104 protein-coding genes and 1 pseudogene (2 of these 105 cut by a window edge) are annotated in these 115,343 nt (G+C 36.1%); 82 read left to right on the top strand and 23 right to left on the bottom strand.

What is annotated here, in order from left to right; all coding sequences use genetic code 11:
* The 7 genes from HFC68_RS03685 to rbsU form a co-directional block, all read left to right on the top strand.
* On the top strand, positions 1–1,268 hold the 3' portion of the coding sequence (locus tag HFC68_RS03685) for a glycosyltransferase family 2 protein (RefSeq protein WP_160211263.1). The gene continues 694 nt to the left of window position 1, outside the view; the window shows 1,268 of its 1,962 coding nt (coding positions 695–1,962); the start codon falls outside the window, past its left edge; its stop codon occupies positions 1,266–1,268.
* A 28-nt stretch (positions 1,269–1,296) separates the two neighbouring features.
* Complete coding sequence (locus HFC68_RS03680; RefSeq protein ID WP_011673820.1) at positions 1,297–3,150, top strand: ABC transporter permease; 1,854 nt, start codon at positions 1,297–1,299, stop codon at positions 3,148–3,150.
* Between the two features lie 680 nt (positions 3,151–3,830).
* Positions 3,831–5,174 carry an Nramp family divalent metal transporter gene (locus HFC68_RS03675; RefSeq protein ID WP_002832868.1) on the top strand — a complete coding sequence of 448 codons (1,344 nt, stop codon included), beginning with the start codon at positions 3,831–3,833 and terminating at the stop codon, positions 5,172–5,174.
* A gap of 148 nt (positions 5,175–5,322) precedes the next feature.
* A complete protein-coding gene (gene rbsR, locus HFC68_RS03670) occupies positions 5,323–6,321 on the top strand; it encodes a ribose utilization transcriptional repressor RbsR (protein ID WP_011673819.1) in 999 nt (332 codons plus the stop codon).
* A 96-nt stretch (positions 6,322–6,417) separates the two neighbouring features.
* The gene (gene rbsK / locus HFC68_RS03665) at positions 6,418–7,326 is read left to right on the top strand and encodes a ribokinase (protein WP_002832871.1); all 909 of its coding nucleotides are present in this window, start codon (positions 6,418–6,420) and stop codon (positions 7,324–7,326) included.
* A gap of 12 nt (positions 7,327–7,338) precedes the next feature.
* Complete coding sequence (gene rbsD, locus HFC68_RS03660; RefSeq protein WP_011673818.1) at positions 7,339–7,734, top strand: D-ribose pyranase; 396 nt, start codon at positions 7,339–7,341, stop codon at positions 7,732–7,734.
* Positions 7,735–7,771: 37 nt separating this feature from the next.
* A complete protein-coding gene (gene rbsU / locus HFC68_RS03655; protein ID WP_167399688.1) occupies positions 7,772–8,656 on the top strand; it encodes a ribose/proton symporter RbsU in 885 nt (294 codons plus the stop codon).
* Between the two features lie 120 nt (positions 8,657–8,776).
* Here rbsU and HFC68_RS03650 read toward each other — a convergent pair whose 3' ends face one another.
* On the bottom strand, positions 8,777–9,784 hold the full coding sequence (locus HFC68_RS03650) for a HoxN/HupN/NixA family nickel/cobalt transporter (protein ID WP_011673817.1): 1,008 nt from the start codon (positions 9,782–9,784) through the stop codon (positions 8,777–8,779).
* A gap of 20 nt (positions 9,785–9,804) precedes the next feature.
* Positions 9,805–10,458, bottom strand: coding sequence for a Crp/Fnr family transcriptional regulator (locus HFC68_RS03645; RefSeq protein WP_002832876.1), 654 nt, complete (start codon positions 10,456–10,458; stop codon positions 9,805–9,807).
* 170 nt (positions 10,459–10,628) lie between these two features.
* Here HFC68_RS03645 and larA point away from each other — a divergent pair, with 170 nt between their 5' ends.
* Genes larA through HFC68_RS03615 form a run of 6 tightly spaced genes read left to right on the top strand, consistent with a single transcriptional unit; the run spans position 10,629 to position 15,807 of the window.
* Positions 10,629–11,903 carry a nickel-dependent lactate racemase gene (gene larA, locus HFC68_RS03640; protein ID WP_002832877.1) on the top strand — a complete coding sequence of 425 codons (1,275 nt, stop codon included), beginning with the start codon at positions 10,629–10,631 and terminating at the stop codon, positions 11,901–11,903.
* 22 nt (positions 11,904–11,925) lie between these two features.
* Positions 11,926–12,666 carry a nickel pincer cofactor biosynthesis protein LarB gene (gene larB, locus HFC68_RS03635; RefSeq protein WP_011673816.1) on the top strand — a complete coding sequence of 247 codons (741 nt, stop codon included), beginning with the start codon at positions 11,926–11,928 and terminating at the stop codon, positions 12,664–12,666.
* Between the two features lie 5 nt (positions 12,667–12,671).
* On the top strand, positions 12,672–13,919 hold the full coding sequence (gene larC / locus HFC68_RS03630) for a nickel pincer cofactor biosynthesis protein LarC (protein WP_011673815.1): 1,248 nt from the start codon (positions 12,672–12,674) through the stop codon (positions 13,917–13,919).
* Between the two features lie 25 nt (positions 13,920–13,944).
* Positions 13,945–14,658 carry a D/L-lactic acid transporter LarD gene (gene larD / locus HFC68_RS03625; RefSeq protein WP_002832881.1) on the top strand — a complete coding sequence of 238 codons (714 nt, stop codon included), beginning with the start codon at positions 13,945–13,947 and terminating at the stop codon, positions 14,656–14,658.
* A gap of 31 nt (positions 14,659–14,689) precedes the next feature.
* Positions 14,690–15,520: an ATP-dependent sacrificial sulfur transferase LarE gene (gene larE, locus HFC68_RS03620; protein ID WP_011673814.1), complete on the top strand. Its 831-nt coding sequence runs from the start codon at positions 14,690–14,692 to the stop codon at positions 15,518–15,520.
* A 20-nt stretch (positions 15,521–15,540) separates the two neighbouring features.
* Positions 15,541–15,807, top strand: a complete 267-nt coding sequence (locus HFC68_RS03615) for a hypothetical protein (protein WP_002832884.1) — start codon at positions 15,541–15,543, stop codon at positions 15,805–15,807.
* 58 nt (positions 15,808–15,865) lie between these two features.
* On the opposite strand, the gene HFC68_RS03610 is transcribed toward HFC68_RS03615, so the two are convergent.
* Entirely contained in the window at positions 15,866–17,041 is a 1,176-nt protein-coding gene (locus tag HFC68_RS03610; protein WP_011673813.1) for a multidrug effflux MFS transporter, read from the bottom strand.
* Between the two features lie 134 nt (positions 17,042–17,175).
* Positions 17,176–17,703 carry a GNAT family N-acetyltransferase gene (locus tag HFC68_RS03605; protein WP_029258160.1) on the bottom strand — a complete coding sequence of 176 codons (528 nt, stop codon included), beginning with the start codon at positions 17,701–17,703 and terminating at the stop codon, positions 17,176–17,178.
* A gap of 66 nt (positions 17,704–17,769) precedes the next feature.
* Between HFC68_RS03605 and HFC68_RS03600 the strand changes: the two genes are divergently transcribed.
* The 9 genes from HFC68_RS03600 to HFC68_RS03560 all read left to right on the top strand — a co-directional run bounded on the left by HFC68_RS03600 (position 17,770) and on the right by HFC68_RS03560 (position 23,924).
* A complete protein-coding gene (locus tag HFC68_RS03600; RefSeq protein WP_011673810.1) occupies positions 17,770–18,654 on the top strand; it encodes a LysR family transcriptional regulator in 885 nt (294 codons plus the stop codon).
* Positions 18,655–18,749: 95 nt separating this feature from the next.
* Positions 18,750–19,220, top strand: a complete 471-nt coding sequence (locus HFC68_RS03595; protein WP_011673809.1) for a flavodoxin — start codon at positions 18,750–18,752, stop codon at positions 19,218–19,220.
* Between the two features lie 16 nt (positions 19,221–19,236).
* The gene (locus HFC68_RS03590) at positions 19,237–19,653 is read left to right on the top strand and encodes a cupin domain-containing protein (protein ID WP_002832889.1); all 417 of its coding nucleotides are present in this window, start codon (positions 19,237–19,239) and stop codon (positions 19,651–19,653) included.
* The gene (locus HFC68_RS03585; RefSeq protein ID WP_011673808.1) at positions 19,653–19,970 is read left to right on the top strand and encodes a carboxymuconolactone decarboxylase family protein; all 318 of its coding nucleotides are present in this window, start codon (positions 19,653–19,655) and stop codon (positions 19,968–19,970) included. Before HFC68_RS03590 ends, HFC68_RS03585 begins: the two co-directional genes overlap by 1 nt.
* 417 nt (positions 19,971–20,387) lie before the next feature.
* Positions 20,388–21,110: an ABC transporter ATP-binding protein gene (locus tag HFC68_RS03580; protein WP_167399687.1), complete on the top strand. Its 723-nt coding sequence runs from the start codon at positions 20,388–20,390 to the stop codon at positions 21,108–21,110.
* The gene (locus HFC68_RS03575) at positions 21,110–22,252 is read left to right on the top strand and encodes an ABC transporter permease (RefSeq protein WP_011673806.1); all 1,143 of its coding nucleotides are present in this window, start codon (positions 21,110–21,112) and stop codon (positions 22,250–22,252) included. Before HFC68_RS03580 ends, HFC68_RS03575 begins: the two co-directional genes overlap by 1 nt.
* Before the next feature lie 3 nt (positions 22,253–22,255).
* Positions 22,256–22,891: a TetR/AcrR family transcriptional regulator gene (locus HFC68_RS03570; protein WP_011673805.1), complete on the top strand. Its 636-nt coding sequence runs from the start codon at positions 22,256–22,258 to the stop codon at positions 22,889–22,891.
* Between the two features lie 54 nt (positions 22,892–22,945).
* Entirely contained in the window at positions 22,946–23,398 is a 453-nt protein-coding gene (locus tag HFC68_RS03565; protein WP_002832894.1) for a MarR family winged helix-turn-helix transcriptional regulator, read from the top strand.
* A 10-nt stretch (positions 23,399–23,408) separates the two neighbouring features.
* Positions 23,409–23,924 (top strand): GNAT family N-acetyltransferase, encoded by a 516-nt coding sequence (locus HFC68_RS03560; protein ID WP_011673804.1) that lies wholly within the window; start codon positions 23,409–23,411, stop codon positions 23,922–23,924.
* A gap of 92 nt (positions 23,925–24,016) precedes the next feature.
* Here HFC68_RS03560 and HFC68_RS03555 read toward each other — a convergent pair whose 3' ends face one another.
* Entirely contained in the window at positions 24,017–24,427 is a 411-nt protein-coding gene (locus tag HFC68_RS03555; protein WP_011673803.1) for a peptide deformylase, read from the bottom strand.
* 219 nt (positions 24,428–24,646) lie between these two features.
* Here HFC68_RS03555 and pyrF point away from each other — a divergent pair, with 219 nt between their 5' ends.
* Complete coding sequence (pyrF, locus tag HFC68_RS03550) at positions 24,647–25,357, top strand: orotidine-5'-phosphate decarboxylase (RefSeq protein ID WP_105765933.1); 711 nt, start codon at positions 24,647–24,649, stop codon at positions 25,355–25,357.
* A gap of 61 nt (positions 25,358–25,418) precedes the next feature.
* Here pyrF and HFC68_RS03545 read toward each other — a convergent pair whose 3' ends face one another.
* Positions 25,419–26,228 (bottom strand): HAD-IIB family hydrolase, encoded by an 810-nt coding sequence (locus HFC68_RS03545; RefSeq protein WP_011673801.1) that lies wholly within the window; start codon positions 26,226–26,228, stop codon positions 25,419–25,421.
* Positions 26,229–26,732: 504 nt separating this feature from the next.
* On the opposite strand from HFC68_RS03545, the gene HFC68_RS03540 reads away from it, so the two are divergent.
* Genes HFC68_RS03540 through HFC68_RS03520 form a run of 6 tightly spaced genes read left to right on the top strand, consistent with a single transcriptional unit; the run spans position 26,733 to position 28,744 of the window.
* Positions 26,733–26,987 carry a GlsB/YeaQ/YmgE family stress response membrane protein gene (locus HFC68_RS03540; protein WP_002832900.1) on the top strand — a complete coding sequence of 85 codons (255 nt, stop codon included), beginning with the start codon at positions 26,733–26,735 and terminating at the stop codon, positions 26,985–26,987.
* Positions 26,988–26,997: 10 nt separating this feature from the next.
* Complete coding sequence (amaP, locus tag HFC68_RS03535; RefSeq protein WP_023440787.1) at positions 26,998–27,543, top strand: alkaline shock response membrane anchor protein AmaP; 546 nt, start codon at positions 26,998–27,000, stop codon at positions 27,541–27,543.
* Between the two features lie 16 nt (positions 27,544–27,559).
* Positions 27,560–27,757 carry a hypothetical protein gene (locus tag HFC68_RS03530; RefSeq protein ID WP_002832903.1) on the top strand — a complete coding sequence of 66 codons (198 nt, stop codon included), beginning with the start codon at positions 27,560–27,562 and terminating at the stop codon, positions 27,755–27,757.
* A 12-nt stretch (positions 27,758–27,769) separates the two neighbouring features.
* Positions 27,770–27,898, top strand: a complete 129-nt coding sequence (locus HFC68_RS09335) for a hypothetical protein (protein WP_011673798.1) — start codon at positions 27,770–27,772, stop codon at positions 27,896–27,898.
* Positions 27,885–28,301 (top strand): Asp23/Gls24 family envelope stress response protein, encoded by a 417-nt coding sequence (locus tag HFC68_RS03525; protein ID WP_002832904.1) that lies wholly within the window; start codon positions 27,885–27,887, stop codon positions 28,299–28,301. The genes HFC68_RS09335 and HFC68_RS03525 overlap by 14 nt, the downstream gene beginning before the upstream one ends.
* 32 nt (positions 28,302–28,333) lie before the next feature.
* Positions 28,334–28,744 carry an Asp23/Gls24 family envelope stress response protein gene (locus tag HFC68_RS03520; RefSeq protein ID WP_002832905.1) on the top strand — a complete coding sequence of 137 codons (411 nt, stop codon included), beginning with the start codon at positions 28,334–28,336 and terminating at the stop codon, positions 28,742–28,744.
* Between the two features lie 90 nt (positions 28,745–28,834).
* On the opposite strand, the gene HFC68_RS03515 is transcribed toward HFC68_RS03520, so the two are convergent.
* The 4 genes from HFC68_RS03515 to HFC68_RS03500 are packed head-to-tail and all read right to left on the bottom strand — an operon-like array spanning position 28,835 to position 30,697.
* Positions 28,835–28,999 (bottom strand): hypothetical protein, encoded by a 165-nt coding sequence (locus tag HFC68_RS03515; protein WP_011673797.1) that lies wholly within the window; start codon positions 28,997–28,999, stop codon positions 28,835–28,837.
* Positions 28,999–29,682 (bottom strand): NAD(P)H-dependent oxidoreductase, encoded by a 684-nt coding sequence (locus tag HFC68_RS03510; RefSeq protein WP_167399686.1) that lies wholly within the window; start codon positions 29,680–29,682, stop codon positions 28,999–29,001. Before HFC68_RS03510 ends, HFC68_RS03515 begins: the two co-directional genes overlap by 1 nt.
* Before the next feature lie 3 nt (positions 29,683–29,685).
* A complete protein-coding gene (locus HFC68_RS03505) occupies positions 29,686–29,997 on the bottom strand; it encodes a hypothetical protein (protein ID WP_011673795.1) in 312 nt (103 codons plus the stop codon).
* A complete protein-coding gene (locus HFC68_RS03500) occupies positions 29,987–30,697 on the bottom strand; it encodes a GTP pyrophosphokinase family protein (RefSeq protein WP_011673794.1) in 711 nt (236 codons plus the stop codon). The genes HFC68_RS03505 and HFC68_RS03500 overlap by 11 nt, the downstream gene beginning before the upstream one ends.
* Before the next feature lie 147 nt (positions 30,698–30,844).
* Between HFC68_RS03500 and dhaK the strand changes: the two genes are divergently transcribed.
* The 5 genes from dhaK (at position 30,845) to HFC68_RS03475 (ending at position 35,406) form a co-directional block, all read left to right on the top strand.
* Complete coding sequence (gene dhaK / locus HFC68_RS03495; protein ID WP_002832911.1) at positions 30,845–31,837, top strand: dihydroxyacetone kinase subunit DhaK; 993 nt, start codon at positions 30,845–30,847, stop codon at positions 31,835–31,837.
* 26 nt (positions 31,838–31,863) lie between these two features.
* Positions 31,864–32,427 (top strand): dihydroxyacetone kinase subunit DhaL, encoded by a 564-nt coding sequence (gene dhaL / locus HFC68_RS03490; RefSeq protein WP_011673793.1) that lies wholly within the window; start codon positions 31,864–31,866, stop codon positions 32,425–32,427.
* A gap of 2 nt (positions 32,428–32,429) precedes the next feature.
* Positions 32,430–32,798: a dihydroxyacetone kinase phosphoryl donor subunit DhaM gene (dhaM, locus tag HFC68_RS03485; RefSeq protein WP_002832913.1), complete on the top strand. Its 369-nt coding sequence runs from the start codon at positions 32,430–32,432 to the stop codon at positions 32,796–32,798.
* 227 nt (positions 32,799–33,025) lie between these two features.
* Positions 33,026–33,625, top strand: a complete 600-nt coding sequence (locus HFC68_RS03480; protein WP_011673792.1) for a MarR family winged helix-turn-helix transcriptional regulator — start codon at positions 33,026–33,028, stop codon at positions 33,623–33,625.
* A 2-nt stretch (positions 33,626–33,627) separates the two neighbouring features.
* Positions 33,628–35,406, top strand: a complete 1,779-nt coding sequence (locus HFC68_RS03475) for an ABC transporter ATP-binding protein (RefSeq protein WP_002832915.1) — start codon at positions 33,628–33,630, stop codon at positions 35,404–35,406.
* 83 nt (positions 35,407–35,489) lie between these two features.
* Here HFC68_RS03475 and HFC68_RS03470 read toward each other — a convergent pair whose 3' ends face one another.
* Complete coding sequence (locus HFC68_RS03470; protein WP_011673791.1) at positions 35,490–36,530, bottom strand: oxidoreductase; 1,041 nt, start codon at positions 36,528–36,530, stop codon at positions 35,490–35,492.
* 61 nt (positions 36,531–36,591) lie between these two features.
* Positions 36,592–37,833: a peptidase T gene (gene pepT, locus HFC68_RS03465; RefSeq protein WP_011673790.1), complete on the bottom strand. Its 1,242-nt coding sequence runs from the start codon at positions 37,831–37,833 to the stop codon at positions 36,592–36,594.
* Positions 37,834–38,059: 226 nt separating this feature from the next.
* On the opposite strand from pepT, the gene HFC68_RS03460 reads away from it, so the two are divergent.
* The 13 genes from HFC68_RS03460 (at position 38,060) to HFC68_RS03400 (ending at position 53,798) form a co-directional block, all read left to right on the top strand.
* Complete coding sequence (locus HFC68_RS03460; protein WP_002832918.1) at positions 38,060–39,253, top strand: betaine/proline/choline family ABC transporter ATP-binding protein; 1,194 nt, start codon at positions 38,060–38,062, stop codon at positions 39,251–39,253.
* On the top strand, positions 39,253–39,885 hold the full coding sequence (locus tag HFC68_RS03455) for an ABC transporter permease (RefSeq protein WP_011673789.1): 633 nt from the start codon (positions 39,253–39,255) through the stop codon (positions 39,883–39,885). The genes HFC68_RS03460 and HFC68_RS03455 overlap by 1 nt, the downstream gene beginning before the upstream one ends.
* Positions 39,886–40,812 carry an osmoprotectant ABC transporter substrate-binding protein gene (locus HFC68_RS03450; protein ID WP_011673788.1) on the top strand — a complete coding sequence of 309 codons (927 nt, stop codon included), beginning with the start codon at positions 39,886–39,888 and terminating at the stop codon, positions 40,810–40,812.
* On the top strand, positions 40,812–41,465 hold the full coding sequence (locus HFC68_RS03445) for an ABC transporter permease (protein ID WP_002832921.1): 654 nt from the start codon (positions 40,812–40,814) through the stop codon (positions 41,463–41,465). The genes HFC68_RS03450 and HFC68_RS03445 overlap by 1 nt, the downstream gene beginning before the upstream one ends.
* A gap of 195 nt (positions 41,466–41,660) precedes the next feature.
* Positions 41,661–44,366 carry an HAD-IC family P-type ATPase gene (locus HFC68_RS03440; protein WP_011673787.1) on the top strand — a complete coding sequence of 902 codons (2,706 nt, stop codon included), beginning with the start codon at positions 41,661–41,663 and terminating at the stop codon, positions 44,364–44,366.
* A 28-nt stretch (positions 44,367–44,394) separates the two neighbouring features.
* On the top strand, positions 44,395–46,332 hold the full coding sequence (locus HFC68_RS03435) for an ATP-binding cassette domain-containing protein (protein ID WP_011673786.1): 1,938 nt from the start codon (positions 44,395–44,397) through the stop codon (positions 46,330–46,332).
* Positions 46,333–46,579: 247 nt separating this feature from the next.
* A complete protein-coding gene (locus tag HFC68_RS03430) occupies positions 46,580–48,202 on the top strand; it encodes an ABC-F family ATP-binding cassette domain-containing protein (RefSeq protein WP_011673785.1) in 1,623 nt (540 codons plus the stop codon).
* A 273-nt stretch (positions 48,203–48,475) separates the two neighbouring features.
* On the top strand, positions 48,476–48,919 hold the full coding sequence (locus HFC68_RS03425; protein WP_002832925.1) for a MarR family winged helix-turn-helix transcriptional regulator: 444 nt from the start codon (positions 48,476–48,478) through the stop codon (positions 48,917–48,919).
* A 154-nt stretch (positions 48,920–49,073) separates the two neighbouring features.
* Positions 49,074–49,988: a DMT family transporter gene (locus HFC68_RS03420; RefSeq protein ID WP_011673784.1), complete on the top strand. Its 915-nt coding sequence runs from the start codon at positions 49,074–49,076 to the stop codon at positions 49,986–49,988.
* Between the two features lie 126 nt (positions 49,989–50,114).
* Positions 50,115–50,567: a CopY/TcrY family copper transport repressor gene (locus HFC68_RS03415; protein ID WP_011673783.1), complete on the top strand. Its 453-nt coding sequence runs from the start codon at positions 50,115–50,117 to the stop codon at positions 50,565–50,567.
* A gap of 1 nt (position 50,568) precedes the next feature.
* Positions 50,569–52,659 carry a heavy metal translocating P-type ATPase gene (locus HFC68_RS03410; protein WP_011673782.1) on the top strand — a complete coding sequence of 697 codons (2,091 nt, stop codon included), beginning with the start codon at positions 50,569–50,571 and terminating at the stop codon, positions 52,657–52,659.
* 96 nt (positions 52,660–52,755) lie between these two features.
* A complete protein-coding gene (ndk, locus tag HFC68_RS03405; protein ID WP_011673781.1) occupies positions 52,756–53,193 on the top strand; it encodes a nucleoside-diphosphate kinase in 438 nt (145 codons plus the stop codon).
* A gap of 182 nt (positions 53,194–53,375) precedes the next feature.
* Complete coding sequence (locus HFC68_RS03400) at positions 53,376–53,798, top strand: Hsp20/alpha crystallin family protein (RefSeq protein WP_002832930.1); 423 nt, start codon at positions 53,376–53,378, stop codon at positions 53,796–53,798.
* A gap of 60 nt (positions 53,799–53,858) precedes the next feature.
* On the opposite strand, the gene HFC68_RS03395 is transcribed toward HFC68_RS03400, so the two are convergent.
* Entirely contained in the window at positions 53,859–54,539 is a 681-nt protein-coding gene (locus HFC68_RS03395; RefSeq protein WP_011673780.1) for an EAL domain-containing protein, read from the bottom strand.
* 160 nt (positions 54,540–54,699) lie between these two features.
* Between HFC68_RS03395 and HFC68_RS03390 the strand changes: the two genes are divergently transcribed.
* From HFC68_RS03390 to pepF, 9 genes are all read left to right on the top strand, one after another.
* Complete coding sequence (locus HFC68_RS03390) at positions 54,700–56,046, top strand: FAD-dependent oxidoreductase (RefSeq protein WP_002832932.1); 1,347 nt, start codon at positions 54,700–54,702, stop codon at positions 56,044–56,046.
* A gap of 18 nt (positions 56,047–56,064) precedes the next feature.
* Positions 56,065–56,616: a sugar O-acetyltransferase gene (locus HFC68_RS03385; protein ID WP_055126456.1), complete on the top strand. Its 552-nt coding sequence runs from the start codon at positions 56,065–56,067 to the stop codon at positions 56,614–56,616.
* 205 nt (positions 56,617–56,821) lie between these two features.
* Positions 56,822–58,390: a BCCT family transporter gene (locus HFC68_RS03380; protein WP_167399709.1), complete on the top strand. Its 1,569-nt coding sequence runs from the start codon at positions 56,822–56,824 to the stop codon at positions 58,388–58,390.
* A 77-nt stretch (positions 58,391–58,467) separates the two neighbouring features.
* On the top strand, positions 58,468–58,941 hold the full coding sequence (locus tag HFC68_RS03375; RefSeq protein WP_002832935.1) for an S-ribosylhomocysteine lyase: 474 nt from the start codon (positions 58,468–58,470) through the stop codon (positions 58,939–58,941).
* 299 nt (positions 58,942–59,240) lie between these two features.
* Entirely contained in the window at positions 59,241–59,801 is a 561-nt protein-coding gene (locus tag HFC68_RS03370; RefSeq protein WP_011673778.1) for a biotin transporter BioY, read from the top strand.
* 26 nt (positions 59,802–59,827) lie between these two features.
* Positions 59,828–60,811, top strand: coding sequence for a biotin--[acetyl-CoA-carboxylase] ligase (locus HFC68_RS03365; RefSeq protein ID WP_011673777.1), 984 nt, complete (start codon positions 59,828–59,830; stop codon positions 60,809–60,811).
* A gap of 99 nt (positions 60,812–60,910) precedes the next feature.
* On the top strand, positions 60,911–62,086 hold the full coding sequence (locus HFC68_RS03360) for an MFS transporter (protein ID WP_167399685.1): 1,176 nt from the start codon (positions 60,911–60,913) through the stop codon (positions 62,084–62,086).
* A gap of 146 nt (positions 62,087–62,232) precedes the next feature.
* Complete coding sequence (locus HFC68_RS03355) at positions 62,233–62,700, top strand: hypothetical protein (RefSeq protein ID WP_011673775.1); 468 nt, start codon at positions 62,233–62,235, stop codon at positions 62,698–62,700.
* 67 nt (positions 62,701–62,767) lie between these two features.
* On the top strand, positions 62,768–64,567 hold the full coding sequence (pepF, locus tag HFC68_RS03350; RefSeq protein WP_011673774.1) for an oligoendopeptidase F: 1,800 nt from the start codon (positions 62,768–62,770) through the stop codon (positions 64,565–64,567).
* 261 nt (positions 64,568–64,828) lie between these two features.
* Here pepF and HFC68_RS03345 read toward each other — a convergent pair whose 3' ends face one another.
* Entirely contained in the window at positions 64,829–65,674 is an 846-nt protein-coding gene (locus HFC68_RS03345; RefSeq protein WP_167399684.1) for a DNA-binding domain-containing protein, read from the bottom strand.
* Between the two features lie 270 nt (positions 65,675–65,944).
* Here HFC68_RS03345 and argF point away from each other — a divergent pair, with 270 nt between their 5' ends.
* The 6 genes from argF to HFC68_RS03315 all read left to right on the top strand — a co-directional run bounded on the left by argF (position 65,945) and on the right by HFC68_RS03315 (position 74,179).
* Positions 65,945–66,946, top strand: coding sequence for an ornithine carbamoyltransferase (gene argF / locus HFC68_RS03340; RefSeq protein WP_002832944.1), 1,002 nt, complete (start codon positions 65,945–65,947; stop codon positions 66,944–66,946).
* Positions 66,947–66,959: 13 nt separating this feature from the next.
* Entirely contained in the window at positions 66,960–67,889 is a 930-nt protein-coding gene (arcC, locus tag HFC68_RS03335) for a carbamate kinase (protein WP_011673772.1), read from the top strand.
* Positions 67,890–67,941: 52 nt separating this feature from the next.
* On the top strand, positions 67,942–69,165 hold the full coding sequence (arcA, locus tag HFC68_RS03330) for an arginine deiminase (RefSeq protein WP_011673771.1): 1,224 nt from the start codon (positions 67,942–67,944) through the stop codon (positions 69,163–69,165).
* 95 nt (positions 69,166–69,260) lie between these two features.
* On the top strand, positions 69,261–70,679 hold the full coding sequence (locus HFC68_RS03325; RefSeq protein WP_011673770.1) for a basic amino acid/polyamine antiporter: 1,419 nt from the start codon (positions 69,261–69,263) through the stop codon (positions 70,677–70,679).
* Positions 70,680–70,844: 165 nt separating this feature from the next.
* Positions 70,845–72,266, top strand: a complete 1,422-nt coding sequence (arcD, locus tag HFC68_RS03320) for an arginine-ornithine antiporter (RefSeq protein WP_011673769.1) — start codon at positions 70,845–70,847, stop codon at positions 72,264–72,266.
* Positions 72,267–72,637: 371 nt separating this feature from the next.
* Positions 72,638–74,179, top strand: coding sequence for a YfcC family protein (locus HFC68_RS03315; protein WP_160211264.1), 1,542 nt, complete (start codon positions 72,638–72,640; stop codon positions 74,177–74,179).
* A gap of 96 nt (positions 74,180–74,275) precedes the next feature.
* Here HFC68_RS03315 and HFC68_RS03310 read toward each other — a convergent pair whose 3' ends face one another.
* The 4 genes from HFC68_RS03310 to HFC68_RS03295 all read right to left on the bottom strand — a co-directional run bounded on the left by HFC68_RS03310 (position 74,276) and on the right by HFC68_RS03295 (position 80,226).
* Positions 74,276–74,995, bottom strand: a complete 720-nt coding sequence (locus HFC68_RS03310) for an MIP/aquaporin family protein (protein ID WP_011673767.1) — start codon at positions 74,993–74,995, stop codon at positions 74,276–74,278.
* 13 nt (positions 74,996–75,008) lie between these two features.
* Positions 75,009–76,826, bottom strand: a complete 1,818-nt coding sequence (gene glpO, locus HFC68_RS03305) for a type 1 glycerol-3-phosphate oxidase (protein ID WP_002832952.1) — start codon at positions 76,824–76,826, stop codon at positions 75,009–75,011.
* Positions 76,827–76,843: 17 nt separating this feature from the next.
* Entirely contained in the window at positions 76,844–78,358 is a 1,515-nt protein-coding gene (glpK, locus tag HFC68_RS03300) for a glycerol kinase GlpK (RefSeq protein ID WP_002832953.1), read from the bottom strand.
* A 347-nt stretch (positions 78,359–78,705) separates the two neighbouring features.
* Positions 78,706–80,226, bottom strand: coding sequence for a ClC family H(+)/Cl(-) exchange transporter (locus tag HFC68_RS03295; RefSeq protein WP_002832954.1), 1,521 nt, complete (start codon positions 80,224–80,226; stop codon positions 78,706–78,708).
* A 129-nt stretch (positions 80,227–80,355) separates the two neighbouring features.
* On the opposite strand from HFC68_RS03295, the gene HFC68_RS03290 reads away from it, so the two are divergent.
* The 3 genes from HFC68_RS03290 to HFC68_RS03280 all read left to right on the top strand — a co-directional run bounded on the left by HFC68_RS03290 (position 80,356) and on the right by HFC68_RS03280 (position 83,539).
* A complete protein-coding gene (locus HFC68_RS03290; protein WP_002832955.1) occupies positions 80,356–80,985 on the top strand; it encodes an HAD-IA family hydrolase in 630 nt (209 codons plus the stop codon).
* A 75-nt stretch (positions 80,986–81,060) separates the two neighbouring features.
* Positions 81,061–81,975 (top strand): aldo/keto reductase, encoded by a 915-nt coding sequence (locus HFC68_RS03285; RefSeq protein ID WP_011673766.1) that lies wholly within the window; start codon positions 81,061–81,063, stop codon positions 81,973–81,975.
* A gap of 193 nt (positions 81,976–82,168) precedes the next feature.
* Complete coding sequence (locus HFC68_RS03280) at positions 82,169–83,539, top strand: FAD-dependent oxidoreductase (RefSeq protein WP_167399683.1); 1,371 nt, start codon at positions 82,169–82,171, stop codon at positions 83,537–83,539.
* Positions 83,540–83,592: 53 nt separating this feature from the next.
* Here HFC68_RS03280 and HFC68_RS03275 read toward each other — a convergent pair whose 3' ends face one another.
* Positions 83,593–84,480 (bottom strand): LysR family transcriptional regulator, encoded by an 888-nt coding sequence (locus HFC68_RS03275; protein ID WP_002832958.1) that lies wholly within the window; start codon positions 84,478–84,480, stop codon positions 83,593–83,595.
* Between the two features lie 135 nt (positions 84,481–84,615).
* Between HFC68_RS03275 and HFC68_RS03270 the strand changes: the two genes are divergently transcribed.
* The 3 genes from HFC68_RS03270 to HFC68_RS03260 all read left to right on the top strand — a co-directional run bounded on the left by HFC68_RS03270 (position 84,616) and on the right by HFC68_RS03260 (position 89,295).
* Positions 84,616–86,244, top strand: a complete 1,629-nt coding sequence (locus HFC68_RS03270) for a malolactic enzyme (RefSeq protein WP_002832959.1) — start codon at positions 84,616–84,618, stop codon at positions 86,242–86,244.
* 117 nt (positions 86,245–86,361) lie between these two features.
* Complete coding sequence (locus HFC68_RS03265; protein ID WP_002832960.1) at positions 86,362–87,333, top strand: AEC family transporter; 972 nt, start codon at positions 86,362–86,364, stop codon at positions 87,331–87,333.
* A gap of 216 nt (positions 87,334–87,549) precedes the next feature.
* Complete coding sequence (locus HFC68_RS03260) at positions 87,550–89,295, top strand: hypothetical protein (RefSeq protein ID WP_011673764.1); 1,746 nt, start codon at positions 87,550–87,552, stop codon at positions 89,293–89,295.
* 112 nt (positions 89,296–89,407) lie between these two features.
* Here the strand turns inward: HFC68_RS03260 and HFC68_RS03255 are convergent, their stop codons facing one another.
* The gene (locus HFC68_RS03255; RefSeq protein ID WP_002832962.1) at positions 89,408–89,908 is read right to left on the bottom strand and encodes a YbhB/YbcL family Raf kinase inhibitor-like protein; all 501 of its coding nucleotides are present in this window, start codon (positions 89,906–89,908) and stop codon (positions 89,408–89,410) included.
* A gap of 161 nt (positions 89,909–90,069) precedes the next feature.
* Here HFC68_RS03255 and HFC68_RS03250 point away from each other — a divergent pair, with 161 nt between their 5' ends.
* Positions 90,070–90,825, top strand: coding sequence for an exodeoxyribonuclease III (locus HFC68_RS03250; RefSeq protein ID WP_011673763.1), 756 nt, complete (start codon positions 90,070–90,072; stop codon positions 90,823–90,825).
* 17 nt (positions 90,826–90,842) lie between these two features.
* Positions 90,843–92,870, top strand: coding sequence for an NAD-dependent DNA ligase LigA (gene ligA, locus HFC68_RS03245; protein ID WP_060744082.1), 2,028 nt, complete (start codon positions 90,843–90,845; stop codon positions 92,868–92,870).
* A gap of 11 nt (positions 92,871–92,881) precedes the next feature.
* Here ligA and HFC68_RS03240 read toward each other — a convergent pair whose 3' ends face one another.
* Complete coding sequence (locus HFC68_RS03240) at positions 92,882–93,301, bottom strand: GtrA family protein (protein WP_011673761.1); 420 nt, start codon at positions 93,299–93,301, stop codon at positions 92,882–92,884.
* 98 nt (positions 93,302–93,399) lie between these two features.
* Between HFC68_RS03240 and HFC68_RS03235 the strand changes: the two genes are divergently transcribed.
* A complete protein-coding gene (locus tag HFC68_RS03235) occupies positions 93,400–94,326 on the top strand; it encodes a glycosyltransferase family 2 protein (RefSeq protein WP_011673760.1) in 927 nt (308 codons plus the stop codon).
* Complete coding sequence (locus tag HFC68_RS03230; protein ID WP_011673759.1) at positions 94,326–95,954, top strand: hypothetical protein; 1,629 nt, start codon at positions 94,326–94,328, stop codon at positions 95,952–95,954. Before HFC68_RS03235 ends, HFC68_RS03230 begins: the two co-directional genes overlap by 1 nt.
* An 82-nt stretch (positions 95,955–96,036) precedes the next feature.
* Here HFC68_RS03230 and HFC68_RS03225 read toward each other — a convergent pair whose 3' ends face one another.
* Positions 96,037–101,037: a CDP-glycerol glycerophosphotransferase family protein gene (locus tag HFC68_RS03225; protein ID WP_372237475.1), complete on the bottom strand. Its 5,001-nt coding sequence runs from the start codon at positions 101,035–101,037 to the stop codon at positions 96,037–96,039.
* A gap of 177 nt (positions 101,038–101,214) precedes the next feature.
* Between HFC68_RS03225 and HFC68_RS03220 the strand changes: the two genes are divergently transcribed.
* From HFC68_RS03220 to HFC68_RS03185, 8 genes and pseudogenes are all read left to right on the top strand, one after another.
* On the top strand, positions 101,215–102,030 hold the full coding sequence (locus HFC68_RS03220) for an ABC transporter permease (protein ID WP_011673757.1): 816 nt from the start codon (positions 101,215–101,217) through the stop codon (positions 102,028–102,030).
* A gap of 15 nt (positions 102,031–102,045) precedes the next feature.
* Positions 102,046–103,107 (top strand): ABC transporter ATP-binding protein, encoded by a 1,062-nt coding sequence (locus tag HFC68_RS03215; protein ID WP_002832970.1) that lies wholly within the window; start codon positions 102,046–102,048, stop codon positions 103,105–103,107.
* 75 nt (positions 103,108–103,182) lie between these two features.
* Entirely contained in the window at positions 103,183–104,919 is a 1,737-nt protein-coding gene (locus HFC68_RS03210) for a hypothetical protein (protein ID WP_011673756.1), read from the top strand.
* Entirely contained in the window at positions 104,906–106,030 is a 1,125-nt protein-coding gene (locus HFC68_RS03205) for a serine hydrolase (protein WP_011673755.1), read from the top strand. Before HFC68_RS03210 ends, HFC68_RS03205 begins: the two co-directional genes overlap by 14 nt.
* 87 nt (positions 106,031–106,117) lie before the next feature.
* Positions 106,118–107,299, top strand: coding sequence for a CDP-glycerol glycerophosphotransferase family protein (locus tag HFC68_RS03200; RefSeq protein WP_011673754.1), 1,182 nt, complete (start codon positions 106,118–106,120; stop codon positions 107,297–107,299).
* A 201-nt stretch (positions 107,300–107,500) separates the two neighbouring features.
* Positions 107,501–108,927, top strand: a pseudogene (locus HFC68_RS03195) (family 1 glycosylhydrolase).
* Positions 108,927–109,835 carry an ROK family protein gene (locus tag HFC68_RS03190; RefSeq protein ID WP_011673752.1) on the top strand — a complete coding sequence of 303 codons (909 nt, stop codon included), beginning with the start codon at positions 108,927–108,929 and terminating at the stop codon, positions 109,833–109,835. The pseudogene HFC68_RS03195 and the gene HFC68_RS03190 overlap by 1 nt, the downstream one beginning before the upstream one ends.
* Positions 109,836–109,918: 83 nt before the next feature.
* Positions 109,919–111,196, top strand: a complete 1,278-nt coding sequence (locus HFC68_RS03185; protein ID WP_011673751.1) for an alpha/beta hydrolase — start codon at positions 109,919–109,921, stop codon at positions 111,194–111,196.
* Between the two features lie 90 nt (positions 111,197–111,286).
* Here the strand turns inward: HFC68_RS03185 and HFC68_RS03180 are convergent, their stop codons facing one another.
* The gene (locus tag HFC68_RS03180) at positions 111,287–112,441 is read right to left on the bottom strand and encodes an AraC family transcriptional regulator (RefSeq protein WP_060744086.1); all 1,155 of its coding nucleotides are present in this window, start codon (positions 112,439–112,441) and stop codon (positions 111,287–111,289) included.
* Positions 112,442–112,659: 218 nt separating this feature from the next.
* Between HFC68_RS03180 and HFC68_RS03175 the strand changes: the two genes are divergently transcribed.
* Both HFC68_RS03175 and HFC68_RS03170 read left to right on the top strand, forming a co-directional pair.
* Positions 112,660–113,958, top strand: a complete 1,299-nt coding sequence (locus HFC68_RS03175; RefSeq protein WP_011673749.1) for a PTS sugar transporter subunit IIC — start codon at positions 112,660–112,662, stop codon at positions 113,956–113,958.
* Between the two features lie 34 nt (positions 113,959–113,992).
* Positions 113,993–115,343, top strand: the 5' portion of a protein-coding gene (locus HFC68_RS03170) for a DUF4091 domain-containing protein (protein ID WP_011673748.1). It continues 332 nt past the right edge of the window; 1,351 of the gene's 1,683 nt are visible here — the first part of the coding sequence; it begins with the start codon at positions 113,993–113,995; its stop codon lies beyond the right edge, outside the window.

Here is a 115,343-nt window from a genome sequence, read left to right as displayed (position 1 = left end):
ATGAACAGGACTTCTTTTCGCGGGATGTCAATGTGTTAAATGGTTCTAACGGACATGCCTTGTTTACGGGATCAAACGCAGTTTTTTTGCGAGAAATTGTTGATAAAGTTGGAGGATTTCCAACGGATACGATTACAGAAGATTTTGAGTTAGGAACAAAGATTAACAGTGAAGGTTACATTAGTATTGCTACTCGTGAACCCGTTTCAAGTGGAATCACACCAGTTGATATTAAGAGTGTTATTAAGCAAAGAACTCGCTGGGCTCGAGGAGTTATTCAGAGTTGCAGAAACATGCATATCTTTACTAATCCGAAGATTACCTTACTTAATCGAATTATTTTGATTAATACATGGCTTTATTGGTGGTCATTTTCTAGACGGTTAATTTATATTGCAGCTCCGTTATTGTATGCGTTATTCAAAGTTCAAGTTGTTAATGCTAATTTCTGGATTTTAATGATTGTTTGGGCCCCAGGATACTTCTTATTGCATTTTGTTTTGGGAGATACTTCCAGCAATATCAGAAACGAACGCTGGGGGGAAATCCAGGAAACTTTCTTTGCTCCATATTTGTTTATTCCAGTTATTTTGGAATCAATTGGGATCAAAGCTAAGAAATTTAAGGTAACAGATAAAAATGTTAAATTTTCGATTGTGGATAAACTCTACATTATTCCATATTTTGTTATGTGGGCTTTAACCTTATTAGCGATTGTGAAGTTCAATTATGGAAAATGGGGATCAGAAATCATTGTCGGAAGTGTTATCACTTTCTGGTTAGTAATGCACTTTATTAACCTAAGCTTCTGTTTATTTATTTCCATGAAACGTGATATCAATCGTAAGAGTGAACGGTTTGTTCGGCATGCTAAAGGTAAAATTATGGTAAATGGCGAATGGGCTAAGTTTAAAACCCGTGATGTTTCAGATGGTGGTTTTTCATTTGAATTTGTTAATAAGGACTTACGCCTAAAAATGAACGATCAAGTCGAAGGAATTATTTATCACGAAAACTTTCCGATTAAGTTTAAATGTACTGTTGCTCGAGCGGTAGATACGGAACCGATTTGGTATGGGGTGGTAGTCAAAATTGATAAGAAAGAAGATCAAGATCATTATCTTCAGTTAATTTACGATGGGGAGAATCAATTCTTATCAAAAGAGCAAGACCACTGGATGACGCCTTTTGATGAACTTCATTTAAATGTTATTCTAAGAATGAAAGAATTAGAAAGAAATGCTACTCAATTTATGAGACAACGGTAATTAGTTTAAGAAATTGTAGGTGTATTTTATGTCAATATCGGGATTAATCGTCTTTATCATGGCCCAAATTGGATATACTGGGATGGTTCGCATGGCAGGTGTGAATAAATACATGTCCTGGATTACATCGATGGTAATTCAAACGTTGCTATTGTATGTTTTGGCGATGCTAAATTGGTTAAAATTTGGACTAAAAGCAGTCGTTATTTTAGGCTGCATTTTTGTAGTAGTTCGAATTGGAACAATTATTTTCCGAGTGGGAAAGCTGCCCTTTGAGGGTATCCATTATTTTGACGTTTGGATGATTGCTATCGGAATTATTATGGGACGCATCCTATTTGCCAGCCCGTTGATCCACTATGATAATTATTCACATTGGGCATTAATCGTAAAATACCTCCTATTTCAAGGTCATCTGCCAGTTGCGGCAGATACCATTATTTCATTTACTTCTTATCCACCAGCAACGGCTTTATTCATTACCCAGTTTGTATCATGGGTAGGCTTTAGCGATGGTGCCATGTTACTAGGACAGTTTTTATTGATTTGGGCCAGTATCTACGGGATATTTGCGGTTTTACGCGATCGGACCCGTTCAACCAACTCATTTGTAATCTGTTTTACTGTTTCAATTATTAATATTTTTAATATTTCAATTCGAATGAATAATTTATTAGTTGATTTTGTCCTTCCGGTAGTCGCCGCCGCAGGATTTGCGGGAGTTTATGCTTACCGTCGCTCGCCTTGGTTGCAGTGTGCTACAGCGTCTTTATTTAGTGCGGAACTTTTACTGATTAAGAATTCTGGAACGATGTATGTAGTGATGCTAGGCTGTTATTTGTTGTATTCTTTAGTTACCAATGGACAAGGTCAACGCTGGAAACGTCTGGGTAAAGGCATCAGCAAAACCGTTGTGACAATGGGACTAGGCTATTTACCATTCTTCTGGTGGAATCAGCATGTGCATGCAACTTTCAGCGCTGTGTCAAAACATCAAATTAGTACAGATGCGTACAAGAGTCAGTTAGCCCATGAAAGTTCAGCCGTAATTGCTAAAATTGGAAGTAAATTTTTACATCAGATTTTGAGTTTTAACTCGCTATCGACGCGTGGAGTATTACTTATTAACGTCGGTCTACTCGGAGCTTGGATTATTATTCGCTGGTTTTTACGTAAAAAGAATAACCTGCTAAAAAGTTTAATAGCTAGTGATATCAGTTTTATCGCCTATTACATCAGTGTATTTGCGATGTATATTGTTTCAATGCCCTATGCAGAAGCAATCCTGTTAGATGGATCTGAACGCTATCTTTCAAGTATGGTGATTCTAAACCTGCTATTAGCGACCATGGTGCTGGTTGTAGCGATGGACCGAGCTAGTTTTGAAGAAGATGTTAGTAAACGAGGGATCCGATCTTTCAGGAATGTTATTACCAAAAATGTTTATCAGTTGTCATCATTGGTTTTAATGTTGTTTGCCTCCATTTTGATGTTCTCTGAAATTAACGGAGTTAAGTATAATAACACCTTAGGTAAAGAACAATTACCGGTACAATTAAAACAAATAGCTCAGCAGAGTACCCAGTACAACCATCAGAAAATTTTATTAGTTGACCCACATTTTAATGATGTAAATAATTATTACGCGGGTTATGTGGGACGCTATTATTTCTTTTCCGATCAAGTTGTTGGACAGGAAAACTTCATGATGTCTCAAGCGGAGTTCAAAAACACCATTAAACAGTATGATTATGTGGTGTTACCTGAATGGCATCGAACATTTACGACCATGCTGGAAAAAACGTACCATCAGGATTATAAAACGGGGTTATTTAAAGTCACCAAAGATGGTTTACAAAAAGTAAATAAAATTAATGTTTAAGAGTAAGCTGAAAATGACAAGTGAATTGTGATTTTCAGCTTTTTTAGTACTTTAAGTATAATAAGAGGAATAGAAGTAGATTAATAATAGAATTAAGCGTGGTGAAAAAATGAAACGAAGGGATAAAATTCAGCGGATTATCTTATTTGCGCTGATTACAAGCGGTTTGAGTTGGTGGGTGGTATCTTTCCTACCCGATGTTTTTACGTTCGACTGGTGGGTTGTAGGGGCGGTTAATGCTCTGTATGTTTTTTATGTGTTAGGGAGATGAAAACAAATTATAGGTGACAAAACCTAGAGTTGCGAAGCATGATAAATCCACATTGCAACAATCTTGGTTCAAATTTTTGGATTTTTCCAGACTAACATAAACTAAAAAATTCAGGTAGGGGATACAAGGTTGATGTGTATAAATTATTTTATCTATGAAGACAATTCAGTATAAGGAAATAGTGAAATAATTAGCCTTAAAACCGAATCTTAGTTGCCACTCTTATTAATTAATATGGTATAGTAGTTATGGTTTTTGAAAAGAGCGCTCCGTTAGAAAAATAAAAACTAACAATTCATTGGTGGATTGATCCATTTTTTTGCTTTCTTATAAAAATGGATCAATTTTATGGTGGAGAGTTTATTTCAAGTTACCGAATTTCTAAACCAATAGAAAAGAGGGACTCAATATGTCAGAAAAACTTGATGAAGTAGATAGTAAGAGCCTGGACGAGATTAATGGTAGTATCAAGGTACCTAAGAATGCAGGCTTTTGGAAGACGCTGATGGCGTACTCCGGACCCGGATTTTTAATTGCGGTTGGTTATATGGATCCAGGTAACTGGATTACGTCAATTGCGGGTGGGGCGCAATTTAGATATACGCTCCTTTCAGTTATTTTACTTTCTAGTTTAATCGCGATGCTTTTACAGGCAATGTCAGCGAGACTAGGAATTGTAACTGGAAAAGATTTAGCGCAGTTAACGCGGGAACGAACGAGTAAAAGAGTTGGATTCTTGCTGTGGATTGTCGCTGAATTAGCGATTATGGCTACAGATATTGCCGAAATTATTGGATCTGGAATTGCATTGGAGCTGTTATTCCATATTCCATTGATTATTGGTATTTTGATTACAGCGGCAGATGTTTTGATATTGCTGCTATTAATGAAGCTCGGTTTTAGAAAAATCGAAGCAATTGTTGCAACCTTAGTTGCTGTTATTTTAATTGTTTTTGCGTACGAAGTGCTGCTTTCTGATCCAAGTATTTCAGGGATTATCAAAGGGTATGTACCTTCAGTTGAGATTTTAGGTAATAACTCAATGTTGTATCTATCACTAGGAATTGTCGGTGCGACAGTTATGCCCCATGATTTGTATCTGGGTTCTTCAATTTCACAAACTCGTGAAGTGGACCGAAAAGATCGGGAAAATGTCGCTCAAGCAATTCGTTTTTCAACGATTGACTCTAATATGCAACTATTCTTAGCTTTCATTGTTAATAGTTTACTATTGATTTTGGGAGCGGCCTTATTCTATGGAACGGATAGTTCACTAGGACGTTTCGTTGATTTGTTTAATGCTTTAAGTAATAACCAAATTGTTGGGGCCATTGCTAGCCCAGTACTTAGTATGCTATTTGCTGTAGCCTTACTTGCTTCTGGACAAAGCTCAACAATTACCGGAACATTATCTGGTCAGATTATCATGGAAGGATTCATTCGACTACGTGTCCCATTGTGGGTACAACGTTTGGTGACTCGAGTTCTTTCTGTGGCACCAGTTTTGATTTTTGCCATTTATTACCACGGTGATGAAGCTAAAATTGAAAACTTACTAACGTTCTCGCAAGTATTCTTAAGTGTGGCTTTACCGTTTGCGGTAATTCCTCTGGTTATATATACAAGCAGTAAAAAGTTGATGGGTGAATTTGCTAATCGAGCATGGGTAAAATGGTGTGCTTGGACTGCAACAATTGTCTTGATTTTGTTAAATATATATTTAATCCTTCAAACGCTAGGTTTAATCAAATAAGACCTGATATATAAGCGTTTAATTAACTTAAATTGAACTTCAAAATTTGTTTCAAAGATACTCATTTCTAAACGAAATGGGTATTTTTTTATCTTATGGTGTAAACTAAAAATATAAAAAATAACTGTCTAGGTATTGGTGTGAAAAAATGGAAACAAAAAAGATAACGATTAAAGATGTTGCTAGACAATCAGGAGTTTCAATCTCGACGGTTTCGCAAATCTTAAATGGAAATGAAACTCGGTTTAGTTCACTTACGGTAAAAAAGGTAATTCAGGCAAAAAAAGATTTAAATTATGAACCCGATTACTTTGCTCGTCGAATGATTATGAAAAAAAGTAAAACGATTGGTGTTTTAGTACCCGATATTACCAATCCGTTTTTTAGTGAATTAGTTCGTGGAATTGAAAATATTTTTTATCAAAAGGGATTTATAACTATGCTTTGTAACGCAGATCTTGACCAGGAAAAAGAAGATGCTTACTTAGCTGAATTGAGTCGGCGTGGGGTTGATGGGTTTATTATTGCTAGTTCAGTAATTTCAAATGAATCTATTAATGCCACCTTAAAAGCTAAAAATCATCCATTTATTGTTCTTGATCAGAAAAAGGCTGATGGAATTAGTGACGCCGTTTTAACTGATGATTTTTCGGGTGGGGCTCAAGCCGCTCAACATTTGAAAGATTTAGGGCATCAAAAAATTGCCATAGTCATGCCAACTAATGCACCTGAAAATGTTTGTGGTCGTTTAGCTGGAGTACGTTCTGTATATGAAGAAAAACAAATTGAAATTATCGATGCCCAGCTATCAAAAATTGGTGGTCGGGAAGCCGTTGCTAAAATTTTAGCAACGGATGTTACCGGAATATTTGCGGTCAATGACGAAATTGCCTTAGGAATTTATTTGGGATTAGCCGAAGCTGGCAAGCAGATTCCTGAAGATTATAGTGTGATTGGCTACGATAATATTGATATGTGTGAATATATGGTTCCTAAACTGACCACTATTGCACAACCTATTTTTGAGTTAGGTCAGACAACAGCTAACATGCTACTTGAAAGAATTGAAACTCCCGATAAGAACTGGGAAGAGAAGACTTTACCCGTTCACTTAGTGAAAAGATTTTCCACAGCACATTTGATTTAATAGAATCAATGTGCTATATTTTTGATATGCTATTAAAACGTTTTCATAAAACGTTTTAAACAAGTAAAAAGATAATCGAAAACGGAGGAATCCATCATGAACACTGTAACAATTATTGGGAGCATTAACTTAGACCGTACTATCCGAGTAAAACAAATGCCAAAACCAGGTGAAACCATGCATACGAAAGAAATTTTTTCAGCTGGTGGCGGAAAGGGAGCTAACCAAGCTGTAGCTGCTAAGCGTTCTGAAGCTAAGACAAACTTTATTGGTGCAGTTGGTAATGACGATGCTGGCCGTGCAATGTTAGAATTATTGGAACATGAAAATATTGATATGAGCGGAATTGAAACTTTAGATAACCAATCTACAGGACAAGCATACATAGTAGTAGATGACGCTGGTGAAAATCAAATCATGATTCATGCGGGTGCTAATACTGCATTTACTCCAGAATATGTCCAGTCTAAAGCTGATTTAATCAAAAATAGTGATTTCATTATTGCTCAATTTGAAAGTTCTTTAGATTCAGTTACGGAAGCCTTTAAGATTGCTCGTGAAGCAGGCGTTAAAACAATCTTGAATCCCGCTCCAGCGGTTGAAAAGGTTCCTAGTGATTTATTAGCAGTAACGGATATGATCATTCCTAATGAAACTGAAACTGAAATTTTAACCGGAATCGAAGTAACAGATGAAGCAAGTATGAAGAAAGCTTCTAAAGCATTACATGATGAAGGAATTGAAGCAGTTTTGATTACCATTGGTAGCAAAGGAACCTTCTACGATGTTAATGGTAAAAGTGGAATTATCCCCGCATTTAAGGTAAAGGCTGTTGATACAACTTCTGCTGGAGATACATTCATTGGAGCAATGAGCACCGTTTTGAATAAAGACTTTAGTAACTTAGAAGATGCCATCTTATATGGTAATAAAGCTTCATCCCTAACTGTACAACGCTTTGGTGCACAACCATCAATCCCTTACAAAAAAGAATTGGAAAAATAGGAGGAAATAACAATGAAGAAAACTAAAATGATTAATTCAGATATGTCACGGGTAATTGCTCAAATGGGTCACTTTGATAAATTAAGTATCGGTGATGCTGGAATGCCTGTTCCAATGGGCATAGAAAAGATTGATTTGGCAGTAGATAATGGAATTCCTAGTTTCATGCAAGTTTTAACTAACGTTTTAGAAGAACTTGAAGTTCAAAGAATTTATCTAGCAGAAGAAATTAAGACCGAAAATCCTAAGATGCTAGAAAATATTAAAGCTTTAATGCCTGAAACACCAATTACTTTTATGCCACATTCAGATATGAAACAAGATTTGAATAATTGCCACGCATTTGTTCGTACTGGTGAAATGACTCCTTATTCTAATATTATTTTAGAAAGTGGCGTTGTATTTTAAATTTAGCAATTTCGTCAATTAATTAAGGAGGAATTACATGAACACGACAGCGTTATTAATCGGACTTGGACCACTATTAGGTTGGGGATTATTTCCAACAATTGCATCTAAATTCGGTGGACGTCCGGTAAATCAGATTGTAGGTACAGCTTTTGGAACATTTATCTTTGCTTTTGTTTTTGCTCTAATCAAAGGATTAGCTTTACCAACTGGAATGGACTTGGTTTTTACCGTTATTTCAGGGATTGGTTGGGCCAGCGCTCAAATTATTACATTTAAGTGCTTTGCAATGATTGGATCTTCACGGGCCATGCCTATTACTACCGCTTTCCAACTGTTAGGTGCTTCATTATGGGGTGTGATTGCTCTAGGAAATTGGCCTGGAGTTACGGCTAAAATTATTGGTGCAGTTGCGCTAGTCTTGATTATTATTGGTGCTTCACTCACGGTCTGGTCAGAACATAAGTCTAAAGAAAATACCCAATTGATTACTAAAGCAGTCGCTTGGTTGGCTGTAGGTGAAATTGGTTATTGGGCATATTCTGCCGCTCCTCAAGCTACATCAGTCGATGGAATGCATGCATTCTTACCTCAAGCAATTGGTATGGTAATCGTTGGTGTAGTATATGCAATCTTCCTCTCAATGCGAGGTGAAAAATCAGCATTAACTGAAGCAGTATCTTACCACCAAATCTGGTCTGGTTTCTTCTTTGCTTTTGCTGCACTCACATATTTAATTTCAGCTCAACCAAACATGAACGGCTTGGCCACTGGATTTATTCTTTCACAAACTTCAGTGGTTCTAGCTACCTTAACTGGAATTTGGTTCCTAGGTCAAAAGAAGACGCCAAAAGAAATGGCAGTAACCATTGGTGGATTAGTATTAATCTTAGTTGCTGCAACAATTACAGTCATGATTTAATAAAAAATAATTTGTTTTAAAAAGTTTGTAACACGTTCTGATATTAGGAACGTGTTTTTTGTATTCACTCGAATTAGTCCAAAAAGAAACAGCATTTCACAGTTGAAATGCTGTTTCTTTTTATGCGTGCTGTTCGTTTTTCTGAATAAATAATTTCCAAAAAAGATAAGCCAAACTCCACATTAATATGAACCCAATTACCAGACCATAGCCCAGCCAATTTAAATCAATCGATTGAATCCATGTGATGAAACTAGAATTAACGTGGGTAAAGTCAGCAAAGACGTTGCCTAACTCGACTAAACCAATTAAGAAAGCTGCAATGACTGAAACAAAAGTAACGGTTAAATTGTAGTAAGCCTTACGCTTAGGAGTATCAAATGCCCATGTGTAGGCACCTGACATCATCACGGAATCGGTTGTATCCATCACGTTCATTCCAGCGGCAAATAAAACTGGGAGGGCGATGATTCCGGCTACCGATACGTTTGATTGAGCAGCCGTTGCCGATAGCGCAATCAAGGCAATCTCAGTGGCGGTGTCAAAGCCTAAACCAAATAGGAATCCAATTGGATACATCTGCCAAGCATGAACGATTTTCTTGAATAAAGGAGAAACTAAGTTAGCAATAAAACCTCTAGATAGCAGTAAATCGTTTAATTCTTGTTCATCAAGACCGGATTTTACTAATCTCAGTGATTTATAAAGTTTGATTAAGACCATTAAATTAAAAAAGGCGATTAAAATAAGAAAACTACCGGATACAATCGTACCGATTTTTCCACCAATGGCTTCTAGAATGGGTAGCTTAACTTGGGCCCATTTAGCAGAAATACTAACGACTAAAGCCATTAGAAATACAACAGTAGAGTGGCCTAATGAGAAGAAAAATCCAACTCCATAAGGTTGCTTCTTTTGGTGGATTAATAAACGAACGGTATTATCTATCGCGGCTATATGATCGGCATCAAAGGCATGACGTAGCCCCAGGGTGTAAGCTAGCACACCTAACCCCAGAAAACTAGGATGTTTTTGGGCAGCAACTAACAGTAAGATAATGCCCAAAATATGGATAGCCAAGCTAGCTGTGTAATACGGAAGTGCTCCATAAAATAATTTCTTCTTCATAACGATATTTCTCCTAACTTTTAAATCGTAAATTCACGTAAATAGTTTTCATCATAAATAAAAATTTTCTGATTCTTGATATCAATTACGTGTTGTTCTTTTAAATCATGAATAATTCGATTAACGCTGTTTCTAGTTGAAATCCCACAGAAATTGGCGATTTCTTCGTTAGTAATGGGAAAATCAATCAAGATACCAGTCGCTCCACGCCTACCAAAAATATCAATTAACTTATAGATAAAGGCGCAGACGGCACCTTTCTTACCGTTCATAGTCATCCATTGTAACGATTTTATATTTTGGGTTAATTTAATTCGATAGTAGTCACGCACGTAATCTTGTAAATGAGTATCGTGATTAACATAATCCCAAAATGTTTTACGCGGGATGCGATAAAAAATAGCTTCGTCAGATTCAATACGCACGTTCAAAGGCGAAGCCGTATAGGCAGAAATTTCATCTCTCAAAAGCGAAACAATATCAGTCGAATTTATGTAAGAAAGATTAAATTCACGACCATTCTTTAAAATGATGCTGGTTTTGACAATTCCCTTTTTCAAGACATATGTATAACCTTCTTCTAAACCATGATAGGTCAGATAGGAATGTTTTGTTTTGGTAATTGTAGAAACCTGTTTATTCTCTAAAAAGTCAATTAAATAGCTAGTGTTCATTTTTTAACTCTCCATATGTCTAAAAGTAAATAATATGTACAGACATCTATTATCATAAGAAAAAATTGTGAGAAGTGTAACAAATGTTATACCCAAATGTGATACCCGGTCGATTTTACATAGCCTAATATATTGTCTAGCGCCAAAAATAAGGGAGTGTGTATTAAGTTATGGTACAAATTGACCTACCGTACGATAAAAGAAATATTACTGCTAATATTCCAGACAAAAATTTTGCTGGATTATTAGAATCTAAAGCTGAAAGTTTCCAGAATCCGTTAAGTGAAAAGGAAACTGTTGAAAAATCAATGGACAATCCCATTGGAAGTCCCAGCTTAGAAGAACTTGCAAAGGGAAAGAAGAACATTGTTCTTATTAGTTCTGATCATACTCGACCAGTACCTTCGCATATAATTACACCTATTATTTTACGTCGAATCCGTTCGGTAGCTCCAGATGCAAGAATTCGTATCCTCGTGGCAACCGGTTTTCATCGTCCATCTACTAAAGAAGAACTTATTAATAAATATGGTTCAGAAATTGTAGAGAACGAAGAAATCGTAATGCATTTTTCAACAGACGATGATTCAATGGTAAAAATTGGGCAACTACCTTCTGGTGGAGATTGTATTATCAATAAAGTCGCTGCTGAAGCCGATTTGTTACTAGCAGAAGGATTTATTGAATCTCACTTTTTTGCTGGTTTCTCTGGTGGTAGAAAAGCTGTTTTACCTGGTATTGCATCATATAAAACAATTATGGCTAACCACTCTGGCGAATTTATTAACTCTAATAAAGCCCGTACGGGTAATTTAATGCATAACCCAATTCATAAGGATATGGTTTATGCAGCTCGCACCGCAAAATTGGCTTTCATTGTCAACGTTGTTTTAGATGGTGATAAGAAAATCATCGGTTCATTTGCAGGTGATGTTGAAGCAGCTCATAAAGTTGGTTGTGATTTTGTTAAAGAATTAGCTAGTGTTAAGAAGGTTCCTAGCGATATTGCTATTTCAACCAATGGTGGTTTTCCCCTTGATCAAAATATCTATCAAGCCGTAAAGGGAATGACCGCTGCTGAAGCAACTAATAAAGAAGGCGGCGTAATCATTATGGTTGCCGGCTCTAGTGATGGACATGGTGGAGAAGGTTTCTATCATAATTTAGCTGATGTAGACGATCCAAAAGAATTTTTAGATCAAGCAATTAACACACCAAGATTAGAAACTGTTCCTGATCAATGGACTTCACAAATTTTAGCACGTATTTTGGTTCATCATCATGTTATTTATGTTTCTGATTTGGTAGATCCTGAATTAATCCGCAGTATGCACATGGATTTAGCAACAACATTTGATGAAGCATTGCAAAAAGCCTTTGAAATTGAAGGCAGTGAAGCTAAAGTAACCGTTATTCGTGATGGATTATCGGTAATCGTTGAATAATAGACTAAGAGGCTAAACAAAGATGAATGTAACTAAAATACTACAATCCGTTAAAAACGAAGAACTACCAATATCAGAAGCAGCTAAGCAATTATCTGGGTTTTCTGAACTCGGTTTTGCCAAAGTGGATACACAACGTAAAGCCCGAAACGGCTATCCAGAAGTAATCTACGGGGAAGGCAAAACGGTTGAGCAAATTGTAGCGATAACCGAAGATCTTTTAACCGAAGGCAAGGCAATTCTATCGACGCGAGTTTCTGCTGAAAAAGCAGTAGTTTTAGAGCAGAAATTTCCTGACGGAATCTATCATAAAGACGCGCGGTGTTTTGTTTTAAATCCATCTAGCAAATTAACAGATGGATATATTGCTATTGTAACTGCGGGTACTTCTGATATTGGAGTGGCCGAAGAGGCAGCTATCACAGCTGAAACTTTTGGCAATTCTGTCAAGCGAATCTATGACGTTGGTGTCGCTGGAATTCATCGGTTATTTGCTAACTTAGACGACATCAAAAATGCTTCAGTAGTTATTGTGATTGCTGGAATGGAAGGTGCTTTAGTCAGCGTAGTCGGTGGCTTAGTGGACAAGCCGGTAATTGCGGTTCCCACCAGTGTAGGTTATGGAACTAACTTAGACGGAATCACGGCGTTATTTAGCATGTTGAATAGTTGTTCATCTGGGGTAAGTGTTGTCAACATTGATAATGGTTTTGGGGCAGCTTATAACGCTAGCATTATCAATAAAATCAGAGAAGGAGAATAATTTTTATGCGAGCTTTATATTTAGAACCATTCTCTGGTCTAAGTGGAGATATGCTTAATGGACTTCTTTTGGATCTTGGGGGTAATTTAGATTTATTAAAGGAAGAATTAAGTAAATTTACGCTTGAAGACTATACAATTCAAGTTGAAAGAACTAATAAAAGTAGTATTTTTGGGATGGATTTTGATGTTCAAATTGCTCACCAGCATAAAGATACTGGAATAAAGGGTGATTTTGACCACCATGAACATTCACACCACGGTCATCATCACCATCATCATGAAAGTCGTGGATTGACTGAAATTCTGGGCTTGATTGAAAGTAGTGATCTTTCTGACGTAGTCAAAAAGCACAGCAGCAATGTTTTCAAAGATATTGCTAAAGCGGAAGCGGCTGTACATAATGCGGATGTTAATAAAATCCATTTTCATGAAATTGGAGCTGTGGACTCGATTGTAGATATCATTAGTTTCTTCATTTTTTGGGAGCAATTGAAAATCGATAAGGTTTATTCGACACCGATTACTGAAGGGAGTGGCACGATTCACGTTGCACATGGAGAAATGCCAGTTCCAGTTCCAGCAGTAATGCAATTACGCAAAAATTATCCATTAAAAATCGTTCAAGATTTTGATATTAAAACGGAATTGGTAACTCCTACGGGATTAGCTTTGTTTAAAGAAATCGCCCCAGAATTTACGGCCCCAGAAAACATGTACTTTAGTCAGGTGGGTTATGGTTTTGGAAAACGAGAAACAGGAAAATTTAATGCCTTACGGGGTTCATTGCTAACTGTGGAACACAGTAATCAGGAAGTAAAAACTAATCATGACGACATCATCAAAATTGAAGCTAATTTAGACGATCAAACTCCAGAGCAAATTGGATATGCTATGGATATCTTGTTAGAACATGGAGCTCTAGATGTTTTTTGTTCATCAATCCAGATGAAGAAAAATCGGCCAGCTACTTTGCTAAATGTTTTGGTGAAACCTGAAGCCTTTGACGAAATCAGTTATTTAATTTTCAAGCATACCAATACAGCAGGTTTTCGTTATCAGGGCATGCAACGTCGGATTATGAAAAGAGAATTTAAAGAAGTTCAATTCGAAAATGAAAATTTACGAATTAAAAAATATCAATATCAAGATATTGAAAAATTTAAACCAGAATTTGATGACTGCGAAAAAATAGCAACTAAAAATGATTGGTCATTACAAGCAACATATAAAAAAATACAGAATTTATATTAAGTAGATAACAAAGGAGTTTAATTTAATGGTAAATCATCTATTAGCCGAATTTATGGGAACAGCCCTTATGATAATTTTTGGTGTGGGAGTTCATTGTGACGAAGTTTTAAAGAAGACCAAATATGCCGGTTCAGGTCACTTATTTGCAATTACAACTTGGGCATTTGGTATTTCAGTTGTGTTATTTATTTTTGGTGGCGTATGTATTAACCCTGCTATGGCACTTACTCAAGCAATTTTAGGTATGATTCCTTGGAGTTACTTTATTCCTTATACAATCGCCGAAGTATTGGGTGGTGTAGTTGGGGCAGTGATCGTTTACATTATGTATGCTGATCACTTTAAAGAATCAGAAGGTTCAATTGATCCGATCGCAATTAGAAATATTTTCTCAACTAATCCTAACTTACGTAATTTACCACGTAACTATTTTGTTGAAACATTCGCTACATTCGTTTTCCTAACATCAATTCTAGCAATCGTTCATGGTTACGATTCAATGTCACCAATAGCCGTGGGACTCTTAGTATGGGCCATTGGTATGGGACTTGGAGGTACGACAGGATTCGCGATGAACCAAGCTCGTGACTTGGGACCGCGCTTAGCATTCCAATTACTTCCTATTAAAAATAAAGCTAATAATGATTGGCAATATGGTCTAATTGTTCCAGGAACTGCACCATTTGTTGGTTCAATTTTGGCAGCAGCTTTTGTTAGATTTTACTTACACATTTACTAAAAAAATCGATAATTAAAGGAGAAACATTATTATGACTAACTTAGAAGCAAAAGAAAATAATTTAATTAAGGATTTAGCATCAAAGCAAAGAGTTGCAATCGCTTATTCAGGCGGAATTGATAGTACATACTTACTTAAAGTGGCTGTAGACGAATTAGGAAAAGACAATGTGTTAGCTATGGTAGTTAACTCAGAATTGTTCTTGGATGATGAATACAATAAGGCTTTGGAATTGGCTAAGGACCTTGGTGCAAACGCAATGGGAGTTAGCATGAGTGAATTAGCTGATGAAAGAATTGCAGCTAACACACCAGAAAGCTGGTATTACAGTAAGCAATTGTTATACAGAACTATTAAAAAGGCAGCAGCAGAAAAAGGCTTTGATATCGTGCTTGACGGAATGATCATGGATGATAACGCTGATTTCCGTCCTGGTATGAAGGCTCGTACAGAAGAAGGCATCGTAAGTTCACTACAAGATGCTGACTTATACAAGAGTGAAATTCGTGAACTTGCTAAAGATCGTGGAATTTCTAACTGGAACAAGGTAGCTTCATGTAGTGTTGCTTCACGTTTCCCATATGGTACAAAGCTTACTGCAGAAGCAGTAAACAACGTATTTGCTGGAGAAAAATGGCTACGTAACGCTGGTTTCCCAGTTGTTCGTGTTCGTGTGCACAGCGATTTAGTACGAGTTGAAGTTCCAGAAGTAGAATTTGCCAAATTATTAGCTAAGAAGGCTGAAATGTCAGAATTCATGAAAGGATTGGGCTTCAACTACGTTACTCTTGATGTAGATGGTTTCAAGTCCGGTCGCATGAATGATGTTTTAAAAGAAGAAAAAAAGGCCACTTTAATCTAATTTGATAAAGGAAAAATACGATGTTTAAATATTTAATCACCCAGCTTCAAAATGCTAGTAAAGTTATTTACGATGGAAGTCAATGTCGAGTATTTTTAATGCAAGCTTATCAAGAAAGCATTGCAATCCGACCTAATCTAAAATCTGAACAAGAACTAGCATTAATTAATCGTTTTTATGAATTAAATAGAGAACTGATTGAGCTTTCAGATAATCGCTTTAACACCAAGCAATTAGAATATAGAAAAGTGATCGATGAATTGATCAGTGCCATGCAAGCTGCATAAGATGACCGAAAAAGACGCTTCTAAATTAAAATTAGAAGCGTCTTTTTGATTTTATGGATTATTTATTTTTAAAACGTAACTCATAGCTAAGTAACATTACGACTGTAATTGCTAGGATATACAAGGGTAAGATTCCAATCCATCCGGTATGAAATGCACTAATTAGATAGGTGAAGAAACTGATACAAATATAGTACCCAAAACTAAAGATACCACTAGCTACCCCAATCACGTCTTCGTAACCAACGAGTGCTAAATTAAGCGCCATTGGAAGTGTAATATACAAACCAAAAAAGACGATAAAAATACATAAAATAAAGAGGTAAATATTTCCAATCCAACTGGCACCCACTAATAGGAAGGCTCCAAACATGGCTAGGATCAATCCCCATTTGGTAATTTGAATGGCGCTGATCTTGGCGACTAGGTGATTAATGGTTATAGAACCGAAAATACTAGATAAGGCAACCACTACTCCTAAAACACCGTATTGGATAGAACTAAGATGAAAATGTTCCATGAAGATAAAAGGTGCTTCAGCATAGAAGCTGAAGAGAATGCCATTAATTCCACTAATTAGTAAGCCGTAAACCCAAACGTTTGGATCAGTTAAAAGACGCATAACAATAGGCTTGAATGCCGGTTGATGAGTGATGTTAGATAACTGGATATTAGTTTCTGGTAGTCGTCGAAGTGTATATAGATATAAACTAACTGCCATGACAATTAAGACAGAAAATACATTACGATAACCAAAATAAGTCTGAGTAACTCCGCCTAATAATGGTCCCATTGCAGGGGAGAGGGCTAAGGCAGCCCCAACTTTAGCGAATACTTTCGCCCCGGTTACACCAGCAAAGGATTCGCGCATGATGGATTGTGTTACGACAGAACCGACGCTGGCACCAAAGGATTGGACCAATCGAAACAGAATTAGGATTGCAAAATTAGGAGCGCACAGTAATCCAATGTTACCAGCTAGGTAAACGATTAGTCCTGCTAACATCGCTGGACGCCGACCGACACGGTCAGAGTAACTACCCCAGAATAAAACACCTAGGGCAAAAGCGATGAAATAAGAACTCATGGTTAATTGCCCCGTCTGAGCGGTAACCTGCAGAGCCGAACTTAAAGCTGGTAAGGCAGGGGTAAAGATGGACTCACTAATTTGTGGAAAACCAACCAGAACGATAATTAATAGTAAAGATGGAACTTGTTTTCGGACGTTTTTCATTTTAAATCTCCTTAAATTTTATTATGCAGAAAAACGTCCTAATTTAATTACGGTAGCAGATGCGATAAAACCAACGTAGGCCAAATAGACTCCTCCCTTTCAAAATTTGATTTAATTATTGTAACAAGTTAAATTTAGTTTTCCAAATTTAGTTCAAAGGCTAAACGTCGACCATCTTCGGTAGGGTTAACATAGATAATACCGGTGTATTCAAAATTAAATTGTTGAACAAGGTGTTGCATTCGCTGATTAAGTTCGTGCGTATCAATCCGGAAATTATTAATCCCAGCGTGCGTTCCTAAGGTGATTAAATTGGATAGGAAGAACTTGCCGAGAGACATTCCGCGGTAGTCAGGCGAAATAGCAATTCGGTGAATAGTAGCATATGGTGCACTAGTATTTTTCCATTGACCGTCTGAAATATTTTCGTAGTTGGCATCCGGGGTGGTCAGTAAAGTGGCGGTACCTGCAATTTGATTATCGACTTTCAGTACCCAACAATTTCCATGATTAATGTCATTGATGAAAGTAGTTTCGTCGGGACTTCCATCTTGCCATTGAGGACTACCATCCGCTTTCAATAAAGCTTTGGCGTTATCAATAATTTTCATGATGGCAGGTAAATCTTGAGGTTGAGCTTTTTTAACGTATATATTACTCATGTAGCTAGGCTCCTTTTATTGTATGTTGTATATTAAGTATAGTATAAAAAATTGGAGAATCGGGAAATGGAAATTAGAACTCTGCGTTATTTTTGGACAATTGCAGAAGAAGGAACGGTTTCTAAGGCAGCGGAAGCTTTGCACATTACCCAACCTACTTTAAGTCGACAAATCAAAGAATTAGAAGAAGAATTGGGAACGGAGTTATTTATTCGAGGGCGGCGCCAGGTTCGATTAACAGAAGCAGGAATGTTTCTAAAATCCCGTGCAGAAGAAATTTTAGAGCTAACCCAGCAAACCAGTTTAGAATTCGAAAACCGTAAAAAGCAACTCTTTAGTGGACATATCACCATCGGATGCATTGAAGCCGATAATTCTGATACTTTAGCCTTGATTTTAGAGGATTTTATCCGAGATTATCCGCAAGTTACGTTTACCATTTACAGTGGGACTAGTGACGACATCACAGAGCGTTTAGATAAGGGCTTAGTGGATGTTGCAGTTTTAATTAAGCCCATCGCCACAGAAAAATATCACGAAATTGTACTTCCCCGTACTGAAAAATGGGGATTATTAGTGTCCAAAGCATCGTATATTGCTCAGAAAGATAAAATTGTACCGGCTGATTTAATGGGGATGCCGTTGTTAGTGTCAGGGCGTCCTGAAGTTCAGGAGTTAATTTCAAAATGGAGCAAGATTGACTATCAACAATTAAATGTTGTCGGTCATTATAATTTAACCTTTAATGTGCTCCCACTAGTGAAACGTCAAGTAGCTCAAGCGTTCATTATTGAAGGATCAACTAGGAATACCCATCCGGATGGAGTTGAATTCATTCCGTTAGAGCCGGAAGTTAATACTAACTGCGTTTTAGTTTGGAAGCGGGAGCGTAATCTATCACCGGTAGTAAATAAATTTATTAATTACTTCTACCATGCTTTCAAAGCATAGAAATGGATAAAATAAGCATTTTACGAATTACATAAAAAGTCTTAACATTATTTTTGTCGAAAGATGTTAAGGCTTTTTCTAATCGGAGGTGCATAGTGGAAATAGCTTATTTTACCCATGCTGAAGATGGAAATACTGAAATTCTGATGCGAAAAATTGCTGGGCAATTAAATTTACCAACAAATCGGATTATACCAAAAAAACCATATCCGATAAGTTACGAAGCATTGGTGGAACGTGCTAAAGATGAACACGAACACAGTATTTTCCCTGAAGCTAGCATAAACCATGAAATTAGTGATGATGTTTTAATACTGGGGACACCAATCTGGTTTGATGAGTTACCTAATGTGGTTAAAAGATTTTTAAAGGAACAACTGGTTGCACCACGAGTAATTTATCCTTTTTGTACCAGTGAAGGTAGTGGATTGGGAAACAGCATCAACGAATTAAAAGCAATTTTCCCAGACACAGAGATTAAATTAGGGTTAGCAGTACAGGGTTCCAAAGTAGATAAGGCAGATCAAGCAGTAGCAAATTGGTTAGAACAGTTAAATTTAATTTAAAAGGAGTAGTTTAATTATGAAAAATGAAGCAGTAAAAAACGGGGTTATTTTCCCCGCTGGACCTAAAAATGATGCATACGCAAAATACTTTGTAGGACAAAGTTATCTACAGGGGCTTGTTTCAGACCCCGAAGTTAATGTTGGAGTTGGAAATGTTACTTTTGAGCCTGGCTGCCGTAACAACTGGCATATTCATCATGATGGATTCCAAATTTTACTAGTAACGGGTGGAGAAGGCTGGTACCAAGAAGAAGGACAACCAGCACGCCATCTTACAGCTGGTGATGTTGTAGTAACCCATGATGGTGTAAAGCACTGGCATGGCGCAACTAAAGATAGTTGGTTTGCACATGTAGCGATCACTGCTGGAACACCAGAATGGCTTGAAGCAGTTAGCGATGAACAATATAAGGCAGTTGAGGAGGGCAAATAATGGCTAAAAAACAGACCGCAGGACGCGAACAATTAGGTGAATTTGCACCAAAATTTGCAGAATTGAATGACGATGTATTATTCGGTGAAGTTTGGTCACGTGAAGACCAGCTTTCAGCTCGTGATCGGAGTATGATTACATGCGCAAGTCTGATGTCGCAAGGCTTATTTCCCCAATTGGAAGCACACATGAAGATTGCTAAAGAAAATGGCGTAACTAAGGATGAAATGGTAGAACTAATTACACATCTTTCGTTTTATGCAGGTTGGCCTAAGGCATGGTCAGCATTTGGTTTAGCAAAGAAAATATTCGAATAAAATAGTAAGACAGCTGTCTCAATCTGAGGTAACTGTCTTTTTATTTACTAATGGTCTTTGCGTAATTAAAATTCCATAAATAGTTAAAACTACACAACCAACAGTTAATGGTCGTCCCGATTAAAACTAAAAATAAGAAGGTAATCATCTGTATAACTAGGGTAATTAATAGGCGGTTATGTTGAATTTTATTGTCAAAAAGTTTCCATAATATGTAAATATTGAAGGAATCACTAACTAGTAATCCCAGAATGAAAAGATCAGCCTAACTAGCAAGCATTAATTTGTAATTTATTATATTTTCTCACAATTGAACTTCAAATGAAGTTAGAAGTTATTGACTAAAAAATAAATATATTTTATACTCCAACCAGTAAGTGAGTAATTACTCACTAAATTCGGTTAAGGAGAATTTTTATGAATAAATCAGTAATTGAGTTAAAAAATATTGCTAAAAGTTTTGGAAAACAAAATGTTTTAAAAAATATCAACCTTAATGTCCAGCAAGGACAAATTGTGGGATTGATTGGGCCCTCTGGTTCAGGAAAATCTACAATTATCAAAATTGCGTTGGGCATGGAAGTGGCTGATAAAGGTATCGCAAAAATTTTTGAGGCTAAAATGCCCAACCGTAAATTATTATCTAAAATTGGTTATATGGCCCAAACGGACGCATTGTACATGACCTTAACCGGTTTTGAGAACTTAAAATTTTATGCCAAAATGAAAGGTATCAAATCGAGTGAACTACAATTGCAAATTGGTCATGTTGCAGAAGTAGTTGATTTAAAAGATGCGCTTAATAAACGGGTTGAAGGATATTCTGGTGGAATGATGCGTAGATTATCTTTAGGAATTGCTTTATTGGGTAATCCTAAGTTATTGATTTTGGATGAACCAACGGTAGGAATTGACCCCGCGTTACGACGGAAAATATGGCGAGAATTAAAACGGATAAAAAATAACGGACAAAGCATTTTGATTACTACGCATGTGATGGATGAAGCTGAACAAGTCGACGAAGTAGCGCTGATTCTGGACGGAAACGTGATTGCTTTAGATAGCCCTAAAAATTTAAAACGACAATATGATGTACCGTCTATTGAAGATGTCTTTTTGAAGGCGGAAGGAGCAGAATAATGAGGATTATTGCAATTACAAATCGTGTTTTAAAAGAGTTAATGCGGGATAAACGAACTTTAGCGTTAATGTTTTTAGCTCCAATTTTAATTTTAGTATTAATGAGTTTTATTTTTAACAATAGCGGTACAACAAATGTGAAAGTAGGAACGGTAGGTATTTCACATGAGCTGAACCAAAATTTAAATACGATTAAACATGTAAAAATTCATCAATATGACTCAGAAAAAACGGCGAAAATAGCATTAAAAGCTGAAAAGACAGATACAATTATTGAAAAAGACGGCAATAATTTTAATATAACCTATGCTAATACTGACGCAACTAAAACAGCCACTACTAAGATGGCGTTCAAAAATGCGGTTACTGTGAATAATATTAAACAGCTTAAAAAACATTTAGAACAGAGTAACCGGGCTTTAAATGAACTTCAAACGAAGTTAGCTTTAGTTACTAAAAAATCAGTTAAAACCAAAAGCATGCCCGCAACTCAAGCTAGTCCGAAAATTAAAAATCATTATGTGTATGGTGATGCTAACACCAGCTTCTTTGATAAGATTTTGCCAATTTTAATGGGCTTCTTCGTTTTCTTCTTTGTCTTCCTAGTTTCTGGGATGGCGCTTTTGAAAGAAAGAACAAGCGGAACTTTAGATCGACTTTTAGCGACTCCAGTTAAACGTTCTGAAATTGTATTTGGCTATATGCTAAGTTATGGGATAATTGCTATATTACAAACCATAGTGATCGTATTGGTAACTATTGGATTATTAGGAGTGGAAGTGGTTGGCAATATTGGGAGCATTATTGTTATCAACTTGCTATTAGCTTTAGTAGCTCTAGCATTTGGAATTCTACTTTCTACTTTTGCCCATTCTGAATTCCAGATGATGCAATTTATTCCAATTGTGATAGTACCTCAAGTTTTCTTTGCTGGAATTATTCCGTTAGATACGATGGCTGATTGGGTTCAAAAAATATCTTATATTATTCCACTTAAGTATGCCGGCGATGCGGTTAGTAATATTATTATGCGAGGAGCCCGACTTTCAGCTTTGGGGGGAGATATTGGAGTGTTATTAATTTTTCTAGTTATCTTAACTATTTTAAATATCGTTGGATTGAAACGATATCGGAAGGTGTAAATAATGAGTAGTGCAATCATATTTGATAATTATAAAACGTGGCTTGATGAGCAAAAGCTTCCTAAAGGTCAGAAAAAAGCTCTTTTAGCAGGGTTAGATTTATTTGCTAAACAGGGATTTAATGGAACTTCGACAGCCCAAATTGCTGAAAAAGCTGAAATTAGTCAGGCAACTATATTTAAATACTTTAAGACTAAGCAAGATTTACTGATGGGAATTCTTAAACCGGTATTTATAAATTTATTTCCAGTTTTTCGGGATAGTTTTATTGATGAATTAAGGCAGTTCACTGACTTGGAAGATATGGTACGTTTTTTTGTTTATAACCGTTATCAATTTGTACGAGACAATGAAGACGCAATTCTAATTTTAATTACAGAGTTGCTAACTAATCGTGATATTCGAGATTTATTTTTTGGAGTGATAAATGAACCTGGAAAATCAGTCATTGAAAATGTAAGAGAGAACTTAAATAAAACAGGACAATTACGACCTGAATTGGATTTTCCAGCCGTAATGAGAATCATGATTGGACAGATTTTTATTTATTTTGTTCAGCATCGATTCATCGGTAATTCAGACGAAACACGAGATTTAAATTTAATTGTGGAACAAATCATACGAGCAATCAAAAAATAATTTTGTTGTATTTGCAACTAAATTAAAGTAAAATACTCTCAGAGGGAAGTAATTATGGAAGATATTTTACGATCAATTGGATCAATTTCAAGAGAATTGGATTCGATTGCTAATATTGAATTTAAAGAATTAAATTTAACCAAAGGCAAGTATTTATATTTGGTTCGAATATGTGAAAATCCAGGAATTATCCAGGGTGAATTAGCTGAAAAAATTCGAGTTGATCGGACAACCGCAGCTCGAGCCGTAATGAAGTTGGAAAAGGATGGATTTATTACACGTGGAGCTGATCGGGACAATCATAAGATTAAACGTCTATATCCCACTGAACAAGGTAAGGCAGTATATCCAACGATTAAACGCGAAAATAGCTATTCGAGTAGAATGGCGCTAGCAGGATTTACGGACGCGGAAGCTACAGCATTGAAAGCAATGCTGGAGAAAGTTGAACGAAATGTTAGTATCGACTGGAACTATGTAAAAAGTGGTCATCATAGAAAATATTGAGGTGAATTGAATGACAATTGATATTCAAAAAGTACGAGTTGAAGAAGTAGAAGCGTTACAAAAGATAAGTATTGAGACTTTTGGAGATACTTTTGGCGCAGATAACAGTTCTGAAGATCTAGACCAATACTATCAAAAAGCGTACAATTTCAAACAGTTAACTTCAGAGATTATTAATGGTGCATCTTACTTCTTTTTTGCCAAGCAAGCTGATCAGCTTCTAGGGTATTTAAAAGTCAACATAGATGAAGCTCAGTCAGAAAAAATGGGGTCCGACACTTTGGAAGTTGAGCGGATTTACGTGCGTCAGCAATTTAAACGTCGGGGAGTTGGCTCTAGATTAATGCAACAGGCACTTGAGGTTGCACAAGAAAACCACAAACGTAAAGTCTGGTTAGGAGTTTGGGAGCATAACGAAGCTGCTAAGAAATTTTACCAAACTCAAGGATTTAACCAAGTTGGAGAACATGTTTTTCAATTAGGTAACGATTTGCAACGTGATTTAATTATGCTAAAAGATATTTAATGGAGGAGCCCCCTAAAATGGATGGGCTTTTTTGTTTGGAATAAACTGGTGATAAATTAAAAAACTAGCAAATTAATGCTAGCTCTCCAAAACTAAATAATAATCCCATCACAATGATCAACTTCATGTTGAATAATTTGGGCGATGAATTCTTTAAATTCTTGGGTATGTTTTTTAAATTCTAAATCAAGATACTGAACTTCGATTTCGTCGTAACGAGTGGTGGAACGTTCACCGGTTAATGACAGGCAGCCTTCTTCAGTGGTATATGGATTACCCTTTTTGAGAATGACAGGATTGATCATGGGGACGTTCATCATTCCCATAGTGACAACGATGATTCTTTTATGAACGCCAATCATGTTAGCGGCCATTCCCACGCAACGTTCGCTATTGGCTTTTAAAGTATCCATCAAATCCATTACTACGGATAAATCTTGTTTGGTAGCGGGAATTGACGTTTGAGATAAAATTTGTTGATCATGAATTACACTCTTAATCATGTTGAGCTCCTTAATTAATTTATAACACCATTTTACCATTTTTAGAACCTTGACATTCAAAGGCTAGGCAAGTAGCATGAATGTAAATAAATCGAGTCGCTTTAAATCGATCCAGAGAGATTGATAAGCTAACGAATACACCGCAAACTAGGTGCTGGTTAGCATACCTAGACCTTGCGGTGTTTTTTGATGTTAAGAGCGGTTCAGAATGGAGTTTTTATGGAAAAACCAGTTATGATTGCGCTAGATTTTAAGGATCGGGGAGAACTTAACCAATTCTTGGAGCAATTTCCGGAACATTTGAAGTTAACCATTAAATTGGGAATGGAACTCTTCTACGGAATGGGTCCCGAAATCGTTCGAGATATGCGTCAAAAAGGGCATGACATCTTTCTTGATTTAAAATTGAACGATATTCCTAATACGGTAGAAAAAGCAATGATGCAATTAGGTCGAATGGGGGTTCAATACACAACAATCCATGCGATGGGTGGTTCTGATATGATTCGAGCGGCTAAACGAGGATTGGTTGCTGGAGCTAGAGAAGTAGACTTACCAACGCCTAAACTATTAGCAGTAACGGAATTAACTTCTATTTCAGAAAAGCAACTAAGTGAAGAACAGAATGTTAGTTTACCAATGGCAGATCAAGTACTTAGCCTAGCAAAATTGACTAGTACGGCTGGCGGAGATGGTGTAATTTGTTCTCCAAACGAAGTTAGTTATTTAAAACCCCAACTTCCAGAAGATTTTCTGTTTGTGACACCTGGAATTCGACCTGCCGGAGCAGCAAAGGGTGATCAAAAACGGACGATGACTCCTGCGGAAGCTGCCAAAGCAGGAAGCTCAGCTATTGTGGTAGGTAGACCAATTACTCAATCTGAGGACCCGGTTGTGGCGTACCAAGCAATTTTAAGTGAATTTAACTAAAAAAATCGGCGTTGTCAAAACTTTTGAAATTAAGCTCAAAAGTTAATTGACCGCCGATTTTTTATAATAGTTTTTCTAGGGTGTCTAATACACCATCATGTTCATTATCATATCGAGTTAAATGGTTAGCTACTGCTTTGACCTTAGAAAAGGCATTTTGAATAGCATATCCATTAGGAGTCATTTGTAACATTCGTAAGTCATTTTCGTTGTCACCAAAAGTCACCAATTCATCTGCGTTTACGTTATATCTTTGCATTAAATGCTGAAGGGCAGTTGATTTATCTACGTGACTGAAACCGATTAGTTCAGTATTGAACCCCGAGCTTAAACTCCCCAACGTAGGATCTAGAAGACTTCGTAAACGCTCAATTTTTTGATTGATATTAGGACTATCTTCAAAGCTAAGAGCAATTTTGACAATCGGATCTTCAATTCCGCTCTTAGTAAAATGATTAATATCATCGACAGTTTGAATTTCTTTGTAAAAATTTTTGATGAAATTCATAACGTCTGGAGTAGTATTTGTATCTACATATGAACTATTTAAGCCGCAAATATTAATTAAGATCTCATCTGGACCAAAAGCCTGGTTAATCGAATTTAGTGTGTCTTGAAGAAGTTTTGGAGAGATTTGTTGCACATCGATTAATTCGTTGCCGGAATAGATGATGGAGCCATTTTGGGAGATGAAGTCCATCTGCTCAGCTTGAGGTTCAAACAGCGCTTGAAGGCGCTCATGTTGAGAACCACTAGCGGCGACGAAGTGAATATTTTGGCGTTGCATTTCCTGAAAAATTTCACTAAAACGTTGTTTATTGTATTGATTTTGGTTGTCAAGGAAGGTTTGATCCATATCCGTAGCAATCATTTTTATCACTATAGTCACCTAATTTCTAAAAGTTATATAATAAGTTTAAAACAAAATAGTTAAAATAGTAAGTGCTTACAATATTTCGAGCACTTTTTTAATAATTGGAGGAAAGATAATGCGTAAGAACGAAAAAGGTAGTGGGGTTTTAGAAATTGTCGGTGGCGTACTTAATTTGGCAGGCGGAGCTCTAATTATGGCCGCCGGAATTGTTAAATTAGCTAGTAAAACCAAGTAAAATATCGTTTGGTAAATAAAATCAGCTTATTTTTCAAGAAAAAATTTATTTTAGTGAATTAAATCGAGTTCTAACCGAAAAGCCCAGCATAGCGTGGGCTTTTTTTGCTATTTTGAAAAAAGAAAGCGCTACCTCAAATCGTATATTTTATGAAAATGATAAGCATATTCTTTGATATGCAATCTGACAACATGATATCTTAATGGTGAACCAGTAAGCAATAGCGTTTATTGGTTATCAGCATAAACTGAAAGGAGTTGTTTTATATGTTTGGATGGTTATGGTCATTAATTATAGGTGGTATTATCGGTGCCATCGCAGGAGCACTAACTAGTCGTGATTTACCGGCTGGCTGGATTGGCAATATTGTTGCTGGACTTGTCGGTGCTTGGTTAGGACAAAGCCTATTGGGAACATGGGGACCTTCCTTAGCAGGTATGGCGCTCGTTCCGTCAATTATCGGAGCAGTTATCTTAGTTGTAATTGTATCTGTTATCTTCGGAATGCGTAAGAAGGGATAGAGGTGATTACATGAGTCGAACCAGTAAGATTTTATTGAGTTTGATGGCAGTAATTACCCTGATTCAAACGGTTTGGTTCGTTTCAAGTGAAATGTTCATTCCTTATCTTACCGACTTTTTTGAATCGATGAGAACCACAAATAGCCGCCTTACAGAAGTTGTTGCAATTGTATTCGGGGTTATTGTCGCTCTGTTTGCACTAGTCATGTTAATTATTGCACTATCTAGTCGAACTAGCGAGAAAGATTTGAAATTGCAAGGCGGAAGAGGCAAATTGACCATTCCTAAGAAGTCGATGGAACAAATTGTTGATAAGTCAATTGCTGAGAATCATCAAGTGGGTAATATTCAAACCAAAGTACGTGTCCGTGGAAATGATCGGATCCAAGCTCAAGTAAGCGTGGAAGATATATCGGATGGGAACTATGATGTGAATGCCAAAGAGATTCAAGAAACTGTTCAAGATAGTATTCAAAGACATTTAGGAATGAAGAGCCATGTTAAGGTTCAAATCATTCCGCGTAAGCAGTCCAGTAAGTCACTGAAAGTCATATAGGAAGGCGGGATTTTAGATGAGTAGCGAATTGTTAGGAGCTTTAGTTGCGATGATTCTCGGAATTGTCTGGGTCTCGATCGGATTTGGCAGCGCAGTGCTGGTCGGAGTGCTTGGAATCCTTGGATACCTAGGTGCCAGATATGGTAAGTCAGTTTTATCACAGGCAATTTCAGAACTAATGGCAGCTTTGAACATTGATCGTAAGAAGAACTAGGGGGGACGTTTAATGGCAAAGAAAGTGGATCGTAATAAACCTTTAAAATCATTACTTGGAATGATGGTTGTTTCAAGTTTATGGTTTGCATGGAAAAATCGTCGTAAGATTCAGGAGGTGCTAAACCATGGACAATCCTAGAATTGCACAAGCAAGCTTAACCTTTGATGAAGGGGTTATCGAAAAAATTGCGGGTCTAGCTTCGAGAAAAGTTGACGGAATTCTTTCCTTTGACGGCGGACTATTTGATAGTTTGACAGATAAGTTAAGAAGTAAAGTAGATCCAACTCAAGGAATCACTGCTGAAGTTGGGGAAAAGCAGGTGGCACTTGAGATGAATGCAACTGTTGAGTATGGCTATGATATTCGTGAAATTTTCACTCAAGTTTGTGATGTAGTTAGCGAAGAAGTGGAACGTCTAACTGGTTTGAAGGTTGTGGAGCTCGATTTTCACGTAAACAATGTTTTAAGTAAAAAACAGTGGAAAGAACAAAATAACCGCAAACCAAATTCTGATTTAGAACCTAAGCCAGAAGCTAAATAAGCTTCGAAAATTTTGAAGGGAGATCTATAACTATGGATAAAGTAGCACAACCAGAAACAAAACTAACATTTGATGATGAAGTATTAGCTAAAATTGCTGGAAAAACAGCAAGCAACGTTGATGGGGTACTTTCATTAGAAGGTAATATTTTTGAAAAAGTGACTGATCGAATTTCTAAAGGCGACGATCCTACAACTGGTGTTAATGTAGATATCGACGACGAAAATCAAAAAGTTTCATTGAAGATGGATGCTTTACTAGAATATGGTAAGAATGCACAATCTATTTTTGATAAAATGGTAACAAAAATCACTGCGGCAGTGAACGAGATGACCAACATGGAAGTCGCTGAGATTAAACTCAACGTCAAAGATGTGTTAACTCGCGAAGAGTGGGCAGATCGCACAAAGGACGACAAGAAACATGAGGATAAAAAACACTAAACCTTAAAAGACCATGACAATTAACAATGTCATGGTCTTTTTTGATGCCTAATTATTAAGAATTGCTGGGATATATTTGTCTTAGTGAAATCATTCCCACATTCTTCCGTCTAATTCTCTTTGAGTTTGGTCGATTCTTTTCGATTGTTCCTGAACAAAGTCTTTTAATCCTAGATAAAAGGACTGTTCTCGATAGTCTGAAGCGGATTGACGGAGCTGTTCAATTTGTTCAATTAACCATTTTTGATCATCCATCACACATCCTCCTCTTTTTTCATTTCAATCAAATTCCATTGTAAATCGTCGAGTTCATCCTGGCGCTCTTTAATAGTGAATAAAATTTGTTGAAGCTGCTCAGAATGTGGCGGATGTTGCTCAATCCGTTTTTGTAATTCTGTCTCATACCAAGCGGCCTGGTCTTTAAAGCGCCCTGCACCAACGTTCGTAGCGTATTGCTGGTAAGCAACCAACAAGCGTTGTTGGGCATCAGGTTCTAGGTATAAAAACTGGTGGACGGCCAATATTGGGAGATACATCATCTTAGTTTTATTGGCAAATGCTTCAAAAGGACGCATTAATTCTGATATGGTGAATTTTTCGGCTGCCCCAGCTTGGAAAGCATTCCCATTGTCTCCAGTCGAAACCACAATTCCTAGTTCTTTACCTTCCAAAGCATATTGATGACCAGTGGCAAATTTAGTGGTCATAACGGTGTCCATCCATTGCTTTAGTAATGCAGGGGCACTATACCAGTACAACGGAAATTCTAGAATAATGCGATCATTTTGGAGTAATAAAGATTGTTCTTGTTCGACGTTAAAATCTGCAACTAAGGGATGCCAAGTTACATTTGAAAAATTCTCGATAGCCGCTTTAAAAAAGGGCTGAGTATTAGACCTTGCAAGTTCTGGATGTGCGACGATAATCAAAGTTTGCATGCACTAAACCGCCTCCTCTTTAAATTTTTTGATAGCTATTTCCAGCATTTCATCTGAAATAAATTCCTTAGTAAAGCGTTCTAAAGGAACAAAATTATGGCGATTTTTAAAGCTTAATTTAGTTGCGCCTACGATTGCCACTAGTAAATTATTCTCGGTTAAAAATAATTGACCGAGTTTCAGATACTTTCCTTTAGTGTGCTTGCCATTCCGCCAGGCATGGATTTTAATTTCAGTATTAAATATGTAATGACCGGAATTATCAAGCTTGATTGGGACTCCATAAAAACACGTGACGGGATATTTATCCTTCATCTTTAAACACCCGTGGGTCAGATAATTCACGATAAATATTTTGCATGTTTGATTCAATCTTAAAAATTTCATTAGCATCTTCGACTAACTGATTTTCAAAATGTTCTACTTTTTCGTCAGCAACGTTGGTCTTATAGCGAAGCTTATGCTCTAAACTGGCCCACATATCCATACCAACGGTCCGAATCTGTATTTCAACAGGAGTGTTTACCGGACCAGTAGACAAAAATACGGGCACACTAACTACTAGATGAACACTGCGATAACCACTAGGTTTAGGATTTTTGATGTAATCTTTAGTTTTAATGAGTTTAATATCGCTTTGAGAAAGCAGATTTTTTTGGATAGTGTAAACATCGCTAATATAGTTAGTAACAACGCGAATCCCGCCAATATCAAAGATGTTTTGTTTAATAGACTCGATATCACGGTCTAAATGTTTTTTCTCTGCCTTATTAAAAAGAGAGGTTATAGTTTTCATTCTTTGTTCCATATGATGAATGGGATTATGGTCATATTCTCCTCGATATTCACCATCCAAGTTTTCAAGCTTGGTTCCAATCTCATTTACGGCGGACTGGCAAAGTCGATAGTAACGTACTAAGTTGCTAAACTCTTGAACGTGTTCAGATCCAATTACACGTGTGAGTTCTTTATTGATACCTTCGTTATTAAACATATTGCTGCGTTCTAAAATCATTTGATCGTTCTCCTTGGTTTGTACATATAATTCATTATACGAGAATTTTATTTTTATTAAACTTTTTAGGCTTTATTCTTGTGATTGTAATCGCTTTCTACTATGCTTTAATTGTACGAAAAAAGTTACCGAGGGGGAAATGTTTTCATGAAAAAAATCATTAATGATCCAAAGAATGTTGTCGATGAAATGGTTCAAGGATTGGTAAGAAGTTACCCCGAATATTTAGAAAGAATTCCAGAAACAGGTGTAGTTTATCGTCATGACTTAAAAAATATCCAAGGTCAAGTTGGAATTGTGAGTGGCGGTGGAAGTGGTCACGAACCCACTCATGCTGGGTTTGTAGGCGATGGAATGTTGAGTGCGGCGGTTTGTGGGGAAGTGTTTACGTCACCAACTCCAGATCAAATCTTTGAAGCAATCAAGAAAGTTGATTCGGGAGCCGGTGTATTCTTAGTAATTAAAAATTATTCTGGAGATGTCATGAATTTTGAAATGGCTCAAGACATGGCTGAAATGGAAGATATTAAAGTTAAATCGATAGTTGTTGATGATGATATTGCGGTAGAAAACAGTACTTATACCCAAGGACGCCGTGGCGTCGCAGGGACCATCTTCATGCACAAAGTTTTAGGTGCGGCCGCAGCTAAAGGAGCCAATCTAGACGAACTAGAACAATTAGCCCAAAAAGTTTTGCCTAATATCAAGACGATTGCAGTCGCTTTAAGTGGTGCAACTGTTCCAGAAGTAGGTAAACCTGGATTTACACTGGGTGAAGATGAAATTGAATACGGTGTAGGTATTCATGGTGAGCCAGGCTATCGGCGGGAAAAGTTACAACCTTCCAAGGCCTTAGTAGAAGAATTGGTTGGAAAATTGAATCAAGAGTTCAAATTCGAAAAGGGCGATCAAGTAGCCGTTTTAGTTAATGGAATGGGAGCTACCCCACTCATGGAGCAGTATATCTTCATGAACGATGTTTTAAATAAATTAGCTGATTTAGGTTTGGAAGTTAAATTCACCAAGGTAGGTAGTTTAATGACTTCGCTTGAAATGGCCGGAATTTCACTAACCTTGTTTAAGGTATCCGACGAAATTGTTGAAAACCTAAATTACGCCACAGATACCATTGCTTGGTAATTTTAATTAGGATGGAGAGAAATAGTATGTTAGATGTTGAAAATGTAAAAAGCTGGATGACCAAATTTAACGAACAAATTCAAGCTCACCACGATTATCTAAGTGAATTGGATACACCCATTGGGGACGGAGATCATGGAAACAATATGGCGCGTGGGATGAATGCAGTCATGGAAGCTATCGCCGATAAGGATTTTACGGACGTTCCAGCTATTTTTAAAACAATCGCAATGAGTTTAATTAGTAAAGTTGGTGGAGCTTCTGGTCCTTTGTATGGGACTGCTTTTATGGAAATGGCCAAAGTTGGAGACGGTGAAGTTAGTGCGTTATTACCAGCAGCATTAGCTGGAATTAAGAAACGGGGGAAAGCAGAAACCGGAGAAAAAACAATGGTGGATGTATGGGCTCCTATTGCTGAAAAAACTGATTTTACTGCTGATGATGTCGATAAGGCCGTCGAAGCTACTAAAGATATGATTGCTACCAAAGGGCGCGCTTCTTATGTAGGGGAACGTTCAGTAGGGCATATTGATCCAGGTGCCATGTCTTCAGGTTACCTCTTGAAGGCCTTACTAGAAGTGGAGGAATAGTTATGGAATACGGTGTGGTAATTGTTTCGCATGTTAGTGAAATTGCTCAAGGCGTTAAACGTTTAATCGAACAAGTCGCTAAAGATGTTCCAGTTACGATTGCTGGTGGGTTAGAAAATGGTGATGTGGGAACCGATATGCAACGGATTATACAAGCATTTGAAGATAATTCTGCGACTAAGCTATTAGCCTTTTATGACTTAGGAAGCGCCAAAATGAATTTAGAAATGGCGATAGAAATGACGGATAAAGAAGTTAAGTTGTATGACACCGCCCTGGTTGAAAGTGCCTATACGGCAGCGGCATTGTTACAAGTTGAGACTAAAATTGAAGATGTCGAAGCGCAATTAAAAGATTTAAAAGTTAAGTGACTGGAAATGAATCCGGAACTAGGCCTTTTTCGGATGAAATAGTTTTAAAATTAAAGCTCTCAATTTTACGGGGTGTAACCGAGTAGAATTGAGAGTTTTTTGTGCATTAAAAATATTTAGTTTTATTGTTGACAAACAAACTAAATGATACTAGTATTTAGTTTGTTAAATTTAACTGAAACTAAATAAATCAATCAATCAATCAATAAAATGGAGGAACCATTATTATGAACAAAGATGAAATTTTAGATAACTTAATGAAAGTTAGCCACGAACCTTTTTTAGTTTTCACTAACCGCGTAGAAGAAAAAACGGATAATGCTTTGGAAACCTTAAAACTTTTGGCTAAAGAAACAAATGTAACTCCTGGACGCATTTCTGAATATTTAGATATCAAACCTTCTAGTGTTACTCAAATTATTAAAAAACTTGAAAAAGCAGGGACAGTTCTACGAGAAAAATCGCCTAAAGATTCACGGGTGACAGTTGTGAGAATTACCGATAAAGGTCGAGAAAGCTTGAAAACACATGGTTCAATTGGGAATACTTTAAAAGACGTTTTATTCAAAGATTTCTCTGATAGCGAACTAGAATATTTAGACCAATATCTAAAACGAATGGTTGATAACATCGGTAGTGATGAATTTAGTGAAAAGCTTAATGAAGTATTTGATAATGATCAACGCTGGGCACAATTTGGCAAGATGAGTCCCCATTTTGAAAGAGCTCGAGAACAAATGTTGCGCCACAATCACTTTGGTAGAATGCAACCAGGTGATTTTAACGGTTTCGGTGGTTTTGAGGGTTGGAAGAAAGGACGGCGTTAAAATTGGCAACTAATGCACGCTTCAATGATACGATTCGCAAGGATCATACTAAATTTAATTTTAAACAATTCTTTGGATTAATTAAGCGAACCAGTCCTAAGTACGTCCTTTTATTTTTAGGAGTATTCCTCTTAGCTATTAGCTCGGGAGTCCAAGTATACGTTCCAAAATTAGCTTCAACCTTAGTTAATAATTTTTCCAAGGGTGTAGATTATGCATTGCTAGGAAAAGTAGTTTTACTTTTTGTTGCATCGGCTATTTTTTCAGCGATTGGCGGCACCGTGTTGGGAATTTTTGGGGAGAATGTTATCCAAAATCTCCGTAAAACGTTGTGGAAAAGATTGACTCTTTTAAAAGTTAGTTATTTTGATACCGTCAAGGCCGGGGAAATTTCAAGTCGGCTCGTCAACGATACTAATCAAGTTAAGCAACTGCTAGCTGTAACTTTTCCTCAAACTCTTGCCAGCATTATTACCGTAGTTGGGACCATTTATATGATGATTCGGATGGATTGGCACATGACTTTAGCCATGGTAATTGCCGTCCCTGTAGTAGTAATTTTAATGGTTCCAGTTATGGCTTTCGGTACTAAAGTTGGTCATATTCGACAAGATGCTCTAGCATTATTTAATGGAATTGTTAGTGAAACACTAAGTGAAATTAGATTAGTAAAGACTTCGAATGCCGAAAATCAAGCTCAAGAACATGCTGATAATGAAATAAATCGTTTATTTAAAATTGGAAAGAAAGAAGCTATTTTTGATGCAGCAATGCAACCAATTATGATGATGGTTTTCATGAGTATGATTTTTGGCCTGTTAGCATACGGAATTCATCGGATTGCGATTGGGGCAATGGAAATCGGTACTTTGATGAGTTTTCTGATGTACCTATTTAATTTGATTGGTGCGATGCCCATCATTGCGACGTTATTTTCAGAAATGGCGAAGGCTTCCGGTTCTACTAGACGAGTTGAAGAGTTGCTTGAAGAAGAACCAGAAGATTTTAACCGTGGAGAAACTTTGGATTTAGCTGATAAGAATTTAAAAGTTGAACATGTCGATTTTGCGTACGCTGATACGCCAGAAGAAACGGTGTTAAAAGATATTTCGTTTGAAGCTAAACCTAATCAAGTAATTGCCTTTGCCGGACCTTCGGGCGGTGGTAAATCAACGATATTTAGTTTGTTAGAACGTTTCTATGAACCTACTCATGGTGAAATTAAATTTGATGATACCAACATTCAAGATATCCAGCTGACTAATTATCGCCAACAAATTGGGTTTGTGTCACAAGATTCAGCGATGATGGCAGGTACCATTCGAGATAATTTGACTTATGGGTTAGACGATACCTTTGAAGATAGCCAATTGTGGAAGGTACTTGAATTAGCTTTTGCTAAGAAATTTGTGGAAGAAATGCCTAAACAATTGGATACAGAGGTGGGAGAACGAGGTGTTAAAATTTCAGGAGGACAACGACAGAGAATTGCAATTGCTAGAGCGTTCCTACGTAATCCTAAAATTTTAATGCTAGATGAAGCAACAGCTAGTTTAGATTCAGAGTCCGAAATGAAAGTTCAAGACGCGTTGGCAAACCTAATGAAAGGCCGAACCACATTAGTAATTGCGCATCGTTTATCCACAATTGTGGATAGTGACCAAATTTATTTTGTAGAAAATGGTCAAATTACTGGCTCAGGAACCCATCAAGAATTGGTTGATTCACACCAAATGTATGCTAAATATGTTAATGAGCAATTTAAGGTAGCAGCCGGGTAAAAGCGCTGCGATGAAAAATTTACGTTGGAAATAATGTAAAGTAAAAACCATTAAACGAAACATTTATCGTTTAATGGTTTTTTTTATTTCAAATTATAAAGATGAGGCCCTTTTTCAGTGATACCGGCTTCTAGAATTTCCATATTCCAAAGGGCCTGCTCATCAGAAACGAGTTTCGCATCCCGATTAGTTAACGTTTTAGCAATGGAGTCGTAGACCCGACCATAATCACCATTTATAGTAGGGATTTGTTTCTCAATCCAATCCCCATTTTGGTTTTTATATTTAACCACGCCAAATTGACTCGGTGTATCAATGCCGAAATTAAGATCTCCAGGCATAATGCCTAACTTTAAGTCGTTTTCTTGTTGATCAATATCGTATTTAACATACGTTCCGTTAGTCCCATGTAATAAGAAACGCGGATAGGGACGCGCTGCTAGAGGGTTGCTAACGACCGTTGCTTTAAAGTTATCATAGAACAATTGAGTTTCGTAAAAATCGTCTACTGTACTAGCTGAATTTTGGATAGCTCGAATATCATAACTAACAGTCTGAGGTTTCCCAAAGAGTCCTAAAATTTGGTCCAGCATGTGGACCCCTAGACCATAAAATTGGCCATCAACCTGAGATCCTTCATGGAGGCGGTCATCAGGACGATATTTGTCAAAATGTGATTCGAGTGACAAAGGTTTACCAACGTACCCAAGTTCAATGACTTTTTTGAGAGTCAAATAGTCACTATCAAAACGACGATTTTGGTAAGGCATTGCTAGCAATTTTTTAGACTGGGCTAATGCAAAGAGTTCTTTAGCTTCGCCTTGATTAGCTACAAAAGGCTTTTCAATCAGAACGTTTTTACCATGTTCCAAAACCAACTTACCATATTCAAAATGAGTTGCGGGTGGGGTACAAATGGTAATTAATTGAACTTCAGAATCATTTAGAACTTGGTCAAGCTTATCAGTGAAAATCGTGTCAGCGTCATAAAAGCCTTGTTCTTTTTCGCGATGACGACGGTGATTATAGATATATTTGATTTTAATATCGCGTTCTTTAATATACGGAATGTGATAGCGATTAGCGCTTTTACCAAATCCGATTATAGCCATTGTAAGTGCCATAAGTAAGCTCCTTTTTATTAAAAAAGGGCTGCACAACTAGGTTGTCACAGTCCTTAAAAAATTAGTTATTTTCTTCTGAGTTTAGACGATTAATTTCAAGCAAGAGATCAACGGCACGTTCCATAGTTTGGACAGAAACGTATTCGTAACGACTATGCATGTTTTCGCCACCAGCAAAGAGGTTAGGAGTTGGAATGCCCATAAATGAAATCTTTGAACCATCTGTACCACCACGTACAGGATAGATATCTGGCTTGATATCGAGATTTTCCATAGCCTTTTGTGCAATTTCAACTGGTGTCATGTCTTTTTCAAGAACTTCACGCATGTTGTAGTATTGGTCGTGAACTTCAACTTTTACCCGTTCTTGACCGAATTGTTTATTTAACTTATCACCAATTTCTTGCATCTTTTGTTTACGTTCTTCAAAGATCTTACGATCATGATCACGAATAATGTAAACCAATTGTGCATGGTCAGGAGTTCCCGTCATCTTAAATAGATGATAGAAGCCTTCACGTCCTTCAGTTTCTTCTGGACGATCATGTTCAGGAAGCATGTTGTGATAATCAATACCAACTTGGAGTGCATTAACCATCAATCCCTTAGCAACGGCTGTATGAACTTCGTTACCTTGAATTTCAATTGTAGCTTGAGCAGCATTGAATGTTTCATATTCAAGTTCGCCAAGTGGACCACCATCTACTGTATAAGCATATTTAGTATTAAAATCTTTTGCATCAAAATGGTCGGCCCCAGTACCAGTTTCTTCATCAGGAGCAAAACCAATCCGGATTTCACCATGTTTTACTTCAGGATGAGCCTTGTAGTAGTCCAACATAGTCATAATGTCGGCCACCCCAGACTTATCATCGGCCCCTAGTAGAGTGAGTCCGTTAGTTGTCACTAAATCATGACCTTCATATTTGTTTAAGCTTGGGAAAACAGTAGGACTAAGTACCCATTCGCCATCACCACTAAGGTCAATGTCAGATTTACCATCATAATTTTCGTGAACTTGTGGTTGGATATTTTCAGCATTAAAGTCAGCTGTATCAACGTGAGAAATGTAACCAATAACTGGTGTGTTACCACCATCATTGGCAGGAAGTGTACCAACGACGTAACCAGATTCTTGTGTGTGAATATCAACAACGCCAACTTCTTCTAATTCTTTAGCTAAAGTTTTTAAAAATTCAACTTCTTTTGGATCTGTTGGAACTGTTTCAGAATTTGGATTTGAACGAGTGTTTACCTTTACATATTTAAGAAAACGTGGAAGTAATGTATCATATTTTGCCATTTAATCAGCTCCTTTTAATTTATACTACTATCTTACAACATCTATTGGTTTTCACAAGTTTAATAAGCTTTAATAATAGGAAAGAAGTCGGTTACAATGTCAAGGATAAAAGCTTGATTTTGTGCATTTTTTTTCTAGGTATGTTATAGTTGCGGTCAACAACTTGTAATTCTTTAAACACTTTAAAGAGGATTGCAAGATTTAATAAGGAGATGTTTAAATACAAATGTTACTTGAAATGAGCCATCTTTCGAAAGTTTATCCTGGAAATAAAGTGGTCGTTGACGACTTTAATCTGGATGTAGAAAAGGGAGAGTTCATCTGTTTTATTGGTACGTCCGGTTCTGGTAAAACAACCACGATGCGAATGATCAATCGGATGCTTAAGCAGAGCTCTGGAACCATTAAGATTAATGGGCAAGATATTGCCAAAATGGACCCAGTTAAGCTTCGGCGAAAGATTGGTTACGTAATTCAGAATATTGGGTTAATGCCTCATATGACAATTCGTGAAAACATAACATTAGTACCTAAACTATTAAAATGGTCTGAAGAAAAGCGTAACGAACGCGCTAAAGAAATGATTAAATTGGTTGATTTACCAGAGGACTTCTTAGATCGCTATCCTTCCCAGCTTTCTGGTGGACAACAACAACGAATCGGGGTTGTTCGTGCACTAGCAGCTGACCAGGATATCATTTTGATGGATGAGCCTTTTGGTGCGCTTGATCCTATCACCCGTGAAGATTTACAAGACTTAGTGAAAGATCTTCAAGAACGTCTAGGCAAGACATTTATTTTCGTAACGCATGATATGGACGAAGCACTACGTTTATCAAGTCGAATAGTGGTTATGACTGGTGGTAAGCAGGTTCAAGTTGATACACCAGAAAATATTTTACGAAAACCAGCAAATGATTTCGTGGCTAATTTGATTGGACAAGATCGGTTGATTCAAGCTAAACCAAGTATTACGACCGTTGGGCAAGTGGCTAATAAGCCAGTTTCAATTGCGATTGACCAACCTGTAGTTCGAGCCCTTGATATTATGCACAGTCGACGGGTTGATACTTTATTAGTAACCGATGCAGAACAACATCTTAAGGGAGTTGTAAGCATTGAAAAGATTAATGAGTATTACCATTCTGGTAAAACTGTAGGCGAAATTATGGATCCAAATGTTTTCTATGTAAATGAAAATTCAATTATTCGTGATACGGTTGACCGAATTTTGAAACGGGGACTTCGTAACGTTCCAGTGGTTGATAATGATCGTAAACTAGTTGGAATTGTTACCCGAGCAACCTTGGTTGATATTGTTTATGATGCTTTATTTACAGATGATGGAATCACTACAGATAGCAGTACCGATGCTAGTTCAAAATCGGAGGAGCAAAAAGAGAAAGATGGTGATCAATAATGATCAACTTCCTGAATCAATATGGAGGCGACATCTTAAGTAAAACGGGACAACATATTTATATTTCAGCTTTTGCTTTAGCACTGGGAATAATTGTGGCAGTACCTTTGGGAATGCTTTTAATTCGGGCACCTAAAATCTCTGGTTTTGTTATTGGTTTAGCCAGTGTGATGCAAACTATTCCTGCGCTGGCCTTGCTTGCAATGATGATTCCGATTTTTGGAATTGGGTCAACTCCAGCCATCGTGGCGTTATTTATCTACTCATTACTTCCTATTTTAAGAAACACGTATCTGGGATTAGATAGTGTAGATCCAGCGTTAGTGGATGCTGCTAAAGGGATGGGAATGAATAGTTTTCAACGATTGTGGAAAGTTGAATTGCAACTAGCATTACCAGTAATTATGTCTGGAATTCGTTTATCAGCTACTTATGTAATCGCATGGACTGCTTTGGCATCTTATATCGGTGCTGGCGGTTTGGGTGATTTGATTTTCAACGGTTTAAATCTATATCGTCCGGATTTAATCTTAGCGGGATCAATCCCTGTGATTATTTTAGCTTTAGTCGCCGATTTATTACTTGGAAAATTGGAAGACAAATTAACCCCTCGAACACGGGAGGTGGGCTAAATGTTAAAAAGATTTCTTAAATTAATTTTGCCGTTGGGCGCATTAGCTGTAGTTCTTTCCGGTTGTGGCTGGCCAGGACTTGGTGGTACGACTGGAAATACAGTTAAAATTGCTGCCCAAAATACTACTGAACAACAGGTAATGTCTTCAGTTATTCAACAATTGATTGAACATGATACTAACTTGAATGCAGAGATTATCAATAACTTGGGGTCGGGAACGGTTAGTTTTCAAGCTCAAAAACGTGGGGAAGCTGACCTAACGGCTGTTCGTTTTAGTGGAACGGATTACCAGACTATTTTGAATGGACCCCAAGGGCGCACTCCAGAACAAGTGAATGCCTATGTTAAAAAAGAATTTAATCGGCGCTATGATATGACCTATTTCCCAACCTACGGATTTGCGGATACTTTCCAATTTATGGTGACGCAAGATTATGCCAAAAAACATCATCTAGAAAATGTTAGTGATCTTAAGAAAATTTCGTCAGATATGAAAGTCGGAATTGACCAAACTTGGCTAAGTCGTAAGGGTGATGGATACGCAGATTTTAAAAAACGTTACGGTTATAGCTTTGGTAATATTTATCCCATGCAAATTGGGTTAGTTTATAATGCTCTTGCTAGTCATAAAATGGATACGGTTTTGGGTTACTCAACAGACGGAAGAATCCGTAGCTACAATTTAAAATTGTTGAAAGATGATAAAAATTACTTCCCACCATACAATGCAAGTGTGGTTGTGAATAATAAATCATTGAAGAAATATCCGGAATTGAAGCGGGTTCTTCATAAATTAGATGGAAAAATTTCATTGCAGACCATGCAAGAATTAAACTATCAAGTTGATAATAATTTGAAGGAACCATCAGTGGTTGCTAAAGAATTTTTAGAAAAGAACCACTATTTTGAAGGAGGGAATAACTAATGCAAAGTATGAATATTTGGCAACAATTAGCCTATTACTTCTCTCATAATGGCATGTACGTTCTTTCCGAATTTAGCCGTCACTTTTTAATTTCAATTTATGGGGTGATTTTAGCTGCGATCGTAGGAATCCCAATTGGAATTCTTATTTCTAAACATCGTAAATTGAGTGGCTGGATTGTTGGTCTGGCTAATGTTATTCAAACCATCCCATCTTTAGCAATGCTCTCGATTTTAATGTTGGGTCTTGGTTTAGGAGTTACAACTGTAATTGTAACGGTATTCTTATACGCATTATTGCCCATTATTAAGAATACTTATACCGGAATGTTGAACGTAAACGAAGCATACTTAGATGCTGGTAAAGGAATGGGAATGACCAAGGTTCAAGTGCTTTGGATGATTGAACTGCCACTATCGCTATCGGTGATTCTGGCCGGAATTCGAAATGCACTTGTCTTGGCAATTGGAATTACCGCAATCGGAACGTTCGTTGGAGCTGGAGGTTTAGGAGATATCATTATTCGTGGAACTAATGCCACAAATGGTGGAGCAATTATCCTAGCCGGGGCATTACCAACCGCGTTGATGGCGATTATCTCAGATCTAGTCCTAGGGGCATTAGAGAAAAAAATGAGAAAACGCACAATTTAAAACTAAAATTGAAAGTCATGGCCTGAAAGTCATGGCTTTTTTTGAAAAATAAATTTTGCAGCAAGCCACTGCAAAGTATTAAATGGTTCTTTTTAAGACTTATTTCTTATTAAAAAGATAAGTTAGTTGACGCGTATTATTCATTTTAGATATGATTTAGTTAACCCAAAAATTTATTTTAAAAGGAGAATATCGATGAAAGTAAAATCCACATCCGATGACTATGGAGCGCAGTCGCGCAATGATAATTTTTATAATATTGAGTTTGAAAAGGTTGCCCAAGATTTGGGGACTAATTCTGAACTCGGTTTAACCGAAAAAGAAGCAGGGGAACGACTTAAAAAGTACGGGCCCAACGCGTTGATCGAGAAAAAGCAAAGTAATTTAATCCGGTTTCTAAAGCAATTTAATAATAGTATTATCTATATTTTGATTTTAGCTGCGGTTGCTACCTTTGTTTTGAAAGAATATTCAGATTCGATTGTTATTGGAATGGTGGTAATTATTAATGCCCTAATTGGGTATTTCCAAGAGGTAAAAGCCTCAAGTGCAATTGACAAAATTAAACAGATGCTTCAAATTGAAGCGACTGTTATTCGGGATGGACACAGAACAGACATTCCTGCTGAAAATTTAGTGGTTGGAGATGTTGTTTTCCTAGAAGCCGGCGACAATGTTCCCGCTGATTTGCGAATTATCGACGCTGATAATTTAAAAATTCAGGAATCAATTTTAACTGGAGAAGCTGACTCAGTTTTAAAGAATACAGACAAATTGCCAGAAAAAACGACCCTAGGTGATCAGACTAATATGGCATTTACGTCAACGGCCGTGACCAATGGTAGTGGATTGGGTATCGTAGTAGCGACCGCAACCGATACCGAATTAGGACAGATTAGTTCGAGTGTGGAAGAGGTTGGCTCTAAAACTACTCCACTAATGCGTGAGATTAATGGACTAGGTAAGTATATTTCGTACGCGATTATCGTAGTAGCGATCTTAGTCGGTATTTACGGGTTTGTTACTAAAATTTATTCGTTACCGGTTTTAGTAATCGCCTTAATTACCATGATTGTCGGTTCTTTACCGGAAGGACTTCCGGCTAGTACATCGGTTGTTTTAGCGATGGGAGTAGGGAAGATGACAAAACAAAATGCCATCATGAAGTCTCTTCCATCTGTGGAAACCTTAGGAGCGGTTAATGTTATCGCTACTGATAAAACCGGAACGCTTACTAAGAACGAAATGACGATTGAAGAAATCATTACTAAGCAAGGAACCTATGAAATTACGGGTACCGGTTATCAACCACATGGTGAAATTCGGTTTAATAACCAAGTTATTGATGTCCATCAGCATGAAGATTTACGGAAGCTAATTATTGCTGGGCATGAAGCTAACGACACGATCTTGTCTAAGGAAAATGGTACCTGGGTAATTAACGGGGAACCAACTGATGGTGCATTCCTAACCCTAGCTAACAAAGCGTTTCATCAGCAGGTACCGCAATGGGAAGAAATCGATAAAATTCCATTTGACTCTGATTACCGTTACATTGCTGAACTAAGTCAGAGTCCTGAAGGGCACCGAAGAATTTTAGTAAAAGGTTCGCCAGATAAGATTTTTAGAATGGCTGCAATCGATGATGCTACCTTTGATGAACAATATTGGTACAACAAAGTTTCTGAAGTAGCTCAAAAGGGGCACCGAGTAGTTGCGGTAGCCTATAAGGAAGTTGAAGATAATAAAGAAACGATTGTACATGAAGATTTACAGAGTGGAATGCAGTTCTTAGGGATTGCGGGATTGATTGATCCGCCACGTGAAGAAACGATTGTAGCGTTACATGAGATGCAAAAGGCGGGAGTTAAGGTAAAAATGATTACTGGTGATCATCCTGAGACGGCCTCCGCAATTGCTGAAAAACTGAGCTTGGATGACCAGATTGCTGCAATTACTGGTGCTGAAATCAACGAGATGGATGATGAACAGTTAAAAAATATCATTCAAGACTACAACGTCTTTGCGAGAACCACCCCTAATGATAAGTTACGAATCGTAAAAGCTTACCAAGCTAATAATTTAGTGACGGCGATGACCGGGGATGGTGTAAATGACGCTCCAGCTTTAAAACGAGCTGACATTGGGATAGCAATGGGAACGAAGGGGACAGACGTTGCCAAAGAATCGGCTGACATGGTGCTAACGGATGATAACTTTGCAACCTTAACTAAGGCAATCAAAGAAGGTCGTCGAGTATACGATAATATTAAAAAGACGATTCGTTTCTTGTTACCGACCAGTTTTGCAGAAGGGTTGATTGTTCTACTTTCTATCCTAGCGCAACAAGATCTACCATTAGTCCCAACCCAATTATTGTGGATTAATATGGTATCCGCCATTACAATCCAATTTGCATTTCTATTCGAGCCTGCTGAAGAGGGCATTATGGATAGAAATCCACGTCCAGCGGGCAGATCCTTCTTAAATCGAGCCGATGTAATTCAAATTGTTTATGTTTCCATCTTAATCGCCGGATTAGGAATTTTTGGTTACGATTGGTTAATTGACCATGGAGTTAGTGAAGTAGTGGCAAGTACGGTGACGGTTAATACCATTGTATTTGGTAAGATTTTCTATCTATTTAATCTACGGACTCCTAAGCCAGCGTTCTCCAAAGATATTTTGAGAAACTTACACGCTTTTTGGATAATTGCGGTATTATTGGTGTTACAATTTGCTTTAACATACGTCCCATTCATGCAGTCAATCTTTAGCACTGCTTCCATGGGATGGGCACAATGGTTAATTCCAGTGATAGCCGGAATCATTGTTTTGATTGTGACGGAAGTAGAGAAATATTTCTACCCAACACATTTCCAACAAGTTCACTCCAAATAATCACTGAAGGACCATATAGGAGGAAAGTATGAGTTTATTAGAGGTTCGGGATGTTCATAAATCCTATTTTCTAGGTAACCAAGAATTTAAAGTATTAAAAGGAATCAATCTGCAATTTGATCGAGGCGAGTTCGTTTCAATTTTAGGTGAATCCGGTGGTGGTAAATCAACCCTGATGAATATCATTGGTGGATTAGATCACCAGTACGAAGGTGATATTGTCTATAATGGACAATCATTACGCTCGGCTAAACCTAAGGTGTTAGATGCTTATCGAAGAGAAAATATCGGATTCATCTTCCAAAGTTTTAATTTGATTAGTCATCTGAACATTTTGGATAATGTAATGGTTTCTCTGGAAATGACGAAACTTTCTCATGCTAAACGAGTAGAACGGGCTAAAGCATTACTAGAACGAGTAGGCTTGAAAGAACATATGCGAAAGCATCCTAATCAACTCTCGGGTGGCCAAAAACAACGGGTGGCAATTGCGCGAGCCTTAGCTGGAGACCCTGATGTAATCATTGCTGATGAACCTACGGGAGCTTTAGATAGTCAAAATACTAAAGAAGTCTTGGAAATTTTGGAATCTATTGCTAAAGATGGAAAACTAGTTATTGCTGTAACGCATTCGCAAGAAGTAGCCGATTTTGGTACACGAGTGGTCCATTTGGATGACGGAGTGATTCATGGTGAGGCTGATTTAAGGGCGGCTTATCCAGTCCCTGACGCTGAAAAAACGTTGGTCCCTAAACATTTGACGTTCCGGGCTTCGTTACGAATGGCTTTGAAACATATGAGCTACAATTTCAAACGAAACCTGTTAATCATTTTTGGGGCATCCATTGGGATTTTCTCGGTTATTTTAATGTTAGGTTTGGGAAATGGAGTTACGGGTTATATGAATGACCAAATTTCATCACAAATCAATCCAACGGCTGTTCAAGTTGCTAAAAATGTAACCCAAGAACAAATGGAAAACGGTGAAACCGCAGATCTATCAAACACAGATTACCAACGAATGAATAAGATAAAGAATGTTAAATCAGTGGAACGCGGCTACTATGTTCAATCTGCAAAGACGGTTGCTGGTAAAAAATCAATTAGTTTGCAAGTTTTACAGACATGGAATAAGACCGAACGTGAAGGTGATATCAAATATGGTAGCAAGCCTGGTAATGGAGAAATCCTGTTAGATAAAGCTACAGCTAAAAAATTTGATAAAAAGTATAAAAACGTTGTGGGTAAGAAAATTACAGTTTTCGTAACGACCGTGGATAGTAAAAAACAACCGGTTCAACTCCAAAAAGAAGTTACAGTTTCAGGGGTAATTACCTCGGGAACGAGTGCGATTGACTATAATACGTTGAAAGAAATGTTTAAAGATAAGAACTTGGATTACCAGCCCAACTTCTTTACAGTCAACGTCAATAACACTCAGAATGTTAAGAGCGTTCAAAATAAAATTAAGAACTACAAGCATGATGTTAAGGGTAAAGAACGCCCCCAATACACAATTACTGGGGTAGGCGCAATTCTGGATTCATTGAATACTTACATCATGTTAGCCTTCTATGTGTTAGCTGGAATTGCGGGAATCTCGCTATTGGTATCAGCAATTATGATTATTGTGGTACTTTATATCAGCGTTTCTGAACGAACTAAAGAAATTGGGATTCTTCGGGCGATTGGTGCGCGTCGAAAGGATATACGTAACCTCTTTGTTTCAGAAGCATTCTTCTTGGGGCTTTTCTCAAGTATTTTAGGTTCAGCTTTTGCATTGCTAGCTCAATGGGGAGCTAACGTAATTTCTATGAAGCATATCGACTTTGCGATTATTGGAATCGCACCAGGTTATCTGATTTTTGGAATAGCGATTAGTATCATTATTAGTCTATTGGCGGCCTTTACGCCATCCCGTAAGGCCTCAAAATTGGACCCAGTCGAAGCTTTGTCAGCAGAATAGAGCTAAAAAATAGAAGTTTTTATGGCTAATGGGTGACATACAAATGGTTAAAGTGAGCCCTTTGTCTTTAATGCAGAGGGACTAAAAAATTGTGTGTTAATAAAATATAAAAGCCATTTTAATTAAATATCCTAAACAATAAGGTTGTTCAAGGATAGTAGGTATGTTAAATTAAACAGACTGGTAGAAATTGGGACAAGACATTGTTTTGCCTCTTTTTCTTTTGTCTACAAAATGGAGGAACTAAATGATAACTGTAAATGATATGAGCATGCAATTCTCTGACCGTAAATTGTATAGCGATGTTAATTTAAAATTCACTCCCGGCAACTGTTACGGAATTATTGGAGCTAATGGTGCTGGTAAATCAACATTTTTAAAAATATTAGAAGGTAAACTTCAACCAACTTCTGGTAACGTTAGTATTTCGCCTAATGAACGGATGTCGAGTTTAAATCAGGACCATTATGCTTTTGAAGAATTTACCGTAATGAATACTGTAATTCAAGGTTATAAAAAGTTATACGAAGTAATGCAAGCTAAGGATGCTTTATATGCTAAAGCGGATTTTACTGAAGAAGATGGGATGAAAGCTGCTAACTTAGAGGCTGAATTTGCTGAAATGGATGGTTGGAATGCTGAAGCAGAAGCATCACAATTACTTCAACAGCTAGGCATTGACGAAAGTCTGCATGACAGTAAGATGAGCGAATTAACCGAAGGTCAACGAATTAAAGTGCTTTTGGGACAAGCTTTGTTTGGGAAACCAGACATTTTGATTTTAGATGAACCTACTAACGGACTTGATCCAAAATCAATTAGTTGGTTAGAAGATTTCTTAGCTGACTTTCCAAATACCGTAATCGTTGTATCCCATGACCGTCACTTCTTAAACTCGGTTTGTACGATGATGTGTGATGTCGACTTTGGTAAGATTGAACTTTTCGTTGGTAACTATGATTTCTGGATGGAATCTAGTGCTTTAGCCAAACGTCTTCGTGAAAATGCTAATGCTAAAAAAGAAGAACAAATCAAAGAATTACAAGAATTCGTTGCTCGTTTTAGTGCTAATGCTTCAAAATCTAAACAAGCCACTTCCCGTAAGAAGCAATTAGATAAGATTACTTTAGACGATATCAAACCTTCTTCACGTAAATATCCTTTTATTCGTTTTGAACCAGCCCGCGAATTAGGTAATGATCTTGTTCGGGTGGACAAGGTTAGCAAGTCAATTGATGGTGTGAAAATTCTAGATAATATTACTTTCACCGTTCGCCCTGGTGAGAAGGCAGCAATTTTGAGTCAAAATGACTTAGCTACAACAGTCTTGATGCAGATTCTAGCTGGAGAAATGGAACCAGATAGCGGTTCAGTAACTTGGGGACAAACTACTGAACGTAGTTATATTCCGCGTGATATTAACAGTTATTTTGAAGACGATCGTTTTGATATTTTGGAATGGCTACGCCAATATGCACCTAAAGAAGAAAGTGATAATACTTTTCTCCGCGGTTTTCTAGGTAAGATGCTTTTCTCAGGGGAAGATGTACTAAAAAATGTTACTAAACTCTCTGGTGGAGAAAAAGTCCGCTGCATGATTTCAAAAACAATGTTGAGCAAGGCTAATGTTTTAATCCTAGATGACCCTACCAATCATTTAGATTTGGAATCAATTACCGCATTAAATGAGGGATTGACTAGTTACAAGAGTTCTATTATCATGACCTCGCATGATCATGAGTTTATTCAAACAATTGCGGATCATATTATCGAAGTTTCTGATAAAGGTTCGGTTGATCGTGCTGAAACAACTTATGATGAGTTTTTAAATCATGATGCTATCCAAGAACAAGTAAGTAAATTATATTAGGATTATCAGAAGCTATGATATGGGTAAAGTATCATAGTTTCTTAGTATGAAGGGTTAAAACGTTTTAATATGAATTTGATATTACCTTCACAATTGTTTTAAAATAAGTATTAGTAGAACAATTACTCGTTTTAAAGGGTCATTCATTAAAAGTAAGTGAACAAAAGAACACGATATGTCATCAATAATTAATATTTGCGTTGACAAGTTCTGTGAGTCTGTTAATATTTAACTATGTAAACGGCTGGGAAAGCTAGAATCGGGAGGAAGAAAATGAAACAAGCTGATATTACGTTTATTGCTCAAACGTATAACAAAAGTATAAAACTAATCGGTACGCTTTTAGAAAGTAAAATGTCAGATCCACAAGTATCTTTCGATATGTTCATGATTATGCATTTTATTAAGCAAGCTGATGGTGAAGCAATTACATTGAGCTCAATCGCTGATGCGCAAGAGGTTACCAAGAGTGCCATTTCAAGAAAAATTGGAACTTTATTGGACCTTGGCCTAGTCGAACAAAATAATGATAAACAAGATCGTCGAAAAAAATACCTCAAATTAACTCAAAAAGGAATCGATTTATATGAGGAAAATGACCGTATTTTTAGAGAAATGCTTGATGTGGTTGCTAGCAAATTCGGAAAAGACGACTTTGTTAAAACTCTAGAACACATTAACTCAATCCTTGAAATTATTAAGGGAACAACTGAATAATTATCAAAATGTAATAAAAGCAGGAGATTACTCCTGTTTTTTTATATTAGCAAAAAAATACACGGTGTTAGGAAATGTGACACGAATATACTTTATAGCCTATAACTTTTTAGGTATACTTAAATATATTAGAAAAATGTATGTGAGGTTTTTGATGGAAAAAGAAGTTTTGAACAAGCATATTGGTAAAGGAATTTTTTGGGCCCTTTTAGCGTCTTGTATGTGGGGAATTTCTGGAACGGTATTGGAAGTTATTTCTCAAGGAGAGAGTATTCCAGCTTCCTGGTTTTTATCTGCTAGAACATTAGGTGCTGGTTTAGTATTAATTGTTATCAGTTTTATTAAGTATCGGATGCAAATTTTTGATGTTTTTAAATCAGTTAAAACCGTTTTATGGTTGTTAGCGTATGCTATTTTTGGTTTAATGGCTAATTTATTAACTTTCTATATTAGTGTTCAAGAAGGTAATGCGTCAGCATCAACCATTCTTCAGTATTTAAGCCCCTTATTTATTGTTTTGGGGAGCTTAGTATTTCAGCGTGTTCGCCCGATGCGAAGCGATGTGATTGCTTTCGTAATCGCAATGGCAGGTGTTTTCTTGGCAATAACACATGGAAACATCCATGAACTAGCTATTTCTAATAAAGCATTGATTTGGGGAATTCTTTCAGGAATTACAGCTGCATTTTATGTTGTACTTCCTAAACCAGTAACTAAAAACCATCCTCCAATGATTGTTTTAGGATGGGCACTAATTATCGGTAGTATATTATTTAATATTCATCAACCAGTTTGGGTAGATACACCAGCTCTGACACCACAGTTAATGCTTTCAATGGCAACGGTAATTCTAGTGGGAACTATTTTACCTTTCTGGGCTTTATTACACAGTTTGAAATTTGCTCCATCTGCCGTTGTAAGTATTTTGGATGCTGTCCAGCCGGTCGTGACTTTTGTGTTGAGTTTACTATTCCTAGGCCATCCTTTTAACGTCGTAGAATTAATCGGTGCAGTATTAGTTATCATAGCTATTATTATCATTCAACGCTCAAGAACTAATCTAGAATAAAATTAAAACTTCATCTTAATTAATTAAGACCCGATGGAAATCGAGGTCTTTTTTCTTGACTTTTTAAGTTTACAAATGTAGTCTATATTTAAAGATTACATTTGTAAACAGATTGGAGGGTATAGTTTGAATACCAGTGATGAAATTGAAATTAGTCAATCAGAATGGGAAACAATGCGAGTAATATGGACGCTCCAAAAGGCTACGAGTCATCAAATTATCGAAATTTTGGAAGAGAAGTTGGGATGGAAAGCTTCCACCACTAAAACTTATTTAGGGCGATTAGTAAAAAAAGGGGCTTTAAGAACCAGTAAAAATGGACGAGAATTTATTTATCAGCCCATGATTGAAGAACAAGTTGCAATGGATAATGCTTCTAAATCCCTTTTTGTCCATCTTTGCCAACATAAGGTAGGGACTACTTTAGCTAATTTGATTGATCAAATTGAATTATCTAAAAGTGACATTCAAATGTTAATTGGTAAGTTGGAGGAAAAGGCACAAACAGCACCGGATAAGGTGAGCTGTAATTGTTTGCCAGAAAACTGTGATATGGATTGTAAGATGGAGGATATGTAACATGAATCATAAGCAAATGAATGAAGAGCACATGGACCATTCAAAAATGGATCATTCCCAGATGCATCATGAGATGAGTGGACATCAACATGACATGCACGATATGCATGACATGGGCGATGGACATATGATGCACATGGGGAATCTAAAACAATTATTTTGGGTAAGCTTAATTGCTACTATTCCAATTCTATTATTATCGCCATTTATGGGAATGGATTTTAGAATTGGTGACTTGAAATTGCCGATTAGTTTTACCGGTTCTGATTATATTGTCTTAATCTTAGCAACCTTCTTATTCTTCTATGGGGGTAAGCCTTTTTTGGCTGGGGCAGTCAGTGAGTTAAAATCAAAAGCACCCGCAATGATGACTTTAATTGCGATGGGAATTACCGTAGCATACGGCTATTCGCTTTATGCATTTATAATGAATCAATGGATTAATCCTAGCGGTCATGTAATGGACTTCTTTTGGGAACTTGCAACACTAATTGTAATTATGCTTCTAGGGCACTGGGTAGAAATGAATTCAGTGATGGCGGCAGGCTCTGCAGTTGAAAAAATGGTCGCACTTTTACCTAGTCAAGCGCATGTTTTGCATGGAGATCATGTCATGGATATGGATTTGAGCGATGTTGAAGTTGGCCAAACGGTCCGCGTACTTGCAGGAGAACAAATTCCAACTGATGGTGACGTAGTTTCAGGTTCAACTAAAGTAAATGAATCTTTAGTAACTGGTGAAGCACGTTTAATCGATAAAAAAGAAGGTAGTCAAGTAATTGGTGGAGCAGTTAACGGAGACGGAGTTATCGAAGTTAAGGTTACTGGAACTGGCGAAAGTGGCTATCTATCACAAGTAATGAAGTTAGTTAGTGACGCTCAAAAATCTAAATCCAAAGCTGAAAGTTTGGCTGATAAAGTAGCTTCATGGTTATTCTATGCGGCTCTAATTGTTGGTGTGATTGCGTTTGTGGCTTGGTTACCACAAGGCTTGGATGTGGCATTTGAACGAATGGTGACGGTCTTTATTATTGCTTGTCCGCATGCTTTAGGTCTAGCAATTCCATTAGTAGTTGCACGAAGTACCAGTATTGCGGCCACCAATGGTTTACTAGTTCGTAACCGTCAATCGATTGAAGAAGCTAAAAAAGTTAAATACGTCCTAATGGATAAAACTGGTACATTAACAGAAGGGAAATTCACGGTTAACGCAGTTAAGAGTTATGCTGACGATTTAAACCAAGATGATATTCTAGCACTGATGGCTAGCTTAGAAGACCATTCCGATCATCCTTTAGCAACTGGTATTAAAGCAGCAGCTAAAAAGCTGAAGCAAACAATTAAAACAGCTCATGATGTTTCAGCCCAAAAAGGGATTGGTTTAACAGGTACAATCGAAGGTCAGAAGTATCAGATTGTGAACGCCTCTTATTTGAAACAAAAAGAGATTAAGTTTGATACAAATGATTTTGAGAAATGGAGCACAGCTGGTAATTCAGTTTCATTCCTAGTAAGAGAAAATCAAGTTTTAGGTGGATTAGCTGAAGGTGACCAAATAAAGGAAAATGCAGTTTCCTTTATTAAAGAACTAAAGCAATTGGGTTATATTCCGGTAATGTTGACGGGAGATAACCAACAAACAGCGCAAAAAATTGCGGCAAGCCTTCAAATTGATGAATGGCATGGAGAATTATTACCAGAAGACAAACTAAAGGCACTTGAAAAATATCAAGAACAAGGAAAAGTAATTATGGTAGGAGACGGCATCAACGATGCGCCTAGCCTTGCTAAAGCAAACATTGGAATTGCCATTGGAGCCGGAACGGACGTTGCAATTGATTCCGCTGATGTAGTCCTTGTGCACAGTGATCCAAGTGATATCTTGAACTTCTTGAAATTAGCTCAAGCAACCAATGCTAAAATGGTTCAAAACCTCTGGTGGGGAGCTGGATATAACTTATTTGCAATTCCACTAGCAGCTGGAATTTTGGCTCCGATTGGATTCGTCCTTAGTCCGGCAGTTGGAGCGGTGTTAATGTCACTTTCAACCGTTATTGTGGCATTGAACGCGTTGGCGTTAAAGATTAAGTAAAAATTTTTTTAGTAAAAGGCTTACATTCCATATTACGTGTAAACTAGGCGTTCTCTAGTATATAATTGGCATATAAAACCAATGGGGGATTTGCCAATGAGTACAGAAAAATCACTAATTTTAGTTAAACCAGACGGAGTTCAATGTGGACATATCGGTCATGTGATTTCACGAATTGAAAATCGTCGTTATGAAATCAAAGCCTTAAAGATGGTAAACGCAACGGAAGAACAGTTACGTCAACATTACTCACAATTAGTAGATAAACCATATTACGCCGACATTGAAAAATTTATGACAAGTGGTCCAATTGTGGCCATTATTGCTGAAGGTAATGAAATTATCGACACCTTCCGTAAAATGGCTGGTCCAACTAATCCGAGTGAAGCAATGGCCGGAACGATTCGCGGTGACTTTGCCAGAGCTTGGGGACCTGGTCCTATTAAGAATGTAGTTCATAGTTCAGATAGTGTAGAAAGCGCTGAAAAAGAAATTAAGATTTGGTTCCCAGAAAGAATCAATACTGAAAACTAAATCTACAATTATAGATAAAGACTTATGCAATGGACAATATCTTGTTCTTGGGTAAGTCTTTTTTTATTGAAAACATTTTCTTGAGTAAAGTAATTGACATAATACTATAATGTGACTAACATTATAGGTGTAAGGATGAAGCGAAGAACTTCACCAATCATTTAGAAAGGGGTTTTGTTTTTATGGCTAATGAAATGATGAATCGTAGGAATGATATGTGGGATCCATTTTTTGACCGTTTATCGCGCGGATTTTTCAACAACGGCTGGGATGGAACCTCAAAAACATTGAAGACCGACGTGAGTGAATCAGATACTGATTACAAAGTTAAAATCGATGTGCCAGGAATTGATAAAAAAGATATTAAATTGGATTATCAAGATGGCGTACTAAATGTGGAAGTGAAGAAAGATAGTTTTGCTGATCATGAAGATGAAAAGCATAATGTTACGATGACCGAACGAAGCTATGGTATCATGCGGAGAAGTTACGAATTACCAAGAGTTAAGGCTGAAGATATTAAGGCTAAAGTTGATAATGGAGTTTTATCAATTACCTTACCTAAGGCCAGTGGTGAAAAGACTTCCGGAATTGAAATCGAATAGAAACTAAATAAAAAACCGTGTTACGATTGTGTCTCGCAACGCGGTTTTTCTTTACATAAGTTAATCGGGATCATCGGGATGTATTTTCATTAGTGTAGGGCGGCCATAGTAGTATCCTTGGCGTAAATCGATATTCATAGAATCGGCCCAAGCATCATCATTATCATCTTCGATACCTTCCAAAATGAAACGCATTTGATGTTTAGTTGCTAGGTTTTGCCAAAAGGTAACGTGATTTTCAGCGGCAGATTCGTTCAAATGCTCTTTATAATTTTGGAGAGCGTATTTAAGTTCACGAGTGTATGGTAGTAGAGGCTTAACTGCAGGCCATGTATTAATTCCGCTACCAACGTCATCGAGACAAAATTGGATTCCAAAGTCATTCAATTGCGTAACAACTTCAATTAATTGCTCATCAGACACCGAGGGTTTAACATCATTTTCAATTAATTCGATAATTAATTTAACTGGACGTAAAACTGTCTGGGCGGCAATTAAAGCGTGAATTAGTTGATCATCAAGAATTTGGTTACGATCAACATTAAATGAAACTGAACCAACTTTAAGAGATAATTCTTTAGCAGTTGCAATCAGTAATTCTGCCATATCATGGGCTGGAATTGCTGAAAAAGAAGCAGGCATTCGCCAGGTCCCATCGCGGTATTCTTTGATCAGCATCTCGTAACCAATTACTGAATCAACAATCGTATTTAACTGCGGTTGGATAAAAAATCTAAGCATTAAGTAAACTCCTTGAAATTTGGCGTGGTTAGTTTGCTAATTTTCCTTATTAAAGCATTTACAAAGTCTTAATCCAGTCTAAAATTAAAATATAAAGCATCTGGAATCGTGTAAAAAATTCTTAACAAGTAAGTCCAGTATAAAACAAGTAGGAGGCAAAATGAAAGTAGCAATCATCGGGTGTACCCATGCTGGTACAGCAGCAGTGAGAGAAATCTTACGACAAAATCCGGATACGGAGGTAGATATTTATGAACGTAATAATAATATCTCTTTCTTATCATGTGGAATCGCATTGTATCTGAATGGACGCGTAAAACGGCTAGAAGACATGATGTATGATGATGCAGAGGATCTCCGTTCAGAAAAAATTCGGGTGAACCTGCGACATGATGTTCTAAAAATTGACCGAAATCAAAAAGAGATTTTGGTACAAAACATGGAAGACTATAGTATTCGTCGTGAACATTACGATAAATTAGTGATGTGCACGGGTTCAGCAGTGACCTTACCTCCAATTAAAGGCATTAATCATAAACGAGTAATGCTATGTAAAAACTATGAACAAGCGCAGACTTTACACCAAGTTTTAAAACCCCACCAGCGAGTTGCATTAATTGGTGGAGGATATGTTAACGCAGAGTTAGCAGAAAGCTTGTCTGATTTAGGTTGTCAAGTAACCTTATACCATAGTCATGATGTGATTTTAAATAATTACGTGGATGTACAGCTGAGCAAAATGTTAGTTGAAATCCTGGAAGATCACGGGGTCAAAGTTAAACTTAATAGTAAAGTCGCATCATTCACGGATCAAAAGGACTCCTTACTGGTTACTACCATTCATGATCAAAATGAAGAAGTTGACGTAGCGATTGTTTCAAAAGGCTTCATCCCGGTAACTAATTTGTTAGAGGGGCAGGTTAAAATGAGTCGTAATGGTGCAATTTTAACTAACGAATATGGACAAACTTCTGATCCGGATATTTACGCGGCAGGAGATGCTCGTACTGTACATTACAATCCGACGGATACAGATAGCTATATCCCATTGGCGACGAATGCAATTCGCCAAGGTAAATTAGTTGGTATTAATATTTTCGGTAATCGTTGGCCTGAAATAGGTTCGCAAGGAACATCAGGCTTACAATTGTTTGGTTATACATTAGCTACTACCGGTTTAACCTATCAACGAGCTTTAGATGCTGGTTTAAAGGTCAAATATATCAGCTATGAGGACAATTATCGTCCAGAATTTATGCCGACAACGGAAAAAATAAACAGTATAATTGTTTATGAACAGGACAGTTTAAAAGTTCTGGGGGCCCAATTCTTTAGTGAACATAATGTTTCTCAATTGGCTAATACAATGTCTTTAGCAATTCAGAATCAAAATACGCTGAAAGATTTAGCATTTGTGGATATGTTATTCCAACCATACTACGATCGACCATTTAATTTTATTAACTTGGTAGCGCAGGCAGGGTTGCAACAAGAAGGGCTAATTTAAAGAAGGAAGCGCGTAAATATGACAAGAACTGAACGAGAAAAAATGACTGCTGGAGAACCTTACCAGCAGTTTGATGCTGAATTAATTGGTCGTCGAAAGTTCATCCGTCAACAATTACAAGTGATTAACAACGAAACAGACAATGAGAAACGTAATGGTGGCTTTAAAAAACTACTAGGTGATGTAGGTGACGATTTCTTTGTCGAGAGTGAATTCAAATTTGATTATGGATGGAATATTCACATTGGTAATCATTTTTATGGCAACTACGATATGACTTTCCTTGATACGTGTCCAATTACGATTGGTGAACACTGTTATTTTGGTCCTAACGTGGGGCTGTATACTCCTATTCATCCACTTGATCCCGTTAAGAGAAATGCTGATGTAGAATTAGGTGCTCCAATTACAATTGGTAATAGCTGTTGGTTTGGAGGACGAGTGACCGTTTTACCTGGGGTAACTTTGGGCAATAACGTCGTCGTGGGTGCTGGATCAGTGGTAACAAAGAGTTTTGGGGACAATGTGGTAATTGCGGGAAATCCTGCCAGAGTAATCAAACAAATCTAGCCTAATTTGATATTTAAATTAATAGTAGTAACATGAAAGTAACAGGTATGACGAATTTCGGAGCAATCCGATCGAGCAACGCTATGCAGGTGTGAACTTAATACGCCAATGGTGTTGCTTTTTTTGTACCAATTTTTTGAAAATATGGGAGGAATTTTTTATCTTACACAGTAAGAATGTCGATCGAGCTGTCTTTTTACCAACAATGGTGTTATTTGGGGTTGTATCAATCATCCTCATCACAGGCGGCCCAGCCGTTCAGCAATTAATGAACGCGTTGTTGTCATTCGTTACAAGCAAATATGAGTGGTTGTATATCTCAATTTATGTCATCAATTTCATGTTTTTTATCGTTTTGATTTTTAGTAAATACGGTAAAATCAGATTCGGAAAGGCTGATCCAGCTAAAGACTATAGTGGTTTTCAATGGGGAAGCATGGTTTTTGCAACTGCAATTGATGCAAGTATTTTGATGTTAAGTGCAACTGATCCATTGCAATACCTTCAGCACCCGGCATTTGGCGCGAAGCCATTATCGACCCAAGCGTTTGCCTATGCTAACGTAGTGGGCGAGTTTAATTGGGGGCCGATGGCATGGATGATGTTTGCAACTGCCACCGTTGCTATTGCTTATACAATGTATGTAAAAAAAATTCCAGTAATGCGATTAAGTACTGTAATTCCCCTCTTGAAGGGCGATCAATTATACAAAAAAGTTTTACGTCAACTAATTGATTTCTTAGTCGTTTTTGGGATCATGGGCGGAATTGGTTCTTCGATTGGAATGGAAATTCCCGTGATTGCACGTGTTTTAAGTATTATCGTAGGTATTAAAGATACGATTTATTTAAAACTATTTTTATTCTTTATTTTATTGATTTTATTTACGTTAACCGTGTATGCAGGTTTAAATAAGGGAATTAAAAAACTATCAGCATGGCACATTTATTTGGCAATTATTTTCTTAGCAATTGTTTTAGTAGCTGGTCCAACTAAATTTTTAGTGGGCTCAGAAGGTCAAACCTTGAAATTAATGGCGCAACATTTTACTGCGCTTTCCTTTAATAAAGCTAATGCTGGCACCAATGGTTTTGCTCAACATCAAACCCTGTTTTATTGGGGTTGGTGGTTAGCCTACATGCCGGTAATGGGGTTATTTATTGCCCGGATCTCGCATGGTAAGACGATTCGCCAAGTTGTTTTAGGGATGATGACTTATGGAGTCGGTGGCTGTATTTCATTTTATGCAGTTTTAGGGGGCTATGCTCTATGGCTTCAACAATCAGGTACTTTAAACATCGTGCACATTTTGAATACACAAGGACAAGCAGCAGTTCAAGCAGCATTGATTACAACTTTGCCGATGAATAAATTGATGCTAATTCTTTTCTGTGTTTCATGTTTTATCTTCTTAGCAACGACGATTTCTTCTTCTGCATTTATTGTTTCATCATTCACCAGTCTAGACTTGTCGCATGGTCGCCAACCTAGCCGATGGAATCGAATGGCTTGGGTCATCGTGTTTATTATTTTCTCGTTAGGAATTGTTATAGTAGGTGGATTTGAGGTCGTTCAAGCAATCTGTACGGTTGCAGGATTTCCGCTAATTTTTGTATGTATTTTGTTATTATATTCTATCTATCAAGATGTAACTGGACGTGAATTTAATCGGGTTAGAATGCCTAGTTACCTCCCCGTTGTTAATCTCCGTCCTTTGCAAAAAATGATGGTTAGTTATCATTTGATGCATAACATTAGTCAGGACGATTTTTAAATGAATTTTTTAATTTATATCAGGATCGAGTTGGTCTAAAATAGGACATAGATACCGATGAATAGGGGGATGTTTTTATGGCAAAAGTAGAAAGCTTTGAATTGGATCACACAAAGGTAAAGGCTCCGTACGTACGTTTAATTACAGTTGAAACGGGAAATAAGGGCGATAAGATTTCTAATTTCGATTTACGTTTAGTTCAACCAAACGAAAATGCGATTCCCACTGCAGGACTACATACGATTGAACATTTGCTAGCTGGATTATTGCGAGATCGAATGGATGGAATTATCGACTGTTCTCCATTCGGATGTCGAACAGGTTTCCATTTGATTGCTTGGGGAGAACCTACAACCACAGAAGTTGCTAAAGCATTGAAGGGTGCACTAGAAGAAATCGCAAATGTTACTAAGTGGGAAGATGTACCAGGTACGGACATCTACAGTTGTGGTAATTACCGTGATCATTCACTATTTTCAGCTAAAGAATGGGCGAAAAAGATTTTGGATGACGGTATCAGTGACCAACCTTTTGAACGAAATGTAATTTAATAAATTAAAAACCGAAACCGAATTAGAGTAGTTTGAATGCTGCTTTAATTCGGTTTTTTTGTACAACGGATAGATCATTAATTTTAGAAGTGACAATTGAAAAGCTTTTGTCAAAGAATGAAGAAAGGAATAGTTTACACCAAAATTATGAGTAAAAAGTAATCTCCAACACGGTTTAGACCTAAAAATTTTGAAATTAATCGATTAAAAAATCTGTAATAGTAACCTTATTTTATAAAAATAGGTTACTATTATATATAATGAATTTGTTTCAAAATTAAAGAAGGTAGGTTTTAAAAATGGAGAGAAGCAACCAAAGTGCAGTAAAAATGATGACTTTAGCAGCAATGATAACAGCTTTAACGATTGTGATGGGGCTGATGCCTAGAATTCCGCTCTTGTTAATTCCAGTTCCCATTGTCTTACAAAATATGGGAGTAATGATGGCTGGTGACATGCTAGGTACTAGATATGGAACGTTATCAGTAGGAATATTTTTATTATTAGTAAGTTTGGGATTGCCAATCCTTTCCGGTGGTTTAGGTGGTGCCGTAGTATTTTTAGGAGCTACCGGGGGCTATTTAGTGGCTTGGTTGTTTGCGCCACTAGTAATTAATTTAATCAAGAATGTTTTGAAAGGCAAAATTAAGAATCAATTAATACTTAGTTTACTTTCTGTTTGGCTTGGAGGAGCAGTTTTTATTGATGTATTTGGTGCGTTCTGGTTAGCGATTCAAGCACCCATGCCACTTTCAACGGCCATGTTTTCTACTTTATTATTTATCTCAGGTGATACAATCAAAGCTATTTTAGTAATTATCATAGCCAATCGATTGGAGAAGATAGTACACTTAAACTAGTTAAATAGATTAAGGGTGGTTATAAGATGGGGAATAAAACAAGCCAAAAAGTTTTATTAGAATTATTGAAAGATCGAGATCGTTGGGTATCTGGAAATGAAATAGCAGATAGTCTAGGCGTTACCCGCGAAACGATTTGGAAAAATATTAACCTATTAAAGAAACGCGGTCACCAAATCCAAAGTCAGAAAAATCTAGGTTACAAATATGAAAGTAGCTCTAAGTTGGATGAAGTAGTCATTAATTTTTATAAAAATAAAAGTGTTGATCATGTTGCTGTTGAAGAGCAAGTCGATTCAACTCAAATGTATGCTAAAAACTATCTCGCTACTCACCAAGTCGAAAAGGCATTTGCTGTGATTAGCGAGCAGCAAACGCAAGGATACGGACGAAGAGGACGTAGTTTTTACTCACCCAAAGAACAAGGACTTTACTTTAGCATAGTTATCCCTAAGCCCACTTTTGAAATTAACCAGGTGGGCTTAATAACTACTGGGGTTGCCTATGTGATTGCACAAACATTTAAAGATTTCTTCCCTGAACGTGAATTTAAATTGAAATGGGTTAACGACATTTTAATGAATCGACGAAAGGTGGCAGGAATTATTACTGAGGCAATTACCGAAGTAGAATCTGCTTCTACGCAAGCGTTTGTAATCGGGGTGGGAATTAACTTAACCACGCCTGAATTTCCAGAAGAATTACAACAAAAAGCGGGAGCCATTGTTGCTAAAAATGAACCGAACATTGATCGTAATTTAATCGCCGCCCAATTAATTAATACGATTGTAGATAATTGGCAAAATTATTTAGATGGCAGCTTTTTGTCCGAGTATCGAAGAATGTCAATCGTAATTGGTAAGCCAGTTACCTTACAAGTCGGAACGAAACAAGTAAAGGGGATTGCAACGGATATTAACGAGTATGGAAATATCGTCGTAAAGTTGGATGATGGACAAGTTAAAGCTTTTAATAACGGTGAAATTACCAAGGTGAATTTGGACTGGTAATTATGGTCTCCGTAAGATATAGGTAATGAGCTTGAGCTTTTTTATTCATTGAGTGTTATCATGAAAGAATGTATCAGATAACGAAGGAGATGAATTACAATGAGTGAAAAAAACAGAAAGACATTATATATCTTAATTGCTGGAAACTTCTTAATTTGTTTGGGGATTGGTCTAGTCATACCCGTCACACCATTTATTAAGAATCATTACGGTTATACTACTACTCAAATGGGAATTATGACGGCATTGTTTGCTTTCTCGCAATTTATCGCTTCTCCATTAGTTGGACGAGTTTCAGATAAAATTGGACGTAAGCCACTGATTGTAGCGGGATTATTTTTCTACGCCGTTTCGGAAGTAATCTTTGCTTTATCAAATTCGTTATTACTATTTAACGTATCCAGAGTTGTTGGTGGCATTTCAGCCGCTTTGTTTATTCCAACGTCGATGGCTTTAGCATCTGATGTTACCACTACGGCGCAAAGGGCTAAGGTAATTGGTTGGATTTCAGCCGCATTTAGTGGGGGACTAATTTTAGGACCAGGGCTCGGTGGTGTATTAGCAAATATCCATTATAAAGTGCCGTTTTGGGCGGCTGCAGCCTTAGGGCTGGTTTCAACATTATTTACGTATTTGGTAATGCCGAAGACTGAAGTGAAAATAGAAGAAACGGAAATGACCAAGTTTACTAAGCCGAATGCTTTGAAAAGTGTCATGACGGCGCCACTAGTAATTCTATTTACGATGATTTTTGTAGCAGCCTTTGGGTTACAGGGATTCGAAAGTATTTATAGCATCTACGTTAACCAAGTCTTCAATTTTAGTTTAGGAACGATTGCACTAGTATTGACTTTTAATGGGATTTTCTCGTTGATTTTGCAAGTGTTTATCTTTGATTTCTTGGTGCGGAAAATGGGTGAAGTGAGACTGATTGGGGCATGCTTCTTAATTGGAGCAATTTTTGTTTTTTGGATTACCCAAGCTTATACTCAAATTGAAGTAATCATTGCTACATTAGTAGTTTTCTCTGCCTTCGATGTTTTACGTCCGGCCATCACCACCTTATTAACTAAGGAAGGTAAAGACAATCAAGGCTTAATTAATGGATTAAACATGTCTTTAACTAGTGTGGGGAACGTCATCGGACCAATTATTGCCGGAATGTTGATGGATTACAATACTCACATTCCATATATGATTGTCGCTGTAATTTTATTCATATCTTATGGAATTACTTTCATCGTAGGACATGTGATGAAAAAAGAAACACGGTAGATGATAAAAAACTGTAGCGGGGCGATCAAGCTCGGCTACAGTTTTTTGTTTGATATAGTTTGGAAAGTTTCATATTAAGATAGTTATTCCTTGAAAATGTTATACAATGAAAGCGTAAGCAATCTAATAATGGAGGGGGTACAATCATGATTAAAACTAATAGCAATTTAAATGAACTAAAAAAAGCTGCAACAAATTTAATTGGAATGGATAAAATACCAGCGGGTAAGTATCAATTAGCTGAAATTATAGCTCGAGGAATCGATGATACATTTGAAGCACGGGAGAGTGACGAATGGGAAATTGATGAGTATCTAAGAGATCGAGCTTTAAACTTTTGGTTTTACCCATCAATGAATCTGGAAGAATTAGTACCTAAATTAACAGATGAAATCGCAAATAACTGGGAAATTAAAAGAGGAGACGACCGGATGTTATCAACATGTTTAGCGGCCGTGTTGACTTATCATCCGCACAATTTATCAGTCACATTAGGAGAACTTTTAAAATCAGATCCGACGACTCAAAATTTAGCGACGTTAGAGGGCTTCAATATTACTAAGATTAATCAAATCCTAGTTCAACACAATGCACGCCCCTTATCAGTTAATTAAGTGCCTTAAGTTGTGTATAGTTTCGGAAGTTGTAAAATAAAAGGCAATAGTATTAGGAGGATTTTACATGGCAAAAAAACAACTAACACGGGCAGAGGTTCCGGAAGCGTTAACTTGGAACGTCACCGATATTTTTACAACTGAAGCAGATTTTAAAAAGGCCATTCAACAAGTTGAAAAACAAATTGTTGAAATTCAGGCCAATTCTAAACATATGACCGAGAGTGCTACACAGTTATTAACATTAACTGAATTACTTTATGAGAGTGAAGAACTCCTTATGAAAGTTTATGGATATGCGGCTCGGGTTAATGATGGCGATACTGCTGACCCACATGGGAACGATTTGATGAATCAAGCATTATTAATTGTTAATAAGTGGGAAGCAGCCGTATCATTTTATGATCCTAAAATAACGCAACTATCAGCAGCGCAATTAGATCAATTTTTAGATGATAAGCCAGAATTAAAACGATATGAATTTAATTTACGTCGAATTCAAGAGCAAGCTGCCCATACCCTTACTCCTGCTGAAGAAAAATTGTTGGCTCAACTTCAACCGGCGATTGATGATGCTTCAGACATTTCTTCGAAATTAGATGACGCTGATTTAGATTTTGGAATGATTAAAGATGAAAATGGCGAAGAAGTTCAATTAACTAATGCTACAGCCAGCGAATTTGCTACTTCAGCAGATCAGGACATGCGAATGCGTGCTAGTAAACAAGTTGCTAAGGCGTACCGTTCAATGCGGAATACCTTTGGTGCTACCCTTAAAAGCCATGTTCATGCCCAAAATATTTTAGCCACAATTAGGCATTTTGATAGTGCACGTCAGATGAATTTGGCTGATCAAAAAATTCCAGAAGCCGTTTACGATACGTTGATTAATACGACACATGAACATCTGGATTTGATGCATGATTATTATGCTTTCCGAAAAGCATACTTAGGATTAGATCATATGTATCAATTTGATCGACATGTTCCTTTGGTTGCAGATGCTAAGTTAAGTTTGGCATTTGAAGAAGGCAAAAAGGTTACGATGGCAGCCTTGGCTCCGTTAGGCAAAGATTATCAAAATTATTTGCAAGAGGAATTTGAACAACGTTGGATTGATGCAGCTGAAAATAAAGGGAAACGTAGTGGGGGCTATGAGGACGACGTTTATGGAGTGCATCCATATATCTTACTAAATTGGAATGATATTTATGATAGTACTTCAACGTTAGCCCATGAATCGGGCCACGCACTTCAGAGTGTTTACACGGATAAGGCCCAACCTTTCTGGTATTCACAATATCCAATCTTTATTGCTGAAATTGCTTCAACTTTAAACGAAAGCTTATTAAACCATTATATGTTAGAAAAATATGCTGATGATCCTCAAATTAAAGCATTTATTTTAACACAAGATGTGGACAACTTTATTGGCACGGTTTATCGTCAAACTCTTTTTGCGGAATTTGAGCATTTTATTTATACAGAAGATGCCAAAGGAACGACCCTTACCCCCGATTTGATGGCTGATAAATTTAACGGATTGTTTAAAGAATATAATGGAGATGCTGTAACAGATTTACCTTGGAAAGACGATACTTGGGCGCAAATTCCTCATTTCTATTACGATTATTATGTTTACCAATACGCTACATCTAAAGCCATCGCAACCGCTTTAGCCGATGATATTATTTCTGGTAAACCTGGTGCATTGGAAAACTATAAGAAATTCTTATCAGCTGGAGCAAGCAATTATCCAGTCGAAATAGTTAAACAGGCTGGGGTAGATGTAACTAAACGTGACTATCTTGATCAAGCATTTAAAATATTTGGTGAAGAAGTCGAAGAATTAAAGCGAATTTTATAATATTTAAACTAAGACATTGGAATTAAAGTCATAAAAAAACTCCCCGAGTTAAAATGGGGAGCATCTAGTTTTGTACATTCAATTTAGGCATGATACTTGTAATTTATCCTACTTGTACCATGTTTTTTATTTAATAAAATTGATCTTTTAAACTATTTGAAGAACTTAACTATATTTAATTTAGTTGGGTTCTTTTTTTATGGACTGAAGAAATTTTTAACTAGTATTGGGAATAAATTTTATTTTAGGGTCATATTTTTACTATGTGTCTTCGCGATAACTCTCTTGTAATAATCCATCGAAGAAATGCTGAATCGAGATTTGACCGCGTTGGGCTCCGACTTCTCGAATTCTTTGCATTTCATTATAAACGTTCTGGAAATCAAATAAACTGTTGGCATATTCTAGCAGAACTTCATTTTCGGGATATTCAATACACATACCGGCTAAATTGCAAATACCAACACGTAAGGCACGCCGAATTCTTTGAAAGGCACTTTTTTTCTCATGTTCATTTAAAGAAAGACTTTCTTGAAAATCAATCTTTGAGAAAGGAATATTTTGATCGACCATAACTTTAGCAATCCGTAAGATATCATCACAACCGTTTTCAGAAGCAATCCCTAAAAAGCGGAGGATTGAATGGATTCGATCGGTTCGAAGACGATGCTTAGATTGTGGTCGATTAAATGGTGTGGCAATTCCAGACGTTAATTTGTTAATTTCAGCCATTTTATCAACTACTTGGCAGTAAGAACCCACTAGCTTCGTAATATTTTTAAACTCCAGATGATTAAAAGGATAATCTAAATAAGCGTCAATTCCTACACGATAAGCTTCGTCTTTACAGGCCTCATTATGAGGTCCCACCACAATAAAGTGAGGTTTGATGTGGACTTGAGCGAGACGTTTGATCAAATTTAGCCCTTCTGGAAAAATTTCTAAGCAATTGATGATCATTACGTCGACTCTTAGTTGTAATAAATCGTCATAGGCACTATCAACATCGAAATTAACTCCAACCAGTGAGTTACTAAAATCCGATTCAATAATATTTTGAACGATGGAAACACTTGATTCATCGTCTGATAGTAAATAAAAGTTCATAGTCGGATCTCCTTTTGAAGTTTTTTGAAGTTATATGATACTTTATGAATTATACAATAATAAGATATAAAAATGAAAAAAATGACAATTTTTTTGTTATATAAAATATTTATTCAAAAAATAAGTGATTTTATTCAAAAAATATTCATTTATGAAAACGTTTTAAATAAAAATAATATTAATTTTTAAGAAAATCAATTGATCACTGAAGCTTTGTGAAAGCGCTTGCTAGAATTAAACACGTAATCAAATATAGAGGAGGACGTTAAAATGTCATTTAACTTACGTAACCGCAGTTTTTTAACCTTATCAGATTTTAGTACTCGTGAAATGGAATACATGCTTAATTTAGCTGAGGATTTAAAGAAAGCTAAATATGCTGGCTATGAAGGTAATCGCTTGGCTGGCAAGAATATCGCTTTGATTTTTGAAAAAGATTCAACTCGAACACGTTGTGCTTTTGAAGTTGGTGCTAAAGATGAAGGTGCTCACGTAACTTATCTTGGTCCTTCAGGCTCACACATTGGCTACAAAGAATCAGTTAAAGATACAGCTCGTGTCTTGGGTGGTATGTTTGATGGGATTGAATATCGTGGATTCTCACAACGCTCAGCAGAAACGTTAGCTGAATATTCAGGTGTTCCTGTATGGAATGGTCTAACTGATGAAGATCACCCAACTCAAGTTTTAGCTGATTTCCTAACGGCTAAGGAAGTTTTGAAGAAAGAATATAAAGATATTAAATTTGCTTTTGTTGGAGACGGTCAAGACAACGTATCTAATGCTTTGATGCTAGGTGCTGCTGTAATGGGAATGGAATATCACGTTGTAACCCCTAAAGAACTTGAACCAACCAAGGACGTCTTAGACAAAGCTAACGCAATTGCTGCTAAAACAGGCGGTAAAATCGTTGTTGAAAATGACGTTAAAGCTGGTGTTAAGAATATGGATGTTATCTATACCGATGTATGGGTATCAATGGGTGAACCAGATGAAATGTGGCAAAAGCGTATTAAATTATTGAAGCCATATCAAGTAACTAAAGAAGTGATGGAAGCTACCGAAAATCCAAATGCAATCTTTGAACACTGTCTGCCTGCATTCCACAATACAGACACATCAATTGGTAAAAAGATTGAAGAAAAATATGGTCTATCTGAAATGGAAGTTACTGATGAAGTCTTTGAAAGTAGTCAATCAGTTGTATTCCAAGAAGCTGAAAATCGGATGCACACAATTAAAGCTGTCATGGTTGCAACTTTAGGTGACTAAGGAGGGCGAGTTTATGTCAAAAATGGTGGTTGCCTTAGGTGGTAATGCTTTAGGAAAGAGCCCTGAGGAACAGTTACAGTTAGTGAAAAATACGGCTGCATCATTGATTGGTTTGGTACGTGATGATCATCAAGTAGTAATTAGTCATGGGAATGGTCCTCAAGTTGGGCAAATCAATCTTGGGATGAACTACGCCGCCGAACATGGTAAAACAGCAGCTTTTCCGTTCCCAGAGTGTGGGGCAATGAGTCAGGGTTATATAGGTTATCATCTACAACAAAGTTTACAAAATGAACTTGCAAAACGAAACATGGATAAAAATGTTGTGACAACTATAACTCAAATTGAAGTTGACCAAGATGATACTGCTTTTCAAAAACCGACTAAACCAGTGGGTGATTTCTACAGCAAAGAACAAGCCGCACAAATTGAAGCTGAAAAAGGATATACATTTGTCGAAGATGCAGGACGTGGATATCGCCAAGTTGTAGCTTCTCCATTACCAAAATCAATTATTGAAATCAATAGTATTAAAACGCTTGTCGAACACGGTGATTTGGTAATCGCTGGCGGTGGTGGTGGCGTTCCAGTCATTAAAACTGAAACTGGCTTAAAGGGAGTACCAGCTGTAATTGATAAAGATCGTTCGAGCGCCTTGCTAGCTGATAACATCGATGCCGATAAATTAATTATTCTCACAGCTGTTGACTATGTTTACGTTAACTATAATAAGCCAGAACAAAAAGTACTCAAGCAACTAAGCGTTGAAGAAGCCCAAAAGTACATGGATGACGGACAATTTGCAGCTGGAAGTATGCTACCAAAAGTACAGGCATGCTTATCTTTTGTTAAGGGACACCCTGAACGTGAAGCAATTATTACCTCATTAAATGGTTTGGATGACGCTTTGAAAGGTAATTTAGGTACAGTAATTCACGGCTAAATAATTTATTTAAGTACCAGGTAGAAAAAATAAGAATAGGAGTGTGATTATAGTGGCGAACGCAATTCATGTAACTTCAGAAATCGGAAAACTTAAGACAGTTATGTTACATCGTCCGGGTAAAGAAATTGAAAATATTACCCCGGATTCGATGGAAAGATTATTGTTTGATGATATTCCATATCTACCAATCGCTCAAAAAGAACATGACTTTTTTGCTAAGACCTTGACAGATCAAGGGATTGAAGTGATTTATTTTGAAAAATTGGCAGCTGATGCTTTAAGTGACGATGGAGTAAGAAAAGAATTCTTAAATAGAATGATTGCTGAATCTGGCTATGCAGTTGGAGTAATCCATGACGCTTTAATGGAATATCTTTACGCAATGGATCCTCAGATGATGATTAATCAAATTATTGAAGGGGTACGAGCAAGCGATGTTAATATTGTTACTCCTGACTTACAATCCGTTTCTGAGAATACAGATTGGCCCTTCTTAATGGACCCAATGCCTAACGCATACTTTACTCGCGATCCCCAAGCATCAATTGGAGATGGGTTATCTATCAACAAGATGACTTTTGAAGCACGCATGCGGGAGTCCTTAATTACCGAATATATCATGAACTACAATCCTCGCTTTGCTGGAAAAGTCAAGGTATGGCGAGACCGTAATCATCGTACCCATATTGAAGGTGGGGATGAATTAGTTTTAAATGATCATGTATTAGCAATTGGTATCTCTCAACGTACGACAGCGAATGCAATTGAAGATATCGCTCGTAATTTATTCAAAGATTCTAATTATGACACGATTATTGCAATTTCAATACCTCATAATCATGCAATGATGCATTTGGATACAGTATTTACGATGATTAATTATGAACAATTTACAGTACATCCAGCAATTTTAACTGGTGATGGAAAAGTTGATAACTGGGTACTTCATCCTGGTAAAGATGGTGAGATTACAATGGAACATCATACAGACATTAAGGAAGTCTTGAAGAAGGCTCTTAATAAGTCTGAAATTGACTTAATTCCAACTGGTAATGGTGATCCAATTGTGGCTCCAAGAGAACAATGGAATGATGGTTCAAATACGTTATCAATCGCTCCTGGCGTTGTTGTAACTTACGACAGAAATTACGTATCGAACGACTTACTACGTCAACACGGTATTCTGGTCCATGAGGTTCGTTCAAGTGAATTATCTCGCGGACGTGGCGGTCCACGGTGCATGTCCTGCCCAATTGTTCGTGAAGACATCTAAAAATAATTTTATGGCAGAAGTGAACTGTGGTACTAGAAAATAGTAGACAGTTTACTTTTGCCATTTTTATTAAATTTAAGAATGGAGTGAAGAACATGGAAAATAAAAACGGAATTGGGCGACTAGGCTTAACCGCCTTAATTGTTAGCTCTTGTATTGGAACCGGAATCTTTGGAATTACCAATGCGGTTGCCGCTGCTGCCGCACCAGGACCAGCATTATTGTCTTGGTTGTTTGTTGGAATTGGTTTTTTGTTCTTAGTTTTATCATTAAATAATTTATCTGAAAAACGCCCCGATTTAGAAGCAGGAATTTTTAGTTATGCGGGAGCTGGATTTGGTCCATTAGGTGAATTCATTTCTGGATGGGCTTACTGGCTTTCAGCTTGGCTTGGAAACATTGCTTTTGCAACCATGCTGATGAGCGCGATTGGAACTTTTCTACCGGCTTTCAAGGGTGGCCAAAACTTACCATCAATAATTGTAGCAATTATTTTCTGTTGGGCTTTAACTCTACTTGTCAATCGTGGGGTAGAAAGTGCTTCGTTTGTTAACACCATTGGAACTTTCTTTAAGATAATTCCACTAGTTTTGTTTATTATCATTGTAATTATTTTCTTTAAAGGTCACATGTTTACAACTGATTTTTGGGGAAACGTTGCCAATAACTTTTCCAAAGGAACTACAACCGGATCAATTTTTGAACAATTGAAGGGAACATTATCAACTTTAATTTGGGTATTCATTGGTGTTGAAGGTGCTTCAGTTATGGGCCATCGTGCTAAAACTAGAAGTCAAGCTCAGCAAGCCACGATTATCGGCTTTGTTTTACTTCTGATAATTTATGTCATGATTTCAATTATCCCTTACGGAACACTAACACGTGCCCAGTTGGCGGGTGCTGAACAACCAGCTTTAGGAAATGATTTACAATTAATTGTTGGTAGTTGGGGCGCAATGATTATTAATATAGGTTTGATCATTTCTACGGTTATCTCATGGTTATCGTGGACGATGTTACCAGCTGAAACTACAATGTTAATTGCTAAAGATAAGGTTATGCCAAAAGTTTGGGGTAAATTAAATGAAAGAAAAGCTCCAACAACGTCACTAATGATTACAGCGGTTCTACAAACTATTTTCTTATTCTCATTGCTATTCACCTCCGAAGCTTATAATTTTGCTTATTCATTAGCTTCAGCAGCTATTCTATTCTCCTACCTATTTGTGGGATTGTATCAAATGAAATACAGCTACAAGGAAAAGCAATGGGGACAGTGGACAATTGGCTTAATTGCAGCTTTATTCCAGTTTGCCTGCATGGTGCTATCTGGTTGGCAACAAATTTTGTTAGTCTCTATCAGTTTCATCCCAGGATTCATTATCTATTATCAAGCAACGAAAGAAAATAAACGTACTTTAACTGGTAAAGAGAAAGGTATGATGGGGATGATTTTGATTCTCAGTTTGATTGCCATTTATTTGGTAGTTAATGGAACAATTGTTGTGAGCTAATTAAGCAGGTTAAAAGTATAATTTGCCTAAGAAATTAAGACGAAATATGATTTTTTTGATTATATAGGGTATTGGACACTAATTTAAGTTACGAAGAATTTAGATAAATATTCTGAAGCATCACGTATATCAAATAACTAATTAAAATTTTTGGGAGTAATTTGAATGACAGAGAAAAATGGGAAAATAGGCTTATTAACTTTGAGTGCCCTAGTGATTAGTTCATCTATTGGTAGTGGTGTTTTTGGAATTATGTCAGATCTTGCGAGGGCTGCAGCGCCGGGACCGGTTTTAATTACGTGGTTTATTGTTGGTTTGGGTGTTATGATGCTGGCTTTATCGTTAAATAACTTATTATTAAAAGAACCAGAGCTAGAGGGAATATTTTCTTATCCCAAGAAAGGATTTGGCCCTTTCATGGGTTTTATTAGTGGTTGGGGATATTGGTTGTCGGCATGGTTGGGTAGTGTGGCATTTGCAACCTTCCTGATGAGCACAATAGGTTATTTTTTTCCAATTCTTAGGTCAGAACGAAACTTACCATTAATTCTAATTGCAAGTATCTTTTCATGGGGACTGACATATCTAGTTAACCGCGGCATCGAAGGTGCTGCCATAATTAATACAATTGTAACCGTATGCAAATTGATTCCTTTATTTGTATTTATTGTATTTGGAATTATTCTTTTTAAAGGCGGAATGTTTACGCATGCCTTTTGGAATAATATGAATAATAATTTTGTTGGTGGAGATGTTATAGGTCAAGTTAAGAACTGCATGATGGTAATGATGTGGGTTTTTGTTGGAATTGAAGGTGCCTCAATACTATCAGCACGAGCTGAAAAGAAATCGGATGCGGGAAAAGCAACCATTTTGGGTTTGATTAGCTTATTAGTTATCTACATTTTGGCATCAGTTTTACCATATGGATATTTAACCCAAGAACAGTTGGCAACGATTAAACAACCAGCCATGCTATATATATTTGAAAAGATGGTTGGTACTTGGGGTGGATACTTCATTGGAATTGGATTAATTGTATCAATCCTAGGTGCATGGCTTTCTTGGACGATGTTACCAGCCGAGACAATGTTATTGATGGCAAAGCAAAAACTATTACCAGAATATTTTGGGAAAATTAATGATAAAAAAGCTCCCACCTTTGCCTTAATTTTAACGGCTGGATTAATACAGATTTTCTTATTCACCCTATTTTTTACAACTAAAGCATACAATTTTGCTTATTCTCTTTGTACCGCAGCGGTGATTGTGTGTTATATCCTAGTTGCGGCTTACCAGATTAAATATTCGTGGACACATATCCATGAAAAAGGAAATCATCAACAATTGGTAATTGGTGTCCTAGCCTTGTTGTTTGAAGTAATAGGCATTTTAATGGCAGGGTTAAGTCATTTATTGCTATGTTTTATTGCATACATCCCTGGAATTTATTTTTATGGTCAGGCTCGTAAAAATAATGGACACGAATATTTCCTCTCTAAGGGAGAATTGATAGTAACAGTATTTATAACAATTGGTGCTCTAATTGGAATGGGGTTAGTGATAATGGGAAAAATTATAGTTTGAATTGTAGGAAAATAAAGGTACAACGATTAAAGAAATTCAAGATATGGAAGCATTAGCCAGCGAACTAAAACATTAACCACTTCGAGTGTGCAATCAAAGCTTATACAAGCTTTGATAACAAAGTGTGCCGGAGATTTGTATATTTCTCACATTCATTAAACAACAAAAAATTTGTATAGCCTCAAAGAGATCATATTTAAAAATCATTTTTAATTAAGTAAATAATTTAAAGTAGTTGATTGAAAAAATATAAGTTCAAAAATTTTAATATATGGCCTGAAGCGTTTTAAGTTTAGAAAGTTTAACTTCCAAAATGGTGTCTGACGCTTAAGGCCATATTTTATATCCACATAAAATATGAGGTGATAAAAATGACCAGTAAAGCTAAAAGACGTTTTAAGTTAAAAATGCCCGGGGCCTTTGTAATTTTATTTATTTTAACAATTGTAGCAGTTATTGCGACATGGACAGTCCCTTCTGGTAGTTATGCTAAGTTAGCCTATAATCAGACTACTTCAAGTTTGCAGGTTAAAGATCCTGGGGGCAAGGTTCATAAGGTACCTGCCACTCAAAAGGAATTAAATAAGTTGGGAGTTAAGATTAATATAAAAAAATTTACTTCAGGAGGGATTACGCAAGAAATTTCGATTCCCAATACATATCAGCGTTTGAAGCAACATCCAGCTAGTATTACTAAAGTGACTACGAGTATGGTACGTGGAACAATTGAAGCTGTAGACATTATGGTATTCATCTTTGTCTTAGGCGGGTTGATTGGGGTTGTTAGGGCTAGTGGAGCATTTGAATCAGGACTGGTTGCTTTAACCAAGAAAACTAAAGGTCATGAATTTTTATTAATTTTTTTGGTAGCAATTTTGATGATATTAGGTGGAACGTTGTGTGGGATTGAAGAAGAGGCCGTAGCTTTTTATCCAATTTTAGTGCCGGTATTCATTGCAATGGGATATGATTCCATAGTATGTGTAGGAGCAATCTTTTTAGCAAGTTCGATTGGAACAGCATTTTCAACGATTAATCCGTTTTCAGTCGTAATTGCATCGAATGCGGCGGGAATTAATTTTACAGAAGGAATTGGATGGCGTGTGTTTGGATGCATAGTGGCAGCTATTTTTGTTGTAGGTTATTTATACTGGTATAGTCGAAAAGTTAAGGACAACCCTCAGTTTTCATATTCGTATGAAGATCGTAACACGTTCAATAGTAAGTGGTCGGTTGAAAGTACTGATGACAGTGAGGCAAGTTTTACTAAACGGAAGAAAATTATTTTATTGTTATTCGTTGCCGGATTTCCACTGATGGTGTGGGGGGTAATGACGCAGGGATGGTGGTTTCCAACCATGGCGTCTTCGTTCTTAGCATTTGCGATTATTATCATGTTTCTGACTGGTACAGGAGCAAATGGTATTGGTGAAAAAGGCGTTGTAGATGCGTTTGTTAATGGAGCATCTAGTTTGGTAGGAGTTTCTTTGATTATTGGGCTAGCACGTGGAATTAACCTTATTTTAAATGAGGGGATGATCTCTGATACAATTCTAGATTTCTCTTCAGCTCTAGTAGCTAACATGAGTGGTCCAATATTTATTATTGTGATGTTATTGATTTATTTTGTATTGGGATTCATTGTTCCGTCTTCTTCTGGATTAGCAGTCTTATCGATGCCGATTTTGGCCCCTTTGGCTGATACAGTTGAAATACCAAGATTTGTGGTAGTAACAGCATACCAATTTGGTCAATATGCAATGTTATTCTTAGCACCAACTGGATTAGTAATGGCGACGTTGCAAATGTTAGACATGCAGTATTCACACTGGTTAAGATTTGTATGGCCTGTGGTGGTCTTCTTATTAGTATTTGGCGGAGGAATCCTAGTAGCACAAGTTTTAATATATTAAAAAATAAAAACACCGGAATTTAAATTCCGGTGTTTTGCTGCTTTAATATTAAGCATAAAGGGTAAAAAGGGTCGATGAATTATAAAGTGTTAATTGTTAAGGGATCAAATTGAAGCAAATTGCTCCTAGAATGGCACCAACAACTGGTCCCAAAATAGGAACCCAACTATAGGCCCAATCTGAGCCGCCTTTGTTAGCGATTGGAAGCATCGCATGTGCGAGACGAGGACCTAAATCCCGCGCAGGATTGATGGCGTAACCGGTAGTTCCGCCAAGTGAAAGTCCGATTGCTGTAATGAGAACCCCAACAGCGATGGGATTAAGACCCTGAGTGAATTGTCCCCGAGTAAAGGCTAATAAACCGAAAATAAGTACTGCTGTACCAACAACTTCACTAATAAAGTTCATGCTGTAGTTGCGAATAGCAGGTTCTGTAGCAAAGGTACCAAGAATAGCATCTTTATCTTTGGTTTCTTTCCAATGTGGGTAATAATGAATCCAAACGATAATTCCACCAACTAAACCACCTAAAATTTGAGCAATGCTATAAGGAATAACGCTTGACCAAGGAAATTTACCGGCAATTGCCATTCCGACTGAAACTGCAGGATTTAAATGGGCAGGGCTGAGAAAAGAGGATGCATAAACCCCTAATGTAACAGCTAATCCCCAGCCTAAAGTAATGGCGATCCAACCAGAGCCTTCAGCTTTTGACTTTCTAAGGCTAACTCCAGCCACAACACCGTCACCAAGTAAAACTAGTACAAATGTTCCAATAAACTCCCCCAGTAGTTGAAGCGATAAACTATTATCCATGAAAAGGTTCCTCCTATTTTAGGTAAGTAAGGCTAGCTTCATCGATTGTTTCTTGGAGTTTCTTCGCTTGAGCTTCACGCTCTTCGTCAGACCATTCGAAGTAACGAGCCATTTCATTAATAACACCCTTTTTAACATCATCAATTGTATCGTGGTGGAAAAGAAGGTGATTGGTACGGCGGAGCAAGTAGTCAACAGGTGTCAGCGTCATTTCTTCATTCATTGAATAATGTAGACTAATTGTCTCAGCAAGTGTTAGTCCGGGTGCTGCTTCAATTTTCCCAATCTGGCTAAATACACGAGCAGCATTTGATCCAAATAGGTTAGCTATTTGTTCAGCCTCAGCTTTTGATAGACCACTTTCAATTCCTTGTTTAGCGAAGAATGAAAGGGTAGCGTCGACGTTATTAGGATCGATGTCACCACCAGAAACTTGGAGATGCTTAGAATCAATTTCGTTGAATGTTTCGTTGAAGTCTTCTTTGAGAACTTTGGTGATTAGAGCAATGGCTCCAGCAGCCATTTTACGATAATCGGTAATTTTTCCACCTGCAAGGGTGATTAGCCCATCGTTTGCAACGTCGAGGGCGCTACCACGAGATACAGCAGAAGGATTTTTTTCTGAGAGGGTGCTTTCTAGATTATTAAGGACATCTTCAACGTCAACTCGATCAGCTTCTTTATTTTCATACTTATTTACAATATCAATGACTTCATCAAAGCTATCCGAAGTAATTTTTCCGGAATTACCACCATTGTAGTCTGAGCTACCATTGGAAGAAATTAGAGGACGTAAACCTGCCCAACTAGCTTCAATATCATCAATCGTAATCTTAGCTTCTGGATAATGTTTATTAATGATACTTAACAAGTAATCGACGTCCTCTTGCTCAACTCGTGGATGCAAGAAGTCGCCTTTGTAATCTGTATCGGTGGTTCCAAAATAGGTCTTTCCTTCGCGAGGAATTGCGAAAATCATACGACCATCTTGTTTGCCAGAGTCAAAGTAAGTTGGCTGAGGGACGTTTAGACGTGAGCGATCAACAACCAAGTGCACCCCTTTAGTAGGGCGCATCTGTGGAACAACTTCTTCTTTATCATCCATTTCACGAATAAAGTCCGACCAAGGACCCGTTGTGTTGATTACCAATTTAGCGTGAATATCAAATTCTTCACCAGTTAAGAGATCTTTAACGTTAACACCATTTACACGACCATTTTCATCATGCAGAATGTGTTGAGCTTTGATATGACTGACCATTAAGCCACCATTTTCATGAGCTTTTTTGATGTTTTCAATCACTAAACGAGCATCATTATTACGAAAATCAAGGTAAACACCACCACCCAAAAGACCTTCCGGATTAAGTTGAGGCTCACGTTGAAGAACCTCGTCTTTTGAAATAGTGTAGTTGGTGTATTTAGGATCTGTAACACCAGCAAGTTGATCGTACAAATTCATTGCAATTTTAACTGAAAACATATCAAAGGTTGATCCAGGTTCGTCATAAATTGGAAGAAGCATTGGATCAGGGCGAGGAATATGAGGGGCAATTCCTTGAACAACCGCGCGTTCTTTAACGGTATCAGAAACTACCTCGACATCGAAGTTTTTAAGATAACGAATTCCACCATGAACTAACTTGGTTGAACGAGAAGATGTTCCTTCAGCGAAATCTTGCATTTCAATTAGGGCGTTGTTCATACCCATGGCGCTTGCTTGAATAGCAACACCTGCGCCGGTGATTCCACCACCGATGGTAAGTAAGTCGAGCGTTTCATTTTTCAATCTTTCGATATCTTGTTTTCTACTAATTAATGAGAATGACATGAAATAAGCCTCCTAAGTTATTTTGATTGTCGTGGTCGATGTTTAAATTGACGAGTTGCTGCAACCGCTTCTTGCCAACCTGTGTATAAGTCTTCACGCTCATCAGTTGACATCTTTGGTTTGAATACCTTCCCTGGCTTATATTCTTTCTTTAAATCTTCAAGGTCTTTCCAGAATCCAACTGCTAATCCCGCAAGAAATGCGGCGCCTAGAGCGGTGGTTTCGAGATCACTAGCACGATCAATTTCAATTCCTAAAATATCAGATTGGAATTGCATCAAGTAATCATTATTAGAAGCGCCACCATCGACACGAATGGAAGGAATATCAATTCCTGAATCCTTTTTCATAGTGTCAATAACGTCACGAGATTGGTATGCAAGGGATTGAAGGGTAGCTTTAATGAAATCTTCACGGGTAGTTCCACGAGTGATTCCAAAAACTGAACCTCGAGCATTAGGATCCCAGTACGGAGCACCCAGTCCGGTAAAAGCTGGTACAACATAGACTTCATTATCATTTTGAGAAGCAACAGCGGCTGCCTCTGATTCAGAAGCCTTTTTAAACAGTTTCATTCCATCACGAAGCCATTGAATTGCCGAACCAGCCACAAAAATACTACCTTCTAGTGCGTAATAGACTTTGCCATTAATACCGTAACCAATGGTGGTTAATAAATTATTATCAGATAATTGCGGTTTTTCACCTGTGTTCATTACGGTAAATGCACCAGTCCCGTAGGTATTTTTGACCATTCCGGGTTCGAAAGCTAATTGACCAAATAAGGCCGCTTGCTGATCGCCAGCCATTCCAGAGATGGGAACTTCGCTACCATAAAAGTGGTAATCTTTGGTTTTACCGTAAATGGTAGAGTTAGGTTTAACTTCCGGAAGCATTGAAGCGGGGATATTAAGTAAAGCGAGAATTTCTTTGTCCCATTCTAATTTGTGAATGTTATATAACATGGTGCGGCTAGCGTTGGAATAGTCAGTGACGTGCACATCACCATCCGTTAATTTCCACATTAGCCATGTATCAATGGTTCCAAACAACAGCTCGCCGCGTTCGGCGCGTGCTTGTGCGCCATCAACGTGGTCAAGAATCCAGCGAATTTTGGTTGCCGAGAAGTAAGCGTCTGTAACTAGTCCCGTTTTTTGGTGAATCATGTCGCCATACCCATCTTTTACGAGTTGTTCAGCAATTTCTGCTGTCTGTCGAGATTGCCACACTACAGCGTTATAAATGGGAAGCCCGGTCTTTTTATCCCAAATCACGGTAGTTTCTCGTTGATTGGTAATACCAATTCCACTAATTTGGTTGGGCTTAATTCCTGACTCGATAAATGCATTAGCAATGGTCGACAATACGGCATTCCATATTTCGTTGGCATTATGTTCTACCCATCCAGGTTTCGGAAAGTACTGTGGAAATTCTCTTTGAGCATCTGCCATTTTATTTCCAGCATGATCAAAGATGATTGTACGAGTACTAGTCGTCCCTTCGTCGATGGCAAGAATATATTTGTCTGCCATGTCCGTACCTCCGTTTTTTTAAATTGTTAAGATTCAAGAAAGCGCTTTCTAAAGATCTCGTTGTTAATTATAAATCGTTTTTAATAATTAAAAAACAAAAACGCTTGTGAAATATTGTCTAATATTTATCATTTTTTTAAAAAATGTTTTATTATTTGAAAGTTAATATCATTTTATAATCCGAAGTGACTGTTATAGGGGATTTTGATGCGGATAATTGACAAAAAAGTGCTATTAATTAATGATTCAATCATTATTTGGTACAAATAAAGGAACTAGTCGTAAACTCACTATAAAAAGAAGCATCAAGCAGCACGCTAAGTGCTGTTGGATGCTTCTTTAGTGGTTTAGTTTATTTTTGCAAAATGGGCAGCGATTTTTTTACGATTTCCCCGATGAGTAGTAACAATCAACGTATCACCAGGTTTAATTACTGAATCACCACTTGGAATAATTGAATTAGAGCCGCGACGAATGCTAATTAATAAACTTTCTTTGGGCCAAGAAATATTGCGAACTGCTAAACCATCCAGCTTAGAACCTTCGACAATTGGAATTTCTACTCGGTCTTGAGGCCCGCTAGGAGTAGCAGTAATAGTTGGAACTAATTGATGAAGTAAAGATTCATAAATTGGTTCACCGCCGAGTAAATCTAATACAATGTAGGCGGTAAGCGCCACAACGGCTAGTGGCATTAAATGTTGTAGCGAACCAACCATTTCAGTAATCAGTAGAATTGCAGTAAATGGCGCTTTACCAATGGCGGCAAAGTAGCCAGCCATGGCATAAATCACAAAGTTGGGTAAGTAATGGATATCAATTAGATTAAGATTAGCCATGATACTAACGTACAAAGCCCCAAATATAGCACCCAGGGTTAGGATTGGAAGAAAAATTCCTCCGGGTAATCCGGACCCATAAGATACCATGGAAAAAATGAATCGAATAATTAATAGGGTGAAAAGCGTCATAAAAATCGGATTTTTGTTAGCAATTGCAGTAATGATGGAATTTCCACCACCTAAATATGATGGCCATAAAATTCCGATGGGAATAATCGTTATAAAAGGCACTAAACTATGGAGCCAACGTGGTAAAAAGCTAATTTTTTGATACCATTTTTTTAGATTTAATGTACAAAGCTGATATAGTCGTCCAAAAAGGCCCAATAAAATCCCCAAGGCAATTAGGTGCCAGTAAAGCCCAAGAGGCAAAGAATGAGGATATCTAATCGCTAAAACTGGAGTTAAACCAAAAAAGTTAAGAGAAACAAAGTTTGACACAACGGCGCTGGTAAGGGCACTAATCCAAACCAACGGAGAAAAGTTATGGTAGATTTCTTCCAAAACGAATAGAGTACTAGCAATAGGAGCATTAAAAGCAGCTGAAAGGCCAGCTGCGGCTCCACCAGCGATTAAAACGCGACGTTGAGAACCACTATAGTGGAGGGTTTCACTCCAACCTTGACCTACTACCGCTCCTAACTGAATAGAAGGGCCTTCACGCCCTAGCATCAAGCCAGATCCGATTGCTAAAATCCCACCAGTAAACTTTTTCCAAAGTACTGGCCACCATTTTTCTTCATATTCACCAGATAATTGTCCTTCAATTTGAGGAATTCCTGAGCCAGATATTTGGGGAGAAGTTTTAACTAACAATCCTACCAACACTGCTAAAATAATATTAATTACTACAATCAGGGCCAACCAATGCCAACTGGAACTGGCTAGTCGATAAATTGATTGTGAAATTTCTAGAAGATGTTCGATTGCTAGTCTAAATGTGCTGACAATTAAACCAATCAAAATTCCAATAAAAATAGAGTTTAGTAAAGTAGATAATCGAGTATCTTCAATTTTCAAATGCATTTGTTTCACACCTTATTCAAACGTAGTTATTTCTATAGTATCATACGAAGAAGCTGAAAATGTTCAAATTTATTTGATAAATAAAAACGGTATAATAGAAGGAAATAGATTTAGGATGGTGTTTTAATAATGAAAAAAGTAGTTAGCTTTGCAGGATTTGATACTTTATTTGATACAGAAGTTTTTTACAGAGCAATTGGTCGATTAGGTGAACGTTATAATATTGACGATAATTTAGTTCGTAACACTTACGTTGAAAAAGAATTAGCTTTGATGAAAGCTGATGAGTTTGTAAAATACTCCAAGTTAATGGAAGAAGCCCTCAATCAAACGGCAGATGAGTTAGGATTTAAAGTTGACCCTAGTGACTTTAGTGATGTTTTGATTGCTCATACCGTGATGAAGCCTTTCCCTGATGCACCGACTGCGCTTTATCAAATTAAAGCTAAGGGCTATGAAACAGTATTGATGACGAACCATTCTAGAGATTTAATTCAAAGTAATGTGATTAATCTAGATCATGAATTTGATATGATTATTACGGCAGAAGATGTTCAGACATATAAGCCTAATCAAAAATTCTTTGACTATGTTAATGATCAACTCGGCAATGATGTAGAGAAACATGTTCATGTTGCTGTAGATGAAGTTAAAGATTTGAAACCTGCCCAAGATGCTGGTTGGAACGTGATTAAGATTGATCGTAAGTCTGAGGATGCATCGATTGCATCATTAATGGACACAGTAGATAAACTATAATTTGTCGCATATTGTTAGTTTGTAAAATCGATTTCTGTTATTCTAACCATGTTTAGATGATAGGAGGAAAGTACAATGTTAAATCAAATCAAAATTGGTAAAAGTGCAGTTGAAACTACAACTTTAGGATTAGGGACCAATAAAGTTGGTGGACATAACTTGTTTGAAGGGTTAGAAGATCAAGATGGTTACGAAGTAGTTAGAACCGCTTTGGATAGCAACATTAAGTTGTTAGATACAGCTTATGCATACGGGTATGGTCGTTCAGAAGAAATCATTGGTGATGTAATTAAAGATTATGACCGTAGTAATATAACGATTGCAACTAAGGCAGCTCAGGACGTAAACCATGATTATAAACCTAACAATAATCCGGAATTTTTAACTCAACAAATTGATCATGCCTTGAAACGATTAAAAACCGATTATATTGATATTTTTTATATCCACTTTCCAGATGAAACCACTAACAAAGCAGAAGCAATTGAAGCCTTAGTCAAGGCACGGGATGCGGGTAAGATCAAAGCCATTGGAGTTTCTAACTTTAGTTTAGAGCAAATTAAAGAGGCCAATGCTGATGATGTTATTGACGTTGTCGAGGATCATTACAGTCTTGTGCATCGTGATGCTGAAAAAGAATTAATTCCATATTTAAATGAGCGTAATATTACTTTTGTTCCATACTTTCCATTAGCTTCTGGAATTTTGACTGGTAAATATGCTAAGACAGATAGCGGAAAGTTCAACCAATATTCCCAAGCGGAATTTGATCAAATCATCGATGCCGTTGAAAAGGTACGTGGAATTGCTGAAAGTAAAGATGCAACGGTAGCTCAAGTAGTGTTGGCATGGTATCTAAAGAACCCCAACCTCGGCGTTGTAATTCCAGGAGCTCGTAAAGCAGAACAGGTAAAAAGTAACGTTAAAGCTACCGCAATCGAACTAAGCGATCAAGAATACCATCAAATCGATGCGTGGTTTAAATTTTAATAACTGAATCAAAAGTCATTAACAAAGATGCTAGTGCCCAAAAAGTTAGACCAAAAATCTAGCTATTGGAAGTCACTACAGAGATAGGTTAATGGCTTTTTTTATTTGTAGTTTATAAGCGTTTTAATTGTAAGCGGTTCACAAAAAGAGTTAGACTGTAGACGTAATATTAAGAAATAGGGGGACAATACAGATGGATAAAGTAAAAGTTATCATTGTTGGGGCATCACATGGAGGGCACGAATCGGCGATTGAGCTATTAGATAAATACGATAATGTCGATGTTACGATCTATGAAATGGGAGATTTCGTATCGTTTATGTCGTGTGGGATGCAACTTTATTTAGAAGACCAAGTTACAGACGTTAATGACGTAAGAAATTTCCGGCCAGAGGATATCACTTCTAAAGGTGGAAAGATTTATAACAATCATCAAGTTACAGCAATTGATGTTGATCAAAAAAAGGTGACAGTCAAAGACCTGAAAGCAGGTTCAGAAGAACAAGTAGCTTATGATAAATTAATTCTTAGTTCAGGAGTAACACCTAAGAATCTACCGGTACCAGGCACAGATCTTAAAAATGTTTATTTAATGCGTGGTTATGACTGGGCAACTAAGATTAAAGCTGCCTTGACTGATGATAGCATTAAAAACGTAGCCGTAATTGGTTCAGGATATATTGGAATTGAAGCAGCTGAAGTATTTGCTAAGAAAGGTAAACACGTCACCTTATTCGATTTCATCGACCGTCCCCTCGGAAATTACCTAAACCATGAAATGACGGAAATTATTGATAAAACATTAACTGACAATGGTATTCAAGTAGAAATGAGCCAAAGTATCACTGCATTTAAAGGCGATGATAAAGTTGCCAGTGTAGAAACTAAAAAGGGAAGTTATCCTGCAGATTTGGTAATTCAAGCTGCGGGTGTCCAACCTAATACAGAATGGCTTAAGGGCGTTGTGGACTTGACTGATCGAGGATTCATCAATGTAGATGGATACTTGAGGACCAATGTGCCAGACGTATTCGCCATTGGAGATGCGATCTTACCATTATCGATTCCAGCCGGAAAACCATCGCCGATTGCCCTAGCTACAACCGCCCGTCGAGAAGCTCAATATGTTGTGAACCATATTTTTGAAAAGAAACCAACTCAAATTTTTAAGGGAGTTGTTGGTTCATCAGCCTTACATGTGTTTGACGAACATTTTGCTTCGACCGGTGTAAATGAATTTACGGCAGAACGTTCTAATGTTGAAATTGTTAACTCACATTACGTAGATCATATTCGCCCCGCGTATGTTCCCAAGGCGGAAGGAAATGTGCGCGTTGATGTTGATATCACGTTTGACCCCCATACCCACATTGTTTTAGGCGGCGCGGTACTTTCGACCGCTGACATGACGGCACAAGGAAATGTTTTAGCTTTGGCAGTGGAACACCGATTGACGGTAGAAGACTTGGCTGAAGCAGATTTCTTCTTCCAACCAGGCTACGACCGACAATGGAGTTTAATTAATTTAGCTGCGCAACATGCTTTAGGATATGCACGTTTCTAAAGTAGATTCAAAAAAAGTTTGATACGCGATTTTTAATCAAGTATCAAACTTTTTTATTTCATTAGCGAATTTCCATAAATTAAATCGGCAATCTTTTGTTGATTGGGACTTAGAATCCGGTCTTTACGTTGGACCAAATTCATATAGAAGAAAGGTTGGTCTTCATCATAAAAAGGCAATGCTTTAATATCTGGGCGGGTAGTGAGTGCTGAATTGGCGATAAATCCGACTCCAACATTTTGAGCAACCATTTCTTGAATGACCTGAGCGTCGTTACTTTGATAGACGATATTAGGTCGAAAGTTTGTAATCTTACTAAAATTTTTTAAGGCTTCAGAATGAACGAAGTTACTATCAAAAGTAAGAAATTTTTCATTCTTTAATTCAGAAAACCAAATCTTTTCACGTTTAAAGAAAGGTGATTGGTTACCAACGATAGCGGTAAAATGGTCTTTTCCCAAGTGTTGGTAGGCTAAATTTCGGTGATGTTCATTTTGAACCGATCCCATTAATGACATATCCAAGGTTCCATTTAAAAGCATTTTTTCTAACTCAGCTGATCCTTTTTCTACGGGAACAATTGCTTTTAATAGATTTTGTTCGGTAAGCTGTTTAGCGATTTTTGGAAAAAAGTATTTGGTCATAATGGGGGGTAATCCCAAAATGAGTTTGTTGGTATTAATATTGTTGATACTATTTTGCGCAATGGCGATATGATCCAAAATCGCATTAACATGTTCATCTAGTTGTTGACCGCTCAAAGTGACATTTAAGTGGTGACGTCCTTGGTCGCGAGTGAAAAGGGTGGTATTAAACTCTTCTTCTAATCGGCGAACTGACATACTAATTGTCGGTTGGCTAACATGAAAAATTTCGGCAACTGAAGAAAAATTTTTATTTTTTACGAGTTCATGAAAATAATTCAAATCTTTAATGTTCATATTGCACCTCCGAAATACTATTATAACAGCATTTTTAGAATTAATATAAAAAATATTTATAACTAATAATAAATTTGACTATAGTTTTTACGAGGGATTAGACTTACACAGTAAATAAGAACTGGAGGAAGAAAAATGACTGAAAAAGCAATGAGTATTCTTAATAATCCATATTTAAATAAAGGAACGGCGTTCACTAAAGAAGAACGTGACCAATTAGGATTGAATGGTTTAATTCCACCATACATCCAAACAATCGATGAACAAGTTGAACAAGTTTATGCACAATTTCAAACCAAGGCCAATGACCTTGAAAAGCGTTTGTTCTTGATGCAAATCTTCAACGAAAACCGCGTGTTATTCTACAAGTTATTTAGTCAACACGTTGTTGAATTTATGCCAATCGTTTACGATCCAACTATTGCAGATACAATCGAAAACTATAGTGAATTATATGTACAATCACAAAATGCAACATTCCTATCAATCGATGATCCAGATATGATGGAAGAAGCTTTGAAAAATTCAGCTGCTGGACGCGATATTCGTTTGATTGTTGTTACTGATGCAGAAGGTATCTTAGGTATTGGTGACTGGGGTACTAACGGTGTTGATATCTCTGTTGGTAAATTGATGGTTTATACAGCTGCTGCTGGTATCGACCCAAGCCAAGTATTGCCTGTTGTTCTAGATGTCGGTACTAACAACCAAGATTTATTGAAGAACCCAATGTATTTAGGTAACCGTCACGAACGGATTAAAGGTGATCGTTACTACGATTTTGTTGATAAGTTTGTTGAAACAGCTGAAAACTTATTCCCTAACATGTACTTGCATTTCGAAGACTTTGGTCGTGATAATGCAGCTAACATTTTGAATAAGTACAAAGATCGTTATGTAATCTTCAATGATGATATTCAAGGAACAGGAATTATCACATTAGCTGGTATCCTTGGAGCATTAAACATTTCTAAGCAAAAGATTACAGACCAAGTTTACTTAAGCTTTGGTGCAGGTACAGCCGGAGCCGGTATTTTAGGACGAATCTACGAAGAAATGATTGAAAATGGTTTATCAGAAGAAGAAGCTAAGAAGCACTTCTACATGGTAGACAAGCAAGGACTATTGTTCGATGACGATGAAACATTGACACCAGAACAAAAACCATTTGCTCGCAAACGAAGTGAATTTGATAATGCTGATGAACTAACTGATCTATTATCAGTTGTTAAAGCAGTTCACCCAACAATTATGGTGGGTACTTCTACTCAACCAGGTTCATTTACAGAAGAAGTTGTACGTGAAATGGCAGCTCATACAGAACGTCCAATTATCTTCCCACTATCAAATCCTACTAAGTTAGCTGAAGCTAAAGCTGAAGATTTACTTAAGTGGACTGATGGCCGCGCATTAATTGCTACTGGTATTCCAGTAGGAGATATTGAATACAACGGTGTAACTTACCAAATTGGTCAAGCTAATAATGCTTTAGTTTACCCTGGTTTAGGTTTAGGTGTGATTGCTTCGACTGCTAAGGTATTGAATGACACAATGATTTCTAAAGCTGCTCATTCATTAGGTGGTATCGTGGATGTTGACCAACCAGGAGCTGCTGTATTACCTCCTGTTTCAAAATTGAGCGATTTCTCTAATACTGTTGCTAAGGCAATTGCTCAAAGTGCTGTTGATCAAGGACTTACAAAAGAAAAGATTGATAATGTTGATCAAGCAGTTGAAGATACACGTTGGAATCCTGAATACTAAAATCAGGACAATCGGAGAAAGCAAAAGAGAGAATTAAAATAAGAGAAGCAAAACTGTGGAGAGGACGTTGGTAAATCCGAGCGTTTCAGTTTTGTGAAAAGAAGAGAGTGTGAGAAAATGACTGCGTTTATTACGTCTGTTGGAAGTATTGTTACGATTCTTTTAATGATGGGCCTTGGTTTTGGGTTGCGAGGAATGGGTTGGTTTGACGACCAATTTAGTGGTAGTATTTCAAAATTAATTATGAATGTGGCTTTACCAGCTTCAATTTTCATGTCAGTAATGAAATATCTAACATTACCTAAGTTGATTGGTCTTTCAAGTGGATTGATTTATTCATTTGGAGGAGTAATTATTGGTTACATCATTGCTTGGATTACGGTTAAATTATTAAAGGTGCGTCCAGGTCGTCGTGGACTATTTATGAACACGGTAGTTAATGCTAATACCATCTTTATCGGATTACCTTTGAATATTGCTTTATTTGGTACAAAGAGTTTAGCCTACTTCTTGGTTTATTATGTAACAAATACAGTTTCAACATGGGCCTTTGGGGTCTTCTTGATTGCTAATGATGATCCAACTAAGAAAGCTGACGACAAGTCTACTGGCCGTAAGATAAACTGGAAGAAACTTCTTCCACCTCCATTACTTGGCTTCCTAGTAGCTATCGTTTGGCTAGTACTTGGCTTACCTGTTCCAGGTTGGGCTGGTAACACATTGAGTTACGTAGGTAACTTGGTTACACCATTATCATTAATCTATATCGGTATCGTATTATACGATGCAGGTTTAAAGAGTATTCATTTTGATCGTGATACAATCTTTGCCTTGATTGGTCGTTTTGTTCTTTCACCACTTGTAATTACAGGGTTGATCTTATTAGGAGCACATACAGGTCACAGCTTACCAACGATGGAAATGCAAACTTTAATCGTTCAAGCAGCTGCACCTGGATTAGCTGTTATGCCAATCTTAGCTAATGAAGCGCATGGTGATGTTAAGTACGCTACCAACTTGGTTACAACTAGTACGATTTTATTCATTGTCGTTGTACCAATCGTAATGACATTGATCCAATTTATCTAAAAATATAATTTAAAAGTCACAATTATAAAAAACATCAGCAGCCACTTGGAGTGGTTGCTGATGTTTTTTGTTTACTAAAAATTTAATAAGTTCTATTGATTAAATAATATAATTTATGAATTTAAAATATCATTTTACATTATGACGGATATTCTGGCATTGTTAATATCGTTGCGTGTATAAAAATATATTAAAGGTTTAGTGGGGAGAAAATATATGGTTGCTCTAAATAAAAAAATTAAGACGCACTGGTATCTTATAATTATATTAGTCATAGGTATATTCATAACGATCCCTCAGATACACCATCATATTACGATTATTGGTGCAGATGGATTATTTCATTTTAACCGGATATATGATACTGCTATGCAGATAAAAAATCATAATTTTTCCTACTTTATTCAATTATATGGGTTCTCTAACTCAGGTCGAATGGTCACATCAGTATATAGTCCGTTAATCACATATATTTTTGGTGGAATATTGCTTATTTGCGGGAGTTTTTATAAATTTGAAATTGTAACGCGTTTTTTATTTTTTATTTTATCAGGGTTATCTATGAATTATGCCCTTAAAATGGGAAAGGTAAAAAATCAATTCATGATTCAATTGGTTTGTATTATGTACGCATTTAGTCCAGCTGTAATTAGATGGGATGCGGCACAGAACTTTACCAGTATTGGTGCAATGCTTATTCCTTTGGTAGTCGGGTGCGGCATGCGGATGGTTAATAATAAAGATGAACCTATCAATTGGGTTCAACTAGGTACTATTATGGCAGTAGTGGTACAAACACACCTAGCAACTGCTATTCAATCAGTATTCTTGTTAGTTATCTATGCTATTATTGCCTTAATAATTAATAGAGCTTCTAGAAAAAAATTACTTAAAAATGGTATTTACGCAGTTTTGCTTTGTATAAGCTTATCATTAAATGTAGTAGCGGGAATGTTCGAATTATATAATGGTAACTATATAGTGCCTATCGTTAAGTTTGATTTTGTCGATGGCAAGGGTATTTATAATATTTTACAAATATTTTCTGGAAAATGGGTTAACTTGTTTTTTATTTTAGCCGTTTCTTCAACTTTATTGTTCTTCTTTAAAAAGATATCTCTAGCTATGAAGGTTACAGGGTTTTTATCATTAACATTATTTTTGTGTTCAACAACTATTATTATTGATTGGCCTACTATCATGCATGATAGTGCTGTTTTTAGTAGTTTACTACAATTTCCAGCACGTTTAGTAGGCCCAGCCACAGTGTTAGCATTAATTACAGTTGCCAGCATTGGTGATTTTGAGTGTACAAATTTCTTTATCAAACAAATTAGGAATGGACTAATCCTAGTGTTGTTACTTTTCTTAGTAGTAAATATGCGCTCTAATTTTCGCTATAATCGGAGTGCAAGCCACAATGTATTAGTTTCAAAATCGACTACTATACCATATATTGGACGTGATCCTAAAACTTTAAAACATATTACTTATTTGATGAAGCAGCCTTTAAATGAACAGGATATTAATTATATTACTAAGTCAACTTCGGATTATATGCCTGCTAATCATAGCATAGATAATTCTGTATACTGGGATTATAACAATAAAATTATCCAACCGACCAAAAATAAAAATTATAAAAAGGAAGTAGCGCAACATAAGATTATTGTGACATGGAAGGGCAATGGAACTTATGATAATCCACCAGTTGCATATTATAAAAATAATCATTTTAAATTAAACGGCTTACCAGTAATCCCTAGATCTTCGGGAGGTATAATTAAGGTTCCTAAGGTTAAAGGAAAGATTGGTAAAAATGTTATGGAAGTAACGTATACGCCTAAAAAAGTTAGTGTAATGATGCTGTGGATAGCTATGTTAAGCTGGATTTCAATAGTATTTTATGCTTTTATACGTCTATTCAGACAGGTAAAACGTTCATTTTTATTTAGTAATTAAAAAGGCGTTGTAACAAGTGTTTTCTATACAAAATAGGAAAATATTCCTTAATATTAAGACAAAAAAATAAGCTGTTATCAAAGATTTTATTTCCTTTGGTAGCAGCTTATTTTTAACCTCGCGATGGGATCTCAAGTGTTGCTTTTTCAATTGTTCGTTCTTTGGTTTGGCGCATTAAATCATTAAGATAAAATCCTGGTTTTAAACCAGTCTTTTCTTTTAAGGCATAGACCGTCAGAGTATAGTCGTGATCAGCAGGAGGTTTAGGACCTAGGTAACGGGCCTCGATTGCTGGGTCATGAAAATCAATATATTTAGAAACAGAACTATTTTTACCTTGCACGATACCTGTATTTAAAATACTAATATTTTCAGGGATATAATTAGTTGCATCAATATCAGTAGCAATCCAATGAATCCAAGGGAAACCAGCCACAGGAACAGCATCATAGTCGATTAAAGTTAATGCTAATGCTTTAGTTCCAATCGGAATATCACTAATATTGATAGGGAATGAGCGAGTTGGAAAATCATGGGATGTATATGCTTTGGGAGCATGCTTACCAAATTGATCTGGTAAGTAGCCATTAATTAAGTCAACGCTAATTTTCATTAAAAACACCGTCCTTTTTTATTTAATTATAGCGTTTTAGAGCGTTTGAAGGAATCGTTTTTAGGAAAGCAAGCTGATGTATTGCGTACTATCAGTAATAAAATATGCGATAATAGAATGGGAATATTAGTAAATTAATTTTTACACTGGAGGAAGTCATTTTGAAGCTTATTTCATGGAATGTAAATGGATTGCGTGCAGCGGTTAAGCATGGATTTCTGGATGTTTTTAAGGAACTAGATGCAGATATATTTTGCATCCAGGAAACAAAGTTGCAAGAGGGGCAAATTGAATTAGAATTGCCTCACTACTATCAATATTGGAATTATGCGGAGAAAAAAGGATATTCTGGTACGGCAATTTTTACTAAAAAAAAGCCGCTTGCTGTAAGATATGGTCTTGGAATTGAAGAACATGACCAAGAAGGTCGTATAATTACTTTAGAATTTGAAAAATTTTACGTAATTACTTGTTATACACCAAATTCACAGCCAAAATTAAAGAGACTAGAATATCGAATGGCTTGGGATGATGCATTTAGAGCATACATAGACCAGTTAAATCAGCATAAACCCGTTATTTTCTGTGGAGATTTAAACGTGGCGCACCAAGAGATTGATTTAAAGAATGACAAAACTAATCATAAAAATGCAGGATTTACAGACGAGGAACGCAATAAATTTACACAGTTATTAAATAGTGGTTTTACAGATACATACCGATACTTCTACCCCTCAAAAGAAGGAGTTTATTCTTGGTGGAGCTATCGATTTAATGCACGTGCTAATAATGCTGGATGGCGGATTGACTACTTTGTTAGTTCAAAGGCGTTGGATCAAAAATTGACTGACGCCCAGATTCATACTGAAATTTTTGGTTCCGATCATTGTCCAGTCGAATTAGATCTTGATATATAAGTCATGGGAGAGAAAAGATGAGTTTACCAAAAAAATTGGAAGAGATGCAGGTTGAAGAAGCTAGTAAATTAGCGCAAAACCTTAGAGAGACTTTGGATCGTTGGAGCAAATTATATTACACCAAAGATGCTCCTGAAGTTGAAGATTACGAATATGACGAAAAATATGCGGATTTAGTGGCGTTAGAAGAAGCTTTTCCAGAAATCATCACCCAAGATTCGATTACTCAACGAGTTGGTGGTGAAATTTTAGAGGGCTTTACCAAAGTTACCCATACAGAACCGATGTTGTCGATGGGGGATGTTTTTTCGCGCGATGAATTAGTTGAATTTGATAATCGTATCCAAAAAAATGTTGGGCATCCAGTTGATTATAATGTTGAATTAAAAATTGATGGATTAGCAATTTCATTAATTTATCAAGATGGTGAGCTGATTCAGGGCTCTACCCGTGGAGATGGAAATATTGGTGAAGATATTACTAAAAATTTGAAGACTATTAAGTCAGTCCCCCAAAAATTGACCCGTCCGCTCTCGATTGAAGTTCGAGGAGAATGCTTTATGCCTAAAGCTTCGTTTGCTAAATTGAATGCACAACAATTAGAGGATGGAAAACCAGTTTTTGCTAATCCACGTAATGCGGCAGCAGGAAGCTTACGACAGTTAAATACAAATGTAACTAAGAAGCGGGATTTAGACACATTTATTTATACAGTTGTGGATTCAAATCAATTAGGGGCCAAAACTCAACATCAGGCAATTCAAATGATGGCTGAATTAGGCTTTAACACTAACCCTACCCAAGAAGTATGTGCTAATTTAGATGAAGTTTGGGATTATATTGCTAAATACGAAGGTCAACGGGAAGATTTACCTTATGGAATCGACGGGATCGTTTTGAAAGTTAATGATTTAAGTCTTCAGCAAGAATTAGGACACACAGTCAAAATTCCAAGATGGGAAATTGCCTACAAATTTCCACCAGAGGAGGCAGCTACAGTAGTTCGAGATATTGAATGGACGGTAGGACGAACAGGCGTGGTAACCCCCACAGCGGTGATGGACCCCGTTCAATTGGCTGGAACAACAGTTAGCCGGGCCACTTTGAATAATGTAGACCAATTAACAGCTAAGGATGTTCATATTGGCGATACGGTACTGTTACATAAAGCTGGTGATATCATTCCAGAAATTACACGAGTAGTGTTAGAAAAGCGTCCAGTAGGAATTAGTGAGTTAGATATTCCAACCCACTGTCCATCATGTGGTAAGGAATTAGTTCACTTAAATGGCGAAGTGGCCCTTCGTTGCATTAACCCTGATTGTCCAGCTCAAATTGTAGCTCGTTTAGAGCATTTTGGATCACGAAATGCGATGAATATTATGGGACTTGGACCAAAACAAATTCAACAATTATACGCGAAGAATTTTATTCATCACTTTGACGATTTATACAAATTAACTTCAGAGGAATTAAGCCAATTAGATGGTTTTAAAGAGAAACGTGTTAACAACTTACTTGAAGCCATTGATAATAGCCGAAAAAATTCTTTAGAGCGTTTAATTAATGGATTAGGGATTCAAGGGGTTGGTACGAAGATGGCGCGTACTTTAGCGGAAAAATTCGGAACGATGGATAATTTGATGCAAACAACAATTGAAGAATTTGATGCTGTAGATACGATCGGAGAAACCTTAGCTAATAATTTAGCAACATTTTTCCAAAGTGATGTAGCCCAAAATATGATTGATGAATTGAAGGCTGTCGGAGTTAATATGGAATATTTGGGTGTAAAGCCAGCTGAAAGTCCTGATGGTTATTACAAAGGGAAAAAAGTTGTTTTGACTGGAAAATTAGAACAGTATACACGAAATGAATTAAAGGAGCGTTTAATTAGTTTAGGTGCAGATGTGGCGGGTTCAGTTTCGAAGAAAACTGATATCCTCATTGCAGGAGCCGATGCTGGTAGTAAATTAACTAAGGCACAAGCTTTAGGAATCGAAATTTTAGATGAAACCGAAGCTATTGCTAAATTTGAACAATAAAAAAATGGGATTTAATCCCATTTTTGTTTGTTTTTGAATACGACCATTTTACTAAACGCATAGTTTGAAATGACAACAACGACATTATCAATAATTTTCACGATAATATCGTTTCCGTTTAGAAGCGTAATTCCAATATATAAAATAATAATATCAATTGCTAAAGTGGCTGTTCGCATTAAGAAGAATCGAACTGCTTCGGTTACAAGTTGACCAGTAGTTTCAGTATGAGAATTAAAAACCCAAAGTTTATTACTAACATAAGCCACAAGCACGGAAACAAACCAAGCAATTACATTACTAACTTGGTAGAACAGATGTAAGTAATCTGATAGAATGGCAAAGACACCAATATTTACGATGGTGGTTACCACGCCCCAAAAGAGATATGATATAACAGACTTGTACTTGTAAAATAGTTGATTAAGCATGATGTCATCTCCGAATCATTGTAAGGTTAACTTATTAAGTAAAACATGAAAGTACAAAAAAAGAAAGTTTATTTAATAGTTTGGATAGGTGAAGTAGTTTGAAAAAGTTATCAATAATTGTTCCAGCATATAATGAAGAGGAGACAGTCGGGTTATTTTATGACGCTTTCTCTAAAGTAGAATCACAAATGGATGTGGAACCAGAAATTATTTTTGTAGATGATGGTTCTAAAGATAAGACTTTAATCGAATTAAAAAAATTACAAAAAGAGCATGAAGAAGTTCACTATATTAGTTTTTCAAGAAATTTTGGAAAAGAAGCGGCCTTGTATGCTGGTCTCCAAAAAGCGACAGGAGATTTTGTAGCAGTGATGGATGTTGATTTACAAGATCCTCCGGAACTACTTCCTAAAATGCTTAAAATTGTCGAAGAAGGCGAATATGATGCCGTTGCCACCCGAAGACAAGATCGAGATGGCGAAAGCAAGATTCGTTCATTCTTCGCGCGCATGTTTTATAAGTGGATTAATAAGGTAAGTTCTTTAGAATTAGTTGATGGTGCTCGGGATTTCCGCGTAATGACTCGTCAAATGGTTGATAGTGTATTATCTATGGACGAACGTGAACGTTTCAGTAAGGGACTTTTTAACTGGGTGGGGTTCAATACCTATTACATTTCCTACGAAAATCGTGAACGAGTAGCCGGTAGTACATCTTGGTCATTCTGGGGGTTACTTAAATATGCGATTGAAGGGTTTATTTCATTTTCAACAGCTCCATTGTCGTTTGTTACTTCTGCAGGGGTACTAACGTGCGTGTTAGCTGTTTTGGGAGCTATAGCAGTGGTGATTAGGGCAATCCTATTCCCACATACAGCGGCCTTTGGATGGCCTTCTCTAGCAGTGATTATATTGTTCTTTAGTGGGGTTCAATTGTTGAGCCTTGGTATTATCGGACGCTATATTGCCGAAATCTATTTAGAAACAAAAAATCGTCCAATTTACATTATTAAGGAGGAGAAGTAATGGCCAGCCGAAGACCCTTACTACTGACGCTGACTATTTTTGTGATTACCGCGATAATTGTAACATTACCGGCCTTCAGCGGAAATTTTCTAAAGCTGACAATGGATGGAGGTATCCATCTTTCGAGATTGGAATCAGTTTTCGGGGCATTTTCTGTTGGTAAGTTGCCACCTCTGGTGAATTTTATAGGTCTAGGTGATCATGTTAATGCATTTAATGGAATGTATCCTTGGTTTTCCACAGCACTATTTTTTACATTGCCTAGATTAATATTGGGAAGTCCAATGCAATCAATGTTTGCAGGATATGTACTGTTGAACTTAGTAACAATGTTGAATGCTTATTTGCTGGTAAAAGAATTAAGTTCGGATAATATAGTACGAATCTTTTCGGCAATATTTTATGGAGTAAATGCATATCATTTAACATTGTTATTTTCTAGAGAAGCTCTAGGTGAGGCGGTTGCTTATACTTTTGCACCATTGGTTATGTTAGGATGTTTGCAAATTTGGAGTGGAAAAAATAAGGGACCGGTTTATCTCGCTATAGGTATGGGGATGATTGCTAATTCCCATGTGATTAGTTTGTTCCTAATTTGTCTACTATTAATAGTAATAGAATTTACAAGGATTTTTTTCAAAAAAGTAAATTTAATCGAAATAAAAAGATTTCTAATAAGCGGATTAATAGCTGCATTAATAAGTTGCTACTCACTACTTAATATTGTAAAAATAGCCAGTACTAATAAGATGTTTACTCCTACTAAAGGATTAGCACCTGTAATCCCATCTAAGATGGTATCTGCAGTATTAGATAATAGCATACAAGATGATAGGTATATATTTAATATAGGATTGGTTGGATTAATATTAATTATATTCTTATGTGTAGAACTATTTAAAAAAGATAAAATAGGTAATTGGGTGCCATGGACCGTTTTTGCAGTAATATTATTTATTTGTACGACATCTTGGTTACAATTAGAGAATACAAGATTAAAAGACTCTGTTTTTGGAAATATACAATTTCTAGGTAGGATTTCAGCTTTAATTGTATTATTAATAACTATAGCAATTACGATTTATTTAGAAGAACAAAAAGTACACAAAAAATATATTCTACTAATTATAAGTTTTTTATTAATTTTAATGGGTGTCGATAGTATTTTACAATTTCATTTAAAGAAAAATGACGATCCAATAAGGTTTTATGTAAAAAGTGATGAAAATTTTGTCAGAATTGCGCATGAGCAAACACATGGTTTAAGAGATTATACTTTGGTGGACAAAAACAACAATAATATTCTTTATACAGAAGCTAATACTGGTATAAAAAATTATAGTGGTACATCTAATTCAGCAACATTTGAAGTTAAAGCTAAGGAAAAAATAACTACTGTACCGATTAATATGTATAAAAATGTAGATTATCACTTATATGTTGACGGAAAAAAGAAGAAGTTTCAGTCAGACAAAAAAATATTGACTATCAATTTGAAAAAAGGTAATCATAAAATTAAGTTAGTATCAAAGGCAAGGTATAGTGAATATATTAGTATGTTTGTATCCTGCGTTAGCCTAATAGGCTGTGGATTATTTATAATATTGATAGAGCCACGAAAACATTGAAAGTGTTTTGTAGATAAAAAACCATAACGATTAGATATATAAATCTAATCGTTATGGTTTTTTATTTTATAACTTAGTTGCACTAACTAGCTAATACGTTTTTGGCGTTAAACCAAAAACTTTCATGATCAATAATACCATTAATCCAAACTCCGCCTGTATACAAGTTTGAAGAACGGAAATCTCTAGGTGTAAGAGTGGCTATTTGTTTTATGAATACTGGTTCTTCTCGTTCAGAGAGATCAATATTCTTAATAAATTTAGTTCCTTTCACTCCAGGAATTCCTGACCATAGAATCGTGGTATCTTTAATTTGTATTTGATCGCCAACAACTAGACTATCACTATTAGTTAATTGCTGAAGTTCATAAGGAGGTTTATTTTCGAGAACCGTTTCTAGTAATCGTTCTGTTGAATGGCCATCTTCCCATGAAGCAAATTTTTCTAAGAAAGCTCGATACTGATCGTTGTCAATGAATTTAGTAGGCTCGGTTAAAGCCTGTTGAACCAATGGAATTAACTCTTCATTAGTTTCAACGACTGGACCAGGAACCGTTGAATTGTAATCCATATAAAAACCACGAATATCTTCAGCATATGCTTTTAAATCGTATGCAAAGAAGATCATAGGACGTCTAAGAATCGAATAATCAAAAAATACACTGGAATAATCGGTAATCAAAACATCACTTATTAAATATAGGTCGGTAATATCTTCATAATCACTAACATTAATAACTCGATTACCATATTTGGTTAAATCAAGGTTATTAGCAATTAGATAATGCGTTCTAACTAAAATTAAGGTGTTTTCAGGTAGATCTGCAATTAATTTATCTAAATCAAGGTGCAATTCAGCGCGATAGTGATCTGCTCGTACAAAGTCATTGTCACGCCAAGTTGGTGCATAGAGGACAACCTTTTGATTATGAGCAATATTTAAGCCATCTTTTAATAGATTGATATCATCTTTAGTTGCATTACTTAAACGATCATTACGAGGATATCCAGTTGGGAGTAGCTGTGGATATTGCTTTCTAAAGGCGCGTTGCATGATTTCGTATGAATATGGGTTTGGCGTTAATAGGTAATCCCAACGCGCTGAATCCCGTATTACTTGTTTATGGTATTTCATCCGAGTTACTCCAGGCATAGTGACCTGCTGAACGTCAGTTCCAATTGTTTTTAAGGGTGTCCCATGCCAGGTTTGAACTACTACTGTATCTTTAGGTTTAAACCATCTAAAAGGACGACGAACATTAGTAAACCAATATTTAGCGCGTGCTTGAATCCAAATACTTCTTAGGCTAAACCTTATTACATAGGGGATGTTATGCTTTTTAAAGTATTCCTCGTAGTCTTTATTGACATTCCAATAAAGTTTAATTTCTGGATAATTTTGTTTCATGTATTCATAAATAGCTTTTGGATTGTCAGAATATTGACGTCCAAAGAAGCTTTCAAACATTGCAATATTTGCCTTTGGTAGAAGTTGTCCCAGAATATTTAATAATTTGTGTTGTATGTTATTTAGTTTTAACAAACGTTGGATTTTTGAGCGTATTAGATTAGTTTCTACTGATGATTGGTTTTCAGGTTTTAAGCTAAGCATAGCTTCACTTAAACGTTGAGCTGCATCTCCATCGCGCCCATATTCACAAAATTTATCATAAAATTGTTGAAGTTTATCAGAATATTTTACTTTTACATCATCAATGTGTTTGAGCGAATTAACTACATCAGCGGTAGTTAGTGCAACCGGTCCGGGAACCGTAGCATCATAATCCATATAAATACCACGGTTAGAAGGATCCAAGTACCAATCTTTATCATATGCGAAGAAAATCATTGGTTTTCTTAAGTAACCGAAATCAAACATTACACTTGAATAGTCAGTAATCAAAACATCACTAATCAGATATAAATCATTAATATTGTTATAGTCACTGACATCATAAACAAATCCAGAATTATTCAAGAAATTTTGTGAATGAGATACAAAGTAATGAAGACGTACAAGCAGGACGTATTCATCACTGAGTTCTTTTTGCATCATATCTAAATCCAACTCAAAATTAAAAGCATCTTTTGTTGTCCTATACGTAGGAGCATACAAAATAACTTTTTTGTTGTCCGGTAAATTTAGTTTCTTTTTAATAGAGGCTAAATAGTCAGTATTATTATTGGTAATCAACTCATCTGTGCGAGGAAAGCCCGTTTTCAGTATTTTCTTTTCAGGATAATCGAATGCGGCAGATCCATGTTTCAGCATGAAGTCAGAAGGCACGGACATTAAATCCCAACGACCGATTCGCTTAGCGAAATTTTTCTGAACACGATTCGATGCATTTTTAAAATGAGGTTCGTCAAAGCCCATTACCTTCATAAATGTTCCATGCAGAGTTTCAACCTCAATTTGGCCAGCTCGCTTAGAATACTGATTTGGAAAGTTAGTATTTTGAACAAGATACTTAGCTCTGGCCATATAATACCAGTATTTAAAGGACATCTGACGAACTCGAATTGCTGGTCCCTCAACTGGAGTTTGTTCATTTTTTAGGATCCAAACGAATTTCATATTAGGACGTTGTTTGGATAAATATTTATACATAGCTCTTGGACTGTCGTTATATGATTGACCCCAAAGACTTTCAAATAAAACAGTGTCTTTTTTTAAGGGTAACAATCGCATTAAAGGATACAGAACGGAATAAGTTAACCCTCTACGAATTTTTGTCCGATCAATCCAACTTTTGGTCTGATTAATATTAAGCTTCAAAAAACCGAATTTGTCTAAAAGAACGGTAGAATTAGTTCTTTTATTAATCGAATGATTTTGAACAGTTATTTGTACAGGATTAATATTAGCTAATTTAAATCTGTAAGAAATATTTTTAGAATCTAAAAGATTTAGATAAATATGATATTTTCCAGAAAGAACGTTTAATTGTGTTGGGTTTCCCAAGGGAATTGTGCCAACGATTTTATTGCCTAAAACAGTAGCTGTACCACCATTTAGATAGCGATTGATTAGGTCAGATGATAGTAGTTCGATTTTTCCCGTAGCGTTCAATTTTTCAGTAGATATTGAGGGGATTACCTCAAATTGAAGGGAAACAGCATTAGAATTCTTAGTAAATTGTACATTATTAGCTGGAGCTATCGAAACATCAGGTCTAATCCATAATCCCTTAGCTGGATTAATTGAAAGTGCAACACTTAAAGTAGAGTTGTTTAGTAATTGTTCAGTAATTTTAAAACTAGGTAAAATCGTTAGTCCAGTCTGAGTGTTTATAAAATTAACTTTACAACTCTGATTAAAGTAATTTTTTAAAAAAGTTGATTCAATTTCTAACTTGAAATTACCGTTATTATCAAAAGAACAAGGTAATAGAGTATCTTGAATTTTAGCAGTTAAATTTAATTCTGAGGAAGATCCGCTGATAATTAGACTACCAGAACTGGCTAATTTAACATCTGTTACTGTTGTTGGAAGTTTAGTACTTCCAATTGCTAAATCGGAAGTCGGAACTGCCTTAATAGTGGTTTCCCAATTGGTATTATGTCCGTAGATAAACGAAATATCACCTGTTGGGTCAGTAAAAGTTGAAACTGATCCAGACCCCTTTTTAGGCTGTCCTAAATAGACTGAAAGTAACTTAGAGCTTTTACTTTTTTTATAATCAATCTTAATTTTGTAAGTTCCAAGCCCAAGCTTTTCAACGTATTTAACTGGGTTCACTGAAAAACTAAATTTACTTGCAGGAGGCGTCATGCGTTTTAAATGGAAATTAAAAATGGTAAAAGGACGCGTAAATGTATTGATTTTAACTTTTTTACCTGTAGCAATATTTTCCAGATATACATTGACGATTTCTTGCTTAAAAGGAAAATGATGAGGAGATTTTTTTCCTATTTGTAAACTTCCAGCAAAATTAAGCTGTTCGTTCAAATATTTTACCTTTGTTATCCGAACCTTTAATGATGCAGGTGTATGAAAAATAGGAATGTTTCGATTCTTTCTATCAAGATTTGCCACTTTACCATTCAATGGATGGCCAAAAGATAATTGTTTTAAAAGGTTAAAATTACCGGTTTTTAATGCAAAGTATTGATACTGCTTTTTAGCAGACAACAGTTTGATGAGTGGTGTATCTAACAAATCCCACTCTCTAAAAAATTTGATAGTGGCCTCTTGAAACGCATAAATAAAAGTATCATCTGCATCGGCAATATCGTCCATGAATAATGGAATATCTACGTCTAATAGTTTAAATAACAATTGGCGCTTACTAGAACCGTGCCAAAGCGAATATTGTTCTAAGATGTTTTTTACTTGATATAAACTTTTTAAGCGGTCGAGGTATCTAGGTAATTCATTTTTTACTTGAGTAAAAGATGAATTACCACCATCACGCCATCTCCATCTATATACAACATTGGTGAGGATATCTATACCGGAACTCGCTAAAAATGCCTTTGAAGTGAAGGAAACATCTTCATAAATTTGATTAATGGGAAATTTAATATTTTCTCTCTTGAGAACTTCTAATTTATACAACTTGTTCCAACTTGTAGTGTCATATAAAAGTTCTGGATGTTCTTTTAGACTTGTGTGTTTGTAATCATCAATAATTGCTTTTTTGTGAAGATAGGAAGGCTTATCACGACTCTTATCAAACCGGCGCACAAAACCTGTCACAATTTCGGAGCCTGAATTCATAGCTGAAAGCATCATCGTAGAATATGCATTGGATGGGACGATATCGTCTCCATCTACAAAGGCAATCCAATTTCCAGAAGCTAAATCAATGCCCTTGTTTCTAGAGGCACTAGGACCTGCGTTTTCAGGATTATGAACAGCAATAAAATTAGGATGATTTTGAGCATACTCATCGATAATTGAAGGAGTAGTATCGTCAGAGCAATCATCAATCATTATTACTTCGATTTTTTGAAATGTCTGTTCTGCTAGAGAATCTAGGCATTCTCTTAAATATTCAGATACATTATAGCAAGCGACAATTACACTTATTAAGTTATCTTGCCGGTTTGCTTTTTCTACGTTTTTCAAAATGTTCACCTTTACCTAAGTTGTTTAATATTTATGTGTCTAATAATGTATTATAATATACGTTATTGGTTTTTACATAATTTTAGAAAATAAGATTTTTAAAAGTTTAGTAATACTGTTTAATTACTTTTGAAATTATAGTAAAGTTTTAAATTAGTTATATTTATTAAAGGAGCAATACAAACGATGAATACAATGTTCAAAATAATTAGTGACCAATTCACTAATTTTAAGATAATTCGACGGATGGCTAAGTATGATGACCGTGCTAATTATCAAAGTCATTATCTAGGTTTAGCTTGGGAATTTTTGAATCCGCTGATTCAAATTGGAATTTACTATCTCGTCTTCGGGGTGGCTTTGAAGCGTGGAGATCCAATGCCAGGAGTACCATATTTGCCATGGATGGTGATGGGAATTGCTCCTTGGTTGTATATGAATAAGACAACTTTAGATGCTTCTAAAAGTATTTATCAACAAGTTGGGCTAGTTTCTAAAATGAAATTTCCAATTAACGTTTTGCCATCTATTAAAATTATGGGAAATTTATATAGTTTCTGGACGATGATGGCTTTTGGTGTGTTTTTGATGTTTGTTAATCGAATTTGGCCAACCATTTCATGGGTCCAATTCATATATTATTTTATTTGTATGATTGCACTTATGTATGCGTTGGGAATTTTTAATTCAACAGTGAGTGTACTAGTGCGTGATTGGCAAATTGCCCTACAATCAGTGTTAAGAATGCTGTTTTATATGAGTGGAGTATTGTTTAACTTCGTTACTTCAAATTTTCCACCTGTATTAGTACGTCTTTTAGAATTGAATCCTTTTTATTACGTTATTAACGGAATCCGGGAGTCGTTGCTTTCTAAGGGCTGGGTATGGCAACAACCAAATCTCAACTTAACGATTTCGTTCTGGTTGTTTATTTTTATTGTGATGATATTTGGTAGTTATCTACATAATAAATTCCGTGCTAATTTTGTGGATTTGATTTAAGCCGAGGAGTCTGAAATGGATAATACTTATAAAATTAAATTAGAAAATGTAACAAAAGAGTATGACCTTTTTAAATCAAAAAGTGATAAACTAAAGAACTTTTTTAATATTGGGAAAGTAGATGTTCCACATTTCTGGTCTTTAAAAGGTGTTAGTCTAACAATTAAAAAAGGGGAAACTTTTGGAATAATTGGAGTGAATGGTTCAGGAAAATCAACCATTTCAAATATTATTTCCGGAATCATTCCTCAAACCACAGGAATGGTCGATGTTAAAGGTGATACTTCAATTATTGCGATTGGCGCTGGTTTAAAGAGAAACTTAACTGGTGCCGAAAACATCCGTCTAAAGGGTCTGATGCAAGGTTTGACAATCAAAGAGATTGATGAAGTTAGAGATTCCATCATCGATTTTGCCGATATCGGTACTTTTATTGATCAACCGGTTAAGGACTATTCTAGTGGGATGCGTTCCCGTTTGGGATTTGCAATTGCGGTACACATTAACCCTGATATCATGATTATTGATGAGGCATTGTCTGTTGGTGATGATACTTTCTATCAAAAGTGTGTGGACAAGATTATGGAATTCAAGGAACAAGGAAAGACTATTTTGTTTGTTAGTCATTCCCTTAATCAAGTAAAAATGATTTGTGATAGAGTTGCATGGATGCATTTTGGAGAACTACGAGAAATTGGCGAGACAGAGGAAGTAATTGAACACTACCGTAAATTCTCAAGTGACTTCAAAAAGAAGACAGCCAAAGAACGTAAAAAATACCAACAAGATAAGAAAAAAGAGCAAATTAAATTTAACATTGATGAGTATCGTAAGTCTCTAATTGAAGATGAAGTCAAGAAGGGCATCGATAAAAATCAAGCAGAAAAGGATGTACAGGAAAGAATGTATCATCAAATAACTCCAGACAAGATGTCTTTGACAACCAGGATTGTTACTGGAATAGCAATATTAGGACTTGCATTCTTTGCGTTGGTAAACATTTCTGGCCACTCAGTTACTAATTCGCTGGAACATCCAACAACGTTAATGCATCCAGTACAACATAAAGTTAGGTAATTAAAAGTAAAAACCATGATTTGAGATATAGATGTATATCTAATTCATGGTTTTTATTAAGGAGGAGTGGTTAGAGTGGAATTAAGTAATGCAAAAGCGGACAGAATCGGTATAAAAAATATTTTATTCATTTTTTTTATCAGTTTTATATTGGTTTTACCTCAAATAATGAACAAAAGTATTATTTTAGGTGCCGATTCGATTTTTCATTTTAATAGGTTTTATGATACATATATGCAGTTTAGGACAGGAAACTTTAGCTATTTTCAGACAAATTTTGGCTTTCAGCAAAGTGGCAGGATAATAAATGCTCTGTACGGTCCTTTGTTAGCATATGGGATGGGAGCACTACTATATATAGTGCATAGTTGGCTAAAGTTTCAAGTCTTAACATCTTTTTTTGTATTTTTTTTAAGTGGCTATACTATGAATGTTTTAGCGGTGAAGGTAGGGTCTTCACGAAGAGTAGCTAATATTACGTCGGTTTTATTTATGGGAAGCTTTTGGGTTGGAAAATGGACAATAGATCAAAATTTTATGTCCATAGGGAACGCCTTAATGCCATTAATTGTTTTAATGGGTATAAAGATGTTAAAGAACGATGAGGAGAATCTCCGGGTTTTACAACTCGCCTTATGTGTTTCGTTAGTTATTCAAGTACATTTATTAAGTGCAGCTATTGCGATAGGTGTTTTGTTATCGTTTTTTGTTGTAAGTATTGTAAAAAATGATAATAAATTAGATCTGTTTTTTAAATGTGTAAAAGCTGCATTATTAAGTTTAATACTAACTTTTAACGTATGGTGGGCACTTATAGAAGTCTATACGGGAAATAGTTTGTACGGTCCTTACCCATCTAATTTGGCTAAATCGGCGGTTAATTTATCTCTAGATAAACCAGATTTTTGGCATCTAGGGTTGGCAGTAAGTGCACTATTTTTGGTCCAAATATCTTTACTTGTAGTACATTGGACAGAGTTTACGGTAATAAATAAGGTAACAACAATTTTAGGTACAATTTTGTTAGTACTAGCATCAAATTTGTTTCCATGGGAGTTTGTGGATAATAATTACCCTGTAATTAAAACATTCCTTCAATTTCCAGCTCGTTTTGAAACTATGGCATTTATTTTATTGGTACTAGGGTTAAATTTAAGTATTCTAGAAATAAAAACTAGGATCAGTACTGAAATACTTACTACTTTTACTTTAGTAATAGCCCTACTTGGAGTAATACAAACATATGGCAACATTCAAAATTTAAGTGTTAGATGTAGTTCTGGGAGCCCGGTAGCAAATAAAACAAATGTTATTTTTAAAAGTAATAATGACAGTGAAATAAAAAAAGCATTCAGAAGCAATAATTTGAAAAGGGGATTAGAAATAGTGGAAAAGCCTACCCCAGATTACATGCCGATGCCTAATTTAAAAAGTAAGGCCGAGCATTCTTATGCACAATACAATGAAGATTTTATTAGTACTAAGAACCAAGCAAGCAAAAAAGTGCGTGGAAATATATTGGTAATTAGTTGGCACGCTTCAAAAGTTGGAAGTAAAAAGAAAATACCAATTACTCTTTATAAGAATTCAATTTTAACTTTAAATGGAAAAAAAATATCTAAAAATGAAATGAAGTTGGATAGAATGAGTGTTCCGACAATAGTATCAGATAAAAAGGGTAAAAATGTAGTGAAATTAGAATATAAATCTAAAATTGTAAGTAAAGTAAGTTTAAGTGCTATGTATATGTGCTGGGGGATTTCTCTAGTATCTTATACATTTGGAAGAAGGAAGCGGCATGAAGTTTCTTAATTTTAAAAAATATATAATTATTTTTTTCTTTATTCTAATTTGCAGTGTAGGCGCTGTGATCTTTAAAAATCGGACTACGCAAACGATTAAACCAACTATAAGTTCTAATACTAGAGTGGGAATTCCGGTAGTGAAAAAAAGTAAATATAAAGGGGTACTAAAGAAAAAATTTAAGCGAGTAAGATTCAGTGGTACAGCAATTTTAATCAAAAATAATAAAATAGTAGATAGCTATACCTCTGATTGGGCAAATATTAATAGTAAAAATACGTTATCTACTAGTTACGAAATAGATTCACTGCAAAAAGTTTTAACAGCTGGCTTAGTAATGATGCAAGTTAATAAGGGTACCATGAAGTTAACGGATAAGGTTAATAAATTTATCCCCGAATTGCCTGGTGCTAAAGATATAACAATTCGTGATTTACTAGATATGAGTTCGGGATTAACCTTGAAAAAAATGAGTTTTTCAGGTGATGACTTATCTAGCGCTGAACTTTTAGATGATGTGGTTGATAATGTTAAGTATGATCCTATTGCTAGGAAAAATAAAAAATGGAGTTATCAACCAGTTAATTTTGTGATTTTATCAGAAATCCTTGAAGAAATTACTGGGGAAAGCTATAAGCAATTATTTAATCAAACATATATTAAGAAGTTAGGTCTTAAGCAGACAAAATTCGCTTATGAAAATAACGAGAGAATCAACTGTGCTTCTGGATATATGGTAAAAAATGATAGTGAAAAAGTTGAACAAAAACCTAATGGCGCGACGATTCATTCAGAGTTGGGAACTGGGCAGGTTTATATGTCAGCTCCTGATTATTATAAAGTGTTATCTAATTTATTGAATGGGAAAATTTTAGGCAAGAATAATGCTACAAAACTTTATTTGCCAGGTAAGGCTAAGTACCAAGCAGGGTTGTACACATCAAATAAGCCATTTTACCGATTTGCTAATGGTTATGGCTATGGATTTGAGGATCATGTGCGCATCAGCCAAGATGGTAAAGAAGCAGTTGTTGTATTTAGTAATCAAAAAAGAATTGGTAGAAATGATCTAAAAATGAAAGTTGATCAACTATCAAATGAATTTCTAGGTGAAAAATAACTATGTTGAAAGTATGGTTAATTGTAAACGAGGTTATAGAAATATATTACACTAACATCAAATAATGTGGTTAGGAAGATAAACTTTATGAATTTAATCGAATTATTAAAAAAGATAAAGCGCAAAATTTTAGCTCAGATGTTTAATTTAAATTACAGGCCGTATACACATACTACGGTCATCTTTGAAAGCTTTGGTGGACGTCAAATCAGTGATTCTCCGTTAGCTATTTATAAAGAGTTGAAAAAAACTCATCCTGAATATCGTTTGATTTGGGTTGTAAACAAGGGATTAGCAACCCAGGCAGAGAAGAACGGATATGATTATGTAATACGTGGCTCTTTCAAATGGGTTCGAACAATCGAAAAAGCCCAAGTTTGGGTTGAAAATGCTCGTTTACCGCAGTGGGTGCGGAAACCCGATCACATAAAATTAATCCAAACATGGCACGGGACACCTTTGAAAAAACTCGGATTAGATATTAAAAATGTTGTGATGCCTGGGACGAACACGGAACGTTATCATCAAAATTTTGTTAGGGAAGCCAATCGTTGGGATGTGTTAATTAGTCCAAATACATACTCAACTAATATTTTTCGACAAGCTTTTGGTTATCAGAATAAAATTGTAGAAATTGGTTACCCACGGAATGATAAATTGGCTAATCCCACAAAAGAAGAAATTAAATTGTTAAAACAAAAATTAGGAATTCCTTTAGATAAAAAGGTTATTATGTATGCTCCAACGTATCGAGATAATCAATTTTTTCAAAAGGGTAAATATTCATTTGAATTACCTTTTAGTTTAAAAGAATTCCAAGAACGATTTGGAAGCAATGCAGTGCTTTTACTTAGAATGCATTATTTGATAGCGAATTCAATGGATATTTCAGGGTTTGAAGATTTTGCATACGATGTATCTAGTTATGCAGATATTTCTGAATTATACTTAGTATCGGATTTACTAATAACGGATTATTCGAGCGTCTTTTTCGATTATGCATATCTTAAGCGTCCGATTTTATTTTATCCGTATGATTATGAAATTTATAAGGACGAGTTGCGGGGATTTTATTTGGATTACCAAAAAGACTTACCTGGTAAAATTGCATATAATTCGGTTGATTTATACGATGAAATTGAGAACGAATTAAAGGAAAATGATATAAGTAATAATCAACAATTTGAGATGTTTTATAAGCGTTTTTGTGGACTTAATGCTGGAAATGCGTCAAAGCGAATTGTTGAAGAAATTGAAAGAAATTTATAATTTTTGTCTGTGTAACTGAAATATTTTAATTTAAAAAATAGTTGAGAAGATTTTAAAATCTTTTCGACTATTTTTTTGTAAAATTAAAATTTATTTTTAATATAAACCTAATTTTTTTGATATTGATTTTATTTCAATCTTCTTATAATTAAATCGATTTAGAAAACGATTACTAAAAAGTTGAATGAAGGGGTATAAAATATGAAGGACAAAAAATTTTCAGATGGTTTTTTATGGGGAGGAGCAATGGCTGCCAACCAGTGCGAGGGAGCATATGATATCGATGGGAAGGGAATGAGTATCATGGATATCATGACAGTCGGGAATAGTTCGAAAAGGCGTAGGGCTACTCCAGAAATTGATCCTCAAGAGTATTATCCTAACCATAGAGGGATCGATTTCTATCACAAATACAAAGACGACATAAAATTGTTGAAGGAAATGGGGTTGAAATGTTTTCGAACATCAATCGCATGGACACGTATTTTCCCAAAAGGTGATGAAGCATCTCCAAATGAAAAAGGATTAGCCTTTTATGATGAATTAATAGACACTCTGTTAGCAAATAATATTAAACCAGTCATAACAATATCACACTATGAAATGCCACTATACTTAGTTGAAAAGTATGGTGGTTGGAAAAATAAGAAGTTGATTGATTTTTATTTGAATTATTGTCGAGTGCTCTTTAAAAGATATTCTGGGAAAGTTAAATATTGGATGACTTTCAATGAGATCAATAGTACATGGTTCGTACCTGCTATTTCAGGAGTTAAAATTTCAAATGACGATCCTAAATATTTACAAGTGAAATGTCAGACAATGCATAATTTATTTGTAGCTAGCGCACGTGCTGTACAAATGGGACATGAAATTAATTCTAATAATCAGATTGGATGTATGGTGTTAACAACTGTGGGATACCCTAAGACTACTAATCCTAAAGATGCTTTGGCTGCTGATGATTATATAACACGTGGAACGCTAGCCTTTACGGATGTTCATGTTCGAGGACACTATCCTAGTTTTGTAAAACGAATGGTACAAAAAAATCACTTAGAATTAGATATAACGGATGAAGAGTTGTTAGATATACAGACAGGTGTTGTCGATTATATTGGTTTATCTTATTATTCAAGTTCGGTGGTATCAAGTGAGATCGATAAGAACGCAGATAGTTCTATTGGAGGAAACTTCTCCATGGGATTAAAAAATCCGTATTTAAAAGCTAACGAATGGGGATGGCAATCTGATCCCGATGGATTTAGATTAATCCTTCGTTGGTTAGGGCAACGTTACGAAATACCTTTATTTGTTGTTGAAAACGGTTACGGACACGAAGATGAAGTTTTATCTGGTCACATAATTCATGATGATTACCGTATTGATTACCTAAGGAAACACGTTAATGCTTTAGCTGAAGCGATTAATGAAGACGGAGTAGACATTATTGGATATACACCATGGGGCTTGATTTGATTTCAGCAAGTACTGGAGAAATGAAAAAAAGGTACGGTATGGTATATGTTGATTTGGATAACACAGGCAAAGGGACGTTGTCACGCTATAAAAAAGATTCTTTCTATTGGTATCAAAAAGTGATTGAAAGCAATGGGGGCGAGTTGTAATGGTAAAGCTCTTAAGTATTGATGTTGGTGGGACTTTTATCAAATATGGCCTCTACGATTTAGAATTTCAGCATTTAGAAAGTACAGACAAAGTTCTAACTCCAAGAACTAATTTTGAGGATTTTACGAATGTATTATTTAAGATATGTAATCAATTTTGGGAAAAGTATGTAGGTGTAGCACTTAGTGTACCAGGGACTATTGACGCGAAAACTGGCTTAATAATTCAAGGAGGAAGTTTACAATACAATAATCAAATTAATTTGGTAAAGTTGCTAGAAGGAAAATTAAATGTTCCAGTGACAATCGAAAATGACGCTAGATGTGCGCTATTAGCTGAGTTGTGGCGAGGGAAGTTAAAGGAAAGCCAAGATGGGGTCATGCTTACGGTTGGCACTGGAATCGGGGGTGCAATTGCCAAGAAGGGCAAAGTTATATTGGGAAGTCATCGGATAGCCGGTGAATTTTCAGCCCTACTAGATAGTAATGATACAAAAACAGCTACTTTAAAAGGTCGCGAATTGAGCTTCTCTTACTTTGTACAAGAAATCCAGAACCTAAAGAGGAACAACGACTTGGACGGAGTCCAGGTAATGGAGTTAATTAGTGAAGAAGATCCGGAGGTATTAAAATTATTTGATCAATATACTACAACGTTTGCAAGATTGATATATAACTTACAGCTAATTGTTGATCCAGCCAGTTTTATTATTGGAGGTGGTGTAAGCCAGAATGAAATATTTATGAATCAATTTAGAGTGGGAATCGAACGTTTTTATAATTCTTTATCAATACCGATTCCGCGTCCAACGCTTACAGCTAGTGAATTTAGAAGTGATGCAAATTTAATAGGAGCTGTTCGAAGATACCAACTTGGAGAAGAATACATTAACACAATTGTGCTTTAAAAAAATTTGTTTTATGGAAAAACACTTTTATACTAATAAATTTATTGGGGGTTTAATATTTTGGGTAAAAAGGGGAAAATATTATGAAGAAGAAATATACTATTTTTGCAATAAGTATGGCTGTAGCTTTAGTATTAGGTGGAGAAGTGCAATCAATTAATGATAGTGTGGAGGCTCAAGAATTGCAACATACTGTTAAAAATGTGAAACAAACCGAAGATTTTAATCCGACGAAATATGCCAATGAGATAGAGAATTTTGTAAAACAACAAAATCCAGTTAGCATAAAAAGCTTATTTAGTACAATTGCATTAAAAGAAAAAGCTGATTTTGAAAAATATGGAGAGGCAAATGCTGCTCAAGTAAAAATGCTTTGGGGTTCATATGTTTTCTTTGATTTTGGTTTTGTTAAAGATAGTAAAATCATTGAAGCGATTAAAAATAATCCCTCAGTATATGCTAAATTTAAAAAGACTGTAAATATTAATGGTACTGGAGCTTTTCTACCAGGAACGGGAAGTCCTGAATCAATATCTATTAAAAATAATGAGGATGGATCAAATATTGACTCTTATGCATATTATACACCGCATAATCCAGATATAACTAAAAACGCAGATAAAACAGTAGTAATGCATGGTGGATTTCGTGGAGGTTATGAAGCCGGAAATGATACTCCGGAAATAAGAACTTTTTACGATAAAGGTTACAATATTTTATGTGTTGATAATCGAGCTACTAGCTTAAGCGGTGGTGATTATGTAACCTTTGGGCAATACGAATCTGATGATGTACAGGCATGGATTAATCATTACTTGAAAGATAAACCCGATCAAAAAATAGTTCTTTATGGTGGTTCAATGGGAGCATCGACGATGATGTCAGTACTGGCTAAAAATTATTCATCTAATATTAAAGGAATTATTGAAAATTGTGGATTTGCTAATATAAGAAATGAATTAGGTTATGTTTATACTATGGCTGCAATCGGTAAAAATGAACTTAAAGATTTGACAGGAACTGATTTTGCTGAGGACTTTTCGGTAACTCCAATGAATTTACAAAAAATGATGGAAACAATTAACAACTACTATATTAAACCTAAAGCTAATGTCGATATCGATGGAAATTTACCGGCACAAGGAATTACTAATGCTATTATGCCAAAGTTATTTATTCATGGAGAATCTGATTTGGTTGTACCTTTTAAAGACAATGGACAGTATTTAGCCACATTGGGAGATACGAATAATAACTATAAATTTTTTGTTCCGAAAGCGGGACATGGTGAAGCACAAACAATAGACGGTAATGGCTACGATAAAGCTATCAGTGATTACTTAAATTTAATTTTTAAATAAAATGATATTCAGTTAGAGATGTTTGCATCTGAAATAGAAAAGCGCTTCGTAAAAAATTACGAAGCGCTTTTCTTGAACAATGAATAAAAATTAAATCGTATTGAAATGCTTACTTCTATATTCTTTAGGAGTAGTTCCAGTGATTTGTTTAAATACTTTAATAAAATGACTTTGACTGGCAAAGGATAATAGTGCACTAATTTCAAAAAGTTGTTGTTCTGTAAACAATAAGAGATGCTTAGCTTCCTCAATTTTTTTAGTTTGTATATATTGATGAATTGTTAAACCAGTTTCTTTTTTGAATTGTGTAGAAAGATAGGCTTTATTCTTGTTAGTAACAGAAGCTAGGGTGTCTAATGTGACTTTTTCATATAAATGGTCATCAATATGATTAATGATTTTTTTAATTAAAGGTGATTGGCTAATTTTGGTAGCTTCCTCTTGAATTCCGATGAAACTATTTGTGGCAATTTGTACATGTTCTATCCAAGCTTCGAATGAATGAACGGAAGCAAGCCCTTGTATCAAAGTATCTGAAAGACTAAAGGCTTGGTTAATAGGCACGCCTTGTTCAATACTGATTCTAGTAAGTATAGCTGTTAATGCGGCAAACTTTAATTTTAGACTTTCTATTTCGTTAGTAGATAAGTTTTCTTCACGGTTCTCAGCTAATTTTTTTAACAGATATTTGATTTTTTCGGGTTGCTTCTTTTTAATACATTCAATGTAATGAAGTTCCATTTGATAGGCATCTAATGTAGTACCTTTAACACGTCGTTCATACAGATTCTGAACAAATGATGTTGTATCGGAAATTGGATCGTTAGGTACAGAAGCATCATGCCATGTTATATCTGATTGTAATAGAATATCGCCGGTCATGATCGGATAAATTAATTCCAAGAAAGAAATAAAATTGCCCACAGTCTCTTTGGCATAGTGAATATTGGAATAGAAAATCTCCTTACGCATTTTATAAGTAGTCGCAGTTGTACCTGTAATTCCACAGGGACCAAGTAAAAAATGATAAGTTGGACCATTTATATTTTTGATATTGAAAGTAGCAAATAAATAATCAGATTTCTTAAACAAAGTTACTTTAGAGTCTGTTTGATTATTGAATAGTGATGTGGAAATATTCATTTTTGGATAGAGTGGGGTATCCTCTTCATCAAAAATTACCATTGGGATTAAGTACTCTTGATATAAGAGATCCATTACTTTTATCATAGCTGTTAATTGCATAGTGAAGTGTATCCTTTCCAATTATTATAGCTAAACTAATTATACGTTAATTGAATTTAGGAAGATTTTGTCTTAATTATATAATATGGGTTAATTTATGTGATATAAACCTTATTATTTTTATAGTTGTAAATTGAGTAAGGCTACATAATTAGAATTGTATAAAGCGCTTACATGAAAAGCGAAAATATTAATTTTAATAAAGTGAGGAGTTTGTTATGAGTAAATTTCAAGATATATTGAACGCCAAATTATTACCTTTATCAGAAAAATTACAAGGTAATAAAGTATTGGCTGCATTGATGGAAGGTTTTATCCGAACTACACCAATTACATTAGGAATTGCATTTATTACAATTATTGGTAATTTTCCATTCCCTGGTTGGACGCAAATGCTAACTAAGGTTGGTATTTATGACCATGTTCAAGCCATCACCAATGGAGCTACTGGAGTATTTTCTGTTTATGTAGTATATAGCTTAGCTTACGCCTATGCTAAGCAATTAGAAGTTAATGAGCGTAACGCAGCATTGATTTCGTTGGCAAGCTTCTTTATGTTAATGCCTCAAACCATTAGTACAACGGTAATACAACATGGTAAAGCTGTTACTCAAACAATTGGCGCTTTAAAGCTTGATTATCTTGGTGGACAAGGTATTTTTATTGGGATGATAGTAGCATTAATAATCACACGTTTATATGCTTTCTTATCAAGCAAAAAATTGATTGTTAAACTACCAGATAGCGTTCCAGCAATGGTTACTGAATCGCTAGCACCAGTATTTGTAGTCACAATTATTTTTGTATTAATTTTTGGTTTGCGCGTATTATTTGGATTAACAGCATCAGGATCAATTTTTAAATTTTTTGTAGACGTGGTTGCAGCACCGTTGGATTCTTTAGCAACAAGTCCAATCTCAATTATTATAATTATGGAGTTATTATCTGTGCTTTGGTTCTTTGGTATTCATAATGCGGTTTTACAAGGGCCAGTAAGTGTTATTACTATGACAATGATTGTTAGCAATATTACTGCTTATCAACACGGAAAACCATTACCATATTTAGTTCCTAGTGTTGTGTATGCTGGTATTGCTGCAAGTGGTTTTATGGGAGCGATTGTTTTTACTATGATTAGAGGTAAATCAGCTAAATTTAGAGAATTAGGTAAACTTTCCTTTATTCCATCCTTATTTAATATTACTGAGCCAATTATGTTTGGGGTTCCAATTATGTTAAATCCAATGTTTTTCATTCCACAATGTATTACGCCAATAATTACAGGATTTTTAAGTTGGGGATTAGTTACAACAATTTTACCAGTTTCATTAAATCCAACAATTAGTTTGATGCCTTGGACAACACCAGTGTTTGCTAAATTGCCATTAGAAGGTGGAATTAATCTGACTATTATTATGTTGATTTGTATGGTAATCAGTTTCTTCATTTGGGTTCCATTCTTTAAAGTTGCTGATAATCATGAATATGAAATAGAACAAGCTAATGCTGAAAAATAGAAAATTAGTTTAGAAATAAGCAAGGAGAATGGATATGGAAGGCTATATTACAACTGAAAACTATCGCGCATCTACCAAAATGAGTAATAGTAAACCTGAAAATTTGGATTGTTTGAAGATACCTCGCAATAGTACAGGAGCTTTCCAATTATTATTTCATGACGGGAAGACCAATCAAATTGTATTAAACCAGCAATTTGTATTACCGAATAATCTAAATGTTAATACGTATCGAGTGGACATTGAAAGTGATTTAAAAGTATCAGCTCACCTCGTAGACTATTATCAGGATGAACAAGGTGTTTATTATGCGGATAAAATTTTAGAGGAGAAGGAAAAAACTTACACTGGGGATCGAATGGCACCAATCTATGTTGAAATTCCTATTGATCAGGAACAGAAACCAGACAAATATAAAGTTAAAATAAGATTGATGTTTGCTCCATTAATTGGTTCTGAAAAATGTATTTTGGAAAAAGAATTAATAGTTAGGGTTTTAGATTATACTTTACCTCAGAAAATCACCAAGGATTTTAATCTGAATATCTGGCAGCAACCTTCTAATTTAGCTCGAACTTTCGGCGTAGAACCTTGGGGTCAGAAGCATAGACAACTAATTAAAGAAATGGCACAGAGTTTATCAAATTTAGGACAAAAGGCTGTTACGGTGATTGGTTCTGAGATTCCTTGGAAAGGGTGGTTTAGTTATATAGTTAAAGATTACCCAGCTAATTTATTTGAATACTCGATGATTCAGATTCATAAAAATAAAAAAGGAAATATCGAATGTGATTTTACGCAACTAGATCAATACTTAGATATTATGATGTCGGCCGGAATCAATCAAGAAATTGATTTATTTGGATGGTTAGGGGTATGGCAAGCACCATTTTTCCCTGATGTTAAAGGACTAGACTATCCTGAGCCAATCATTCTTCGATATTTAGATGATGAATGTCAAGAATTTGCTTATCTAAATACAAAAGAACAGTTAGAACAATATTTTAAACAAGTTGTCACGCATCTAAAAGAAATTGGAGTATGGACCAAGACATATATTGTCGCAGATGAACCAAAAGTTAATGCTCTAGATGTTTTTAAAAAGTCAATTAAAGAATTGAAGAAGATTATTCCTGACGCAAAGCTTAAAGTTACTTTTGATAAAGAAAAAGCATTAGAAGCGTTATCTTCGGATATAGATTATTTAGTTACATCTTTTAATTGTACATGTCAGCATCCAGAATTAAATAGCAATCAATTTTATGTTTGTAATTATCCAGATAAACCAAATACTTTCTTGAGTAGTGATTTACTAGAAACACGACTTTTACCAATTTTAGCTTATTGGACTAGGACAGATGGATTGTTACGGTGGGCCTATAATT

The sequence above is a fragment of the Pediococcus sp. EKM201D genome (assembly GCF_011800215.1).
In the GTDB taxonomy this organism is placed as follows: domain Bacteria; phylum Bacillota; class Bacilli; order Lactobacillales; family Lactobacillaceae; genus Pediococcus; species Pediococcus pentosaceus.
The sequence above is the reverse complement of the archived record's forward strand: the minus strand, read 5'-3'. Positions and strand labels throughout refer to the sequence as shown.

What these genes read in the sequence shown, in the direction of transcription:
- HFC68_RS03680 (WP_011673820.1), top strand. Translation starts at nt 1,297, where the DNA reads ATGTCAATATCGGGATTAATCGTCTTTATCATGGCCCAAATTGGATAT.
- HFC68_RS03675 (WP_002832868.1), top strand. Translation starts at nt 3,831, where the DNA reads ATGTCAGAAAAACTTGATGAAGTAGATAGTAAGAGCCTGGACGAGATT.
- rbsR (WP_011673819.1), top strand. Translation starts at nt 5,323, where the DNA reads ATGGAAACAAAAAAGATAACGATTAAAGATGTTGCTAGACAATCAGGA.
- rbsK (WP_002832871.1), top strand. Translation starts at nt 6,418, where the DNA reads ATGAACACTGTAACAATTATTGGGAGCATTAACTTAGACCGTACTATC.
- rbsD (WP_011673818.1), top strand. Translation starts at nt 7,339, where the DNA reads ATGAAGAAAACTAAAATGATTAATTCAGATATGTCACGGGTAATTGCT.
- rbsU (WP_167399688.1), top strand. Translation starts at nt 7,772, where the DNA reads ATGAACACGACAGCGTTATTAATCGGACTTGGACCACTATTAGGTTGG.
- HFC68_RS03650 (WP_011673817.1), bottom strand. Translation starts at nt 9,784, where the DNA reads ATGAAGAAGAAATTATTTTATGGAGCACTTCCGTATTACACAGCTAGC.
- HFC68_RS03645 (WP_002832876.1), bottom strand. Translation starts at nt 10,458, where the DNA reads ATGAACACTAGCTATTTAATTGACTTTTTAGAGAATAAACAGGTTTCT.
- larA (WP_002832877.1), top strand. Translation starts at nt 10,629, where the DNA reads ATGGTACAAATTGACCTACCGTACGATAAAAGAAATATTACTGCTAAT.
- larB (WP_011673816.1), top strand. Translation starts at nt 11,926, where the DNA reads ATGAATGTAACTAAAATACTACAATCCGTTAAAAACGAAGAACTACCA.
- larC (WP_011673815.1), top strand. Translation starts at nt 12,672, where the DNA reads ATGCGAGCTTTATATTTAGAACCATTCTCTGGTCTAAGTGGAGATATG.
- larD (WP_002832881.1), top strand. Translation starts at nt 13,945, where the DNA reads ATGGTAAATCATCTATTAGCCGAATTTATGGGAACAGCCCTTATGATA.
- larE (WP_011673814.1), top strand. Translation starts at nt 14,690, where the DNA reads ATGACTAACTTAGAAGCAAAAGAAAATAATTTAATTAAGGATTTAGCA.
- HFC68_RS03615 (WP_002832884.1), top strand. Translation starts at nt 15,541, where the DNA reads ATGTTTAAATATTTAATCACCCAGCTTCAAAATGCTAGTAAAGTTATT.
- HFC68_RS03610 (WP_011673813.1), bottom strand. Translation starts at nt 17,041, where the DNA reads ATGAAAAACGTCCGAAAACAAGTTCCATCTTTACTATTAATTATCGTT.
- HFC68_RS03605 (WP_029258160.1), bottom strand. Translation starts at nt 17,703, where the DNA reads ATGAGTAATATATACGTTAAAAAAGCTCAACCTCAAGATTTACCTGCC.
- HFC68_RS03600 (WP_011673810.1), top strand. Translation starts at nt 17,770, where the DNA reads ATGGAAATTAGAACTCTGCGTTATTTTTGGACAATTGCAGAAGAAGGA.
- HFC68_RS03590 (WP_002832889.1), top strand. Translation starts at nt 19,237, where the DNA reads ATGAAAAATGAAGCAGTAAAAAACGGGGTTATTTTCCCCGCTGGACCT.
- HFC68_RS03585 (WP_011673808.1), top strand. Translation starts at nt 19,653, where the DNA reads ATGGCTAAAAAACAGACCGCAGGACGCGAACAATTAGGTGAATTTGCA.
- HFC68_RS03580 (WP_167399687.1), top strand. Translation starts at nt 20,388, where the DNA reads ATGAATAAATCAGTAATTGAGTTAAAAAATATTGCTAAAAGTTTTGGA.
- HFC68_RS03575 (WP_011673806.1), top strand. Translation starts at nt 21,110, where the DNA reads ATGAGGATTATTGCAATTACAAATCGTGTTTTAAAAGAGTTAATGCGG.
- HFC68_RS03570 (WP_011673805.1), top strand. Translation starts at nt 22,256, where the DNA reads ATGAGTAGTGCAATCATATTTGATAATTATAAAACGTGGCTTGATGAG.
- HFC68_RS03565 (WP_002832894.1), top strand. Translation starts at nt 22,946, where the DNA reads ATGGAAGATATTTTACGATCAATTGGATCAATTTCAAGAGAATTGGAT.
- HFC68_RS03560 (WP_011673804.1), top strand. Translation starts at nt 23,409, where the DNA reads ATGACAATTGATATTCAAAAAGTACGAGTTGAAGAAGTAGAAGCGTTA.
- HFC68_RS03555 (WP_011673803.1), bottom strand. Translation starts at nt 24,427, where the DNA reads ATGATTAAGAGTGTAATTCATGATCAACAAATTTTATCTCAAACGTCA.
- pyrF (WP_105765933.1), top strand. Translation starts at nt 24,647, where the DNA reads ATGGAAAAACCAGTTATGATTGCGCTAGATTTTAAGGATCGGGGAGAA.
- HFC68_RS03545 (WP_011673801.1), bottom strand. Translation starts at nt 26,228, where the DNA reads ATGATTGCTACGGATATGGATCAAACCTTCCTTGACAACCAAAATCAA.
- HFC68_RS03540 (WP_002832900.1), top strand. Translation starts at nt 26,733, where the DNA reads ATGTTTGGATGGTTATGGTCATTAATTATAGGTGGTATTATCGGTGCC.
- amaP (WP_023440787.1), top strand. Translation starts at nt 26,998, where the DNA reads ATGAGTCGAACCAGTAAGATTTTATTGAGTTTGATGGCAGTAATTACC.
- HFC68_RS03530 (WP_002832903.1), top strand. Translation starts at nt 27,560, where the DNA reads ATGAGTAGCGAATTGTTAGGAGCTTTAGTTGCGATGATTCTCGGAATT.
- HFC68_RS09335 (WP_011673798.1), top strand. Translation starts at nt 27,770, where the DNA reads ATGGCAAAGAAAGTGGATCGTAATAAACCTTTAAAATCATTACTTGGA.
- HFC68_RS03525 (WP_002832904.1), top strand. Translation starts at nt 27,885, where the DNA reads ATGGACAATCCTAGAATTGCACAAGCAAGCTTAACCTTTGATGAAGGG.
- HFC68_RS03520 (WP_002832905.1), top strand. Translation starts at nt 28,334, where the DNA reads ATGGATAAAGTAGCACAACCAGAAACAAAACTAACATTTGATGATGAA.
- HFC68_RS03515 (WP_011673797.1), bottom strand. Translation starts at nt 28,999, where the DNA reads ATGGATGATCAAAAATGGTTAATTGAACAAATTGAACAGCTCCGTCAA.
- HFC68_RS03510 (WP_167399686.1), bottom strand. Translation starts at nt 29,682, where the DNA reads ATGCAAACTTTGATTATCGTCGCACATCCAGAACTTGCAAGGTCTAAT.
- HFC68_RS03505 (WP_011673795.1), bottom strand. Translation starts at nt 29,997, where the DNA reads ATGAAGGATAAATATCCCGTCACGTGTTTTTATGGAGTCCCAATCAAG.
- HFC68_RS03500 (WP_011673794.1), bottom strand. Translation starts at nt 30,697, where the DNA reads ATGATTTTAGAACGCAGCAATATGTTTAATAACGAAGGTATCAATAAA.
- dhaK (WP_002832911.1), top strand. Translation starts at nt 30,845, where the DNA reads ATGAAAAAAATCATTAATGATCCAAAGAATGTTGTCGATGAAATGGTT.
- dhaL (WP_011673793.1), top strand. Translation starts at nt 31,864, where the DNA reads ATGTTAGATGTTGAAAATGTAAAAAGCTGGATGACCAAATTTAACGAA.
- dhaM (WP_002832913.1), top strand. Translation starts at nt 32,430, where the DNA reads ATGGAATACGGTGTGGTAATTGTTTCGCATGTTAGTGAAATTGCTCAA.
- HFC68_RS03480 (WP_011673792.1), top strand. Translation starts at nt 33,026, where the DNA reads ATGAACAAAGATGAAATTTTAGATAACTTAATGAAAGTTAGCCACGAA.
- HFC68_RS03470 (WP_011673791.1), bottom strand. Translation starts at nt 36,530, where the DNA reads ATGGCACTTACAATGGCTATAATCGGATTTGGTAAAAGCGCTAATCGC.
- pepT (WP_011673790.1), bottom strand. Translation starts at nt 37,833, where the DNA reads ATGGCAAAATATGATACATTACTTCCACGTTTTCTTAAATATGTAAAG.
- HFC68_RS03460 (WP_002832918.1), top strand. Translation starts at nt 38,060, where the DNA reads ATGTTACTTGAAATGAGCCATCTTTCGAAAGTTTATCCTGGAAATAAA.
- HFC68_RS03455 (WP_011673789.1), top strand. Translation starts at nt 39,253, where the DNA reads ATGATCAACTTCCTGAATCAATATGGAGGCGACATCTTAAGTAAAACG.
- HFC68_RS03450 (WP_011673788.1), top strand. Translation starts at nt 39,886, where the DNA reads ATGTTAAAAAGATTTCTTAAATTAATTTTGCCGTTGGGCGCATTAGCT.
- HFC68_RS03445 (WP_002832921.1), top strand. Translation starts at nt 40,812, where the DNA reads ATGCAAAGTATGAATATTTGGCAACAATTAGCCTATTACTTCTCTCAT.
- HFC68_RS03440 (WP_011673787.1), top strand. Translation starts at nt 41,661, where the DNA reads ATGAAAGTAAAATCCACATCCGATGACTATGGAGCGCAGTCGCGCAAT.
- HFC68_RS03435 (WP_011673786.1), top strand. Translation starts at nt 44,395, where the DNA reads ATGAGTTTATTAGAGGTTCGGGATGTTCATAAATCCTATTTTCTAGGT.
- HFC68_RS03430 (WP_011673785.1), top strand. Translation starts at nt 46,580, where the DNA reads ATGATAACTGTAAATGATATGAGCATGCAATTCTCTGACCGTAAATTG.
- HFC68_RS03425 (WP_002832925.1), top strand. Translation starts at nt 48,476, where the DNA reads ATGAAACAAGCTGATATTACGTTTATTGCTCAAACGTATAACAAAAGT.
- HFC68_RS03420 (WP_011673784.1), top strand. Translation starts at nt 49,074, where the DNA reads ATGGAAAAAGAAGTTTTGAACAAGCATATTGGTAAAGGAATTTTTTGG.
- HFC68_RS03410 (WP_011673782.1), top strand. Translation starts at nt 50,569, where the DNA reads ATGAATCATAAGCAAATGAATGAAGAGCACATGGACCATTCAAAAATG.
- ndk (WP_011673781.1), top strand. Translation starts at nt 52,756, where the DNA reads ATGAGTACAGAAAAATCACTAATTTTAGTTAAACCAGACGGAGTTCAA.
- HFC68_RS03400 (WP_002832930.1), top strand. Translation starts at nt 53,376, where the DNA reads ATGGCTAATGAAATGATGAATCGTAGGAATGATATGTGGGATCCATTT.
- HFC68_RS03395 (WP_011673780.1), bottom strand. Translation starts at nt 54,539, where the DNA reads ATGCTTAGATTTTTTATCCAACCGCAGTTAAATACGATTGTTGATTCA.
- HFC68_RS03390 (WP_002832932.1), top strand. Translation starts at nt 54,700, where the DNA reads ATGAAAGTAGCAATCATCGGGTGTACCCATGCTGGTACAGCAGCAGTG.
- HFC68_RS03385 (WP_055126456.1), top strand. Translation starts at nt 56,065, where the DNA reads ATGACAAGAACTGAACGAGAAAAAATGACTGCTGGAGAACCTTACCAG.
- HFC68_RS03380 (WP_167399709.1), top strand. Translation starts at nt 56,822, where the DNA reads ATGGTGTTATTTGGGGTTGTATCAATCATCCTCATCACAGGCGGCCCA.
- HFC68_RS03375 (WP_002832935.1), top strand. Translation starts at nt 58,468, where the DNA reads ATGGCAAAAGTAGAAAGCTTTGAATTGGATCACACAAAGGTAAAGGCT.
- HFC68_RS03370 (WP_011673778.1), top strand. Translation starts at nt 59,241, where the DNA reads ATGGAGAGAAGCAACCAAAGTGCAGTAAAAATGATGACTTTAGCAGCA.
- HFC68_RS03365 (WP_011673777.1), top strand. Translation starts at nt 59,828, where the DNA reads ATGGGGAATAAAACAAGCCAAAAAGTTTTATTAGAATTATTGAAAGAT.
- HFC68_RS03360 (WP_167399685.1), top strand. Translation starts at nt 60,911, where the DNA reads ATGAGTGAAAAAAACAGAAAGACATTATATATCTTAATTGCTGGAAAC.
- HFC68_RS03355 (WP_011673775.1), top strand. Translation starts at nt 62,233, where the DNA reads ATGATTAAAACTAATAGCAATTTAAATGAACTAAAAAAAGCTGCAACA.
- pepF (WP_011673774.1), top strand. Translation starts at nt 62,768, where the DNA reads ATGGCAAAAAAACAACTAACACGGGCAGAGGTTCCGGAAGCGTTAACT.
- HFC68_RS03345 (WP_167399684.1), bottom strand. Translation starts at nt 65,674, where the DNA reads ATGAACTTTTATTTACTATCAGACGATGAATCAAGTGTTTCCATCGTT.
- argF (WP_002832944.1), top strand. Translation starts at nt 65,945, where the DNA reads ATGTCATTTAACTTACGTAACCGCAGTTTTTTAACCTTATCAGATTTT.
- arcC (WP_011673772.1), top strand. Translation starts at nt 66,960, where the DNA reads ATGTCAAAAATGGTGGTTGCCTTAGGTGGTAATGCTTTAGGAAAGAGC.
- HFC68_RS03325 (WP_011673770.1), top strand. Translation starts at nt 69,261, where the DNA reads ATGGAAAATAAAAACGGAATTGGGCGACTAGGCTTAACCGCCTTAATT.
- arcD (WP_011673769.1), top strand. Translation starts at nt 70,845, where the DNA reads ATGACAGAGAAAAATGGGAAAATAGGCTTATTAACTTTGAGTGCCCTA.
- HFC68_RS03315 (WP_160211264.1), top strand. Translation starts at nt 72,638, where the DNA reads ATGACCAGTAAAGCTAAAAGACGTTTTAAGTTAAAAATGCCCGGGGCC.
- HFC68_RS03310 (WP_011673767.1), bottom strand. Translation starts at nt 74,995, where the DNA reads ATGGATAATAGTTTATCGCTTCAACTACTGGGGGAGTTTATTGGAACA.
- glpO (WP_002832952.1), bottom strand. Translation starts at nt 76,826, where the DNA reads ATGTCATTCTCATTAATTAGTAGAAAACAAGATATCGAAAGATTGAAA.
- glpK (WP_002832953.1), bottom strand. Translation starts at nt 78,358, where the DNA reads ATGGCAGACAAATATATTCTTGCCATCGACGAAGGGACGACTAGTACT.
- HFC68_RS03295 (WP_002832954.1), bottom strand. Translation starts at nt 80,226, where the DNA reads ATGCATTTGAAAATTGAAGATACTCGATTATCTACTTTACTAAACTCT.
- HFC68_RS03290 (WP_002832955.1), top strand. Translation starts at nt 80,356, where the DNA reads ATGAAAAAAGTAGTTAGCTTTGCAGGATTTGATACTTTATTTGATACA.
- HFC68_RS03285 (WP_011673766.1), top strand. Translation starts at nt 81,061, where the DNA reads ATGTTAAATCAAATCAAAATTGGTAAAAGTGCAGTTGAAACTACAACT.
- HFC68_RS03280 (WP_167399683.1), top strand. Translation starts at nt 82,169, where the DNA reads ATGGATAAAGTAAAAGTTATCATTGTTGGGGCATCACATGGAGGGCAC.
- HFC68_RS03275 (WP_002832958.1), bottom strand. Translation starts at nt 84,480, where the DNA reads ATGAACATTAAAGATTTGAATTATTTTCATGAACTCGTAAAAAATAAA.
- HFC68_RS03270 (WP_002832959.1), top strand. Translation starts at nt 84,616, where the DNA reads ATGACTGAAAAAGCAATGAGTATTCTTAATAATCCATATTTAAATAAA.
- HFC68_RS03265 (WP_002832960.1), top strand. Translation starts at nt 86,362, where the DNA reads ATGACTGCGTTTATTACGTCTGTTGGAAGTATTGTTACGATTCTTTTA.
- HFC68_RS03260 (WP_011673764.1), top strand. Translation starts at nt 87,550, where the DNA reads ATGGTTGCTCTAAATAAAAAAATTAAGACGCACTGGTATCTTATAATT.
- HFC68_RS03255 (WP_002832962.1), bottom strand. Translation starts at nt 89,908, where the DNA reads ATGAAAATTAGCGTTGACTTAATTAATGGCTACTTACCAGATCAATTT.
- ligA (WP_060744082.1), top strand. Translation starts at nt 90,843, where the DNA reads ATGAGTTTACCAAAAAAATTGGAAGAGATGCAGGTTGAAGAAGCTAGT.
- HFC68_RS03240 (WP_011673761.1), bottom strand. Translation starts at nt 93,301, where the DNA reads ATGCTTAATCAACTATTTTACAAGTACAAGTCTGTTATATCATATCTC.
- HFC68_RS03230 (WP_011673759.1), top strand. Translation starts at nt 94,326, where the DNA reads ATGGCCAGCCGAAGACCCTTACTACTGACGCTGACTATTTTTGTGATT.
- HFC68_RS03220 (WP_011673757.1), top strand. Translation starts at nt 101,215, where the DNA reads ATGAATACAATGTTCAAAATAATTAGTGACCAATTCACTAATTTTAAG.
- HFC68_RS03215 (WP_002832970.1), top strand. Translation starts at nt 102,046, where the DNA reads ATGGATAATACTTATAAAATTAAATTAGAAAATGTAACAAAAGAGTAT.
- HFC68_RS03205 (WP_011673755.1), top strand. Translation starts at nt 104,906, where the DNA reads ATGAAGTTTCTTAATTTTAAAAAATATATAATTATTTTTTTCTTTATT.
- HFC68_RS03200 (WP_011673754.1), top strand. Translation starts at nt 106,118, where the DNA reads ATGAATTTAATCGAATTATTAAAAAAGATAAAGCGCAAAATTTTAGCT.
- HFC68_RS03190 (WP_011673752.1), top strand. Translation starts at nt 108,927, where the DNA reads ATGGTAAAGCTCTTAAGTATTGATGTTGGTGGGACTTTTATCAAATAT.
- HFC68_RS03185 (WP_011673751.1), top strand. Translation starts at nt 109,919, where the DNA reads ATGAAGAAGAAATATACTATTTTTGCAATAAGTATGGCTGTAGCTTTA.
- HFC68_RS03180 (WP_060744086.1), bottom strand. Translation starts at nt 112,441, where the DNA reads ATGCAATTAACAGCTATGATAAAAGTAATGGATCTCTTATATCAAGAG.
- HFC68_RS03175 (WP_011673749.1), top strand. Translation starts at nt 112,660, where the DNA reads ATGAGTAAATTTCAAGATATATTGAACGCCAAATTATTACCTTTATCA.